Raw genomic sequence first — 106,744 nt, 5'->3', positions numbered from 1 at the left:
CCCCCCCCCCCCCCCCCCCCCCCCCCCCCCCCCCCCCCCAGGACCGTCGGCGGGTCAGGCGCCTAGCGCGTGAGTTCCTTCAGATAGAACAACGTTTCCACGCTCGGCAGCACCTGCTGGATGACACGGTTGAAGGTAGTCGAAGCAGCAGTGCCCACGTAGACCACATCCAGCGGCTGCAACTGGAACCTCGACGACAGCATGATCGAGTCGGGCTGAGTCATGTCGAGGCGGTACACCTCCGGATGCGTGGGGTTGTCCTTCATGCCGCGCATCACGTAGATCTGGCGAGGGTTCGCGTCGGTGTCGAGAATCCCGGTGGCCTGGGTGAGCGCGTCGGCGATCGTCAGACGGCCGCGCAGCATCGACACCGTGAGCGGCGCCTTCACCTCGCCCATCACGAACACGCGGCTATCCACCCGGTCAGGCACGTTGATGATGTCGCCCGCCTGCAGCATGACGTTCTGCGAGGTATCGCCGCGGTCGAGCAGCTTGTCGGCGTCGAGCACGTAGAGCTGGTTGTTGCGCGTGAGGCGCACGCGCTGGATATCGGCGGTTTCGCTGCTGCCGCCCGAACGCGTGATGGCATCGACCAGCGTCAGCGGCACGTCGCTGATCGCGAGCGGCCCCGGCGACTTCACTTCGCCCGTCACCTGCACTTTCTGGCTGCGGAACGACAGCACGCGCACGTCGACCTGCGGATTGCGGATGTACGGCACGAGGCGCGTGGACAGGTCGTTGCGGATATCGCCGACGGTGCGGCCCGCCACGTGCACGCGGCCCACGAACGGGAAGAAGATCGAGCCGTCGCTCGACACCGTCTGCCCGTACGGATCGGCCTGGCCCGGCAGCGCCGTGGTATACGGCTGCTGCACCGCGCCGGCGAGCGTCTGGGTGGTGTTGTCGCCGGTCGACAGCGTGCTGCCGTTAGGCGTCGTCAGTTCCGGGTGATCCCACACGGTGATGCCGAGAATGTCCTGCGGCTCCACGCGGTAGACGTATTGCGACCCATCGCCGTACTTGCCGGGCGGCAGTTTCTGCTGCTGCGCCGCGGCTTGCTGAGCCTGCTGCGCGACCAGTTCGGAGTCGATCAGATGCACCGGATAGGTTTCCGTGGGCTTCGTCTGCGAGTCCTCTTTCAACCGTGAGGTGTCCAGATAATTGCCGGGTCCGATGCAAGCTGACAGAAAAGGCGCCAGCAAAAGTGCAACAGTGAGATTTCGTTTCAGCATATCTTTTTCAGCCATTCCATGACCAGGTGTTCAATGAGCATGAGGCTCTCGCGATACTCGTTTTCCGCCCTGCCATGCGGGTCCACCACATCGGAGTCAGCCCACTTGCCGAGCGGAAAGACCTTGCCGCGCGAGGTCGGCTCGAGCGCCTCGACGTCCTTCACCTGGCGGTGTTCGGTGACGAGGATCAGATCCGCATCGCGCGCGAGCTGCGCGTTCAGACGCCGCGACTGGTGCATGCCGGGCGTGATGCCGCGCTCGGCGAGCAGGTGGCGCATCATCGGGTCCATCCCCCAGCCGTCGACGGCGCGGATGCCCGCCGAATGAAAGCGGATCGCGCGCCGTGCCGATCCTTCGGCGCCGAGAGCGCTGTGCTGGCGCGCCTTGAACAGCACTTCGGCTGCCGGCGAGCGGCAGACGTTGGCGTGACACACAATCAGAACGTTGGCGAACATAGGCGGACTCCCTTGCTGGAGGTCACTGCGTGGCGGCGGCGCCGGTCGGGCGGGCTGCGTGATTGGCGTGATTCGCAAGACCAGGCTGCATGGCCTGAACTGCCTGGCCCTGCACGGCGGCCCCGGCTGCGGCGCGCTGCGCGTACTGGCGGCCGATGGCGTGATACTCCACGCCTAGCTCCTGCATGGCTTCCGGTTCGTACAGGTTGCGGCCGTCGAAGATCAGCGGCGTTCGCAGATGCTGTTTGAGGCTGTCGAAATCGGGGCTCTTGAAGACTTTCCACTCGGTCAGGATCACCAGCGCATCGGCGCCGCGCGCCACGTCCATTTCTTCGCTTTCGAACGTGAGCCGCGCGTGCTGCTGCGGCGCGTCCTGCAGGTCGAGCGCGAAGACGCGTTTCGCCTCGTCGACCGCGACCGGATCGTAGGCTTTCACGCGCGCGCCGCGCTTGAGCAGTTCGGCGATCAGCGGCCGGCTCGGCGCTTCACGCATGTCGTCGGTGTTCGGCTTGAACGCCAGCCCCCAGACGCCGAACGTACGGCCCGACAGATCCTCGCCGAGACGGGCGACGATCTTGTGCGCGAGTATCTTCTTCTGCGTTTCATTGACGGCCTCCACTGCCTCCAGAATCCGCAAGCCCTGACGATGCTCGACGGCGGTGTTGATGAGCGCCTGCACGTCCTTCGGGAAGCACGAGCCGCCGTAGCCACAGCCCGCATAGAGGAAGTCGTAGCCGATGCGCGGGTCCGAGCCGATGCCGCGGCGCACCGCTTCGATGTCCGCGCCGACGCGGTCGGCCAGATTCGCCAGTTCGTTCATGAACGAGATGCGCGTGGCGAGCATCGCGTTGGCGGCGTACTTGGTGAACTCGGCCGAGCGCACGTCCATGTAGAGCGTGCGCTCGCGGTTGCGGTTGAACGGCGCATACACGCGCTTCATCAGCTCGCGGGCCTTCTCGCCGGGCACATCCTCGTCGCAGCCCAGCACGATGCGATCGGGGCGCGTGAAGTCTTCGACGGCCGCGCCCTCCTTGAGGAACTCCGGGTTCGACACCACCGAGAACATATGCTGCACGCCGCGCGCCGCCAGTTCTTCGGCGATCGCATTGCGCACCCGCACGGCGGTGCCCACCGGCACGGTCGACTTGTCGACGATCACCTTGAAGCCGGTCATGTGGCGGCCGATATTGCGCGCCGCCGCCAGCACGTACTGCAGATCGGCCGAGCCGTCTTCGTCGGACGGCGTGCCCACCGCGATGAACTGGATATCGCCGTGCGCCACGGCGGCGGCCACGTCGGTGGAAAACGTCAGGCGCCCGGCCTTGCGGTTGCGCGCAATGATCTCCTGCAGGCCCGGCTCATGGATCGGTACGCCGCCGTTGTTCAGCACGTCGATCTTGCGCTGATCGAGGTCGAGACAGAACACGTCGTTGCCGATGTCGGCCAGACACGCGCCCGTCACGAGACCCACATAGCCGCTACCAATGATCGTCACGTTCATGAATTACACCTCGGAGAGTTGAATGTTTCAGTAAGCGTTGCTGCCGACAAAGCCCTTCCACAGCGTCAGCACGACGATCTTGATGTCGAGCCAGAAGGTCCAGTTCTGCATGTAGTACAAATCGAGCTTGACGCGCCCCATCATCTTCTCGATGCGGTCGGTCTCGCCGCGAAAGCCGTTGATCTGCGCCCAGCCGGTGATGCCGGGCTTGATCCGGTAGCGGTGCATGTAGCCCTTCACCAGATCCTTGTAGATGTCGTCGTGTTCGAGCGCATGCGGACGCGGCCCCACCACCGACATCTCGCCACGCAGCACGTTGATGAACTGCGGCAGTTCGTCGAGACTGGTGCGGCGCAGGAACGCGCCCACCGCCGTGATGCGCGGGTCGCGCTTGGTGGCCTGAGTAACTTTGCCGGCCGTCTCGGCGTGCACCTTCATCGAGCGGAACTTGTAGATCTCGAACTGGTTGCCGTCGATGCCCTTGCGCTTCTGGCGGAAGAACACCGGTCCCGGCGACGACAGCTTCACCGCCACCGCAATCACCAGCATCAGCGGCGCCAGTGCGCTCAGTGCGCCGAACGCGAACAGCCGGTCGAAGATGCGCTTGGGCAGCACCCGCAGGTCGGTGATCGGCGAGGCCGCGAGATTGATCGCCGGCACGCCGAGCAGATCGACCATCGGCTGATTGAACAGCGTCAGGCTGCGCACGTCGGGAATGAAGCGGATGTTCACGAAGTCGTTGCGCAGCTCCATCACGAAGCGGTGAATCGTCTTTTCCTTCGAAATCGGCAAGGCCAGCCACAGTTCCTTGATGGCGCGGCCGCGCACCAGATTGATCATGGCGGAGAATTCGCGCTCCACCGGCACGCCTTCGACCGCTTGGTCCGCGTCCGGGTCCTGATACGGATCGATCGGCACGTCCTCGTCGTACACCACCACCGGACTGAAGCCTGCTTCGGGACGGCTGCGCATCTGCTCGATCAGGAACCTGCCGTACGGCGCGCCGCCCACGATCGCCACCGCCTTGTGATTGAAGCCCTCGCGGCGCAGCCCCTTGAGGATCGTGTAGACCAGCGTCTTGGTCACGATCAGCAGCACGATGGTGGCGGCGGCCCAATACAGCAGCCACAGCCGCGACAGCAGGTCCGAGCGGTGCAGGCTGAAGCTGATCAGCACGCCGGTGGTTTCCACCATCACCCAGCCGCCGCAGACGCGAAACAGCAGGTCCATCAGCGGCTTGCCGCGCCACGACTGATAGATCCCCAGCGCGGGAAAAAACACCACGACCAGCAGGCAATCGAACGCCAGCGAAATGCTCTGCATGTCGTCGAGCCACAGCCACTTGCCGTTATGCAGGGCGGCTGCGAGCACGGCGCCGAAAGCGACCATGGCGATGTCGATGATTCTCGATAGAACGCTCAGCATGCGCAGCACCCCAGTTCGTCAGTCAAGTTCTATCCGTGAAGTAGGCGGCCAGTTGCACCGCGGATAACGCACCGGCAACCGGCACTCAGGTTGCACATATCGCGCAATGGGCCATTAACGGTTGTTTCGCCAATCGCCCCCGCTTTCCGCTCAATTCGAAAAGCGTGAACCTTATGAGTGAATACCCGTACAGGCTAGATAAGGCGGTATTAAAAATCGCACTGCAAGATCGCAAAATATCTCAAAATGTATCGGTCAAAAGTGCTCTATTTTCCTTCGATTTTTTCGGCACTTTTTTCCTTTTCCAGCAGGTTTTGGCGTCCGCCCGACAACATCGGCCCCATGCTGCGCATGCTTATCGAGCAAAGCTTGCACGTAGCGAAATGTTTGCGTGTTGCCCCTTTTTTAAGCATCTCATCCGGATCAAGCATTTCGAATCATTCTTTGCCAATTATTTTTCTATTTTTCTGTTGCGTTGCAATAAAACAGAAATTATTCGATAGTTTTTTGCGCCTTTTCTTGAATACTTTTTTTGAACTTCTATTTAACGCGCTTTTATTGGCTATTTACGCCGTGATACAACTCGACGCACTCACCCAGCCCCGAGGAGTAGATCACCATGACAGCAACGGTCACGGCTTCCGTCGCCGACACCCGGCCCGGCGCCGCCGCATCACTGAAGGTCAAGCTGAAGGTTCATCCCGTCATCCTGGCGGGCGGCTCCGGCACCCGCCTGTGGCCGATGTCGCGTGAGCAATATCCGAAGCAACTGATCGGCTTGCTGGGCGCCGACTCGCTTCTGCAGTCCACCACCCGGCGTCTCGACGCGCTCGAGACCGGGCACCCGCTCGCCGATCAACTGATCGTGGTCGCCAACGAAGAGCACCGTTTCACCACCGCCGAACAACTGCGCACGAGCGGCAAGGCGAGCCGGCTGATTCTCGAACCGGCGGGCCGCGACACCGCACCGGCATTGACGGTGGCGGCGCTCTCGATTGCCGCGCAGGACGAGGACGGCATCATGGTGGTGATGCCCGCCGACCATGCGGTGACCGACATCGAAGCATTCCACGCCGCGGTCGCAGCCGGCGTCCGGCACGCCTACGAAGGTCACATCGTCACGATGGGTATCGTGCCGACGCACGCGGAGACCGGTTACGGCTACATTCGCCTCGGCGCCCCGCTCGACCGCGACGGCGCGCTCGATGCGCACCGGCTCGACCGCTTCGTCGAAAAACCGCACCTCGAGCTGGCGCAACGTTATGTGGAATCTCAGGAGTACTGGTGGAACAGCGGCATCTTCATCATGCGCGCCTCCACATGGCTCGCGGCAATCAGGCATTTTCAGCCGGGCATCTCCGAGGCCTGCGAAGCCGCGTATGCGGGCGGCAAGGCGGACGGCGATTTCTTCCGGCTGCAGCGCGAGGCCTTCAGCGCGTCGCCTTCGAACTCGATCGACTATGCGGTGATGGAGAAGCTCGGCAGCGCCCCGTCGGTCGCGACCGGCGTGGTCGTGCCGTTGCGCGCCGGCTGGTCGGACGTGGGTTCATGGGATGCGATCTGGCAGATCCTGCCGAAGGACGCGGACGACAACGTGGCGCGCGGCAATGTGATGTTCGAGGGCTCCGCCTCCACCTTCGCGCACTCCGAAGGACGCCTGATTGCCTGCGTCGGCACCCAGGATCTGGTGATCGTGGAAACCGCCGATGCCGTGCTGGTGGCCGATAAATCGCGGGTCCAGGACGTCAAGAAGATCGTCGGCCGGATTCGCGCCGAAGGCGGCGCACTGGCGGCGAACCATCGCAAGGTGCACCGCCCGTGGGGCCACTACGATTCCGTGGACAGCGGCGAGCGCTTCCAGGTGAAACGCATTGTCGTCAATCCGGGGGCGCGGCTCTCATTGCAGATGCATCATCACCGCGCGGAACACTGGATCGTCGTGCGCGGCACGGCGCTCGTCACACGCGGTGAAGAGCGTTTTATCGTCTCCGAAAACGAGTCGGCTTATATTCCGCTTGGGACAACTCACCGTCTCGAGAATCCCGGCAAGATGCCGCTGGAGATGATCGAGGTGCAGTCCGGCTCCTATCTCGGCGAAGACGATATCGTGCGCTTCGACGACACCTACGGACGGCAATGACCCCAACGGCGGTGACCTACCCACTGTTACTGCGAACCCTGCGGCGGGTGCTCCTGCCGGCCGCGGGTGGCTCGCCGGCTCATCCTGCGTGGGAAATGAGCTCTGGCGAGAACGGGAAGCGCTCGGAACGTTCCTCGGCCGCCGTGTCGCCCGGATAGCGGCGCAGCGGCGCGCGCAGGGCGCTGATCGGGCCATGCAGTGAACCATGCGGCTGCGGATTCGCCGGCCCTGTCAACGTGCCACTCAAATGATGACCCGCCAGATGGCTGCCGCCGGAGTGAGGTGCAACATGACCGGCCAGCGGGGCGTTCGCGGCTGCATTCAGCGGTGCATCTGCATGAACCCCGGCCGAACTGACCTTGGGCGCACCCGGCATGCTCCGCGCAGGCGGCGGCAAAGGCCGCGCGTAGCCGCTCGGCGCCGCGTGGGGTGCCGTGCTTACGGCGCCGCACTCACGGTCGATCCATTGACGCGCCCATTCCAGCGCATAGTCCTGCGCGGCACCGGCGTCGACGAAGCGCGGACCGACGAGACCCGAGCGCTCGACGCGCCGCCCATCTTTCTCGATCTCCGCCCACGCGCGATACATGGCGTTGGGCACGCGTTCCGCCGCGACATAGATAACGTAGCCGAGCCAATCGGCAACCTGCATGCCGCGTGCAGAATAGCTCACGGGCAGCGGGCGTTGCGGATGATCGTAATGCAGGCGCTGCACGTGGCCGAGCTCGGCCGCGCGGCGCACGGCCGGCTCGGTGCGCACGGCGTCGTGCGGCACCGTGCCGGACAACTGGCGCGTCATGTCGGCGAGCGGGTCGAGCGAGCGCCAGCCATGCGTGACGCCCGCCGGGGTTTGCCACGACTCGGGGCTCTTCCAGGACACGCCACGCACGCTGTCGTCGCGCGCGCTCACCGTCTCCGGCTGCGCAGCGGGCTTTGCCGGGGCCGGCGGCGTCGCCTGCGGCACGTAGACGAACGTGCGGCCCGTTTGCGACAGCAGCCGGATCATCTCGGCGAGCGTGCCGTTCAGTTGCCATTCCTCAAAACGGCGACGGCAGGTTGGACCCGACGGATAGCGCCCAGGCAACTTCGACCAGGGCTCACCGGTTGTCAGGATCCACAGGACAGCATTCGCCACGACGCGTGGCTCGGCGCGCGGCCGGCCGCGTCGATTTAGACGGACCGCCGGCTCATCGGAAACGAGCGCCGCGAGTAGCGCCCATTCGTCATTGCTTAGCTCATCGAAAAACATGCGGTTCTCCACGCAGCCTGGCCGGGCTGCGGCTTGGGACGTCTCACGAATTCAGCGTGCACGATTCGTGTAGCGCCCCCCGGTTGCACAAATATGTATTGACGTCCCGGCTAAATCGCGTTTGCCGCACTGCGTTAGTGCGAATCTTCCCCACCGCGAAGCACAAAACGTGGTCTCACTCGTGCATAGGAGAATTTGTGCAGGAAGCATACCACCACCAGGGTTTGCATGAATATGACAAAGACAAGTGTTACGGATGGAAACAAACTGGTACTTTTTGTAGCGTCGAATTTTCAATAGCCGCGGCAGAAATTCCCGCAGTGGCGGCAGCGTATCCGGCTATCGCGCAGATCAGGCCGGGGGAATGGCGGCTTTATTTCAGCCAAATGAAGACGGAAAAAAAGTATTCCCTTTCTACAACGGAGTGCGGGGCCCAGACGCTGTCTCAGCGGAGCGGATTCGAGGCCTGTTCGCCCGCCACCGTGAGCCACGGGCGCACCTGCCAGCGGGTCACCAGACCTTCCCGCACATAGGGATCGGCGTTTGCAAACGCCTGTGCGGCGGCAGGCGTTTCGCCCGTGAACAGCAACACCGCTTTGTCCGTCGGCTCGCCGAGCGCACCGCCCAGCAGCAACTCGCCACGCCCGGCCGCGGCCCACGCCAGCTTCAGATGCTCGTCGCGCAAGGCGGTACGACGTTCCAGATAGTCGCTACACAGATCGTAGATCAGTAAATAGTGCATGGTTAGGCCTCTTGAGTTCGAGAACAACAGATTCGGATTGAGTCAATAGCGTCAATATTGCGGCATTACATTATTTACGGAATTTTGTGCCGATTTATTATTCTGCTTATAGCAAATGGCCATTATAAAAAGGAATGCATTTTCGGGCGCCTGCGGGAGCGCATGTGCGCACTCAAAAGCCCAGGCAGTGGCCGGAATTTCAATCTGCACTCCAGACTATTTGCGTGCTCTGCTGTGTCCTGCCCTACCCCACCCGGCGCACTCGGCGCTAGCACCACGAGCCGGCCGCCTCACGAAACCCCGCCCGCCCGGCTGTCAACCAGCCAACACGGTCATCCGTTTTACCTGACAGTTTTGCCATAATAACGGCGGCGATGGGCAAACGGATGCCTACGACGCCCGGTTGTACGACTACCAATAACACTTTTCACTACCGATGGAGTGTCCCATGAAGATCCAGTCCACTCTCGCTGCCCTCGTCCTCGGCGCCGTGCTGGCCGCACCGGCGTTCGCCCAGAACAGCCAGCAGTCGAAGATGACCGTCTGCAACCAGCAGGCCGGCGACAAGAAAGGTGACGACCGCAAGGCCTTTATGAAATCGTGCCTGTCGGGCTCCGCGCCCGCCGCGGCGCCGATGACCCAGCAGGAAAAGATGAAAGCCTGCAACGTGCAAGCCGCCGGCAAGAAAGGCGACGATCGCAAGGCCTTCATGTCGACCTGCCTGAGCAACAAGAGCTAAGCCACCCGGCGCCGATGCCGGGCGCCCAAGCCCGGCATCGGCCGCCCCGTCCTTTCCCCACCGTTCAAAGTCCGTTCGCCCGAGCGCGGCATTTTTCTTCTATGATGGCTGCGGAGACGGCCCATCTATAAAACACCACGCGCCATCGGGCCGCCATCTTGTCGTTGATGCCAATGCGCATCGAATGGAGGCAAGAATGGTATGGAGACACAAGAACCGCTGGTTCAGGCGGTGGCTGGTCGTCATCGTCTTTTGGGCGGTGCCGGTCGCGATCGTCGCGGTGCGCGAGATTCAGGAGGAGATGGCCTACAACGCCGTCGACCTCGAACGCGCGCTGACCACGTGGGAGTTCACCGACGCCCAACGCACAGCCGGCGCCCCGGCCCGCTGTCACGGCGAACCCGATGAGGCGCGCGCAGCGGGCTGCCCGGCCGCTGTGCTGGCCGCCAATGCGCCCCGCCAGCAGGAGGCGCGCGACGAATACGCGTTGCGCCGCACGACCCTGTTTGCCTATTTGTGGCACGCGTTCGTCGGGTACTGGATCGTGCCGGCCGTCACACTGTTTCTGCTCGGTGCGCTGATCGGCGGCATTCGCCGCGCATTGCGCCGGCCGCCGACCGTCAAAAGCACGCCCAATCAGTGAGATCTCGAATGCCTGGGCGCGGGCACACCTCGCATGCTCGCGCCGCAGGGTCCCCGCCGCGACGCTGCGGCGTCCGCGCAACAGATTCGCAAAATTCTTTCAAATTAATTTCATTTATCCCGCGTCGGGGGAAATCGGTAAAAAACGACCTTGGATCGCCTCGCGGGCGGCACTGCGCGCTTGTGCAGAAACACCGGATTGGCTGCAAAAACCACCGTATGCACGGCTCGCGAGCGGCTTGAACAGGTCGTTTGAGATCGGTCAAAGTTACCCGGCAGATTCTGCCGACCGGCCGCAAACGCCCGTCCCACAAGGCTTTTCGCAATGCTCGTGAACGCACCCCTTGCGCGGGCCTGTGATATAACTTCTCAGGCAACCTGGCAATACGCAATGAGGTTGCGCCCAGCAACCATGATGGAGAAAAACGATGCAAAGACGAAACTTCATGCTGAAGACTACCGCTGCGCTTGCTTTCGGAGGCCTTGCACTCGCTGGATGCACCACCTCGCCGAACACCCCCAGCAACGCCTCGACCGACGCGTCGAAACGCCAGTCGATCAATGCCAGCGTCGACGGTACGATGTCGCGCCTCTTCCAGACGGTGCCCGGTTCGCGTGAGCTCGTGTCGAAGGCGCGTGGCGTGCTCGTGTTCCCGTCGGTGCTGCAGGCTGGGTTTATCGTCGGCGGCCAGTATGGCGAGGGTGCGCTGCGGGTTGGCGGCGCCACCGTCGGCTACTACAGCACGGTCTCGGGTTCGTTCGGCCTGCAGGCCGGCGCGCAGTCGAAGGCCATCATCTTCCTGTTCATGACGCAGGACTCACTCGACAATTTCCGCAATGCCGACGGCTGGTCGGCCGGCGGCGACGCCTCGGTGGCCCTCGTCAAGATGGGCGCCAACGGCGCAATCGACACCACCACGGCCACCGCGCCGGTCGAAGTGTTCGTGCTGACCAACGCCGGCCTGATGGGCGACATCTCGATCAACGGCACCAAGGTGTCGCGCCTGAAGATCTAGGCAAAACGGATCTGCATGCGAGTCGGCATGTGGATCGAATGATCCAAAGAAAAACGGCGATGCCATCGGCATCGCCGTTTTTTTGCTGCGCTCGTCATCGCCTTCATTGCCGCCTTCGTTGTTGCCTTCATTGCCGGCACGATAGCGCTCAGCGATATTCGAGCACCCGATTTAACGCGGCGTGCCCGTATCGATCACCTTGAAACGCGCACGCTTCTGCGCCCGGATCACCGACTGATAAGCGTCGACATACTGCTGCGCCATCCGGTGCGAGGTGAAGCGCGTCTCGAAACGCTCCCGCACACCGGCACGCGGCACCTTGTGCAAGCGGTTCACCGCCGCGACCGCACCGATCTCGTCTTCAACGATATAGCCCGTCACGCCGTCCTCCAGCACTTCGGGCACCGCACCGCGATTGAAGCCGATCACCGGCGTGCCGCACGCCATCGCCTCGATCATCACCAGGCCGAACGGTTCCGGCCAGTCGATCGGGAACAGCAGCGCATGCGCGCCCGAAAGAAATTCGGCCTTCTGATGATCGGCAATCTCGCCGATGTATTCGACATACGGCAGCTCCAGCAGCGGCTTGATCTCGCGTTCGAAGTATTCGCGGTCCGCCGCGTCGACCTTCGCCGCGATGCGGATCGGCAGGCCGCAGCGCCCGGCGATGCGAATTGCCGTATCGACACGCTTCTCCGGCGAGATGCGGCCAAGAAACGCCAGATACTTCTGCTCGACCGGCTGCGGCGTATACAGCTTCTCAGGCAACCCGTGATAAACCGTGGTCAGCCATTTGGCTTGCGGCAAGGGGTGGCGCTGCGAATTCGAAATCGAGATCACCGGCGCGGTGTTGAAAGTGTCGAACACCGGCTGTTGCTCGGGCAAATCGAGCCGGCCATGCAGCGTCGTGACGAACGGCGTGTCCTGGCGCTTGAACACCGAAAACGAGTAGTAGTCCATGTGAAAATGGAGGACGTCGAACGAGTCGGCCTGGCGGCGCACCAGTTCCATCAGCAGCATATGCGGCGCGATCCGGTCGCGAATGCCGGGATCGAGGCGCAGCGCGCGCGGCCAGACGGCCTCCAGTTTCGCGCTGGTGACCGAGTCGCCGCTGGCGAACAGCGTCACGTCGTGGCCAAGGTCGACCAGCGCCTCGGTGATATACGACACCACCCGCTCGGTTCCGCCATACAGCTTGGGCGGCACCGATTCGGTCAAGGGGGCGATCTGAGCAATTCTCATTGTGTGTCTCCGTTTAACTGACGGCGTGACATCGCGCGGCGGGGCGAGCGCCGCACGGCCCGCCGACGCTTTGGCCCGGCCAGCTTACGTAGCTTACTAAACATCGATTATTGCTCAAGACGCGCGAAAAAGCCCCAAGCCTTTCAATTGCTGCGCGCTGTTACAGTCGGGAAACATCCCCGCCGGCCACTGCGTCTCAGCGTCCGGGCCATTTCCAGGGTGGCAGATCGAGCGAGTCCGCGCCGGCAATGCGGGTCGCACCCAGTTCTTTTTCGAGCACGATCGAATGGCTGCCGTCCTCCCGTTCGAGCGCCGCGATCAGGCGCGCCGCATGCGACACCACCAGCACCTGCGAGTGGCGCGAGGCGTGGGAGATCAGCCGCGCCAGCGCCGGCAGCAGGTCGGGATGCAGGCTGGTTTCCGGTTCGTTCAGCACCAGCAAAGCGGGCGGGCGCGGCGTCAGCAACGCCGCCACCAGCAACAGATAGCGCAAGGTGCCGTCGGACAGCTCGGCGCCTTTCAGCGGACGCAGCAGCCCGTGCTGATGCATCGTGACTTCGAAGCGGCCATCGAGGTTGACGATGTCGACGCTCGCGCCAGGAAACGCGTCGTCGACGGCGGCGTCGAGCGCGCTCCGGTCGCCGATTTCGCGAATCGTCTGCAACGCCGCGGCCAGATCGGCGCCGTCGTCGCTCAGCACGGGAGTGTGCGTGCCGATCTGCGGCAACCGCACAGGTGACTCGCTATCGGTGCGGAAGTGATCGTAGAAGCGCCACGAGCGGATCTGTTCGCGCACCGCGATCATTTCCGGCGCGCTGCGCGGGTCGGAGAACTCGGTCATCATGCTGTCGAAACTGGCGACCGGCTGCGGGATGGTCTGCCACTCGCCGCTGTCGTCGCGCGCGAGAATCGAAGCGCCCTGCCGGTCGACCAGCAACGCCGAGGGGCGCACCAGCGGGCCGCTCCAGATGCATTCGCGCTTGATGACCGGGTCCAGCGAGAAGGCGGAAGCCGCGCTGGCCGGCAGACCAAGGTCGATCGCATAGCCGAACTGATCGCCGGCAAAGCCGAGCCGCAGACTGACCGGCTCGCTGCGGCGCACGCCTTGCACCGGCTGCGCGCCCGTCAGCATGCCGCGCGAGAAACGCTCGGGGCCGGCCCACAGCGTCGACGGCAGGCCGCCTTCGCGCGCCAGCGAGCCGATCACGCCGCCGCGCGCCGTCACCGCCAGCAATCGCAAGGCGCGGTACACGCTGGACTTGCCGCTGCCGTTCGGCCCGGTGACGATATTCAGTTGCCCGAGCGGCACGATCAGATCGCGCAGCGAACGGTAGTTGGCAATCGCGAGCGTCGTCAGCATCAGGACGAGCGCCCCGCATTGCCCGCTTCATGCACCGGCGCGCAGCGCAAGTCGCCGAGGAACGAGTCGCGCCACACGCCCAGATCGTTCTTGCGCAACGCTTCCATATTGATCTCGTGACGGCGCTGGCGCGCCTCGAGCGGCATCGACAACGCGCGTTGCAGCGCTTCGCACATGCCCACCGCATCGTGCGGATTCACCAGCAGCGCGCCCGTCAGTTCCGCCGCTGCACCGGCGAAGACCGACAGCACCAGCACGCCCGGATCGTCCGGATTCTGTGCGGCCACGTACTCCTTGGCGACCAGGTTCATGCCGTCGTGCAACGGTGTGACAAAGCCGATCTGCGACTCGCGGAACAGCGACATCAGCTTCCAGCGGTCATAACGTTGATTCAGATAACGGATCGGTGTGTAGTCGAGGCCCGAATAGCGGCCGTTGATGCGCCCGGCTTCATATTCGAGGTCCTGACGGATCTGCTGATAGGTGGCGACGTCTGAGCGGGTGGGCGGCGCGATCTGCACGAGCGTGACATTGCCGCGCCATTCGGGCGAGCGCTCCAGCAACTGTTCGAAGGCGCGGAACCGTTCGACGAGACCCTTCGAATAGTCGAGCCGGTCGACGCTCATGATCAGCTTGCGGCCCTCGAGGCTCTGCTTCAGGTCCAGCACATGCTGGCGGCTTTCGTAGCGCTGGGCCTGCTCAGCAATTTCATCGGGAAACACGCCGATCCGGTAGACGCCCGTGCGCAAGCGGCGTCCAAAGGCCTCCGCGTGGCCTTCGGCGCTGACGCTGCCGCGCGCATGACGCACCAGGTAGTCGTGAAACGCGAGCCGGTCGGTGGCGGTCTGGAAGCCCAGCAGGTCGTAGCAGCACAGCGACTTCACCAGCTCTTCGTGCGGCGGGATGTTGAGCAGGATCTGCGGCGCCGGAAACGGGATATGCAGAAAGAAGCCGATGCGGTTCGTCACGCCTTCGGAGCGCAGCGCTTCGGCAAATGGGATCAGGTGATAGTCGTGTACCCAGATGATGTCGTCGGGTTCGAGCAGCTTGATGAGCCGGTGCGCGAGCCATGCGTTGACGCGCCGGTAGCCGGCGTACTCGTCGCGCTCGTAGCGCGCCAGGTCGTTGCGATAGTGGAAGACCGGCCACAGCGTGGCGTTCGAAAAGCCGCGGTAGTACTGATCGTAGTCCTTGCGCGTGAGTCCGACGGTGGCGAAGGTCACCGCGCCTTCCTGTTCCAGCGCCGGGCCGGCATTGGCGACGGTCTCGCTGACCACGTCGCCGCTCCAGCCGAACCACACGCCGCCCGCGTCCTTCAGGGCGCCGAATACGCCGACGGCCAAGCCCCCGGCCGAGCCTTTGGTTTCCGTCGGGGTTGCCACCCGGTTCGACACGACGATCAGTCGGCCCATGTCTGCTGTCCTCCTCGGTTCGGCGTGGCGCCCGCGCGGACGCGCCGCCCTCGTTCGCTGCGCTCAATGCCAGTTCGACCGGCCGCGGGGAGGATCAGTTGCAGGCTTGACTTAAGCCGGCTTATTTGCCAGCTTATTTGCCGGCTTATTCACCGGTTTATTCGCGGGCTTACTCGCCGCTCTTGCAGGGAAACGCCTTGCCGAGCCCGAGGGAAATCGCAGTACTGGCGTTATAACCGACCGCATTCGGGTTCTCGGCAATGTACTTGCGCACCGCGTCCGTCAGTTGTTGCGAACGGGCGTCCTGCGGCAGGCAGAAATACTGGCCGACCCGCGGACCGGTGGTGCCGCCGATCGCGTCGATCGTGTTGAAGACGCCGTCAGCCGCGCCCTCGATATACGCGGCGCACGCGCTGCGCGACGCCACATCCGTTTTCTCGCACAGCTTGTTGAGGTCGCCTGCCGTAAATGCGGCTGCCGTTAGCGGTACGGCAAGCACGCTCGCGCAAATCAAAGCCCGCAGCATGGTGATCCTTCCAGGAAATTATCAAGCGGTCTGATGCCGCATAGAAACGGCGCGCCCCAAAGCGCGCCGTAGTCGTTATTCTGCACTGTTTTACCGCATGCGCGGTATGCCGGCTGATTACTTCTGTTGCATTTGCTGCATGCGCGCCGTCAGCCCTTCGACGACGTCGGGCTCCTTGTACTGCTTGGCAAAGTCGAGCGCGTTCATGCCGATCTGGTTCTTCACCGTCAGGTCCGCGCCATTGTCGAGCAGCAGCTTCACCGTCGATATATGGCCGCCGCGTGCGGCCATCATCAGCGGCGTGGTGCCGTTCGGCGAGCCGGCATCGACGTAAGCCGAATGGTCGAGCAGCAGCTTGACGATGTCGTCGTGGCCGTTGGCGGCCGCGTAATGCAGCGGCGCCCAGCCCTTCTTGTTGACCTCGGCATCCTTCGAGATCAGCAGTTGCACCATCTCGATGTCGCCGTTCAGCGCGGCCAGCATCATGGCGTTCTCGCCGGCCTTGTCGGTGATCTCGATGTTGGCCTTCGGATTGGCGACCAGCGCGGCCGCCACCTTGTCCGACTTCTCGCGGGCCGCCAGCACCAGCAGCGGCATGCCCTGGTCGTCGGTCGTATTCGGGTCCATGCCGTTCGCGAGCTGCTTGTCGACCTCTTTCACGTCATCGAACTTGACTGCCTTGATCATGGTGTCGGCCGGTGCGGCGTGGGCCGGCAGCGCGGCCAACGCCGCGCAGGCGAAGCCGCCTGCCAGCGCCAGGCGCGTGGCGCCGGCCGCGCCGCGCCGCAGCGATGCCAGCATGCGGGCGCTGTTGGCGACGGAGGAAGAAGCGATCTGGGCGTGAGTTTGGGTCAGATATTTATTCATATTCAACTTGAGAAATCGTCCCTATCCTATTGATAATATTCTATTTTATGACTCAAGCGCCAGCCGGCGCCGGAATCCTGAAGAGCCGGAAGAAGTTTTCCGTGGTGGCGGCAGCCAGCGCCGCATCCGGCATCTCGCGTTGCTGCGCGATGAAGCGTCCGACATAACTTACGTACGCAGGTTCATTCGGCTTGCCGCGATAAGGCACCGGCGCGAGGTACGGCGAGTCGGTTTCGATCAGCAAGCGCTCGAGCGGCACGCGCCGCGCCACGTCCTGCACGTCGGTGGCGCTCTTGAAGGTGACGATGCCCGACAGCGAGATATAAAAATTCTGCGCCAGGGCCTGTTCGGCGATCGCCCACGGCTCCGTGAAGCAATGCATCACGCCGCCGGGTTCGCCGGCGCGCTCCTCGGCCATGATCCGCAGCGTGTCCGCGGCCGACGAGCGCGTATGGATGATCAGCGGCTTGCCCGTGGCATGCGCGGCGCGGATGTGGGTGCGAAAGCGCTCGCGCTGCCATTCCATGTCGGCGATCGAGCGGCCTTCGAGACGGTAGTAGTCGAGGCCCGTTTCGCCGATCGCCACGACCTTCGGATGCCCGGCCAGTTCGACCAGTTCGGCGACGCTCGGCTCCCGCGCGTCTTCGTGATCCGGGTGCACGCCGACCGAGGCGTAGACGTTCTCATACGTCTCGGCCACCGCCAGCACGGACAGCAGGCTTTCGAGGTCGACGGACACGCACAGCGCATGCGTCACCGAGTGGCTGCGCATGTTCTCAATGAGCTGCGGCAGGCGCTCGGCGAGTCCTTCGAAGTTGATATGGCAGTGCGAGTCGACAAACATGGTGGTGTCCTGCGGTGAATCCGGTGGGTATTCAGGTGTTGGCGTGACTGGATTGAGCGTCTGGGGCTGCACGCCCGGTATCAAGCCGACGGCTCGAGCCGCCGGCCGAGTATCAACAGGTCGCGCTCGACGCCGTCCAGCACGGCGACGCGCGGCAACGCCCCCCAGTCGGCAAAGCCGAAACTGCGAAACAGGCGCAAGCTCGCTTCATTGTGGCCGAAAATGAAGCCGAGCACGGTATCGATGCCGAGCCCCGGCGCGGCGACAAGAGACGCGGCCAGCAACTGCTTGCCGAGCCCTTTGCCACGCGCCGCTTCGTCCAGATAGATGCTGACTTCGGCGGTGCGCTGATAGGCCGGCCGGCCGTAGAAATCCGAAAAGCTCAGCCAGGCGATCACCCGGCCGCCATCTTCGATCACCCACAAGGGGCGCTTTTGCGGCCCATGCGCGTGAAACCAGCCAAGCCGGCTTTCGACGCTCACCGGCTCCAGATCTGCCGTGACCTGGCGCGACGGCACAGTCGAGTTGTAGATGGCGACGATGGCGGGCAGGTCGTCGAGCGTGGCATCGCGGTATGAAAGACTCATGATGGCGAACTTGGTGAGTGTCAGGTCAGAAAGATCAGGCTTAAGATCGGCTGCGTAACAAGGCAGCGGGACAACGGCCCGCGCCAGCCCGCCAGCCGCTGTTCCAGACGAACGAACGACAAGGCGAGAGCGCGACCGCGGCATCAGGCCTGGGCGAACAGGTCGCGATAGCCGATAAACAGCTCCTCGAAGACCAGCCGGGCGTTCAGCGGATGGTTCTCCACCGCCCGCTGGCGTGTCACGCTCCTGATGAAACGGGCGAAGGCGGTGGCATCCGCCTGGGCCGCGCAGCGCTCGAGCGCGCCGGCGGCCTGCGGAAAGTAACGCGGCGCGCCGGCGGTACGCTGCGCCAGCAGGTCGTACAGCCAGCGCTGCAGCCAGCCCAGTACCAGCGGCACCGGCAGCTTCTGCAGCGCCTCGGCGCACGCAAACGCGTCGCACCCGGAGCCGGCCGCAAGCTGCTTGAGCGTCCAGTCGCGCAGCGTCCGGTTCTCGTCGCTCGCCAGCGCCAGCGCGGTGAGCGGCGCACCGCCCGCCTCGGCGAGCAACGCCGGGGCATCGGCCACGCCCTGCGCGGCCAGCCACGGCGTGGCGACCTCAGGCGGCGGAGCCGTCATGGGCCACTGACGGCAGCGGCTGATAATGGTGGGCAGCAAACGGTCGATACGCGCCGACACCATCAGAAACACCACCCCGGCCGGCGGTTCTTCAAGCGTTTTCAGAAGCGCGTTGGACGCAGCGACGTTGAGCGCCTCGGCCGGCGCCAGCACCACGACGCGTGCGCCGCCGCGATGCGAGCCCACGCCGCAGAAATCGAGCAGCGCCCGGACCTGCTCGATCTTGATTTCCTTGCTCGGCGCGCGGGTTTTTTTGGCGTCGTCGGCGTCGGCCTTGTCGGCCTTTTCGTCGGCAGCCGCCGCGTTGGCAAGGCCCGCTTCGGCAGCCAGCGCCTCCGGCACCACGATCCGGTAGTCCGGATGGTTGCCCTGCACGAACCAGTTACAGGCCGCGCAGGCGCCGCACGGCTCGCCGTTCGGCAGTTGCGCCTCGCACAACAGGCCTTGCGCCAGATGCTGCGCAAAGCGCAGCTTGCCGATGCCCGCCTGCCCATGGAGCAGCAACGCGTGCGGCCAGTGCCCACGCAGTTGTTGCAGGCGATTCCAGTCGTCGGCTTGCCACGGATACATCATCGTTTCTCTTTAAATTCAATCGGTTGAGCGCATTTGTTCATGTATGAGACGAGCTTGTGCGTCGTTATAATGATTGTTTATATTTATTTAAAATCAAAGCGTTGCAATCAATTCTTCAAGTTTTCTCTGAATCTGCGGAATGCTCTGCGAAGAGTCGATGATAGCGAACCGGTACGGCGCCTCTTCGGCACGGCGCAGATATTCGGCGCGCGTGCGAGCGAAAAACGCGTCCGACTCGCTCTCGAAGCGGTCCGGTTCGCGCGCCGAACTGCGGCGCTCGCTGGCGGTGTCCGGCGGGATGTCGAACAGCAGCGTGAGATCCGGTTGAAAACCGCCCTGCACCCAGCGCTCCAGCGCCTCCAGCTTGTCGCGCGGCAGGCCGCGGCCGCCGCCCTGATAGGCGAAGGTCGCGTCGCTGAAGCGGTCCGACAGCACCCAGTCGCCGCGCGCCAGCGCCGGCTCGATCACCTCGGCCAGATGTTCGCGGCGCGCCGCGAACATCAGCAGCGCTTCGGTTTCGAGGTCCATCTTCTGGTGCAGCAGAATTTCGCGCAGCGACTCGCCGAGCTTCGTGCCGCCCGGCTCGCGCGTCATGACGACCGTCCGGCCGCTCGCCGCGATATGGGCTTCCAGGCGCTCGCGAAACCACGCGAGATGAGTGGTCTTGCCCGCTCCGTCAATGCCTTCGAACGTGATGAATTTGCCCCGCGCCATCATTGCCCTCGAATATATTTGTCGACGGCCTTGTTGTGATCGCCGAGTGTGTCAGAAAAGATACTGCTGCCGTCGCCGCGCGACACGAAGTACAACGCGGTGGTCTGCGCCGGGTTGAGCGCCGCCTGCAGCGACGCGACGCCCGGCAGCGAAATTGGAGTTGGCGGCAGGCCCATCCGGGTATAGGTGTTGTAGGGAGTGTCCGTCTGCAGGTCGCGCTTGTGCAAGCGGCCCGTGTAACCGTCGCCCATCCCGTAGATCACCGTCGGATCGGTCTGCAGCGGCATGCCCACGCGCAACCGGTTGGCGAACACCGCCGCCACCATGGGCCGGTCCGAAGCCTTACCGGTTTCCTTTTCGATGATCGACGCCATTGTCAGCGCGTCGTAAGGGGTCTTGTACGGCAGGCCCGGGGCACGCGCCACCCAGGCCTCGTCAAGACGCTCGCGCATCAGATGATAAGCCCGGCGGTAAATATCGAGGTCGCTGGTGCTTTTGTCGAACAGGTATGTGTCCGGGAAAAACAGGCCTTCGCCATTGCCGATCGAGGCCTCCGGCACGCCGAGCGCGGCCAGCAGGTCGGCGTCGCTCATGCCGGCCGTATCGTGCTTGATGGCGGGATTGGCGTCCAGCTCGGCGCGCATGCGCTTGAACGTCCAGCCTTCGATGATCGTGGCGACGTACTCGTTGACGTCGCCGCGGGCGATCTTCTGCAGCACCTCGTAAGGCGTCACGCCGCTCTTGAACTCGTAGTTGCCCGATTTGAGCCGGCTTTGCAGCCCGAGCAGGCGCGTCATGATGACGAACAGCTCCGCTTCGACCGGCACGCCGCCGCGGTTCAACTGCAAGGTGACGCTGCGCAGGCTGCTATGCGGTTTGACGGTGACGTCGAGCTGCGGGGGTGTCAGGGTGAGCGGGCTGTTGGCCCAGTGATATCCGCCGGCAACAGCGGCTGCAGCCAGCGCAACGACGATCGTGCCGGCAACGAGACATTTCTTCAGGAGGGACATGCGAAACATGGCTGGGGTGAAGTCCATATAATACTTGCTTGCCCTAGCTAAAGTCAGAATTGACTGCTCTCCGAATCCATGAATGCACCGCTCGCTTCCGCTCCCGGCACCGCTGCTGCTGCCGCGCCGGTCACGCTCCCCCTGCTGCCGCGCCCTGCGCGCGAGGAATTCGATGCTGTCGTTGCGCACGGCGCCTATATGCCGCTTGCGCAATTCGGCGTGATCGATGCGACCGGCGACGACGCGGCCAGCTTCCTGCACGGGCAGTTGACCAACGATACCCAGCATCTGGATGCGGCCAATGCGCGGCTGGCCGGCTACTGCTCGGCCAAGGGCCGCCTGCTGGCGTCGTTTCTGAGCTGGCGCAGCGGCGAGACGATCCGTCTGCTGGTATCGAAGGACGTGCAGGCGGCCGTGCAGAAGCGCCTCTCGATGTTCGTGCTGCGCGCCAAGGCAAAGCTCGCGGATGCGAGCGCCGAGGTGGCTATCGTCGGTCTGGCGGGCGATGTGCGCAAGGCCTTGTCGGGCGTGTTCGACGCGCTGCCGGACGGCGTGCACGTGAAAGTGGACGGCCCGGCGGGCTCGCTGATCCGCGTGCCTGACGCGCTCGGACGGCTGCGTTACCTGTGGGTCGGCCCCAAAGCCGAAGTCGAAGCGCGCCTGCCGCACTTCGACGGCAAGCTCACACGCGCCTCGGCGGCCGTGTGGGACTGGCTGGACATCCGGGCGGGCGAGCCGCGCATCACTCAACCGGTGGTGGAGCAGTTCGTGCCGCAGATGGTCAATTTCGACGTGCTCGGCGGCGTGAATTTCCGCAAGGGTTGCTATCCGGGGCAGGAAGTCGTCGCGCGCAGCCAGTATCGCGGCACGATCAAGCGGCGCACCTCGCTCGCCAACGTGGCCGGCGAGCTCGCTACGGTCGCGGCCGGCATGGAACTGTTCCACTCGGACGATCCGGGCCAGCCGTGCGGCATGGTGGTGAATGCCGCCTCGGCGCCGCAAGGCGGTGTGGATGTGCTGGTCGAGGTCAAGCTCGCGGCGCTGGAAACCGGATCGATTCATCTGGGCGCGGCCGACGGGCCCGCGCTGACCTTCCTCGCGCTGCCCTACACGCTGCCAACCGAGGTTTGATGCGAGGTTTGATGCGGCCTGGCACTTGCGTTTCGCGGCATCCGCCAGGCATCTTGTCTGCGCCGACCGCCTCGGCCTGCGCAACCTCGGTTAGCGCAGGCTGGAATCTGCAACCGCCAGGCCCTGCCACTCGCCCTCACTCCACCGCGGGAGATTCCCCCCGATGTGCCTGATCGTGTTCGACTGGCGGCCCGACGCGGCCGACGGCCCGCTTTTCACGCTTGCCGCCAACCGCGACGAGTTCTTTCGCCGTACCGCGGAGCCGATGCACTGGTGGTCCGAGGCGCCGGGTCTACTGGCCGGACGCGATCTGCTGGGCGGCGGCACGTGGCTCGGCATGACGCGCGACGGCCGTTTTGCGGCGCTCACGAACTACCGGGCACCGCATGAGATGCGCGCCGATGCGCCCACACGCGGCACCTTGGTGAGCAACTGGCTGCTGGGCGAGCCGTCCGCTGTCGGCACGCCGCTCGATTACCTGCAACGGGTCGCGAAGGACGGCGAGATCTACAACGGCTTCAACCTGCTGGTCGGCGACTGGTCGCGGCGTGAACTCGGCTGGTACTGCAACCGCTCCGCCGCACCGCCGGCCTTGCTCATGGCGGGTACGCACGGCATCTCGAATGCCGTGCTCGATACGCCGTGGCCCAAGCTCGCGCGCAAGCGAACCGAACTGGGCGTCCTACTGGCGGACGATCCGCTCGTGCCGCTCGAACGGCTGATCGAGCTGATGCGCGACCCGCGTCTCGCCCGTGACGACGAGTTGCCGTCCACGGGAATTCCGCTGGAACGCGAACGGGTGCTCTCGGCGGCCTTTATCGAATCGCCGGACTACGGGACGCGCGGCACCACGGCCTTGCGCGTGGTGGCCAACGGCATGCATGGCGAGCACCTGAGCGCCGCCGTCGCGGAGCGTAGCGACGACAACGGTTCGCATCGCGTGGTTCGTCCCGGGGACTTCGAGCGTAGTTTCGCGTTCAATATCGAGCGTTGAGGCGTGACGCCGGGGGCGTCGGCTTCGCCCTTCAGTCTGACTCGGAGCCGAACGCCGAACGGAGCGCCCGCGCCGCATCGGCATGGGCCTGCGCAACCTCCGGGACAAAACCGCCCATCTTGAAGAACTCGTGGATCATCCCGGCGTAGTGCATCAGCGTGACCTGATTGCCCGCCTCGCGCAGCTTCTCCGCGTACGCGATGCCTTCGTCGCTGAGCGGATCGTATTGCGCCGTCGCAATCCAGACCGGCGCCAGGCCGTTGAACGCCGGTGCGCCGCGCCGGCCGTCGAGCGGCGCGAAACGCCAGTCGTCGCGATCGCCCGGCTCGCGCACGTACTGCTCGAAAAACCACTGGATCGTATCGCCCGACAGCAAATAGCCGTCGGCGAGCCGTGCATGCGAGTCCGTCTGTTGATGCCCCGTCGTGCCCGGATAGATCAGCAGTTGCAAGGCCAGCTTCGGCAGGTCCGCGTCCCGCGCCAGCACCGCGCAGACCGCGGCAAGCGTGCCGCCGGCGCTATCGCCGCCGACGGCGATCCGCGCGCTGTCGACGCCGTGCACGGCCGCATTGGCGTAAAGCCAGCTCAACGCATCGAAAGCGTCGTGCACGGCAGTGGGAAATTTATGTTCGGGCGCGAGCCGGTAATCGACCGACAGCACGGCGCATTGCGCGTCGCGCGCGAACATCCGGCACAGCGCGTCGTGGGTGTCGACGCTGCCCACGGTAAAGCCGCCGCCATGGTAATAGACCAGCGCCGCAGCAGGCTGCGCCCAGCTCGGTTCGAGCGGCTGGTAAAGCCGCGCGCGGATCGACGCGCCATCGCGCATCGGCAGCGCGAGATCCTCGACGGAGAATAGCGGCGCGCTCGCGATCTCGAGAATCGGCGCACTCTTCTCATAGGAGGCGCGCGCCTCCTGCGCGGTCAGTTCGTGGTACGGCGAGCGCTTCGCCCGCGCGATCATGTCGAGCACCAGCCCGACCTTCGGATTCAGCGTCATGGGCTCTCCGCCTTCACCTCCGGTTTGAGCGATAGCGGATCGGTCGGATTGCGCTGCTGCTCGATGTCCTCATGACGCAGATGCACAGTCGGCAGGATCGCCGGATGCGTGAGGATGTAGAAGCGCCCTACAGCGATCGCCTCGAACGTCAGCGCGGCGACATCCTGCGCGCTCAGCTTGCCCGACTGCACGGCCCGCTGCAGTTGCTTGCCGGCGGCCAGTTGCGAGCGGGTCGGCGCCGCGTCGTTGCGCAAGGTTTCGGGCCGGGCGCGCTCGGCATCCGCGATGCCGGTCGGCACGAACGCCGGGCACAGCAGCGAGCAGCCCACCTGGCCGCCCGCGTTCTGCAGGTCGTGGTACAGCGTCTCCGTCAGCGAGACCACCGCGTGCTTCGACGCGTTGTAGATCCCCATCGCCGGCGGCGACAGCAGCCCCGCCACCGACGCCGTATTGACGATATGCGCCGGCTCGTTCTGCCGCAGCATGATCGGCGTGAAGACGCGCACGCCGTGCGCAACGCCCATCACGTTGACGCCGAACACCCAGGCCCAGTCGTTGGCGGTGCTCTCCCATAGAAAGCCGCCGGCGCCCACGCCCGCGTTGTTGAACAGCAGATGAATCTTGCCGAACGCATCGAGGGCCGCGAGGGCCAGCGCCTCGACCTGGCTCGCGTCCGACACGTCGGTCGGCACGCCGATCGCGTCGACGCCGGCCGCACGCAAAGCCTCGAGCGTTTTTGCGAGCGCCGCGCCGTCGACATCGGCCAGCACGAGCTTCATGCCAAGGGCTGCGCCCTTGTCCGCAAACGCGCGCCCAAAACCGCTCGCCGCGCCGGTGATCACAGCCACTTTGCCTTCGAACTGAAACATCAGGTCGCTCCGCTGGTTGCCTGGTATGAGAGGGAATATCCCAAGGCGGCGGGTCACGATGCCCCGCCACTGCCTGTTTTGCCCGCTGCTTTTGCCCGCCGCTCGTGCTCGCTGCTTTTTGCCCGCCCCGTTGCTACGGCTGCAGGCCGCGCGGCGTCAGATCAGCTTGACGAGCTGCTTGCCGAAGTTCTTCCCTTTGAGCAGCCCGATAAACGCTTCCGGTGCATGCTCGAGTCCCTGCGCGATACTTTCGCGATAGTGCAGTTTCTTTTGTGCGACCAGCGTGCCGAGTTGCGTCAGCGCTTCGGGCCATACGTCGAGATGTTCGGTAACGATAAAGCCCTGCACCAGCAGGCGCTGCGTGAGCATCAAGGCCGGATGTTTGAGCGGCAGCGGCTGGCCGTCATAGTTGGCGATCATCCCGCACAGCGCAATGCGGCCGAACGCGTTCATCCGCGCGAGCGCCGCATCGAGCACCTCGCCGCCGACGTTCTCGAAGTAGCCGTCGACCCCGTTCGGCGTCGCCGCTTTCAGGTCCTGATAGAGGTTGCCGGCCTTGTAGTCGACGCATGCGTCGAAGCCGAGCGTCTCGACCACATAGCGGCACTTTTGCTCGCCGCCGGCGATGCCGACCGCACGCGCGCCCGCCAGCTTCGCCAGTTGCCCGACGACGCTGCCGACCGCCCCGCTCGCTGCGCTGACCACCACGGTCTGGCCGGCCTGCGGCGCGATGATCCGGTTCAGCCCATACCAGGCGGTCACACCCGGCATGCCCACCGCGCCGAGATAGGCGGAGAGCGGTACATGCGTGTCGTCGACCTTGCGCACGCCGGTGCCGTCGGAGGTGCCGAATTCCTGCCAGCCGAACGTCGCGACCACCTTGTCGCCCACCGCGAATTTCGGATGCTTCGACTCCACGACTTCGCCCACGGTGCCACCGATCATCACCTCATTGAGCGGCTGCGGCGCTGCATAGGACTTGCTGTCGTTCATGCGGCCGCGCATATAGGGGTCGAGCGACAGATAGTGGTTACGCACGCGGAACTGGCCTTCGGCGAGCGGTTCCAGCGGAGTTTCGACGAGCCTGAAATTGTCCGTCGTGGCGGGGCCCTGCGGGCGCGAGGCAAGCAGGAACTGACGGTTGATCTGGGTCATGACGGGCGTCTCCATGATTGTTGGTTGGGCATGAAACCACGGGACGCGCACGGCGGCACGTCCCGCGCCGCGGTCAACCGTCGCTGGGACCGGGCTTGGCGGATGGATCGCTGCGCAGACGCTGATGCGTCACCTCGCGACCCACGGCAAGGCGCCGCATGTACTTGAAAGTGCCGAGCGCCTTGGCGACGAAATGGCCTTCGCTATCGCGGATTTCACCCTCGCAATAGGCCATCGTGGTCGAACGATGCAGCACGCGCGCCGTGGCGCGCAACTCGCCGCGCCCCGGCTGCATGAAATTGACTTTCATCTCGACGGTGACTACGCCGACGCCGTCGCCCGCCAGACTGCGGGCGGCCATCGCCAGCGCCACGTCGGCGAGCGTCATCGTCACGCCGCCATGGGCTACGGCCCACGTGTTCATGTGGTCGGGCGCGAGCGGCAGCTTCACTTCGCTGGCGCCATCCGCGGCCAGGATCAGTTGTACGCCGAGGTGATCGACGAAGGGACTTTCGAGCACGGCTAGCGCGTTGGCGGGCGCGGCGGAAGTAGGCGCGGTTGCGGCGGGCTGGTTGGCCTCCGGTTGGCCGGCCCCACCTTTCTGCGAATCAGTCATTGCCGGGCGTCAGACTTCGTAGTCCACGCACTCACGAGATTCACGCACCGCGCTGACGAACGTCTTCAGAGCCAGGTGCGTCGGGTGAACCTGATAGGCGTCCAGCGCAGCCTTGTCGGTGAAGTCGGAGACCAGCACGATGTCGTAGGTCGATTCGAGACCGGGTGCGGCGAGGCCTACCTCGAGGTGCAGGATGCCGGGGACGATGTCGCGGCAGCCTTCCAGCTTTTCCTTGAGCTTGACAGCGTTTTCTGCGCGCGAAGCGCCCTCTGCCGATTCCTTCAACTTCCACATCACAATATGTCGAATCATGGTGTTCGTAGCGCCTGGCGCTAGTCCGTTAGATTGCTTAAAAAGGCTTGCTCGCCTGCATTTTCGGCCCCTGCAGAGGCCTTTCGATTGCGCTGCAAACCTGCTCTCGCAGTTAAAAAGCAGGAATAAAAACGGTATTATCTGGCGTTGGCCAAAACCGATGCCCGCTTTTCCCCCGCCGCGTTCACAGGCATCGAAAGCAGGCAAATCGAAGCAGCCCTTAAGCCTATCAAATTTAGTGGCGTCGAGCGCAGACAAAGATTGATTCCGACAGTCCGCGGACACGGTCGGGCCCGGTTGGCATTTGACTTCCCTGCCGCGGGTAAGGCATCAATTTGTCGACACCCCTGAAGAAGTTCAGGGGATTTTTGTTTAACCACGGCCTTAATCACGGCCTCGAAGGACCTTCCCCTCAATGAACATCTCCATCGAAGATCCTGCGCAACCCGACATCGTGACCTTGCTCGAGCACGGCGACGCAGAAGCCGCGAGGCTCTATCCGGCGGAGAGCAACCATCTGTTGCCGATCGACGCGCTACGCGAACCGAATGTGTTGTTCCATGTGGCTCGCGACGCATCCGGCACGGCGCTGGCGACCGGCGCCGTGGTCCTGAAAGGCGACTGGGCGGAAATCAAGCGCATGTGGGTGGAGCCGCAAGCCCGCGGCCAGGGACTCTCCAAAACCATGCTCGCGACGCTCGAACAGCAAGCCCGTGCGCATGGGGTACGCTGGCTGCGCCTCGAAACCGGTGTCGACAGCCATTCGGCGCTAGGTCTCTACGCCCGGGCCGGTTTTGTCGCGCGCGAGCCGTTTGCCGATTACCGTCCCGATCCGTTGAGCGTCTTCATGGAGAAGGATTTAGCCATGGAGACGACTGCGTAAGACTGCTTAAGCGCGAGGCCGCCGGCTCGAGGACAGCGCCCCGCGCCCCGCTCACCGGCCAAGAAACACATCCCGGTAAGCGCCATAGATCGACAGCAGCGGCACCGCGGTCATCACCGGCGTCAGCACCAGGGCGCGCAGGGTCAGCGGGACCATCGGGGCGAACAGCACCGCCACCGTCATCGCCGCAAAGTACATCAAGGTCACCGGCCAGTTGCGCGCGGCGCCGCTCAGGCTCGCAATCATCGCATCGTGCGGCGTCATGTCGTGCAGCATCACAAGCGCCGGAGCGAAGCAGGCCGAGGCGATCGCAACTGCGAAGATCGACGCGCCGAGCAGCGATTCGAGCGCACCGCGCACGCCGTGGTCGCCGCCGTAGCTGATCGACACGTTATGCACGCCGCTTGCGGTGACCGAGGCGTTCAGCGAGACATGGAACGTCGCCAGCAGGACCACATAGCCGACGGCGACAATCGCCGCGCCGTACAACCCGATCACGCACAGCGCGTTGCTACGCCGCGCCAGCGCCGCGAACGTCTCGCGCAGCGACACCGGCTGGCCGTTGCCGGCGCCGTCCTGCACCAACATCAGCCCACCCACCACGAGCGGCGCCAGCAGCACCGCCAGCGGACGCAACAGCGGCAGGAACCCCAGCAGGGTCGCAAAATCGGCGCAGAGCAGCAACACGCTCAGCCACAGCACAGGCTGCTGGCTCGCCGCACGCGCGCCGCTCGCGAGCCAGTCGCCAATACGCAAGGGATTGACTTCTCTTCCACCGGGAAAAGGCAGTGCCGGCACACGATGGAGACGGGTTTCCTTAGAAACGTCGCTCGGGTAATCGATGTTCATGACGATTTCCTCAGTTAAAGCGAAAAGTGGTTGTACGCACTGCTAAGGGTTTGGCTTTTCGGTATTTCGGTGTTCGGGTATTTCAGCTGCTTTTCTTCAGGGCGTCTGCTGGCGGTCGAGACTCGCCGAGACGACGTCGATCTGCCGTTTCACATAGCGCGACATGCCGCGCCAGGTAATCCGTGTCAACCAGATGCACAACGCAAGGCCGATGAGACCGATCGGCAGCATCACGATCGCATAGGTGTATTCGCCGTCCGACGCCGCCACGCGGATCAGGTGGTGACCGTCGTCGATGGCAACCTTGCCGTCGCTGATATCCACCGAGTCCGAGCCGCTACGCGCGCTCAGGTGACTGGGCTTGCCGTGCTGGTCTTCTTCCAGTTGCACGTGGTCGCCGTCGTCGCTGGAGATATCCCAGACCATCGACTTCGGATCCTTCGAGGAGCGGGCAAGCGACACTTTCTCGTCGTCGTCTTTCAGTTCCAGCGCGACCACATCGTCGCGAGCGATGCTCCATGTACCGTCGTCGGCTCTGGTCACCATGCGCCGTGCGGCGTCGGACGAACTTTCGAACTTGAACTCGTCGCCGTCGTTGCGAATCTCGACCGTGCCGGCACGAGTGACAAGCTCGAGCTTGCTGTCGTCCTGCAGGTTGAAGACAAAACGGTCGCCGACGATCTTCAGGCTCTTCAGGTTGCCGGGCGTGTCGCCTTCGCTATCGTCGTCCTCCGCTTCCTGCGTGGCCGAGGCTGCCGATGCTGGCGCCGCAACCGTTGCATTCGACGCCCCCGCTGCGCCGCTCGCGGCAGCGCCCGCCGTCGCCTGGGCGTGCTCGCTGCTGGTAAAGCTGAACGGCAGCGCATCACGTGCGGTCTTGCCGAAGAAATGATGGCCGGTCAAGGCGAACACGCCGACCAGCCCGGCGATCGTCAGTCCCGCAGAGACCGCGTAGCCCACCGTGAGCAAGACCAGGTACAGCATGAAAGGCACCAGCAGCAGCACGTTCAGCAGGCCCAACGCGGAGATCGACATGATCACGCGGAACAGGTTGCCGAACGACCGGCGGTCCTGCCATTGCCGGTAGTTCGCTTGCGCTTTCAGTTCGCGAGCGAGCTTGACCGGGTCGCCCAGCGCGGCGATCACGTCTTCCTCGCGGCGCCCAGCGGCAAGCGCGTCGCCAATGTATTCGCGGTAATCGGCAATGATTTCATCGACCGCCTGCTTGGGCAGACTGCTCAATTCCTGCCGCAGAGAATCAATGAATACGTCCTGCTTCATGGGTTTTCCCCTGTGTTCATTTTTATGCCGGGTTGTCCTAGCACGCCGTTCACCTCATCCACGAAACTGCGCCACTCCTCTTCCATCTCCAGCAGACTGCGGCGACCCGTGCCCGTCAGCGAGTAGTATTTGCGCGGCGGCCCCGAACTCGACTCGACCAGGTAGGTCGACACCCAGGCCTCGGCCTGCAGACGGCGCATCAACGGGTAAATCGTGCCCTCGCTGATTTCCATTGTTTCGGCGAGCGTCGACACCAGTTCGTACGCGTAGCTGTCCCCACGAGCCAGGACGGCCAGCACGCACATGTCGAGCGTTCCTTTTTTCAACTGCGTTTTCATCAAATTCCACGCTTCGTAGTGTGCGTTGCAAGGTACCGTGCTATGCACTACCACCGGACGGACTAATGGCCGCGGTGACCATGGCTGAAATGTAGCAGGCTCTACTGTCTTATGCAAGGTACCGTTTTATACATCGTTCCCGAGCGTCTCGATCGTCACATCCAGCAGAGCCCGTAGGCGGGCCACGCGGCGCAGGTCACGGTGATAACCCAGCCAGACATCGCGCCCCGGCGGCGCTTCGCCCAGATCGATGCGCCGCAGTTCGGCGATCGCGTCGCCCAGCGGGCAAGGCAGCACCGCAAAGCCGCCGCCTTCCGCGCACATGCGCGCCTGCGCGCCGCGGTTGTTGCTGCCGAACGCGATCCGCGCATTCGGCAACAGGCGCTTGACCCACTCCACATCCGGCAGCGTGCCGAACGCGCTATCCATGCTGACGAGCGTGTGTCCCGCGCCGTCGCCGGCTTGCGGCGCCACCAGGTCCAATCTCCCGTACAAGGCGTACTCGACGTGCATGAACTTGCGCTGGATCACGTCGGCTTCTTCGAACGGTGTAATGCGAAACGCCAGATCGGCCTCGCGGCGCGCGAGGTTATAGCGGCGCGAGTCAGTCACCAGTTCGAGGGACACGCCGCGGTGCTGCGCCAGAAACCGCGCGAACACCGGCGTGAGCACGTGAATGCCGAACCAGTCGGATGACGAGACACGCAACAGGCCGCTCAGGTGAGCATCCTTGCCGGCCAGCGCCCGTGTGAAACCGAGCGCCTCCTCTTCCATCCGTTCGGCATAGGCGAGAACGGCCGCACCTTCGTCGGTCAGGACGAAACCGTCGCGGGTGCGCTGGAACAACGCGTGGCCCGTCGCCTCTTCGAGCGCACGCAAACGCCTGCCCATGGTCGGCTGGGTCTGGCCGACCTGTCGCGCGGCCGCCCCTAGCGTGCCGTGACGGGCAATGGCGAGGAAGATACGGACGTCGCTCCAATCCAGATTGCTTCCAATCATTTTCGTTTGACTTGTATTCAATAACGTTGATTTACATGCGACCTTGCATGATCGAGTATGGACGTAACGAAGCAACGACTCAACCGGAAAGGAAATCACCATGTCCATGCACGCCCTTGTTCTCAGCCGCTATCACGGTCCCCTCGAACTGACCGAACTGGTCCGGCCTGAGCCGGCGCCCGGCCAGGTGCTGGTGCGCATCGCGGCCAGCGGTCTGAATCCGCTCGATACCAAAATCCGCGCAGGCAGCGCGGCGCATGCACAGCATCCCTTGCCGCTCGTGTTGGGGATCGACATGGCCGGAGTAGTCGAAGCAGTCGGCGCGGACGTCAGCGCGTTCAAAGCCGGCGATGCGGTCTATGGCATGACCGGTGGGGTCGGCGGCATTCAGGGTTCGCTCGCCCAGTACGCAGCAGTCGATGCCGACCTGCTCGCGTTCAAACCGGCCAATCTGTCGATACGTGAAGCGGCCGCCCTGCCTCTTGCTTTCATCACCGCCTGGTCGGGCATCGTTGATCGGGCCCGGCTGCAGGCCGGACAAACCGTCCTGGTTCAAGGTGGCGCCGGCGGCGTCGGGCATGTCGCCGTACAACTGGCGCTGGCACTCGGTGCGCAGGTTTTCGCCACGGCCAGCGCCCGCGATCACGATTTCGTCACCAGCCTCGGCGCGACGCCGATCGATCACCGGGCGCAAACAGTCGAGCAGTATGTGGCGTCGGCGACAGAGGGGAACGGCTTCGATCTGGTGGTCGACACCGTGGGCGGCGCGACCCTCGATGCGTCGTTCGCAGCGGTTCGGCATTTCGGACACGTGGTAAGCGCATTGGGCTGGGGAACCCATGCGCTGGCGCCGCTTTCATTTCGCGAAGCCAGCTACTCGGGCGTGTTCACCCTGTATCCGCTGCTCAGCGGTAAATATCGCGCCCATCACGGCGCGATGCTCGCCGAAGCCAGCCGGCTCGTGCAAGCCGGCAAGCTCAAGCCGAGGCTCGATCCGCGCCGCTTCGATCTGGGTTCGGCCGAACTGGCCTATGACGCGATCACGGGCGGCACGGCACGCGGAAAAATCGTGGTGGACGTGGAGTGACCAGACGGCGGAGGGCGCGCAACCTCAGATAACGAGCCGCGACACCTTGGTCCCTTCGAGCGAGATGCCGGCCATCAAGCCGGCATTGGTGAGCACGAAGGCCACCACGGGACTCATTGCCGTCGAGGTATCGAGATTGCCGTTCGCACCGATCTTCGCCAGCGCGACCGTGGCGTCGGCGCCGGCTGCCCAGCCCTGGCTTTGCGTGAAGCGGTCGAGCGCCTGTTGCGTCAGGAAGGCGAAAATGATCGCCTTCGATTGCGCGCCGATCTGCAAGCCGAACGAACCGGCCACGGTGCTGTAATACCCCGTCGTCTGGCCGTCGACGCGCAAGCCGCCCTGCCCGTATTGGCCGCCAAACCAGAAGCCCGCCGCGAACACGGATGGAAACACCAGCACGCCGCGCGCTTTGGCGAGAATCTCCTGCGAACCGTGCACCGTGCTCTGCAGGCGAGCGAGCGTCGAATCAATTCCGGCGTTGATGGTGTTGCGTTTCTGCGTATAGTCCTCGGCGGTCTCACCCGAGCCAAGCGGTGTGGTGGTGCAGCCCGCGAGAGTCAGGCCGCTCGACGCGACAAGCACACTGGTGCCGGTAATGAATTGACGTCGGTGCATATGGCTTTCCTAAGAAGAGAGGGTTGATCGACCGTCCGCGCGCGCAATGATTAGTACGGCATTGAAGTCGGTTTTCGATCGCTCTGCAACCGTTTCATTGCGAGTGTGCGCAGGAAGCAACGCGCGACAGGTGCAGGTGGGACCATGATCGGCGCGCCGAGTTCGAAAGCGGGAAAGGATGCCGCGACGCTCGGGGCACCGAACGAGCCAGGGGAATCAGGGTTTGCCCGGTACAATACCGCCCAACCCAGTTCGACTCGAGGTCCTGGCTATGTCCTTTCTTCGTCTGTTGCTGTCTGGTCGTCCGGCACGCCTGCTGGTGCTCGGCGCGCTCATGGTGTTGTCGCTCGGCGGTTGTGCGGGATGGTTCGGCCATGAGCCGCTGCGTGTGAGTGTCGCCGGCATCGAGCCGCTCGACAGCCAGGGGCTCGAAATGCGCTTCAACCTGAAGCTGCGGATCCAGAACCCCAACGAAGGGGCGCTTGACTTCGACGGCGTCTCCGTCGATCTCCAACTGAACGGCAAGGCTTTTGCCAGCGGCGTCAGCCCTCAGCACGGCACGGTGCCGCGCTACGGCGAGGCGCTCGTCAGCGTGCCGTTGACGGTGCCGGCCTTTACCGCGCTGCGGCAAGCCTTCTCGCTCGCGGGCAGCGATACGCCGCCGGGCCAGTACCCGTATATCTTGCGTGGCCGTCTGGCGGGTGGCCTCACGGGGGGAGCGCGCTTTCTCGATCAGGGCGTGCTGTCGTTGCCGGGGCTTGGGCTCGCGGGGCAATGACGATTCGCCGGCCAATAGAAAACGCACGCTGCCAGGTCAGCCGCTCAAGCCCCCTTGGGACCTGAGGCGGTGCCTGCCCACACCGCCTCACACCACTTCAAACAGCCCTGCTGCGCCCTGCCCGCCGCCGATGCACATCGTCACGACGACCAGCTTCGCGCCGCGCCGCTTGCCTTCGATCAGCGCATGCCCGGTCAGGCGCGCGCCCGACACGCCATACGGATGACCGACCGCAATCGCGCCGCCATTCACGTTGAGCCTGTCGTGCGGGATGCCGAGCTTGTCGGCGCAATACAGCACCTGTACGGCGAACGCTTCGTTCAGTTCCCACAGGTCGATATCCTCGACCTTCAATCCCGCCTGTTTGAGCAGCTTCGGCACCGCGAACACCGGGCCGATACCCATCTCATCCGGTTCGCAACCGGCCACCGCAAAGCCGCGGAAAATGCCCAGCGGTTGCAGCCCTTCGCGCTCTGCGACCTTGGCGTTCATCACCACGCAAGCCGACGCGCCGTCCGAAAACTGGCTCGCATTGCCGGCGGTGATCACACCGCCCGGCAACGCCGTGCGAATCTTCGACACGCCTTCGAGCGTCGTGTCCGCACGGATGCCTTCATCGGCAACAATCGTTACTTCCTTCGTGAAGAGCTGGCCGCTCGCCTTGTCGGCGACGCCGGCGAGCACCGTCATCGGCACGATCTCGTCGTTGAACCTGCCGGCTTCCTGAGCCGCCGCCGCGCGCTGTTGCGAGCGCACGCCGTATTCGTCCTGGCGCTCTTTCGAAATCGAGTAGCGCCTGGCGACGTTTTCGGCGGTCTGCAGCATCGACCAGTAGATCTCCGGCTTGTTCTGGTTCAGCCAGCCGTCGGTCATCATGTGGCGGTTCATCTCGTTCTGCACGCACGAAATCGACTCGACCCCGCCCGCCACGAACACGTCGCCCTCACCGGCAATCACGCGTTGCGCGGCAAGCGCAATCGTCTGCAAGCCGGATGAGCAGAAACGGTTGACCGTCATCCCCGGCACGCTAACCGGCAGGCCGGCACGCAAGGCAATTTGCCGCGCGATGTTCATGCCTGTCGCGCCTTCCGGATTCGCACAGCCCATGATCACGTCTTCGACACGCGCCGGATCGAGTTTCGCGCGTTCGACCGCGGCTTGCGTCACATGGCCGCCGAGCGTCGCGCCGTGCGTCATGTTGAAAGCGCCGCGCCACGATTTGGCAAGACCCGTGCGGGCGGTCGATACGATTACGGCGTCAGTCATGCATGTCTCCTGCTTCCAATGTTGAATGTGGTTCGTTCGCACCGGCGGGCCCAAGCGGACCTGTGTGCCGGCTTGCCCGGTTTCAGCTGGCGCATGCGCGCGCCTTCATGAGCCCGCCAGTTCCGCGGACTGCACGCGCTTGACACCCGCTGCGTGCAGATCGCGCCAGGCGGCGTCGAGCGAACCGTTGAGATCGATGGCGCGCGACGCGTCTTCGATCAGTGCAACTTCAAATCCTGCTGCCCGTGCATCGAGCGCGGACCAGGCGACGCAGTAGTCGGTCGCGAGGCCACAGCACCAGACACGCTTCACGCCCACCTCGCGCAAGTAGCCGGCGAGTCCAGTCGGCGTCGTCCGATCGGCTTCGAGAAAAGCCGAGTAGCTATCGACGTCGGCATGGAGCCCCTTGCGGATCACCACACGCGCATGCGCAATGTCGAGATCGCGATGCAGCGCCGCGCCGGGCGTGTCCTGCACGCAATGGGTCGGCCACAGCACCTGCTCGCCATACGGCAGCGTGAGCATCTCGAACGGCGCGCGGCCCGCGTGGTTGGCGGCAAACGAGACGTGCGAAGCCGGATGCCAGTCCTGCGTCAGCACGACATGACTGAAACCACCTGCGAGCCGGTTGATGACCGGCACCACTTCATCGCCATGCGCGACCGCCAGGGCGCCGCCCGGCATGAAATCGTTTTGCACGTCGATGACGAGCAACACGTCCTCGGCATCTTTCATCGCGGCACCTCGCGTCATCTCACGTCCACTCGTCTAGCTGTTGAATCCGCGGCCTTGCGCCGCCAGTTCCGCAATGCTCGGCGCCAGTTGCCACGCGTCGCCGTTCGGACGCGCAGCATAAGTGCGAATCGCCCGCTCGACGTTGTAGAGGCCGACGGTATCCGCGTACAGCATCGGGCCGCCGCGCCAGAGCGGGAAACCGTAGCCGGTCAGATAAACCATGTCGATATCCGACGCCTTCGACGCGATGCCCTCTTCGAGAATCTTCGCGCCTTCGTTGGCCAGCGCGAATACCAGACGCTCGACGATCTCTTCGTCGCCGATCTTGCGGCGCTGCGCCCCGGTTTCCTGCGAGTACGCGACGATCATCTCGTCGACCAGCGTGGACGGATACGCCGTACGATCGCCCGGCTTGTAGTCGTACCAGCCGCCGCCGGTTTTCTGCCCGAAGCGTCCCGTCTCGCACAGGCGGTCGGCGATCTTCGAGTAGTGCATGTCCGGATGTTCCTGATAGCGGCGCTTGCGAATCGCCCAGCCGATATCGTTGCCTGCGAGGTCGCTCATACGGAACGGACCCATCGCGAAGCCGAACTTCTCGATCGCGCGGTCGACCTGCGCCGGCAGCGCGCCCTCTTCGAGCATGAAGAGCGCCTGGCGGATGTATTGCTCGATCATGCGGTTGCCGATAAAGCCATCGCACACGCCCGACACCACCGCGGTCTTCCTGATCTTCTTCGCCAGTTGCATGACGGTGGCGAGCACGTCTTTCGCCGTTTGCTTGCCGCGCACGACTTCAAGCAGCTTCATCACATTGGCCGGGCTGAAGAAGTGCATGCCGACCACGTCCTGCGCACGCTTCGTGAACGCAGCAATCTTGTCGACGTCGAGCGTGGAGGTGTTCGAGGCAAGGATCGTCCCCGGCTTCGCGACTTCATCCAGGCGCCTGAACACCTGCTCCTTCACACCGAGCTCTTCGAACACCGCTTCGACAATCAGATCGGCGTGCTTCAGATCGTCGTACGAAAGCGTCGGGGTGATCAGCGCCATGCGCTGTTCCAGCGCCTCAGGCTTCAACTTGCCCTTCTTCACCGTCGCTTCATAGTTCTTGCGAATCGTCGCGAGGCCGCGATCCAACGCTTCCTGCTTCGTTTCGAGCAGCGTGACCGGCAGGCCCGCGTTGATGAAGTTCATCGCGATGCCGCCGCCCATCGTGCCGGCGCCGATCACGGCCACCTGCCTGATGTCGCGAACCGGCGTATCGGCAGGCACGTCGGGAATCTTGCTCGCCGCCCGCTCGCCGAAGAACGCATGACGCAGCGCGCGGCTTTCCGGCGTCTGCACCAGCGCGAGAAAGCATTCGCGTTCGAACGCGAGGCCCTTGTCGAAGCCGTTCTTCACACCCGCTTCGACCGCGTCGATACATTTGTGCGGCGCCGGGAAGTTCTTCGCAACCGCTGCCACGCTATTGCGCGCGAACTGGATAAAGCCTTCGGCATTCGCATGCTCGATCTTGCGATCGCGCAGCTTCGGATGCGGACCGTTCTGTGCACCGACCTTGCGGGCAAAAGCGAGCGCGGCCTCGGAGAGATTACCTTCCACCACCTCATCGAAGAGCCCTGAGCCGGCCAGCTTCTCCGACATCACCGGCGCACCCGAGACGATCATGTTGAGCGCGGCTTCGAGGCCGATCGCGCGCGGCAGGCGCTGCGTGCCGCCTGCGCCCGGCAGGAGACCGAGCTTCACTTCCGGCAGCGCGATCTGCGCGCCGGGCGCCGCGATGCGGTAATGCGCGCCGAGCGCGAGCTCCAGACCGCCGCCCATGGCGACACTGTGGATCGCCGCGACGACCGGCTTGGCGCTGCCTTCGACGGCCTTGATGACCGTCGCGAGCGTCGGTTCCTGGATGGCTTTGGGCGTATTGAATTCGGTGATGTCCGCGCCGCCCGAGAAGGCTTTGCCGGCGCCGGTCAGCACGATGGCCTTGACGGCCGGATCGTTCTGCGCGCGCTCGAGCCCTTCGACGATGCCGGCTCGCGTCGACAGACCGAGCCCGTTGACCGGGGGATTGTTTAGCGTAATGACGGCGACGCCGTCATGAGTCGTGTAGTCCACTGCCATCTGCCTGCCTCCATACGGTGAGGCAGCGCGTCGCGCGCTGCCTGTGCCGGTTCATTGTCCGACATTCCGGGTCAGCAAGCAGAATACACAAAAAAGCACGCTCGTTCAATTATCTGCGCGATTTATTGCGGGAAAGGGTTTGCCCCAGGACGCCGAGGGCATCGGGTCAAGCCGCGCCCTCCAGCGCCGACGGCAGCACGTGGCTGCGGAACATCTCGCGCAGCCTGAGTTTCTGCAGCTTGCCGGTGGCCGTATGCGGCAGTTCGTCGACGAACACCACATCGTCGGGGATCCACCACTTCGCCACCTTGCCCTCATAGAAGGCAAGCAGTTCCTCGCGCGTCACCTCGGTACCCTTGCGCTTGACGACCACCAGCAACGGACGCTCGGTCCACTTCGGATGCGAACACGCAATGCACGCTGCTTCGGCCACTGCCGGATGCGCGATGGCGACATTCTCGATGTCGATCGAACTGATCCATTCGCCGCCCGACTTGATCACGTCCTTGCTGCGGTCGGTGATGTGCAGAAAGCTGTCGCGGTCGATGGTCGCCACGTCGCCGGTCGGAAACCAGCCGTCCACGAGCGGCGAGTCGTCCTTGCGGAAATACCGGTCGATCACCCACGGGCCGCGCACATGCAGATCGCCGAACGCGACGCCGTCCCACGGCAATTCGTCGCCGTCCGGGCCGACGATCTTCATGTCCACGCCATAGATCACATGCCCCTGCTTCTCGCGTAGCTTGCGCTGCTCGTCGGGCGAACGCTGCGTCTGTTCCCATGTGAGCTTCGACAAGGTGCCGAGCGGCGACATCTCGGTCATGCCCCAGGCATGAATCACTTCGACGCCGTAGTCGTCCTGGAAGCTGCGCAGCATCGCGGGCGGACAGGCCGAGCCGCCGATCACCGTGCGATTGAGCGAAGAAAAGCGCACGCCCGCCTGCTTCATGTATGTAAGCAAGCCGAGCCAGACGGTCGGCACACCGGCGGAATAGGTGACGCGCTCTGCTTCCATCAGTTCGTAGAGCGACTTGCCGTCGAGGTCCTTGCCGGGGAACACCAGCTTCGCGCCCGTCAGCGGCGCGGCGTGCGGAATGCCCCATGCATTGACATGAAACATCGGCACCACCGGCAGCACCGAATCGCGCGCCGAGAGGCCCATCGCATCCGGCAGTGCTGCACCCATCGCATGCAGCACGGTCGAGCGATGCGAATACAGCGCGCCTTTCGGATTGCCGGTGGTGCCCGAGGTGTAGCAAAGATACGAAGCCGCGCGCTCGTCGAGCAGCGGCCATTCGTACGCGCCGTCCTGCGACGCCAGCAAGGTCTCGTAGCTGGTCACCGGGGTCTGCATCTCCGGCAGATGCGCGTCGTCGGTGAGCGCGATCCAGCCGCGCACCTTCGGGCATTGCGGAGCCAGCGTGTCGACCAGCGCGGCGAAGCTGATATCGAACAGCACGTAGCTGTCTTCGGCATGATTGACGATGTAGGCGATCTGCTCGGGAAACAGGCGCGGGTTGATCGTGTGGCACACGGAGCCGAAGCCGGTCGTGCCGTAGTAAGCCTCCAGATGCCGGTAGCCGCACCATGCGAGCGTGGCGACCCGCTCGCCGGGCTGCACGCCGAGCGCGATCAAGGCCTGGGCCAGTTGCCTGGCGCGCTTCTCGCAGTCGCGATACGTATAGCGATGCATATCGCCTTCGATGCGGCGCGAGACGATCTCCGTGTCGCCGAAGTGCCGCGCGGCATGCGCCAGCAGTGAAGACACGGTGAGCGGCACGTCCATCATCTGGCCCAGCAGCGGCGTCGTCATAAGCAGAGGTCTCCTCACGGTATTTTCGTCTTCGACGGCGGCTCGGATGCCGCGCGGCGCCTCGCCGCGGCGCTTCGCTGTCGGCCGGCCAGCAGCGCCGCTGGCGCCGATTTACAATATCGGTTAATCCAAAGGCGCTCAATATGTCGTTTTCCCCAAGCATTTCCGGCCTGTCCGGGCCGATGGCGGCGCTTGCCGACGCTCTCGGCACCCCGCGCGAGGGCGCATTCGCCCAACTCGGCGGCATCTTCATGACCCGCTTGCCGGCCGCCCCGCTTAGCGCCCCCTACGTCGTCGGCTTTTCTGCCGACACCGCCGCCCTGCTCGGTTTGGACCCGCAAGTCGCGCACGATCCGGCCTTCGCCGAGTTCTTCTGCGGCAACACCACGCGCGACTGGCCCGCCGAAGTTATGCCTTATGCGTCGGTGTACTCGGGGCATCAGTTCGGTGTCTGGGCTGGGCAACTGGGCGACGGCCGCGCGCTCGGCCTCGGTGAAGTGGACCACGCGGGCGCACGCCTTGAGCTGCAACTCAAGGGCGCCGGACGCACGCCCTACTCGCGCATGGGCGACGGCCGCGCGGTGCTGCGCTCGTCGATCCGCGAATATCTGTGCTCGGAAGCGATGCACCACCTCGGCATTCCGACCACCCGCGCGCTATGCGTGATCGGCTCCGACCAGCCGGTGCGGCGCGAGGAAATAGAAACGGCCGCGGTTGTCACGCGCGTCGCGCCAAGCTTCGTGCGCTTTGGCCACTTCGAGCATTTCTATTCGAACGACCGGGTCGACGCCTTGCAGTCGCTTGCCGATCACGTGATCGAGCGTTTCTATCCGCATTGCAAGGCCGCCGACGATCCGTATCTGGCGCTGCTCAACGAAGCGGTTTTGTCGACGGCGGATCTGCTCGCGCAATGGCAGGCGGTCGGCTTCTGCCACGGCGTGATGAACACGGACAACATGTCGATCCTCGGCCTCACCATCGACTACGGTCCGTTCGGCTTCATGGATGGTTTCGACGCCGGCTACATCTGCAATCACTCCGATTCGCAAGGCCGCTACGCGTACCGCATGCAGCCGCAGATCGCCTACTGGAACCTGTTCTGCCTGGCTCAGGGGCTGCTGCCGCTGCTCGGCCAGCAGCACGACGAAAGCGTCCGCGGCGAGGCGGCGGTAAAGGACGCGCAACGCGTACTGGAAGGTTTCAAGGACCGTTTTGCGCCTGCTCTCGAACGCCGCATGCGCGCCAAGCTCGGTCTGCAAACCGAACGGCCCGGCGACGCTGCGCTGAGCGACACTTCGCTGGTCAACCGTCTGTTCGAGCTGATGCAGGCAAACCGCGCGGATTTCACGCTGACGTTCCGCAATCTTGCCCGCGTCTCGAAGCACGATGCCAGCGGCGACGCGCCGGTTCGCGACCTGTTTCTGGACCGCGCGGCGTTCGATGTCTGGGTGAACGACTACCGCGCGCGGCTGTCCGAAGAAACATTCGGCGACGCCGAACGCGCCATTGCAATGAACCGCGTGAACCCCAAATTCGTTCTCCGCAATCATCTGGCCGAAACGGCGATTCGCCGCGCGAGAGAGAAGGACTTTACGGAAGTCGAGCGGCTGGCGGCGGTGCTGCGCCGTCCCTTCGACGAACAACCGGAATACGAGGCGTATGCCGCGCTGCCGCCCGACTGGGCCAGTTCGCTGGAAGTCAGTTGCTCTTCATGAGGCCCGCGTTTGCGCCGCTGCCGGGCTGCGCCTCAAGCGTTTCGTAGCCGGGATGAGCCCCCGCCCCTAACTAAACCGACATAGAGACAGGAACGACCATGAACCCAGACGACACCAATCCGGTGCAGAAAGACGATGCCGAATGGCGCAAGCAGCTCTCCGAGACCGAGTATCAGGTGACCCGCCATGCAGCCACCGAGCGCCCGTTCACCGGCCGCTACCACGACCACTGGGACCGCGGCATCTATGACTGCGTCTGCTGCGGCACGCCGCTGTTCGAATCGGACACCAAGTTCGACGCCGGCTGCGGCTGGCCGAGCTACTTCAAGCCGATCAACGGCGAAGTGATCGCCGAGAAAACCGACCGCTCGCACGGCATGCTGCGCATCGAGGTGCAGTGCAAGAATTGCGGCGCGCATCTGGGCCATGTGTTCGAGGACGGCCCGGCGCCGACCGGGCTTCGATACTGCATCAATTCGGCTGCGTTACAATTCGAGCCCAAGTAACGCAGCGCGGGCAACGTGGAGCCGGCGGCGGCGCTGGACGGCGGAATGCCGTCCAGCGATGCGAACCCGATGACAACCGTTCACAGCCAGTTTGCGAACCGGCTACCCTGCGACGAGCACCGGCCGGTTATTAGCCGGCCGCCAGCCGGTTGCCGCGACGGTTACATACAGCACGCATAATATGGGCACGAAGCGCCCTTCACTCCTCACCCATTTTTCCCTCATTCCTCCACGTCCCCGCCCAGATAATGAAATTCCTGTTCGATCTGTTCCCGATCATCCTGTTTTTCGTCGCATTCAAGCTGTGGGGCATTTTCACGGCCACGGCGGTGGCGATTGTCGCGACGCTGGTGCAGATCGCCTGGGTGGCGTTCCGCCACCGTAAGGTGGATCCGATGCTGTGGGTGAGCCTCGGTGTCGTGACGGTGTTCGGCGGCGCCACGCTCGTGCTGCACAACGACACCTTCATCAAGTGGAAGCCCACGGTGCTGTACTGGGCGTTCTCGGTGGCGCTGATCGTCTCGCAACTGGCGTTCGGCAAGAACCTGATCGAGGCGATGATGGGCAAGCAGATCACGCTGCCTCATCGCATCTGGAGCCAGCTCAGTGTGATCTGGGCGGTGTTCTTCGTGCTGCTCGGCATCCTCAACCTGTTTGTTGCGTATCACTTCTCGACCGACGCCTGGGTCAACTTCAAGCTGTTCGGCGCGACCGGCTGCCTGGTGGTGTTCATTGTCGGCCAAAGCCTGTGGCTGTCGAAGTACATGAAAGAAGAAGAGTGACATGAGCGACGACACGTTCCTGCGCGCCACGCCGGCCGAGCGCCTTGCGCTGATCGAAACCCGCCTCACTGCGGCGCTTGCCCCCATTGCCTCGATCAGCGTGCGCGACGACAGTGCACAACATGCGGGGCACGCCGGTGCCGCCGCCGGTGGCCATTACAGTGTCACTATTGTGGCAGCCGCTTTCGCCGGTCAAGCCCGCGTGGCGCGGCACCGCTTGGTGTATGATGCGCTGGCCGATGCCATGCAGCGCGGCATTCACGCCCTCGCAATCACGGCGTACACGCCCGAAGAATTCGCTTTGCTGTCCCGTTAGGAAACTTCCGATGACCTTGAACAAAACCCGCCTCTGGGTATTGCTGGCCGCTTTTGCGGCTGCGCCTGCGTTTGCACAGAATATCGCCGTCGTGAACGGCACGCCGATTCCGAAGGCACGCGTCGATGCGCTCGTCGACCAACTCGTCCATCAGGGCCAGCAGGACTCGCCGCAATTGCAGGCGGCCGTGCGTGAAGAACTGATCAACCGTGAAATCCTGTCGCAGGAAGCGGCCCGTCGCGGCATCCCGACGCGTCCGGACGTCAAGGCGCAAGTCGCCGTGGCCCAGCAGACCGTCGTGCTGCGCGCGCTGATCGAAGACTATCTGAAGAACAACCAGCCGAGCGACGCCGACATCAAGGCGCGCTATGACTCGCTCGTGAAGGACGCCGGCGGCAAGGAATATCACCTGCACCACATCCTCGTCGACAATGAGCAGCAGGCTCAGGACCTGATCGCCAAGATCAAGGGCGGTGCGAGCTTCGAAGACCTCGCCAAGCAGTACTCGAAGGACCCGGGATCGGGCAAGAACGGCGGCGACCTCGACTGGTCGGATCCAAAGGCCTATGTGCCGGAATTCGCCGCGGCCGCCGAGAAGCTGCAGAAAGGCCAGATGACCGACACGCCGGTGCACACGCAGTTCGGCTGGCATATCATCCGTCTTGACGACACGCGCGACATCACGCCGCCGCCGCTCGAGCAGGTTCGTCCGCAGATCGTCCAGCAGATCCAGCAGGAAAAGCTGCAGGCGTTCGAAGAAGGTCTGCGCAAGAACGCGAAGATTCAGTAAGGGTGGCTTAGGCGCTGGGGATACCTCCAGCGTCTGCTTCGCTAAAAGAGTTTCGCGTAGGTTTCCAGATCGATACAGCGATATCCGGCTTTCTCAAGACGGGTTGTCTCGCTCTTCGAGAACGCCGGCGAAAACAGTACCTTTTCGATCTCCCAGCCGGTGAGCTTGCGCCCCTCCACGGTGGACATGAATCCCGCTATGTGATTTTCAAACGCGGCCAGGGCGCCGTTGTCGTGGCTGTTCGCGCTTCGTTTGCAGGAACCGAAACGCACGCGTTTGTCGTCGCCGTTCAAGGCGACGATGTCAATTTCGATCAGCCGGTCTACTGAACGAGCGCGGTTCCAGAAACCCACCTCTATAGACGTGACCGGAAAGTCGCCCTTGCCCTTTCTTGAGCATTCGACATGCAACTGCCGGATGAGCTTCTCGAACGCAAATCCTTCGAGCGTCTCGCTGCGCGGCGTTGCCCTCTCCAGCACGCGCTCGCGAAGCTGCATTCGCGCCGCGTCACGCGCAGGCCGGACAACTGCAATCCACGCCTGCAGGAAATTATCCGCCACGTAGTATCGGGCAGTTCGGCTGCGACTGTCTGAGAACACAGGATAGCGCCGGTCAATCATCCCGTAGTCGTCAACCAGCTTCTTGAGTTGCGCGCCCAATGAACGGCTCGTGTCTGCCGGCGATTGCATGTTTGCCACCAGTTCGTTGTGACCGGTGCCCGGGTGGTCCGCCACGAAGTGCAGGATCGAGAGCAGTTGCCCTTTCATCTCGCGCAAAAACGAAGTGTCCGCTTCTTCCGAAAGTGGGCTGCCTTCGTTCAGGAACAGACGTCCAATGAGTTCGTTACGCAGATGGTCAGTGGATGCATCGAAAAGCCCTTGCCCGTAGGCGTCTCTGTAGAACTTTGGAACGCCCTCAAAGTAAGTCCATAAGAGAAGCCATTGATACGGGTCCGCCACTCCATGGTCGTTGTATACGGCGAGCAGGTCTTCGAAATCCCAGTGGTCAAGACGAAACGAATGGGTCAGTCTGCCATACAGCGGAGCCGCCTTATCGTCGAGCAGAGCGCTCATTTCGGATTGAAGCGAGCCCAGCACAAACAGGCCGCCACGCTTTGATTCCCGCAGGACATCGACTTCGGCCTGCAAAAAAGAGTTGAAGGCAGCAAGCTGTGGAGAAGTGAAATATTGAAATTCGTCCAGGACCACGATGATGCCGGCGCGGTTCATCGTGGCAATTGCGCGAGCCATTGACGCGAAGTCCCGCACATCATTTGCCAGTGCCTGAGCGACATTCGAGAGACTGTCCTGCAACGCGCGCCGGAACTGGCTGGCGACGTCGGTCTGGTCGGAGTCAGGAATCTGGACGTAGAAAAGACGCTCTGCAAGCGCTTCGTCGTTGCGCGCCAGTTCGCGCAGTAACGTTGTTTTGCCGATGCGCCGGCGGCCCTGAATCCGGCAGAAGAACCACTGAGGCTGCTCAAGCAGTCCGCACAATTCGTCCAGCGTGCTGCGTCGCCCGTAAAAGCGCCAATCTGCCATACCGCCCTCGCTAAGTTAGCGTACTAAATTTTACGCTAACTCGATACATCTCGTAAATATTTGAATTTAAAAGATAAAATTGATCCGGCCCGTGTCCGCCGGGAAGATGGCAATGCCTGCTCGGTACCATTTCGCCATATCCCGCTCAGTTGCTGGTGACTGCACAATAATTAGCGTACCCGAATGTACGCTAATTATTTAAGGTGCGTATGCATATGATTTTACAAAGAAAATCCCATCACGCCGAAGGGTAGAGATGCCCCCGCAGGTACGATATAGCCCACGAGGAGTCGAGCAGTTGCCCCCGTGCATCATCTGCTGGAAGGCTTTATGCTCGCACACCAAATGACAAAGCCGCCCTTGGGCGGCTTTGTCATCTCTTCAAACGCGCTGTTATCCCAGCCAGCGGCGCGCGTTCTGGAACACACGCAGCCACGGGCTGCCGTCGTTCGCGTCCCAGCCTTGCGGATGCCAGCTCATCTGCACCGTGCGATGCACACGCTCGGTATGAGGCATCAACACGGTAAAGCGGCCGTCAGGCGTCGTCACCGAGGTAATGCCGTCCGGCGAACCGTTCGGGTTGAACGGATACTGCTCGGTCGCCTGGCCGCGGTGATCGACAAAACGCATGGAAATCGCCACCTTCGATGCATCGCCTTGCTGCGAGAAGTCCGCAAAACCTTCGCCGTGCGCCACGGCCACCGGAATGCGCGAGCCCTCCATGCCAGTGAAGAACAACGACGGCGACTGCTGCACTTCGACCAGCGAGAAGCGCGCCTCGAACTTCTCCGACTTGTTGCGCGTGAACTTCGGCCATGCCTCGGCGCCCGGGATCATCGACGCAAGGCTGCTCATCATCTGGCAACCGTTGCAGATGCCAAGTGCGAAGGTGTCCTTGCGGGCAAAGAAGGCGGCGAACATGTCGGCCAGTTGCGCATTGAAGCGAATCGTCTTCGCCCAGCCCTCCCCGGCACCCAGCACGTCGCCGTATGAGAAGCCGCCGCACGCCACGGCGCCAGCAAAATCGGCGAGCGTGGCGCGGCCGGCCAGCAGATCGCTCATATGCACGTCGTAGGCGTCGAAACCGGCACGGTCGAAGGCATAGGCGGTTTCGAGGTGCGAGTTGACGCCCTGCTCACGCAGGATCGCCACACGCGGACGAGCGCCCTTGCCAATGAACGGCGCGGCCACGTCTTCCGCCGGATTAAAGCTCAGTTGCGGCGTGATGCCAGGATCGGCCGCATCGAGCAGCGTGTCGTACTCGGCATCGGCGCAAGCCGGGTTGTCGCGCAGACGCGAAATACGCCAGCTCACTTCGCTCCACGCACGATGCAGTTCGGTACGCGGCGCTTCGTAGATCTTCTTCGCGTCGCGATAGATTTCGATGGCATCGCGCTCGTTGAGCTTGCCGATCACATGCGAGCACGCCGACAGGCCATGCTCGCGCAATGCGGTCAGCACCGCATCGCGATCCTGCGCACGCACCTGGATCACCGCACCCAGCTCTTCGTTGAACAGCGCACGGATCGTGCGGTCTTCGCGGCGGCCGCTGGTCTGCTTCGCCCAGTCTTTGGCGTCGCCGTAATCGAATTCGTGATTCGGATCGAGCGTCAGCATATCGACGTTCAGCGACACGCCCACATGCCCCGCGAACGCCATTTCGCAAACTGTCGCCCACAGGCCGCCGTCCGAGCGGTCGTGGTAAGCGAGCAGCTTGCCGTCGCTGTTCAGCGCCTGGATGGCAGCGAAGAAGCGCTTCAGGTCTTCGGCGTCGTCGACGTCCGGCGTCGTGTCGCCCACCTGTTGCGTGACTTGCGCGAGGATACTGCCGCCCAGGCGCTGCTTGCCGCGGCCCAGGTCGATCGCGATCAGCACCGAGTCGCCGGCTTCGTCGGCGCGGCGCAGTTGCGGCGTCAGATGGCGGCGTACGTCTTCGACCGGCGCGAACGCCGAAATGATCAGCGAAACCGGCGCCACCACCTCCTTCGCCACGCCTTGGTCTTGCCACTTGGTACGCATCGACAGCGAGTCTTTGCCGACCGGGATGCTGATGCCGAGCGCCGGGCACAGTTCCATGCCGATCGCCTTGACCGTATCGAACAACGCGGCGTCTTCGCCCGGGCTGCCGCAAGCGGCCATCCAGTTCGCGGACAGCTTCAGCTTGTCGAGCGACGCGACCGGCGCCGCGGCGATGTTGGTGACCGCCTCGCCGACCGCCATGCGGCCCGATGCCGGCGGGTTGATGACGGCGAGCGGCGTGCGCTCGGCCATCGTCATCGCTTCGCCGCGGTAGCCCGCGTAGTCCATCGTGGTGATCGCCACGTCGGCGACCGGCACTTGCCAGGGGCCGACCATCTGGTCGCGCACGGTCGTGCCGCCCACCGAACGGTCGCCAATCGTAATCAGGAACGACTTGCTCGCCACCGTGGGATGACGCAGCACGCTCAGCGCCACTTCCGACAGGTTGATGCCGGTGACGTCGACCGGCAGCAGCGCGGTCTCGACATGCGTGACGTCGCGATGCATGCGCGGCGCCTTGCCGAGCAGCACTTCCATCGGCATGTCGACCGGCTGGTGCGCGTTGGCATCCTTTTGTTCGGTGTCGATCAGCTTCAACTGACGTTCGGTGGTCGCCGTGCCGATCACCGCGAACGGGCAGCGCTCGCGCTCGCAGATGGCCTGGAACTCCGCCAGATCGGCCGGGGCAATCGCCAGCACATAACGCTCTTGCGCTTCGTTCGACCAGATCTCGCGCGGCGACAGACCGCTTTCTTCAAGCTGGACCTTGCGCAGTTCGAAAATCGCCCCCTTGCTGGCGCCGTCCACCACCTCCGGGAACGCGTTCGACAGGCCGCCCGCGCCGACGTCGTGAATGCTCAGGATCGGATTCTTCTCGCCAAGCTGCCAGCAGGCGTTAATGACTTCTTGCGCACGCCGTTCGATTTCCGGGTTGCCGCGCTGGACCGAGTCGAAGTCGAGTTCAGCGGTGTTGGTGCCGGTCGCCATCGAGCTGGCGGCGCCGCCGCCCATGCCGATGCGCATGCCCGGACCGCCGATCTGGATCAGCAGCGAGCCTTCCGGCAAGTCGTGCTTGTGCGTGTGCTGATCGGAGATGTTGCCGATGCCGCCGGCGATCATGATCGGCTTGTGGTAGCCGCGCACGCGCCCCGCCACGTTCTGCTCGTAGGTGCGGAAGTAGCCGCCCAGGTTCGGCCGGCCGAATTCGTTGTTGAACGCCGCGCCGCCGAGCGGCCCGTCGATCATGATTTGCAGCGGCGAGGCGATGCGGTCCGGGCGACCGTAGATTTCCTGGGTATCGGCCGGATTGCGGTGGCCGAGCGGCTGCACGGCGTCACGGGCGTTTTCCCATGCTTCGCGTGCGTCCGGCAAGTCGAGGTTCGATACCGTGAAGCCCGTCAGGCCCGCCTTGGGGCGCGCACCGCGGCCGGTTGCGCCTTCGTCGCGGATTTCGCCGCCCGCGCCGGTCGCCGCGCCCGGGAACGGCGAGATCGCGGTCGGGTGGTTGTGCGTCTCCACCTTCATCAGCGTGTGCGTCAGCTCGACGTGGCGGCCGTAGTGCTCGGCGAGCGCGCCATCGGTCTCACCTAGCTTGCGCGGGAACCAGCGCTCGGCCGTGCCGCCCGCCATGATCGCCGAGTTGTCTGAATACGCGACGATGGTGCCTTGCGGATTGAGCTTCTCGGTGTTGCGGATCATGTTGAACAGTGAGATGTCCTGCTGCTCGCCGTCGATGGTCCATTGCGCGTTGAAAATCTTGTGGCGACAGTGCTCGCTGTTGGCCTGGGCGAACATCATCAGTTCGACGTCGGTCGGGTTGCGGCCGAGCTTCGTGAAGGCGTCCACCAGGTAGCCGATTTCGTCTTCGGCGAGCGCGAGGCCCAGCCCGGTGTTGGCGGTTTCCAGCGCGCCGCGGCCGTGGCCCAGCACGTCGACGGTTTGCAGCGGCTTGGCCGGCAGCTCGTCGAACAGGTGCATGGCGTGGTCGCGCGACGGCGCCACGCTCTCGGTCATACGGTCGTGCAAGGCGGCGATCACCGCTTCGCGGGCTTCATCGGACAAGGTTTTCTTGCCGCCCAGCAGGCCGCTCTTGAGCGTTACCGTGTATTCGACGCCGCGCTCGATGCGGCGCACCTGCGTGAGACCGCAATGGTGCGCGATGTCCGTCGCCTTGCTGGCCCACGGCGACACCGTGCCGAACCGGGGCACCACAAGAAAGGTTTCGCTCGCGCCGCGCTCCTGGGCGCCGGCGAACGGATCGCCGTAGTGCATCAGCGCCTCGATCTTCGCGCTGTCTTCAGCCGTAAGCGGCGTCTGTGCGTTGACGAAGTGCAGATACTGGCCGCGCACGCCGGTGATGTTGGCGTCGATGCGCGTGAGCGTCTCGAGCAGGCGGGTTTGACGGAAATCGGAAAGGGCCGAAGCGCCGGGGAAACACGAGAAGTGGGCCATGGACTTGACGTTGCGTCGATGAGTCGCGCGTGAAGGCGACGTGAGGCGAAAGAGAAGTCCGAGATTATACCCCGTCGAGGGCCGCCGGCGCCTGTGCCGGTGGTGTTTTACCGAGGCGCGCGGCGCCTTGCCGACAGACACCGGGATTGCTAGCAAGCTTGGCGGGCTGACCTGTTTGACTGCTATCATTCGGCCTTTCACCAGATCGGCGCAGCAACCCTTCGCATGCGCCGCATGCCACGCACACGGGGAACGCCAGCCAGGCCGCGTTCCACCGGCAAATCGAAGCAATCATGGATGTCATCGTCATTGGCGGCGGAATTGCGGGCGTCGCCACCGCTTATCAACTGCGCGCAGCAGGCCATCGTGTATGCGTGGTCGAACGCTATGCGACGGTCGCGCAAGGCGCGACCTACGGCCACGGCGGCACCGTGCTGCCGACGCCGCTCGACGTCTGGTTCGGGCCGACCTTCATGCAGAGCCGCCAGGCCGCCAAAAACGGCGTGATCCGCAAGACCGGCTTCAACGGCGCTGCGCGCCTGTTCGAGCGGCAACTGGCGGCGTGGCAGGAGCCGCAAGCCTTCAGCCGCCAGTATGGGCTGCTGCGGCCGCTGATCGAAGCCTCGCGCGACGCCATGGCCGATCTCGAAGCGCGTTTCGGGCTCGAATTCGAACAGTCGAACGGCGTGCTGTACCTCACGCGCTCGGCGCAGGAATGGCAACTGACCCAGCCGGCGCTCGAGTTGCTGCGCCACTACGAGGTCCCCCATCACGTACTGACGCCGGCCGAGTGTGCCGCGTTCGAACATTCGGTGCCGACCGACCCCGCATTCGCAGGCGGCGTGCTGTTCGATCAGGAACGCACCGCGAATTGCCCGCTTTTCACCAAGCTCGTCAAGCAGACACTCGATACCCAGGGCGGCGTGCAGTTCATGCTGAACCGCGAAGTCGAGGCGATCCGTCTCGACGGGGCGCGCGCCGCGGTCGAGCTGGCGCCGCGGCTGGGCGAAGTCACCTCGTCGCGGGAAGTCGACGTGATCAACGCCGACGCCATCGTGGTCGCGGCCGGCACCGGCAGCGTGCCGCTGCTGGAGCGGCTCGGTCTGCGGGTGCCGTTGCATCCGCTGCGCTTGCATACGCTTTCGGCACCGATCGCGCATGAAGAATGCGTCCCGCATGTGGCGATCGTCGATGCCGTGAAGCGCATCACCATCACGCGCATGAATCACCGCTTGCGGATTGCCGGCGGCGCCGTGCTGCAAGGCGCCGGCCAGGCCGACAAGCCGCTCCCCGAAGCGCTCACCAAGGACGCGCTCGCCCTGCTCGGCCAGGCCACCCACGACTGGATTCCGGGTGCGGCGAAGATTTCGGCGGCGCTGTCGTGGGATGGTTTGAAGCTGCTCTCGCCCGATGGCTTGCCGCTGGTCGGCAATGCGCTGCATCCGCGCCTGTTCGTCAACGCCGGGCATGGGCCGGCAGGCTGGGGGCTGGCTTGCGGCGCTGCCAAACTGGTGGCTGATCTGATCGGCGGTGTCTCGCCGGAGTTGCCGGCGGACACGCTGGCCGCGTTGCGGCCGGAGCGGTTTCGGCACTGAGGCGCCGGGCGCGGGCGGCGGCGTGCTGCCTGATGCGCGCCCAAGCCCTGTGTCCGCTTCATGGCGCCGCATGCCGCCCCATGCTGCTTCATGGCGCCTCGGCAGGCTCCTTCGAGCCTCTTCGTGCCTGTTCGAGCCGCCTCATGCCGAGGCTTCGGACGCTGAGCGCAGGTTACCTAGGGCGCGCCTGAGCCAGACAGCTTCACCCGCCGCGCCCATTCGCACTACCATGACAGTTCCGCGCCCGCCCGGGCCACCGCTTGATGCTGCCATGACTGAAGCCACACCCGCCAACCACACCACTGCTTCCCGACTTCCGGTTCTACTGAACCCGCACGACCGCCCGCTTCCCCTCCTGAACGTCGCGGATCTGCGCGCGCTCGAAACCGACGCCGCGGCCACCTTGCCGCCGCACACGCTAATGGCGCGTGCCGGTCATGCCGCGGCCCACTTCCTGCGCGAACAGATCGCGCTGGAGAACTCGGCCGGCCCGGCCATGCCCGTCTGGATCGCCGCCGGCCCAGGCAACAACGGTGGCGACGCGCTGGTGGTGGCGACCGAATTACAACGCGCGGGCCTCGCGGTCGAAGTCTGCCTGCCAATCGAAGTCAAGGCGGACGATGCCCGCTGGGCGCTCGGCGAGGCGCGCGCGGCCGGCGTGCCGATTTCCGCATCGGCGCCCGCTTCGTTCGAGGGTTACGGTTGGCTGGTCGACGGCATGTTCGGGATCGGACTCGCCCGGCCGCTCGAAGGCATCTTCGCCACGCTCGCGCAACAATTGTCGCAACGCGCGAGGCGCCAAGGCCGGGTGCTGGCGCTCGACGTCCCGAGCGGCCTCGACAGCGACACCGGCAACGTGGTCGGCAACGGCAGCAGCGTGCGCGCCACGCACACCGTGAGCTTCATCGGCGCGAAAGCGGGCCTCTTCATGGCGTCGGGGCGCGATCTCGCCGGTGTGGTGAGCGTCGCGCCGATCGGCGTGGACACGGCCGCCCGCACGGCGGTGCAGCTCAATGCACCGGCGCTGTTCGCCGCGTTTCTGCCGGCGCGCGATTTCTCGACCAATAAAGGCTCGTTCGGCAGCCTTGCGGTGGTTGGCGGCGACACCGGCATGTGCGGCGCACCGATTCTCGCGGCCCGCGCTGCGCTGCACACGGGCGCAGGGAAAGTTCACGTCGCGCTGCTCGGCTCCGGCGCCCCGCCCTACGATCCGCCCTATCCCGAGTTGATGCTGCATGCGCTCGACGATCTTCCGCTCGACAAGATGGATGCGCTCGCGATCGGCTGCGGCATGGGACATCGCGAGCGCGCGACCCAGGCGCTCCGAGACGCACTGCCACTCGACGTGCCCAAACTGCTCGACGCCGACGCGCTCAACCTGCTCGCAGGCGATGCGGGGCTGGCCACCCAGGTGCATGCACGCGGCGCGCAAGGCGACCCGTGCATCCTCACGCCACATCCGCTCGAAGCGGCGCGCCTGCTCGGCTGCGATGTACCGGCTGTGCAGCGCGACCGGCTAGCCGCGGCGCGCGCGCTGACGGCGCGCTTTGCGAGCGTGACCGTGCTCAAGGGGACCGGCACCGTCGTGGCGGCGCCGGACGGCCGAATGGCGGTCAACCCGACCGGCAATGCGGCGCTCGCCACGGGCGGCACGGGCGACGTGCTGGGCGGCATCATCGGCGCGCTGCTGGCACAGCGCTTGCCGCCTTACGAGGCTGCGCTGGCAGGCGTCTATCTGCACGGTCTCGCCGCCGACACGCTAACGGCGCAAGGCGACGGCCCCGCAGGCCTGACGGCGGGAGAACTGGCGCCGATGGTCCGCAAGCTGCTGAACCGGATGTTTTATCCGGCGCGCAGCTAATCGCGCGTGGGCCACACCGGCCCTTGCCGCCTGCGGCTTTTCCGGCGCGAAGGATGGGCGCCGCCCCATCCCGTTATCTGGACCCACTATCCAACTCGCTGCCCGCTTCGCGCCAACGCCGCTATACTGAATGACTGCGCTGGCCGGCCGGGAACCGTTGCGAACCCGTGAAGCCCGGCAGCGCGCCAGAGCATCCCACCGGCTGCGCTTTGCGCACTGCCTTTCTTTCGTGCCCCTTCGTTAGACGGACGATCATGACGTTGAACTCGCTCCCTGCCTGGTCCTCGCTGCAAGCCCATTACGAACAGATTCGCGATGCGCATATGCGCGACTGGTTCGCCCCCGCGAACGATCCCGCGCCGACCCGTGCCGAACGCTTCGCGTTTGCCGGCGGCGGTCTCGCGGCCGATTTCTCGAAGAACCGCATCACCGACGAAACCCTCAAGCTGCTCGTGCAACTGGCCCGTGAAGCGGGCGTCGAAAAGCGCCGCGACGCGATGTTCGCGGGCGAGGTCGTCAACCCGACCGAAGGCCGCGCCGCCCTGCACACTGCGCTGCGCGCCACCGACCCGAACGCGCCGTTCCATGCCCAGGTCGTGGCCGAGCGCGCCAGGATGGCCGCGTTTGCCGATCAGGTACGCAGCGGCGCCTGGACCGGCTACACCGGCAAGCGGATCCGCCACGTGGTGAACATCGGCATCGGCGGCTCGGATCTCGGTCCCAAGATGGTCGTGCATGCCCTGCACCACCTCGCCGCGCCCGAGATCGCCAGCCACTTCGTCTCGAACGTCGACGGCGCCGATCTGTACCGCGTCATGCAGGAGATCGACCCGGAAGAGACGCTCGCGATCATCGTTTCGAAGACCTTCACCACGCTCGAAACCATGACCAACGCGCGCTCGCTGCGCGACTGGTTCGTCGAGAAGGGCTGCCCGGAAAGCGCGCTGGCGAAGCACTTCGTTGGTGTATCGGCGAACCCGGCCGAGGTCGTCAAGTTCGGCATCGCCAAAGAAAATGTCTTCGAGATGTGGGACTGGGTGGGCGGCCGCTATTCGCTGTGGTCGGCTGTCGGCCTGTCGATCATGATTGCGATCGGACCGCAGCAGTTCGACGAGCTGCTCGCCGGCGCCAACGAAATGGATCAGCACTTCCGCACTGCGCCGCTCGAGAGCAATCTGCCGGTGCTGCTCGGCATGATCGGCATCTGGTATCGCAACTTCTTCGGCTCGCAAAGCTATCTGGTGGCGCCGTATTCCGAAGCGCTGCACTACCTGCCGTCGTATCTCCAGCAACTGGAGATGGAGAGCAACGGCAAGTCCGCACGCCTCGACGGCGCGATGGTCGACTATCCGACTTCCGCCGTGACGTGGGGCGAACCGGGCACGAACGGCCAGCACGCCTTTTTTCAAATGCTGCACCAGGGCCCGACGATCGTGCCGATCGACTTCATCGCCGTGCTCACGCCCGAGCATCCGCTCGTGAGCCATCATCCGAAGCTGCTGGCGAACTGCTTCGCGCAAAGCGAAGCGCTGATGCTAGGTCGTACGCTCGAAGAAGCGCAGAAGGTGGCCGGCCCGGACAAGCCGGAACTGGCGCCGCACCTGGTGTTCCCGGGCAACCGCCCGACCAGCACGCTGCTCGTCGAGGCGCTCACCGCGCGTTCGCTCGGCGCGCTGATCGCGCTGTATGAGCACAAGGTGCTGGTGCAAGCGTCGGTGTGGAACATCAACCCGTTCGATCAATGGGGTGTCGAGCTTGGCAAGATTCTCGGCAAGGTGGTCGAGGCCGACCTGACCTCGGCGAGCGTCGATGCCGCGAAGCACGACTCGTCGACCTCGGCCTTGATCGCGCGCGCGCGGGCGGCTTTGAAGCGTTGAACGACTATGTTCGCGGCAGGCGCCGGATCGAGCGCCGGCTGTTAGCGGCGTCAATAGCCGCGTGAAGAAACGATGCAGCGGGCCACACACGGCCCGCTTTTCTTTTGTGCGCCTTAAAGCTCAGGCAAGGCGCCCTGCTTCGATCGTCACGGTGGTATCGCAGCGGCGTGCAAGCTCGACATCGTGCGTGACGAGAATCAAGGTCGCGCCGTTGGCCCGGTTCATCTCGAACATCAGATCGATGACGGCGTGCCCGGTCGCGGCATCGAGACTGCCGGTCGGCTCATCGGCAAAGAGAATGACCGGATGCGTGACGAACGCACGCGCCAACGCGACACGCTGCTGTTCGCCTCCCGACAGCAGCTTGGGATAGTGACGTGTGCGCTGCCCGAGTCCGACCTGCTCGAGCAGACCACGCGCCCGCGCCGCCGCATCGCGCGCAGCGATGCCGCCTTGCAGCTCGAGCGGCAAGGTCACGTTCTCGAGCGCCGTCAGATGCGGCATCAACTGAAAAGACTGAAACACGAAGCCAACCGAGCCGTTGCGCAACGCCGCGCGCTCGTCCTCGCTCAACGTGGTGAGTTCCTGACCGAGCAGACGAACCGACCCCGAGGTCGCACTGTCCAAGCCTGCGAGCAGACCGAGCAGCGTCGACTTGCCGGACCCGGATGCGCCGACAATCGCTACACTGCTGCCGCGTTCGATGGAAAGATCGATATGATCCAGAATCGTCAGCTCGCCCGTTGCATCCTTAACCCTCTTGCACAACCCCCGCACTTCGATGACTGGATCAGTTTTCTTTTGCATGGTGAGGCGTAGGTTGAAAGTGCGCCTGGCTGCGCCGCGCGCCGCCGCGTTGAACACAGTGTTGGGCCTCGCCGTCATGGCCGCGGCCATCCCGCTTGCGGCCCATGCCGCCAATCCGCCCGAGGCGGTCAAACCCGTCATCGTGGTGCTCGGCGACAGCATCTCCGCCGAGTACGGACTGCCCCGCGATACCGGCTGGGTGGCGCTCATGCGCCGGCGTCTCGCTAACGAGCAAATCGATTATAGCGTTGCGAACGCAAGCATTAGCGGCGATACGACAAGCGGTGGACGCGCACGGATGCCCGAACTGATGCTGCGGCTCAAGCCCAGCATCGTGATTGTCGAACTGGGCGCCAACGACGCGCTGCGCGGCGTCCCTCTCGCGACCACCGAAGACAACTTGCGCACGATCATCGAACAGGCACAACAAGGTCGTGCGAAGGTCGTGCTGGTCGGCATGTACGTGCCGCCCAATTACGGCCCCGACTACACGCAAAAGTTCCATGGCGTGTACGAGCAGTTGTCGAAGGAATTCCACGTGCCGCTCGTGCCCTTCCTGCTCGCCGGTATCGCGGACAAACCGGAGATGTTCCAGGCCGACCAGATCCATCCGACCCAGCAGGCACAAGGCGTGCTGCTCGACAACGTGTGGCCGACACTCAAGCCCCTTCTCCACGCCAGTTCCTCACACTAACAGGCTTCTTACAACTTGTTGCGAACAACCGGGGAACCGGTATTGGGCGTGTCGACCTGACACTTTCGCCAATCGCGAAAGCCCGGTTCGTTTCGAGTGCTTTTGTAAGGAGATAACATGAAATACTTACCGCTTATCGCTTTGGCCGCGGCGATGTCTGTCTGCGCCGCCCAACCGCCGGCGGGTGTCCAGTCGGTTGGACAAAGCCAGCAACCGCCCAAGGCCGTCGCGCAATGTATCGCCCAGAAGTGGGCCAACGGCTCTCAGCAGCAAGTCGTCTCGCAAGACACCATGGCTAACGACCAGGCTCTCGACGTGTATGTACCGGGTCAGCAACCGCCCACCGGCGCTGCCGCGGTGGTACGCCCGGCGTACACCGGCACGGGCTCATGGGTCGGCTTCCGCGCCAACGGCGCAGCCGGCAGCGATGCAACCGGCGCGATCAGCGCCTGTCTTTAAGCCGCCAATCACCCGATCCGGCGGCAGGTATGCCGGATAAGAAAAACCCCGCAATTGCGGGGTTTTTCATGTTCATGACTGACGACGCCCGCCGCTCACACGGAGGCGGCGCGGGCCGCGATCAGTCGCCGCCCGATTGCGCGCCATCCAGCGAGCCATAGAACTTGACCTTCGAGCGAGCGCGCAACGCCTCGACATAGGCGCCGACTTCGGACTGCGCTTCAGTCTGGGCAACCTCCTGCTGCGCGGCGGCGAGACGCCGCGGATCGATCGGTGCACCCGGCAGCACAGCGTTCACGCGATACACGGCGTAACCTGCATCGCCCAGATCGACACCGACATAGGCCGGCAACTTTTGCGGGTCAGCCTTGTAGATTGCGCTCAGTGCGGCCACCGGCAAGCTCTGCGCATCGTTGCGCGAGACCTTCAGCGGCGCCGCAAAGCCCGTGGTCGCATTTGACTTCTGCAGCTCGGCCAGCTTGGCAATGCCGTCCTTATGCGCCATCTCGTCGGCCTGCACGGCGATGACCTTCTGACGCACAGCATCCTTGATGGCGTCGAGCGCAGGCACGGCCGTCGGCTTGTAGTCGGTGACGTGCGCGGCGATCAACGTGTTGTTGCCGACGTCGATGGCTTGCGTGTTGTTGTGTGCCTGCACTGAGTCATTCGCAAACACAGCGGCGAGGAACTTCGCGTTATTCAGCGGGCTATCCGGCGGCAGCGCTGCGTTCGGTTGCGGCGTGACGGTAGCCGTCTGGATCTGCAGCTTGTATTTGTCCGCAGCCGGCTGCAGGCTCTTGGCCTTTTCATAGACGAGCGAGGTGAAGCCATCCGAATCGTCGGTGAATGATTTGGCGGCCAATTGCGCTTTCAGGTCCTTGGCGATCGCATCCTTCACCGTGTCGAACGGCTGCGTGACCGACGGCTTCACATCCGTTGCCTTCAGGATCAGCAAACCCACATCCGTCGAAACGACATCGCTGATTTCATCCTTCTTCAGCTTGAAGGCCGCGTCGTCGAATGCCTGACCACCAGCCATCATGCCGCGGCCGAAGTAACCCAGATCGCCACCCTTTGAGGCCGAAGCCGGATCCTGCGAACTCTGCCCGGCAATCTTCGCGAAGTCGTCCGGATGCGCCTTGACCTGCGCCAGCAACGCGTCCGCCTTCTGCTTCGCCTTGGCCTTGTCGTCCGCGCTCGCATTCGGCGCCACGGAGATCAGGATCAGGCTCGCACGCATTTGCGCAGCAGTCTGGTAATGCGCGATGTTGTCGTCGTAGAACTTCTTGAGATCGTCGTCCGTGGGTTGCATGCCCGCAGCGAGCGCCGCCGGCGAGATCACCAGATACTGAATGGTGGCCGTGGCGGGCGTCGCGAAGTCATTGCGATGCGCATCGTAGTACGCCTGCAATTGAGCGTCCGTAGGTTGCACCTTCGCCACGTAGTCGTGCGGATTGAATGCGAGCCCCTGCACCTCACGTTGCTGTTCAGCGAGCCCAGTCAGCGTTTGCGCGAGCGTCTTCGACGTGAAGGCGCTGCCCTCGATGCTGCTCGGCAACTGCTGGGTGGCCAGCGTGTAACGCACGCGCTCGTCGTATTGATCGGGCGTCATGCCTTGCATGGCGAGCAGTTCCTTGTAGCGGTTCACATCTATCGAACCGTCAGGATTCTTGAGCGATGAGATAACCGGATCGCTCAGCAAGGTACGGCGCACCGCGTCGTCGGAGGCAGTCAAATGCAGACGCTGCGTTTCGTCAGCCAGCACGCGCTGCTCGATCAAACCGTCGAGCATCTGCTTGCGCCGCTCCGGCGTATCGAACATCTTCGAGTCGAACTGTCCGCCGAGCATCTGCCGCGCACGGTCCAGTTGTTGACGCATCGCGTCGTCGTACTCGGCACGGGTGATCTTGTGCCCGTTCACGCTGGCGACGTTTGCACTTTCGTCAAAGAAGCCGCGGAAGCCTTGAATACCCACAAAACCCAGCCCCGGCACGATGACGAGGATGAGCATGAACATCATCAGGCGTTTGTGATTGCGGAAGAAATCGAGCATGCGTTAAGGATGCCAAAAACGGGACGCCCGATATTACAACAGCGGGCAATAAAAAAGGCGAACCGGAGTTCGCCTTTCAAGGATACTGGCGGAGTGGACGGGACTCGAACCCGCGACCCCCGGCGTGACAGGCCGGTATTCTAACCGACTGAACTACCACTCCTTATACTACTGTGTACTGCGTGCCGAACCGGGAACTGGTGGGTGCTGAGAGGCTCGAACTCCCGACCTACGCCTTGTAAGGGCGCCGCTCTACCAACTGAGCTAAGCACCCGCTCCGCGATTCTGCCAACTACCTTTCTGCTACTTTGAGTCGCACCGCGTTCTTAGATTGCCTCTGGGTTTTCAACCGGCTTTTCAACCCGCCTCAACCCTTCTTGCCAACCTTTCCAATCGCGCCACCCTCATGCAGCAAGTCGACTAGTTTAGCGCATCTTTTAGCGCTTTGCCAGGCCTAAATTTAGGCACCTTGGCTGCCTTGATCTTGATCGCCGCTCCCGTGCGCGGATTGCGTCCCGTGCGTGCCGTGCGCTTGCCGACTGCGAACGTCCCGAAACCGACCAGCGTCACCGAACCACCCTTCTTCAACGTGCCTTTGACTCCACCGATCACAGCATCCAGCGCACGCCCTGCTGCCGCCTTCGAAATGTCGGCTTGTTGTGCGATGTGATCGATCAATTCCGTTTTATTCATTCCAACCCCCGAGAATGTTATTGGGCAATCGTGACGGCGCGCCAATGCGCCGGGTATCAACGCAGCACGGCGAGGATGCCGAGCCAGCCCATTAGAATTGGCCGAAACCCTTGTGTCAAGCGGGGTTGCGCCGGATTTGCAGGGAGCGGCAACGCGCTTTGATAACGAAATCTTGCACTCAAGAAGTGCACAAGCGTTTCGCCTGGCTTGGTGCAAAGGCCGCAGTCCAACTAATGGGATAACGCCTACTAGTACGGGTTGGCACGCCGCGCGCAGATAACAAAAAACCCGCGGAGCATGCCGCGGGTTTTTTGTTGATACGCAGACAACACTGCGAACTGGCTTAGTGCTTCACCACTTCCGTTGCGGCTTCTTTGCCCGGCTCTGCCGCAACTGGCGTGGCAGGCTTCGGCTCTTCTTCCGGCAACGCTTGCGGCACGCGTTCGAGCGCGAGTTCCAGAACCTTGTCGATCCAGCGGACCGGCACGATTTCAATCGCGTTCTTCACGTTATCCGGAATCTCCGTCAGATCCTTGACGTTTTCTTCCGGGATCAGCACCAGCTTGATGCCGCCGCGATGCGCTGCGAGCAGCTTTTCCTTCAGGCCGCCGATCGGCAACACTTCACCACGCAGCGTGATTTCGCCCGTCATCGCCACGTCGGCACGAACCGGAATACCGGTCAGCACCGACACCAGCGCGGTCGTCATCGCAATGCCAGCCGAGGGACCGTCCTTCGGCGTCGCACCTTCCGGCACGTGGATGTGAATGTCCTGCTTCTCAAACGCTTCGTCCTTGACACCGAGACGGCGCGAACGCGAACGTACCACCGAGCGCGCGGCTTCGACGGATTCCTTCATCACGTCGCCGAGCGAACCCGTACGGATCACATTGCCCTTGCCCGGCATCACCGCGGCCTCGATGGTCAGCAGATCGCCGCCCACTTCGGTCCACGCGAGACCCGTGACCTGGCCAACCTGATTTTCCTTGGCGGCCAGACCGAAGTCGTACTTGCGCACGCCGAGGAAAGTGTCGAGGTTGCCGCCGTCGACCTTCACCGCGCCTTCCGCCTTCTTCAGCAGAAGCATCTTCACGACCTTGCGGCAGATCTTCGAAATTTCACGCTCGAGCGAACGAACGCCCGCTTCACGCGTGTAGTAACGAATGATGTCGCGGATTGCCGTTTCCGTGACATCGACCTCGCCTTCCTTCAGGCCGTTGTTCTTCTTCTGCTTCGGCAACAGATAACGCTGCGCAATGCTGACCTTCTCGTCTTCCGTGTAACCCGACAGACGGATCACTTCCATCCGGTCGAGCAACGGCGGCGGGATGTTCAGCGAGTTCGACGTCGCCACGAACATCACGTCCGAGAGATCGAAGTCGACTTCGACGTAGTGGTCGGCGAACGTATGGTTCTGTTCGGGATCGAGGACTTCCAGCAGCGCCGACGACGGATCGCCGCGGAAATCCTGGCCCATCTTGTCGACTTCGTCGAGCAGGAAGAGCGGATTGCGCACACCGACCTTGGTCAGGCTTTGCAGGATCTTGCCGGGCATCGAACCGATGTACGTGCGGCGGTGGCCGCGAATTTCAGCCTCGTCGCGCACGCCACCGAGCGCCATGCGCACGAACTTGCGATTCGTTGCGCGCGCAATCGATTGACCCAGCGACGTCTTACCGACACCCGGAGGCCCAACGAGGCACAGGATCGGCGCTTTCACCTTGTCCACGCGTTGCTGGACCGCAAGATATTCGAGAATGCGTTCTTTGACTTTCTCGAGACCGAAGTGGTCTTCGTCGAGCACGCGTTCCGCATTCGAGAGGTCGTTGTTGACCTTGCTCTTCTTGCGCCACGGCAAGCCGATCAGCGTGTCGATGTAGTTGCGCACCACCGTGGCTTCAGCCGACATCGGCGACATCAGCTTGAGCTTCTTCAGCTCAGCGTCAGCCTTCTTCTTGGCTTCCTTCGGCATGCGCGCGGCGGTGATGCGTTTCTCGAGTTCTTCGAGATCCGCCCCTTCTTCGCCTTCGCCCAGTTCCTTCTGGATCGCCTTGACCTGCTCGTTCAGGTAGTACTCGCGCTGGCTCTTCTCCATCTGGCGCTTCACACGCCCGCGGATACGCTTCTCTACCTGCAGGATGTCGATCTCGGCTTCGAGCTGCGCGAGCAGATGCTCGAGGCGCTCGATGACCGGGAACATCTCGAGGATGTGTTGCTTCTGGTCGAGCTTGAGCGGCAGATGCGCCGCAATTGTGTCAGCCAGACGACCGGCTTCGTCAATGCCCGACAGCGAAGTCAGAATCTCCGGCGGGATCTTCTTGTTCAACTTCACATATTGGTCGAACTGCGACACGATCGCGCGGCGCAACGCTTCAGTTTCGGCGCTGTCGGCGTGGTCGGGTTCGAGCGGCATGACTTCGCACGAAAACTGGGTTTCCTGCTCTTCGATCGAGAGCGTCTTCGCGCGCTGCAAGCCTTCGACGAGCACCTTCACGGTACCGTCCGGCAGCTTCAGCATTTGCAGGATGTTGGCGATACACCCTACTTCGTACATGTCCTTTTCGGTCGGCTCATCTTTCGCAGCCGTCTTTTGGGCGACGAGCATGATGTGCTTGCCGCCTTCCATTGCTGCTTCGAGAGCCTTGATCGACTTCGGGCGGCCTACGAAGAGCGGAATCACCATGTGCGGGAAAACGACTACATCACGCAGCGGGAGCAGCGGGAGCGTAGTGCGTTCCGGCGGGAGGAGTTGGGTTCCTGACATTTCATTTCCCCATGAGTGGTATCAGTTCGTTCGATAGGTGAGGCCTGCTAAAACGATTACAAGGCCTCCGCGTGTGGGAAAAGTTCAGTGACTCCAAAGGAAACACAACCATCCTAACCCAAGATAAACAAAAAAGCCGTTCACGTTGCCATGAACGGCTTTTTTTGCAGAACTCGTAAAGCCGATCAATTCGAACCCGCGACCTTCGGCGCGTCTTCGTAGATCAGTAGCGGTTTGCCGTCGCCGTCGATGACGTTGTCGTCGATGATGACCTTGCTAACGCCTTTCATTGCCGGCAATTCATACATCACGTCCAGCAATGCCTGCTCCAGGATCGAGCGCAGGCCACGCGCGCCAGTCTTGCGGCGGATCGCCTTGCGCGCGACGGCCTGCAAGGCGCCCGGACGGATTTCGAGTTCGACGCGTTCCATGTTGAACAGCTTGTGGTACTGCTTCACAAGCGCGTTCTTCGGCTCGACCAGAATCTTCATCAGCGCCGCTTCGTCGAGCTTGCCGAGCGTGGCGACAACCGGCAGACGGCCGATCAGCTCAGGAATCAGCCCGAACTTGATCAGATCTTCCGGCTCCACTTCGCGCAGCACTTCGCCCGCATCGCGGTCCTGCTTGCTCTTGACGCTGGCCCCAAAACCGATGCCGGTCTTTTCCGTACGATCGACGATGACCTTTTCGAGACCGTCGAACGCGCCGCCGCAAATAAACAGGATGTTGGTGGTGTCGACCTGGATAAAGTCCTGGTTCGGATGCTTACGACCACCTTGCGGCGGCACCGACGCCATCGTGCCTTCGACCAGCTTGAGCAGCGCTTGCTGGACGCCCTCGCCCGACACATCGCGGGTGATGGAGGGGTTGTCCGACTTGCGGCTGATCTTGTCGATTTCGTCGATATAGACAATGCCGCGCTGAGCCTTGTCGACTTCGTAGTTGCAGTTTTGCAGGAGCTTCTGAATGATGTTCTCGACGTCTTCACCGACATAGCCGGCTTCCGTCAGCGTCGTTGCATCCGCAATCACAAACGGGACGTTCAGAAGACGCGCGAGCGTCTGAGCGAGCAAGGTCTTGCCGGAACCGGTCGGACCGATCAGCAGGATGTTGCTCTTCGACAGCTCGATTTCATCCTTCTTGTCGAGGTGCTTGAGGCGCTTGTAGTGGTTGTAAACGGCCACTGCAAGAATCTTCTTCGCGCGTTCCTGCCCGATGACATACTGATCGAGAATTTCGCGGATTTCCTGCGGACTCGGCAGATCGGACTTGGACAAGCCCGCCTCGATACCCGCGCCTGCAGCCTCATCACGGATGATTTCGTTGCACAGGTCGATACATTCATCGCAGATGAATACCGACGGGCCTGCAATCAGCTTTTTGACTTCATGCTGGCTCTTGCCGCAGAACGAGCAATACAACAGCTTTTCGCTGTTAGAACCTTTTTTGTCCGCCATAGATGTGTGAGCCTCCGGACACTCGATTACATGATACGCCGTTTGCCCCTGCCTCGCAGTTGGGGCGAATGAGCAAAAGCAGTGACGGCGCTTGCCGCAGGCGTTTGGACGAATCTGATTATTTCACACCATAAACGCGGTCGTTCTCGCCCTCAAAAAAGGGCGAGAACGCGCCGGATCATGGACGCTTGTGCAGCACCTGATCGACCAGACCGTACGCCTGAGCGTCATCGCCGGACATGAAATTGTCGCGGTCGGTGTCGCGGGCGATACGCTCTACCGGCTGGCCGGTGTGATGCGACAGCAGTTGATTCAGCCGTTCCTTCAAATACAGGATTTCACGCGCCTGGATCTCGATGTCGGATGCCTGACCGCGCGCGCCGCCCAACGGCTGGTGAATCATCACCCGCGCATTCGGCAGCGTAAAGCGCTTGCCCTTCGCGCCGGCCGCCAGCAGGAACGCGCCCATGCTGGCCGCGAGGCCCATACACAGCGTCGACACGTCCGGCTTGATGAATTGCATCGTATCGTAGATCGCCATCCCGGCCGAAACCGAACCGCCCGGGCTGTTGATGTAGAAGCTGATGTCCTTGTCCGGATTCTCGCTTTCGAGGAACAACAACTGCGCGACGACGAGGTTGGCCGTCTGGTCGTTTACTTCGCCGACCAGAAACACCACACGCTCCTTGAGCAGACGCGAGTAGATGTCATACGAACGCTCGCCACGGCCACTCGTTTCCACGACGATCGGCACGAGTCCGAGCGCCTGAGCTTCGAGATCCCGCGACGACTGGGAGGTCAACGTGTCCAGCATTTGGGCGCGAAAGGTCATGCAATGGATCCTTGTCTGGGAATATTTATTCGATACCGGACAGGTGAGTACGACTGCGCCGTATTCAAGCGCTCAAGCCCCAGCGCAACGCAATCAACACGACGCTTTAGAAAAAAACGGCGTGCGGGCCGTCGCTCCGACAGCCGGCACGCCGTTGCAGCGACACTTACGCTTGCGCCGTTGCGCTTGCCAGCTCTTCGAAGCTTACTTCCTTGTCCGTCACCTTGGCCTTGCTGAGAACGAAATCGACGACGTTGGCTTCAACGACGAACGCTTCCATTTCTGCAAGGCGCTGCTGATTGGAATAATACCAGCGGACGACCTCCTTCGGGTCTTCGTAGCTTTTCGCGAATTCGTCCACTTCGGCACGAATCTGCTCCGGCTTCGCCTGCAGGTCGTTGGCCTTGACCAGCTCGGCCAGCACGAGGCCCAGCTTGACACGGCGCTCAGCCTGCTCCTTGAACATTTCTGCCGGAATCGGTGCGTCGGCAGCGTTCGGCACGCCACGTTGCGTAAGATCTTGGCGCGCCATTTCGACGAGGCGTTGCTGATCCTGTTCGATCAGCGCGTTCGGCACGTCCAGTTCCGAAATCTTCAGCAGCGCGTCCATCACCTGGTTCTTGACGATGGATTGCGTGCGGCGCTTCGCTTCGCGCTCGAGGTTGTCCTTGATTTCAGCGCGCATCTTGACCAGATCGCCGTCTTCGATGCCGAGCGACTTGGCGAACTCAGCGTCGATTTCCGGCAGGTGCGGCCACTCGATCTTCTTCATCGTGATCGTGAACTGAGCGGTCTTGCCGGCGACTTCCTTGCCGTGATAGTCAGCCGGGAATGCCAGATCGAATTCCTTCGCTTCGCCGACCTTCAGGCCGAGCGCCGCCTTTTCGAATTCCGGCAGCATGCGGCCTTCGCCGAGCACAAACGCGAAGTCTTCAGCGCTACCGCCCTGGAACACTTCACCGTCGATCTTGCCGACGAAGTCGACCGTCACGCGGTCGCCGTCTTTAGCTGCGGTATCCGCGCCGCCGTCGCCGTGCTCACCGGCTTCGCCACGTGCGTGGAAATGCACGCGCTGCTTGCGCAGGATGTCCAGCGTGCGGTCGATTTCAGCTTCGCTAATGGTGGTCTTGGTGCGCTCGATTTCAGCCGTGGCGACGTCGCCCAGCTTGACTTCGGGGTACACCTCGAAGGTTGCATCGAAAGCGTAGTCGCCTTCAACTGCATCGGCCTTCGGCGCAAAGCTCGGCTGACCGGCGACGCGCAGGTTCTCAGCGCGGCTGATGTCGAAGAATTCCTTGCCAACCTTGTCGCTCAGCACTTCGGCTTCCACCTGGCCAGAATACTGTTGCGTCACCATCTTGAGCGGCACCTTGCCCGGGCGGAAACCCGGCATGCGCACATTCTTCGCGAGTTGACGGATACGCGAGTCCACTTCCTTCTGCACGGCGTCCTTCGGCAGGGAAATCGTGACGCGGCGTTCGAGCTTGCCGAGGTTCTCAACAACGTTAGCCATGGCTTCAATCGTCCTAAAATTATTCGAGCGAATCAGTTATCTTCTGCGTGCCGCTATTCGATGTCGCTTCGCATCGATTCAGCGCCTGCGCCGCGGGCTTGCAGGCCACCGGCAGCACGGTTTGGGTCTAAAGAGCCGAATAGTTTAGCAAACTATTTGTCCGCTTAGCCGGGATTCGATGTTTCGCGCCCACTTTTGTCCGCTTTCGGACGGGTTTGGGGTGCGTTTGAGGCGGTTTTGACAGGCTGCAGCACAGTTTCTCCGGCTTTACCCGCCCCATGTCCGCTATGCCGTTCGAGATATTCAGCCACGCGCCGCATGCTGCTAAGCTAGCGGTCGCGCCTCGCGCTCACGCTCGTCTGCGCTGCCTTCGCCACGATATCAACCATCAAGAGACACCATGCCGAATCCGTCGTCCGCGCCCGTCGTCGTCATTGCTCCCGATTCTTTTAAAGGCTCGCTGAGTGCCGAGCAGGTGGCGCAAGCCATCGCCACCGGCGTGGTGCGCGCGCGGCCCGATGCCATCGTGCGCATCTGCCCGATGGCCGACGGCGGCGAAGGCACGCTCGACGCCATGCTCACCGGCGGCGGCGAGCGCCGCATGCTGACCGTGCGCGGCGCTGCGGGCCCGGTGCGCGAAGCCGCCACGGGCCTGCTTGCGAACGGCGGCGCGATCGTCGAAACGGCTGAAATCGTCGGCATTACCGATCCGGTCGGCATGGGTGTGCCGGTCGAGGCGCGCAGCTCGCGCGGCATGGGCGAAGCGATTCGCACGCTGCTCGACGCCGGCGTGCGGCGCTTCTTCGTGGCGCTGGGCGGCAGCAGCACGAATGACGGCGGCGCGGGCCTGCTCGCCGGCCTCGGCATGAAGCTGTTCGACGCTCAGGAGCAGGAACTCGAGCCGACGCCCGAGCAACTGGCCCGGCTCCATCGTATCGACGTATCGCAACTGGATGCGCGGCTCGTCGATGCATCGTTCGTCGGCATGTCCGATGTGGACAATCCGCTCACCGGCGAACATGGCGCCACGGCGGTCTTCGGTCCGCAGAAAGGCGTCAAGCCCGAGCAGATTGCCGGCGTGGACGCGGCCCTCGCCCGCTTCGCCGACCTCCTTGAAGCGGCGTTGCAACGCACCGCGCGCAACCTGCCCGGCGCCGGCGCCGCCGGCGGCCTTGGTTTCGCGCTGCATATGCTCGGCGCGCAGTTCGAACCGGGTGCGGAAACCGTCGCCCGGCAGATCGGCCTCGATGCGGCGCTCGGGGGCGCGCACTGGCTCATCACCGGCGAGGGCCGCTCGGACGTCCAGACGCTGCACGGCAAGGCGCCGTTTATCGCCTGCGCTCACGCGCGTGCAGCGGGAGTGCCGGCCACGCTGTTGTCAGGCGCGGTCGACCCGAGTGCGCTGCCGCGCCTCGCGGAACACTTCAGCGGCTGCTTCTCGCCGGCGCCTGGTCCGATCACGCTCGAGGTCGCCATTCGTGACGCGGCCCGCTTGCTCGCCAACGAAGCGGAGCAGTTGACGCGCCTAAGGTACGGCACGCGTTGACCGGTGAGGCGGTTGCAGCAACAATCACAGCGCCACGACCGCAATACTCACCACCGGGACGACCATGAAGGCCTCCGCCAAAGCCGGACTCGAACAGTTTCTGACGTACCGCCTGCATGTATTGAACAAGCTGGCCGAACGCGGCATCGGCGAGCGCTACCAGGAAAAGCTCGGCGTGACGTTGCCCGAGGCGCGCGTGATTGCCTCGGTGGGATCGTTCGGGCCGTTCTCGATCATGGATCTGGCGCGGCATGCGAACCTCGACAAGAGCCAGGCGAGCCGCGCGGCCGAAGCACTGATCAAGCAAGGACTCATACAGCGCGAGGCGAGCGTTGAGGACGGGCGCGTCGTGCTGATTTCTCTTACCGCCGACGGACGCGATCTGTACCGCAAGATCATGCCGATTGCACGCAAGTGGAACGTCGATCTGTTCGATTGCCTCAACGAGGACGAGAAAGCGGCCTTCGGCGCCGCGCTCGATCGCATCATCGAGAGCGTTCAGGCGCGCACCGAGTGAGGTACGCTGCCCGTCATGCTACAAGCCGCTATTGATCGCGCGCTGGCGCAATAGCCCGAGTACCGCATCACAGAACGGCGTCGGCACATCCAGCTTGCGGCCCAGTTCCGGAAAGACGCCGAGAATCGGTCCGATTTCCAACGGCCGGCCCGCCTCGAAATCCTGCAGCATCGAGGTGCGAAAGGCGCCGAGCTTGCGCGTCAATGCGACGCGCTCCGGTGCACTCATGCCGGTCGGCAAGCCCAGCTTCGTGCCGATCGCAGCGGCCTCCTCCATCATCCTCAGCACCAGCGCATGCGTCAGCGGATCGTCGAGCAGCCGGTCAGCCGCCGAGCCGGTCAACGCGCTCAACGGATTCATATTCATGTTGCCCCACAGCTTCACCCAGATCTCGGTGCGAATCTGCTCCGAGACGGTCACCTCGAATCCGCCTTCCTGCAGCGCCGCGGCAAAGGCTTTGGCCTGCGGCGCCAGTGAAGCCAGCGGCGCACCGACGATCAGATGGTTGCCGCGCCCGCGGCGGATCACGCCGGGCGCATCGGTCGACGACGAAAGGTGCACGACGCACCCGATCGACTGCGCCGGCGGCAATGTTGCCGAGACCACGCCGGCGGGATCGACAGCCTCGATGCCCTGGCCAGCAAGCGGTCCGGCCAGGCCGTTGAGGAACCACCATGGCAGGCCGTTCATCGCCGCCACCACAACGGTTTCCGGGCCGATCAGCGGTTTGAGGCTCGCGGCGATCGCGGGCAGCGCCTGGGCTTTGAGCGCGATCACCACGAAATCCTGCACGCCTAGCATCGCCGGGTCGTCCTGCGCGGCGACGCGCGCGACGGCTTCACGCTCCTGATCGACGATTCGAATCCCTTCCGCGCGAATCGCATCGAGCGTCTTGCCGCGCGCGAGCACGCTGACTGCGTGCCCGGCATGAGCGAGCGCTGCAGCGATCAGGCCGCCGATCGCGCCAGCGCCGACCACCGTGGTTCGAGTCTGTTGCGCATTCATACGAGCATCACTCCTATCACTCCTTATAGGACGGATCGATGCGCTCGACCTGGCGCAACAAGGCGTCGAGCACATCCTGGCCGGCGCCGTGGCGCGGATCGAACTGCAGCGAATCGCGCGTGCAACGGGCGGCAATTTCGTCCGGGATGAAGCGGGCAGCGCCGAGCGCCGCCGTCGCCAACTGGATTTCACATGCGCGATTGAGCGTCCACAATCGTGCAAAGGCTTGCGCGATGGTCGTGCCGATCGCGAGCAAACCATGGTTACGCAGGATCAGCAAGCGCTTGTCGCCGAGGTTGGCGACGAGGCGCGGCCCCTCGTCGGCGCGCACCGTGATGCCCTCGAAGTCGTGATACGCCACCATGTCGTGGAGCTGGGCCGAATAGAAGTTCGAGTTTTCGAGCCCGGCTTGCGAGCACGCGACGGCGAGACCCGCGGTGGTATGGGTATGCATCACGCAGTGCGCATCGGGTAGCGCACGATGCAGCGCTGCATGCACGACGAAGCCGGCGGGATTCACCGGATGTTCCGAAGCACTCACGACATTGCCGTCAAGGTCGATCTTGACCAGGTTCGACGCGCACACCTCGGTGTAGTGCAGGCCGAACGGGTTGATCAGGAAGTGCCGCTGCGGTCCGGGCACCCGCAAGGTGATGTGGTTGTAGATCAGCTCGGTCCAGCCAAGTATCGCAAAGATGCGATAGGTGCCGGCGAGCTGGATGCGCAACGCCTGTTCGCCGGCAGCGTCGGCGGCTTGCGCGCTGGGGACTGCGGGCGGGTGGGTGTCGAGGGCGGGCATCGCTGTCTCCTGAACTGAGGGACGGAGTGCGGCTCTCAGGCACCTTGCTCCGCTGCTTCAGAATAAGGCGATTTGGTTGCGTCTGCAACCAGTCTGCGGAGTGTAGCGGATCAGGAAAGCAAAAAACCCCGCCAGTCATCGACTGGCGGGGTTTTCACAAATACGTGGTGCGAGGAAGGGGACTCGAACCCCTACACCATTGCTGGCGTCAGGACCTAAACCTGGTGCGTCTACCAATTTCGCCATCCTCGCAGCCGGGTCAAGCGCATGTGCGCCGCGCCCGATGTCTGGCTCGCCAGTCGCGGCCCCTCCCCGGCAAAGCCGGTTCGGCAACACGTCCGAAAGCGTAAGCGCGAGATTCTAACCGATTGATTTGCGCTTGTCTGCATTTGCCCGACGTATCTCGATGCTACAATTTTTGGCTAATGTCCGTACGACACGCGCGTCGTGTCCCTCCGTGCTTCAGCCCCACACTCCATTCAAGTGAATTTCGACGAATATTGCCAGCAGAAGGCGGCCCCTCCCGGCTCGAGCAGCTATTACGCGCTGCGCCAGGCGCCCGCAGGACGCCAGCCGCTCCTGACCGCCCTGTTCGCGCTGCGCCGCGAATTCGAGGAAACGGTGAAGGAAACCAGCGATCCGACCATCGGTCGCACCAAGCTCGCCTGGTGGCAAAAGGAAATCGCCGCGCTCGCTGCCGGGACGCCCTCGCATCCCGTTTCGAAGGCGCTCGCTGCGCACCTGGGTGACGGCGTAAATACCGCAAAGCAGGCTGGGACCGCGCCAACGGTAGAGGCCATCGAGGCCGAATACCCGGCATTGCAAACGCTGCTGGCCGGCTTCGAAATGGACCTCGACCAGGCACGCTACCTCGATTACCCAAATCTGCGCCGATACCTGCAAGGCGTCGGCGGCACGTTTGCGGCGCTTGTCGCACGCGCCACCGCGCAGGATCCGGCACAGGCCGCCGAGTGGGCTGCCCCGCTCGGCCAGGCGCTCCTGCAGGCGCAACTGGTTGCGGAACTCGGCAATGACGCGCGGCACGGGCGCATCTACATTCCGATCGATGAAATGCAGCGCTTCAACGTCACCGCGGCCGATCTGATCAACCGCAAATACGGCGATGCGTTCACCGAGATGATGCGCTTTCAGACCAAACGCGCCCGGGACGCACTGAACACCGCGCTAGCTGCGCTGCCGTCCGGTGAACGCCGCACGCAGCGTACCTTGCGGGCGCAGGCCGCGCTCGCACTCGCCTTACTCGACGAGATCGAACGCGACGGCTTCCAGGTGCTGCATCAAAGCATCGCGCTCACGCCGATCCGCAAGTTGTGGATCGCGTGGCGCGCCGCGCGCCGGCGTTAGGCGAACGCATGCAGCACAGACTGCACAGCCTGACCTGTCCGTAGCGGCCAACACCGCACTCTCACGCACGCAGCAACGGCAAGGGCTCGAAGCGCTGCTGCAGCACCGCGGTGGAATCGAGCCCCCACCAAGGTCCAAGCACCGTTGCATAGATCTGGCGGAAATCCACGCCCACCGGCAGGTTGCCGCCGCCGTCGAGTTGCGTGAGCACCGGCGGCATGCCGTACAGACCACCGCGCACCCGGCCACCCATCACGAAGTGCGGCGCGACCGTACCGTGATCGGTGCCGTTGCTTTGATTCTCGTGCGGCCGGCGACCGAACTCCGCGTAAGTCATCACGAGCGTGTTGTCCCACCGCCCCAGCTCGACCAGCGCCGACTTCATCGACACAAATCCCTCCGCGAGCTGCTTGAGCAGCGCGGCCTGCTGTCCGGGCTGGTTCTGGTGCGTGTCGAAGCCATTCAAGGTAAGGCGGATTACCGCCACGCCCTGCCCGTTCAACGGCTTGCCCTGCGGCGTGTCGCCGGCGGCCAGCACCTGCATCGCGGTCTTGATGGAAGTGCCGAACGCGCCCGACGGAAAAGCGGTCTTCAGCGGGAACTGTCCTTCGCGCGGACGCAACCGGTCGGCGGCCTTCACGATGTCGTTCTCGACGTCGAGAATATGCGCCAGCTCGGGATTGCGTTCATGCAGCGAGACGGGCGTCGCGAGCCGCGCAGCCTTGATGAATTGCGCCGGGTTCACCAGGGCAATCGCCCGTGCCCCGTTGGCAAGCGGTCCCATCTCGGCGCTGCCTATCACCACGCCGTCCGCCACAAAAGTCGGCGGCACCGCATGCTGCGCGAACGCCCGCGTCAACCAGCCTTCGCGCAGATACTGATCCGAGCGCGACGCGGTGTCCCAGATATCGATCGAACGGAAATGCGACAGGTTCGGCTTCTCATAGCTGACGCCCTGCACGATTGCCAGTTGCTGGCTCTTCCACAGCGGCATCAATGGCTGCAGCGAGGGATGCAAGCCGGTGCGCTCGTCGAGCTGGATCACCTGCTCGCGCTTGATGCCTATGTTCTTGCGAAACTGGTAGTAAGTCGGATCGGCGTAGGGGATCACCGTGTTCAGGCCGTCGTTGCCGCCCTTCAACTCTACGAGGATCAGCAGGTTGCCGTAGCCGCCGCGCGAAAGCGCGAGCGCGGTCGCGTCGCCAGCCTGGCCTGGCCCCTGCGCGCCGAACGAGCGCGGCAGCCAGAGAGCGGCGCCTGCCGCTGTGGTCATCGAAAGAAAGTCGCGCCGTTTCATGCTGCACCTCGTTCGGTTATGACTGCGCAGAGCGCGCCGCCCGGCTTGCGCCGGCTGATTGCAACGCAGCTCATTTCAGCTGGTAAGCCGGGTCCATCAACAGCGCCTCCAGATAGGCGCTGGCGGTCGAATCGGTTTCGATCGCGTCGACCGGGGCGAACGGCAAGACTGCGTGCTGCAACTGCAGGTCCGCCGAAAGGCCCGCTTTCGCCGTCGGTGTCGTGTTGAACTGGGCGAGCCAGGTATCGATATCAAAGCGTACGCCCCCCTGACCCACTCGCGCCATGGTCCGCTGCATCATCGCGCCCTTCGGATCCTGGCTCATGGCGTTCGGCGGACGATGCGGCGCGGCGGTCTCGGTGGCGCGGAAGATCTGCTCGACGAACTGCTTGCGCGCGAGCAGCGTCGTACTGTTGATCCATGTCGTGCCGCCGGGCCAGCCCTTGACGTTGGGCGGATAGAACAGGTTCTCGCCGAGGTTGCGAATTTCGCCGGCGAACGGCGCCGTATTGTCATAGCCGATATCGAATTCGCGCAGCGCCCCCACGACGAACTCGGCAGGCGACTTCACGAGGATGCCGCGATTGCGCTCGTCCCAGAAGGCATCGCTCAGGAAGAGACCGCGCAACGCGACCTTGATGTCGTAGTGACTGGCGCGAAAGCGCTCGGCAATCGGCGCGATCTGCGCCGGGTCCGGCGTATCCGAGACGAACTCGCGCCACAGCTTGCCGGTGACGAAAGTGGCGGTCTCCGGCCGGGCCAGCAGAATGTCGAGCACCTGGTCGCCGTCGAACGGGCCGCTCCGGCCGAGCACCGTCTTCACGCCGTCGTCATGCTGGTTGGCGCGCCAGACGTAGGCCTGGCTATCCGGGTCGAGGGTCCATCCGGTATAGGCGCGAGCCGCCTCGGACACATCCTGCTGCGAATAATGTCCTTCGCCGAGCGTGAACAGCTCCATCACTTCGCGAGCGAAGTTCTCATTGGGTTTGCCCTTGCGATTGCTGGCGCCGTCGAGATACTGCAGCATGGCCGGGTCTTTCGCGACAGCGTGCAGCATCTCGCCGAAATTGCCCAGCGCGTCGCGCCGCAGCAGCATGTCCTGCTGCGCCATCTGCTGCGGATAGCCGACCTTGTCCTGCCCCGAGGTGAAGTGGTTGTGCCAGAAGAGCGTCATGCGCTCGGTCAAGGGCGACGGCGTGCTCAGCATCTCGCGCACCCACCATGCGCGCAGTTCGTCGTAGCGCTGGCCGCGCGTGCGTTGCTCGGCCTGACGCTGATCCTGGGTCCAGACCTTGCGCTCGTCGCGCGTGGGGATTGGCTCCAGCAGCCAGGCAGGCATCGGCGTGAAGGCTTCGGTGCGCGCCGTCGCCAGCACCTTGTCGACCGCCTGTTCTCGCGTGAGGCCGACGTACTGGGCAACCTCGGCGTTGTCCGGCGCGAACCCCACCCGGGTCAGGAAAAAGCGCGCGTCGTCACCGTCGAGCAAGACCGCGGCCGAATCGTCCGCGGCCTCGGCCGCCAAAGGGGCATGGTGCTTGCTGCGCTGGGTATGGCTCGGTGCCGCGGCCGCACCATCCTGAGCCACCGCCGGTAACGCGCACCCGAGCGCCGCGCACGCCGCAGCGGCCAGCAACGGAGCCGACATGCCGCGGGTCAACGAGAACAGCGTTTTCATTGTTAGTCGTCCGTGGTGGGTGACGGTGGTCGACGGCAAACGGACTCGCGCATGACACGCAAACGCTGCCTCTGGCGACTCAACGGCAGATCAGACGGGAAAGTTGACGGGGGAAGTGCAACGAAATTTTTCACGTGCATCGCGGCACACGATGACGGCTTGGGGACCTGAACGCCCTAGCGCTTGTACAACTCGCGGACCGCGTCTTCGATATGCTGGCGCAGCAGGCGCCGCTCTTCGGGCGTCATGTGGCCGTCGCGGCGGCGTTGATCGAGATCGGGGGGAACTGCAGCACGCATCATGGCGTCTGAAGCAGGATGATCGAGATTGGGATTGCGCGGCTGACGAGACAGTCTGGGACCCCGGGGACGCGGTGCGTGAGCATTCGATGCCCGTTCTTCAGAGGACTGGGCATGGGCGAGCGTAGGGCCTAATGTGCCCGCGAGGGAGCCGGCCACTGCCAGCGCAACCACGCTTAGGCGCACATTCGGCCAAACCCCTCCCTTCATCTTGTTCCCTTCGTGGTGCGGCAACCGGCTACCCTAAATGCGTGTACAGAACCCGGGAAAGATGCCGGGTGCGAATTTTTAGTCGAGTGAAGTATCCACCGAACAGCCGCATTCAGTAAAGCAGTCTACGCGTCACCGCTTTACGTCGTGCCACAGTGCGGGTAAATTTTGTAACTGACTGTAACCCGCGAATTGATGCAAACTCGCACCACTTTGTAATCGCGCTAAGATGCCGACCATGGAAACCAAAAACCCCTCGAAAATCCTCGTCGTCGATGACGATCCGCGTCTGCGCGATCTTCTGCGCCGCTACCTTGGCGAACAGGGCTTCAACGTCTACGTCGCCGAAAACGCGCCGTCAATGAACAAGCTATGGGTGCGCGAGCGTTTCGACCTGCTGGTGCTCGACCTGATGCTGCCCGGCGAGGACGGCTTGTCGATTTGCCGCCGTCTGCGCGGCAGCAACGACCGCACGCCGATCATCATGCTCACGGCGAAGGGCGAAGACGTCGACCGTATCGTCGGCCTCGAGATGGGTGCCGACGACTACCTGCCCAAGCCGTTCAACCCGCGCGAACTGGTGGCGCGGATCCATGCCGTGCTGCGCCGGCAGTCGCCGTCCGAATTGCCGGGTGCGCCGTCCGAGACCACCGAGGTCTTCGAGTTCGGCGAATTCGCCCTCAATCTCGCTACCCGCACGCTGACCAAGGCCGGACAGGAAATTCCGCTGACTACCGGCGAGTTCTCCGTGCTGAAAGTGTTTGCCCGCCATCCCCGGCAACCGCTGTCGCGCGAGAAGCTGATGGAACTGGCGCGCGGCCGGGAATACGAAGTGTTCGACCGCAGTCTCGACGTGCAGATCTCGCGTTTGCGCAAACTGATCGAACCAGATCCAGGCAGCCCGCGCTTTATCCAGACCGTCTGGGGTCTTGGCTACGTATTCATTCCCGACGGCGCAGCCTGAGCTTGACCGCGCTTTCCGTTTTTGTTTTTAGATAAGAAGGGCCCATGCGGATCGACCGGCGCCTCCTGACGCTCGCGTTCGGTGGCCTTTTCTGGCGGACCTTTCTGTTGATTGCACTGCTGATCGCAGTCAGTCTCGCCGCCTGGTTCCAGAGCTTCCGGGTGATCGAACGCGAGCCGCGCGCGCAGCGCGTCGCGTTGCAGCTTGTCGCCATCGTGAAGCTCACGCGCACCGCACTCCTCTATTCCGATCCCGACCTGCGGCGCGCGCTGCTGCAGGATCTGGAGAGCAATGAAGGGGTGCGCGTGTATCCGCGCGAAACCACCGACAAGTACAAACTGCAACCGGACGAGTCGCTGAACCGCCTGATCGAACACGACATCCGCGGGCGTCTCGGCGACGACACGGTGATTGCGCAATCGGTCAACGACATCCCGGGCGTATGGATCAGCTTCAAGATCGACGACGACGACTACTGGGTGGCGCTCGACCGCGACCAGCTTGACAACGCCACTGGCCTGCAATGGGCCGGCTGGGGCGTGTTCGCGCTCGCGCTCTCGCTGTTCGGCGCGGCCTTCATCACGAGTCTCGTGAACCGGCCGTTCGCGCGCCTCGCGATGGCTGCGCGCAAGGTCGGCTCGGGACAGTTGCCCGAGCCGCTGCCCGAGCGCGGCATGGGCGTGGCCGCCGAGACCAACCGCAGCTTCAACCAGATGGTGCAGGATCTCGAACAGCTCGAAGCCGACCGGGCCTTGATGCTGGCCGGCATCTCGCACGACCTGCGCACCCCGCTCGCGCGCCTGCGCCTCGAAACCGAAATGAGCCCGTCGGATCAGACCACCAAGGACGCGATGGTGGACGACATCGAGCAGATGGACATGATCATCGGCCGCTTCCTCGATTACGCGCGGCCGGTGCAAAGAGTCCCGGAACCTGTCGACCTTTCCGTGATCGCCGGAGAACTGGCGGCGCGGATAGCGTCCGAAGACGGCATGCGGCTGATCACGCGGCTCGCGCCCTCGGCGGTGATCGAGGCCGACGAAACCGACATTCGGCGTGTGATCGGCAACCTGCTGGAAAACGCCCGCAAGTACGGCCTGAGCGAAACCGACGGCATTCCGCACGTGATCCTCGAGACGCGCGTGTCGCACTCGCGGGTCGAACTCTCGGTGGTCGACGAGGGGCCGGGCATTCCGGAGGACCAGCTCGCGCTGGTCACCCGGCCGTTCTACCGCGTCGATACGGCGCGCACCCAGGCCAACGGGACCGGCCTCGGCATGGCGATCGTGCAACGCCTAGTCGGCCGCTACCGCGGCGGCCTGCGCCTGCGCAACCGGAACCCCGGGCCGGGGCTCGAAGTCACGATCGAGTTTCCGCTCGCCAAGGGCGCTTGAGGCGCGCAGTGCGCCGCTACTAGCATGCTGCTGCCGCGTCGCCGCAACAGCATGCTGCACTGCGTTACCCCGCATGCCCTCTGCGCAATGCACCCGCCGCAAATCCCACGCAAAGCGGTGACATTTGCGCAAGCTATCAGTCCAGTGAAGAAAAACTATCCGCTTTGTTAGCTAAAAACTATTGCTGCGATGCATCAATAGAGTTATAGTTGAGGCTGTGTAACGTATTCGTTACAGCGAGCAGGTAGCTTGAACAGGCTGTTTTTCCAACTCATTGGCAACCTTCACAGGAGTATTCCGCATGAAAACCGTTGGCGACAAACTCGAAGCGTTTACCATCACCGCAGCCAAGCCGGGCTTCAACAATCATGAAGAAAACGGCGTGTCGGCGTTCGAAGAGATCACCGAACAGTCGTTCCCGGGCAAGTGGAAGATCATTTACTTCTACCCGAAGGACTTCACGTTTGTGTGCCCGACGGAAATCGTCGAATTCGGCAAGCTGGCCAACGACTTTGCAGAGCGCGACGCTATCCTGCTGGGCGGCAGCGTGGACAACGAATTCGTGAAGCTGGCATGGCGCCGTGAGCACAAGGACCTGAACAAGCTGAACCATTACGCGTTCGGCGACGTCAAGGGCGAGCTGATCGACCAACTGGGCGTGCGCGACAAGGAAGCCGGCGTGGCGCTGCGCGCAACGTTCATCGTCGACCCGGACAACACGATCCAGCACGTTTCGGTGAACAACCTGAACGTCGGCCGTAACACGGAAGAAGTGCTGCGTATTCTGGACGGCCTGCAGACGGACGAGCTGTGCCCGTGCAACCGTGCGGTTGGCGGCGCAACGCTGTAAGCCTTGCAAGTCGGAAGCCCGCTAAGCTTGAAAGAGCCGGCGGGCTTTTTTATCGGCAATCTGATAGGAGATATCAATGGAATTCTTGTCTGCGATTAAAGCGCTTGTACCTGACTACGCTAAGGACATTCGTTTGAACCTTGACGGCACGATTGCGCGGTCGTCGCTGGAGGGCAGCGACGCGGTGGGGGTGGCGCTGGCGGCGGCGTTTGCGGCGAAGAGCGCGGTGATTGTCGAGGCGATTCGCAATGCGGGTGTGTTGTCCCCCGAGGAAGTCAATGGCGCGCTGACGGCTGCTGCGTTGATGGGGATGAATAATGTCTGGTATCCGTATGTCGAGATGACTGATAGCGCGGATCTTAAATCGCAACCGGCGGGATTACGGATGAATGCTTATGCTTCGCATGGTGGCGTCGATAAGCGGCGGTTTGAGATGTATGCACTCGCGGCTTCTATTATTGGCAAGTGCCATTTTTGTGTTAAATCGCACTTTGATACGCTTGTTGCTGAGGGGATGAGTTCCACTCAGTTGCGGGATGTTGGGAGGATTGCGGCGGTTGTTAATGCCGCAGCGCAGGTTATTGTGGCTGAAGGGAAGTAATCAGGGTTTTCACTTTCAGTGGGACGCTACGCGATTTTGTTTTGCGTGGCGTTTTTTTATTTAGTTTTTTTGCCTGTGCGGCGCTTTTGGTGGTCGTTTTTAGGGTGTTGGCCTTTCCTTGCTTTCTTATCGGTTTATTAGCGTTGCCCCTGTGCGGGGCGGCACCTACTTTTCTTTGCCGCCGCAAAGAAAAGTAGGCAAAAGAAAGCGGGCTGACAACCGCTAGCCCATAGGTGTCCGCCACTCAAACCACGCCGAATTGGTCCGCACGAAGACCTACCCTCGCATCTCCCTACGTTAGTGACAAAGGGCTCATCCACACCACTCCGCACTGCGTGCGTCGCGGATGGGTCTGCGTGGGAAAACGGGTCTGCCTGGGTTCGCGGCAAGTGGTCCGGCCGCGCAGCGGCACTAGGAACAATGGGATGGACGCCTCCACCCGGTTGACGCACCGCGCACGGCGCATGATCAGCGACATGGTTGACCGGTCGGCATGCCGCCGGAGCTACCGTACCGATAGTGAGCAAACCAAAGATAGTTAGAATACCTATGGAGCACGCAGAAGGAGTTATGCCCTTCGGCGGGGCGCGCAGCGCAACGCTGGAACGGATGACAGCCTTGTCACTAACGGCTGCTGCGCGAGGGCAGCTCCTCGTGCGGACCACTCTGTGTTGGCCTGAGTGGTGGACACCTACGGGCTGGCGGTTGTCAGCCCGCTTTCTTTTGCCTACTTTTCTTTGCGGCGGCAAAGAAAAGTAGGTGCCGCCCCGCACAGGGGCAACGCTAATAAACCATTAAGAAAGCAAGGAAAGGCCAACACCCTAAAACAAACCACCAAAGCGCCGCGCAGGCAAAAAAAACCTCAACCTTTAATTAACAAAACCGCAGCCTGAGCCTCAATCCCCTCCCCTCTCCCAAGATACCCAAGCTTCTCATTAGTCTTAGCCTTGACATTAACCCTATCAAGCGGCAGCTTCAAATCCTCAGCAATATTAACCCGCATAGCCTCGATATGAGGCGCAAGCTTGGGCGCCTGAGCAATCACCGTGCTGTCCACATTCCCGATAGAAAACCCAGCCTGAGCCACCCGCGCTGCGCACTCGCGCAAAAGCACCCGCGAATCCGCCCCGGCAAATCTGGCATCGGTATCAGAAAAATGCCGCCCAATATCCCCCAGCGCGGCAGCGCCGAAAAGCGCATCGGTAATCGCATGCAACAGCACGTCCGCATCCGAATGCCCGAGCAGACCTCGCTCGTATGGCACCGTCACACCGCCAATAATGAGCGGCCGCCCCGGCACCAATGCGTGCACGTCATACCCCTGCCCAATTCTGAAATCCATAGCTTGAAGTCCGGTTATCAACGATGAAACTCTTCAGGAAGCCGCCGGCCGGCTCAGAATCGCCTCAGCCAGGTCGAAATCTTCCGGATACGTAACCTTGAAATTGCGCAAACTGCCCTGCACCAGCAGCGGCGCGTGACCCAGCCACTCAATCGCGCTCGCCTCGTCCGTCAGGTCGTGTCCGTCCTGCTGCGCCTGCAAGATCGCCTCGCGCAACATCCCAATGCGGAACATCTGCGGCGTCTGTGCCTGCCACAAGCCGTCACGCGGCTCGGTCCGAGCAATCCTGCCGCCGCTATCCGGCGCAATCCGCTTCAAGGTGTCCGCCACCGGCAGCGCCATGATGCCGCCCACCGCATCGTCTTTCAGCGCGCCAATCAGCGCGCGGATCAAGCCGGGCGTAATGCCGGGGCGCGCGGCGTCGTGCACCAGCACCCAGTCGTCGTCGTGGGCGCCGAATTCGGCCAGCGCGTGCAGGCCGTTCAGTACCGAGGCCTGGCGTGACGCGCCGCCGCAGCGGCGCACCGCGAAACGCAGCCCGGCAAAGCGGCGGGCGTCGAAATGCTGGTCGTCGGGGGCGATCACCACCAGCGTCTGCGCGAACTCGCTGCAGGCGTCGAACGCGGCCAGCGAGTAATGCAGCATGTCGCGACCGGCTACAGTGCGATATTGTTTGGGCATCGCGGCGCCGGACCGGCTGCCGGTGCCTGCGCACGGAATCAGAGCAAAAAGACGTGAAGTCACTGGTGCGGACGCCGCGAAGTCAAAGTAAAGGACGGATTTTATAATAGGTCCTTCGCATCCACGCCATGACACGCGTAAACTTGCCGCTCACGTGTGACCCACCGGCCGCCTTTTCCCTTCTATGCCAGACATCGCCGCATCATCGCAGTCCTCTCCGCCCGTCGCGCTCGTCAAGGCCGGCCAGCGTTTCGCCTTCGACGGCACGCACGGCTCGTCCGATGCCCTGCTGATCGCCCGCTATCACCTCGCCTATCGCGAACAGGTGCCGCTCCTTGCCGTCGTATGCGCAAGCGCCGTCGACGCCCAGCGCCTCGCGCAAGAAATCGGTTTTTTCGCACCCGAGGCCCGCGTCCGCCTGCTGCCCGACTGGGAAACGCTGCCTTACGATACCTTCTCGCCACACCAGGACCTCGTCTCCGAGCGTCTCGCCACCCTCCACGACCTCGGCGAAGGCCGCTGCGACATCCTGCTGGTGCCCGCCACCACGGCCCTCTATCGCATGCCGCCCGCCTCCTTCATGGCGGCGTACACGTTCTCGTTCTCCCAGGGCGAGCGTCTCAACGAGGCCAAGCTGAAAGCCCAGTTGACGCTGGCGGGCTACGAGCATGTGAGCCAGGTGGTGCGTCCGGGCGAGTATTGCGTGCGCGGTTCGCTGCTCGACCTGTTTCCGATGGGCTCGCCGCTGCCGTACCGGATCGATCTGTTCGACGATCAGGTCGACTCGATCCGTGCGTTCGACCCCGACACCCAGCGCAGCCTCTATCCGGTGCATGACGTGCGCCTGCTGCCGGGCCGCGAGTTTCCGTTCGACGAAGCGGCCCGCACCGCGTTTCGCAGCCGCTGGCGCGAAGTGTTCGAAGGCGACCCGAGCCGCGCGTCGATCTATAAGGACATCGGCAACGGCGTGCCGTCCGCGGGCATCGAATACTATCTGCCGCTCTTCTTCGAAGAGACCGCCACGCTGTTCCACTATCTCCCCGAGGGCGCGCAACTCGCGTTCGTAGGCGATCTGGATGCGGCGATCAAGCGTTTCACCAACGATACGAAGCAGCGGCACAACTTCCTCTCGCACGACCGCGACCGGCCGATCCTCGAGCCGCACCGTCTGTTCCTGTCCGACGAGGACTTCTTCACGTTCGCCAAGCCGTTCGCACGCCTCGTGCTGCCGGCCAATGCCGGCGGCGGCTGGTCGACGCCGTTGCCCAATCTCGCCATCGACCGGCATGCTGACGATCCCGTCGAAGCGTTGCGCGCCTATCTGGGAAGCACGCCCAATCGCGTGCTGTTCGCCGCGGAGTCGGCTGGGCGGCGTGAGACGCTGCTGCAATTGCTGGCCGACAATCGTCTGCGGCCCACGTCAAGCGACGGCTTCAACGACTGGCTGACGAGCGACGAACGCTTCGTTCTTGGCGTCGCGCCGCTTGCCAGCGGCTTTGCGGTGCCGGCCGAAGGCATCGCCATCATCACCGAGACCGAACTGTACGGCCCGCTCGCGCGGCGCGCCGGTCGCCGCCGCCAGGAACAGGCGAGCAACGTCGATTCGATGGTGCGCGACCTGTCCGAGCTGAAGGTAGGCGACCCGGTCGTCCATTCGCAGCACGGCATCGGCCGCTACATGGGTCTGGTGACCATGGATCTCGGCGAAGGCGAAACCGAGTTCCTGCACCTCGAATACTCGGGCGAAAGCAAGCTTTACGTGCCGGTCGCCCAGTTGCACGTGATCTCGCGCTATAGCGGCGCCGATCCGGAAAGCGCACCGCTGCACTCGCTCGGCTCCGGCCAGTGGGAAAAGGCCAAGCGCAAAGCCGCCCAGCAGATTCGCGACACCGCTGCCGAGCTGCTCAACCTGTACGCGCGCCGCGCGGCGCGCGAGGGTCATGCGTTCGCGCTCGAGCCGCGCGATTACGTGAAATTTGCGGAAAGTTTCGGCTTCGAAGAAACGCCCGACCAGGCCGCCGCGATCGCCGCGGTGATCGGCGACATGACGAGCGGCAAGCCGATGGACCGGCTCGTTTGCGGCGACGTCGGTTTCGGCAAGACCGAAGTCGCCTTGCGCGCGGCGTTCATCGCCGTGATGGGCGGCAAGCAGGTGGCGCTGCTCTCGCCCACCACGCTGCTCGCCGAGCAGCACACGCAAACCTTCTCGGACCGCTTCTCCGACTGGCCGGTGCGCATCGCCGAACTGTCGCGCTTCAAGTCGACCAAAGAAGTGAGCGCCGCGATCCAGCAGATCAACGAAGGCAGCGTCGATATCGTGATCGGGACGCACAAGCTGCTGTCCTCGGATGTGCAGTTCAAGCGCCTTGGCCTCGTCATCATCGACGAGGAGCATCGCTTCGGCGTGCGCCAGAAAGAGGCCCTGAAGGCGTTGCGGGCCGAAGTGGACGTGCTGACCCTCACGGCCACGCCGATTCCGCGCACGCTCGGCATGGCGCTCGAAGGCCTGCGCGACTTTTCCGTGATCGCCACCGCGCCGCAAAAGCGGCTCGCGATCAAGACCTTCGTACGCCGTGAAGAAGACGGTGTGATTCGCGAAGCCATGCTGCGCGAGCTGAAACGCGGCGGCCAGGTCTACTTCCTGCACAACGAAGTGGAGACCATCGAGAACCGCCGGCAGATGCTCGAAGCGCTGGTGCCCGAAGCACGCATTGCGGTCGCGCACGGCCAGATGCACGAACGCGAACTCGAGCGCGTGATGCGCGATTTCGTCGCGCAGCGCGCCAACGTGCTGCTGTGTACGACCATCATCGAAACCGGCATCGACGTGCCGAGCGCCAACACGATCCTGATTCACCGCTCCGACAAGTTCGGCCTCGCGCAGTTGCACCAGTTGCGCGGGCGCGTCGGACGCTCGCATCACCAGGCCTACTCGTACCTGCTCGTGCACGACCCGCAAGGGCTGACCAAGCAGGCGCAGCGCCGTCTCGAAGCGATCCAGCAAATGGAAGAGCTCGGCTCGGGCTTCTATCTGGCGATGCACGACCTCGAGATTCGCGGCACCGGCGAAGTGCTCGGCGACAAGCAGTCGGGCGAAATTCAGGAGATCGGCTTCCAGCTTTACACCGACATGCTGAACGACGCCGTCAAGGCGCTCAAGGAAGGCAAGGAACCCGATCTCACGGCGCCGCTCGCGGCCACCACCGAGATCAACCTGCACGCCCCGGCGATTTTGCCCGCCGATTACTGCGGCGACGTGCAGGAGCGTCTGTCGCTGTACAAGCGGCTGGCCAATTGCGAACACAACGATTCGATCGACGGCATTCAGGAAGAGCTGATCGACCGTTTCGGCAAGCTGCCGCCGCAAGCACATGCGCTGGTGGAAACGCATCGCTTGCGGCTCACGGCGAAGCCGCTGGGAATTTCGAAGATCGATGCGGGAGAATCGGTCATCGGCCTGCAATTCATCCCAAATCCGCCGATCGACGCGATGCGGATCATCGAGATGGTGCAGAAACACAAGCACATCAAGCTCGCTGGCCAGGACAAGCTGCGCATCGAAACGCGCAGTCCCGATCTGGCAGTGCGCGTCGCCACGGTGAAGGAGACGCTGCGCGCGCTCGGCGCCCCCACGCGCGGGACGGCTGCCGCGGCGGCCCGCTGAGACCCGCTGAAGCGCGCCGGCCGAGACCGGGTCGACCGGCCTGTCGGCCTTATGCTGCGGCGCGCAAGGCGCGCGCCGCAGCATCTCGATCGGCAAGCCGGAGCAGCGTTTTTTGGGTATGATCGAAAGACTTAAAAGTCGGAGTTTCGTCATGTCTCACGTTGCTGAATCAGCGCGTTCCGCATCCACGCCCGCCGCTCCCGCCGCCTCTTCCGCGCAAGCCTCCTCCCCCGTTTCGCTGCCTTGGGTCACGCGTCTCGTCTCGATGGATACGGTGAGCCGCAATCCGAATCTCGGCCTGATCGAAACGGTACGCGACGAACTGCGCGCAGCCGGCATCGAAAGCACGCTGACTCACGACGCAAGCGGCAAATGGGCCAACCTGTTCGCCACGCTTCCCGCGCATGACGGCGAGACCAACGGCGGCATCGTGCTGTCCGGTCACACGGATGTCGTGCCGGTCGACGGACAGCAGTGGGACAGCGATCCGTTCAAGCCGGAAGTGCGCGACGGCAAGCTCTACGGCCGCGGCACCTGCGACATGAAGGGCTTTATCGGCGCCGCGCTCACGCTCGTACCGGAAATGCAGCGCACCAGGCTCGCCAAACCGGTTCACCTCGCGCTGTCATTCGACGAGGAAGTGGGCTGCGTCGGCGCGCCGTTGATGATTGCGGAGCTGATGAAACGCGGCATCAAGCCGGACGGCTGCATCGTCGGCGAGCCGACCAGCATGCGCCCCATCATCGCCCACAAGGGCATCAATGCTTACCAGTGCTGCGTGCGCGGCCAGGCCGCGCATTCGTCCCTGACGCCGAAGGGCCTGAACGCGATCGAGTACGCCGCGCGCCTGATCTGCTACATCCGCGATATGGCCGACCAGTTCCGCGAGCAAGGTCCGTTCGACGAACTCTACGACGTGCCGTTCACCACCGCGCAGACCAGCACGATCCAGGGCGGCAACGCGATCAATACGGTCCCCGCCGAATGCCGCTTCCAGTTCGAATTCCGCAATCTGCCCACGCTCGACCCGGAGCCGATTTTCGCGCGCATCGATCAGTACGCCCGCGAAACGCTGCTGCCGAAAATGCTGCGCGAACACGCGTCGGCCGCCATCGAGTTCTCGAAGATCGCCGCAGCGCCTGGGCTCGATGCGTCGGAACAGGCGGCCATCACGCAACTGGTGCGCGCGTTGACGGCAGATCAGGACAAGCGCAAGGTCGCCTACGGCACCGAGGCAGGGCTGTTTTCGCTGGCGGGGATTCCAAGCATCGTGTGCGGGCCCGGCGATATCCAGCAGGCCCACAAGGCCAACGAATTCGTCGCGCTCGAACAACTCGCGGCTTGTGAGCGCTTCCTCGGCAAGTTCATCCACAGCATGTCGGTGGAGGCTCATGCACATTGAGACGCGCCGCCCGCCGGCAAACGCGTTTGCACGGGCGAACCTGAACTGACGCTCGCTGCCCGACTCCAAACAGAACGAACGATTTCACCCCACACCATGTCCACCGCCACGCCGCAGCACACAGACCACACGATCGACGGCGAGCCGATCCCGACGCTCGACGCCATCGCCACGCAGCATTTTGCGTTGACGCCGTGGGTCGCCCGCACCCCGGTGTTCGACAAGCTCGACTTCCCGTCGCTGGAAGGCACGGTGGTGAACTTCAAGTTCGAGCTGTTGCAGGCGGGCGGCAGCTTCAAGACACGCGGTGCGTTCACCAACCTGCTGGCACTCGACGAAGCCCAGCGCAGCGCCGGCGTCACTTGCGTGTCGGGTGGCAATCATGCGGTGGCGGTGGCGTATGCGGCAATGCGTCTGGGTATCGGTGCGAAGGTCGTGCTGTTCCGCTCGGCCAATCCGGCGCGCGTGGCGCTGTGCCGTCAGTACGGCGCGGAAATGGTGCTGGCCGAAAACCCCGCCGAGGCCTTCGAAATCGTCCGACGCATCGAAGCCGAGGAAGGCCGTTACTTCGTGCATCCATTCAACGGCTATCGCACGGTGCTCGGCACCGCCACGCTCGGCTACGAATGGGCCACGCAAACGCCGGATCTGGATGCCGTGATCGTGCCGATCGGCGGTGGCGGCCTCGCCGCCGGCGTCTCGACCGCATTGCGGCTGGCCAATCCGCGCATCCATGTGTACGGCGTCGAACCGGACGGCTCCGATGCCATGGGCAAGAGCTTCGCAGCCAATCACACGATCAAGATGGGGCACATGCACAGCATTGCCGATTCGCTGATGTCGCCACACACTGAGCAGTACAGCTATGAATTGTGCCGGCGCCATATCGACCAACTGGTCACGGTCACCGACAACGCATTGCGCGCGGCCATGCTGACGCTGTTCACGCAACTGAAGCTGGCGGTGGAACCCGCCTGCGCCGCCGCCACGGCTGCCCTGCTCGGGCCGTTGCGCGAGACGCTGCAGGGCAAGCGCGTCGGCGTGCTGCTGTGCGGCACCAATATCGACGCGGTCAGCTTTGCCAGTCACATCGAGCGAGCACGCGCACTTGAGTCATAAGTACGCCTTTAAAGCGCGCCCTTAAAAGCACTACCCTATCCTTCAGACGTTGGCTATCATGGCGCCATCGACATCAAGGAGGAATCCCCTATGAGCATGATCAAGGAATTTAAAGAATTTGCCCTTAAGGGCAATGTGATGGATCTCGCAGTCGGTGTGATTATCGGCGGCGCCTTTTCCACCATTGTTAATTCAATTGTCAAAGACCTGATCATGCCGGTCGTCGGCGTTGCGACCGGCGGCCTCGATTTCTCCAACAAGTTCATCCGCCTGGGCGACATCCCGGCGAGCTTCAAGGGTAGCCCCGAGTCGTACAAGGACCTGCAGACCGCGGGTGTGGCCGTGTTCGGCTACGGCTCGTTCATCACGGTGCTGATCAACTTCATCATCCTCGCGTTCATCATTTTCCTGATGGTGAAGTTCATCAACAACCTGCGCAAGCCCGCTGCGGCCGAAGCGCCGGCGCCGGCTCCGACGCCGGAAGACGTGCTGCTGCTGCGTGAAATCCGCGATTCGCTGAAGAACGCGCCGCGCGCGCCTTAAGACTCACCGGGATCTTCAGCCTCTTCAATTGTTAAACCGGCGCGCACCCGCACGGCGGCGCATCGAACGAAAGAACAAAAGGCCTGCTGCGAATCGCTTCGCAGCAGGCCTTTTTCAATGAAGAGCCAATCGCGCAGCGAGCCTCGATACGCTCGCGCCGCGCCAAAAGTTCGCACTACGTGGAATCGCTTCCGGCGGTTTTCTCGGCCTTGACGTTGGCTGCGCTCTCGATCAACTGCTCGAGCTGCGTGAAATTCACCGGCTTGGTCAGATGCGAGGTGAACCCGGCGCCGAGACAGCGGCGCACATCCTCATCGGTGCCGAAGCCCGTCAACGCGACCGCCGGCACATCCGAATGCTCGCGGAACGCCTTGATGAAATCGAGGCCTGTGCCGTCCGGCAGCCCGACGTCGCTGACGATCAGATCGAAGTTCGCCGACTGCGTAGCCGCCAGCGCGTCGGCCACCCGTCCCACCACCGTCACGTCGTGACCGAGGCTGCGAATCAGTTGCGCCATCACCTCGGCGGTGTCGAGATGATCCTCGATCAGCAGAATCGTCAGCATGCCGGCCGGATGCGGCGTGACCGGCGCCGGCACGACCGCCTGCTCGACCGGTTTGGCGGCCGTCGGCAAGGTGATGGTAAAGGTGGCGCCGCAGTGCGCCCCGGGGCTCTGCGCGGTCACTGTCCCGCCATGCACGTCGGTGAGGGCCTTGGTAATCGCGAGTCCCAAGCCGAGGCCGCCGAACTGGCGGGTCATGTTCTGGTTGCCCTGTTCGAACGCATTGAAGAGCTTGCCGATCTGCTCGGGCTCGATGCCGATCCCGGTGTCCTCGATCGAAATCTGCACCTGCATGCGCTCGTCGCGCGTGCGCACGTAGATATGGCCGCCGTCCGGCGTGAACTTGGCGGCGTTGCGGATCAGGTTCCAGAGCATCTGCTGCAAGCGCGCGCGGTCGGCCAGCACGTAGTGGTGCTGGGCAGCCTTGTCGATATGAACGTCCTGCTGCTTGACCTGGATCTCGCTGCGAAACAGCTCCAGCACACTGTCGATCACTTCGTGCACATCCACGGTCTCGAGCGACAGCCGCAGCTTGCCGTTCGCCACCCGGGTGAGATCGAGCAGATCGTCGATCAGGCGCGCCTCGAGCTCCACATTGCGGCGGATCATCAGCACGCACGAGCGCGCCGGCTCCGGCAACTCGGGAATCAGTTCGAGCACCCGCGCTCCGGCCAGCACCGGTGTAAGCGGCGTGCGCAGCTCATGCGAGAGCATCGCCAGAAAGCGGTCTTTGGCTCGATTGGCCTCTTCCGCGGCGTGTCGCGCGGCCTGCTCCGAAGCCAGCAGCCGCTCGTGCTCCTCGATCGCTTCACGCTGCGGATGGATGTCGGTGCAACTGCCGAACCACTTCGTCACTATGCCGTCGGCGTCGCGCATCGCCACGATGCGCGCGTCGAACCAGCGGTAAGCGCCGTCGTGGCGGCGAATCCGCAACTCATGCCGATAGTCGCCGGCCCCGCTCCTGACCGCCTTGAGCCAGGTCTGGCGGATTTCCTCGCGGTCGTCCGGGTGCACGGCGTCGAGCCATGCGAGACCATGCGAGTGGCTCTCGTCGAGGCCCGTGTATTCGAACCACTGCTTCGACAGAAAATCGCAGTCGCCGTTGGCGCCGCAGGTCAGCACCAGATGCGGCAGCGCCTCGGACAAGGTGCGGTAATGCTGCTCGCGGTCGCGCAGCAGCACGGCCTCGGCCGAGGCCCGCTGCAGGCGCACCTGCGAGAGCACGCGCTCGACCGCTTCGGGCAGATAGTCGAGATAATCGCCGGACTTCGGCACCACGTCCGAGACGCCCGCGCGCAACGCCTCGATGACGCGCGATTCGTCCGTAAAACCGGTGACGAGGATCGCCGGAATCCGCACGCCCTCGGCACGCAGGCGGCGGAAAAAATCCAGCCCGGTCTCGGGACCGTTGAGCTGGTAGTCGAGCACGAGCAGGTCCGGCGCGCCAGCCGCGATCCGCGCACGGGCGCTATCGACATCGGAACAAAGCGTCACCCGGCAACCCGCCCGCTGCAGCGACTTGCGGGCAAGACGCAAGATGCCCTCGTCGTCGTCGACGACAAGCACGTAAGCCGCGAGCGGCGTGGATACGTCTTCGGTCATGCTGGTTCTTTCTTTGGCTAGATCTATTCTCACGGACTTCAGGCCGATTGTCCTTAAGCAGCAACGTCAGACAAGCGCACGCAAGCCCTCACGACGCCGCCAGACGCTGGCCCTGCGGCAGCTTCACCACCTGCAGGAAGAAGCCGAGACGGCGCACCGCCTCGATGAACGCGTCATATTCGACGGGCTTCGTAATGTAGACGTTGCAACCGAGCTCATAGCAGCGTTCGATTTCGCGCGGATCGTCGGTGGTCGTGAGGACGATCACCGGCACGGCCGCGGTCTGCGGCGCTTCTTTCAGGCGGCGCAGCACCTCGAAGCCGTCCACTCGCGGCATCTTCAGATCGAGCAGCACCACCAGGTTCGTCAGGTCCTGACGCGGCGGATATTTGGCGGCTGCATCCCCGCTCGGCGGGTCGCCGAAAAAGTAATCCAGCGCCTCTTGCCCGTCGGAAAACCGCAGGAAGCCGTTCGAGATGCCGGCCCGGCGCAAATTGCGTTCGACGAGCGTGGCATGGCCATCGTCGTCTTCGATCAGAATAATGCTGACCGTTTCCCCATTCTTCATACTGCCTCCGTGCCGGCCGTTCGCCGGTGCGTGACCATTTTGTTAGTGTTTCATACTTTGCAGGCTAGCCCCGCAGGCCGCGAGGCACCGTGGCCTGGATCAAAGGCCTCGCTCATCAACCCGGCTTGCGCCGCGGCGGGCGGGGCCCGTCACAGGCGTGCCGGCTGCTCGGGCAGCACGACAAAAAACGTCGAACCGGCGCCCTCCGCCGACTCCACCCAGACGCGCCCGCCGTGCCGCTCGACCATGCGCCGCACCAGCGCGAGCCCGATGCCGTCGCCTTTGGCCACTTCGCCGTGCAGCCGCTGGAAGGCCCGGAACACCTTCGACATATAAGCCGCCGGGATGCCGAGTCCATTGTCGCGCACGTAGTACGTCCGCGTACGCACGGGCGGCGGATTGCGCTCGTCCACCGGCTCCGCTTCGCATGTGCCAATCTCGATTCGGCCCAGACGGTCCGGATCGAGAAAGTTGAGCGCATTGCCGATCAGGTTACCGAAAATCTGCTCGATCGCGCCCGGGTCGCCCCAGGCCGGCGGCAACTCGCGCACCGTCACCTGCGCGCCGCGCGCCTCGATCGTACCGGCGAAGCCGTCGACGACCCGCGCCACGACCCGCCCGATACTCACGCGCTGCCACTGATATTCGAGGCGCCCGGCCCGCGAGATGCGCAGCAACGCCTCGATGATCGCCGCGGCACGCGTCACGGCGGTCCGCAAGAACTGCAGCGATTCGCGCACGTCGCCGTCGAGCACGTTGGTGAGGCGCCGTTGCTCGGCCTGCGGCAACTGGGCGGCGTCGATCGTGGTGCGCAGCTCGTCGCAGGAAACCTGCAGCTCCTTCGAGAAGCCCTGCAGATTGACGAGCGGCGAGCGCAAATCGTGCGAGACGCTGTAGATAAACATCTCGTTGTCCTGGGTCTCCTGGCGCAATTCCTCGTTGACCCCGGCCAGCTCCTTGGCGCGCGCCTCCAGCCTCGCCTTGAGCACCGCCTGATCCTGCTCGGCCGCCCGCAGCCGTGCGCCGGTCTGGTGCAGCACGGCGTCGAGCGCGGCGATTTCGTCGTTGCCCGAAAGCGGTGCGCTCAAGGGCCGGCCGTGACCGAGACGCTCGGCATTGCCGGTCAGCACCTCGAGGCGGCGGCCGATGCTGCGCGCAAACACCAGCGCGGTGACGCCCCAGATCAGCATGGAGCCGAGCACCGCGGCGATCAGCGCGTATTGCTGACGGGCGCGGGTTTGCGCGAGCGACGCATTGCGCTCGGCATCGAGCCGCGACTCTTCGGTGACGAAGGCATCGAGCTGCTCCTGAAACAGCGCCACCTGGCGCGGCACGGCGCCGGCCTCGAGGGCGATAAACGGCGCCATGCTGCGCCCTTCATGCAAGCCCTTGGCAATCGCGTCGGCCTGCTCCCGGTAGGCGTCGACGCTCGCGCGCATCTGCTGCACGCGCCCGGCCTGCTGCGGCGTGTCGCCCACCAGTTGCTCGAGTTGCGCCAGACGGTCCGCGAGATCGACCCACGCCGCACGACGGTCGAGAAAAATGGGGTCGCCGACCACCATCCCCGTGCGAACCCGCGCGGCCTGTCGCAGCAGCGGATCGATCAGCGAAGACGACTGATACAGGATGTGCTTGCTGTTGGCGACCCACTGCGCGGCTTGCGCCGCCTGTTGCTGGGTATCGAACACGAGGCCGAGCAATGCCAGCTCGACGACGCTCGGCATCGCAATCAGCAGCAGACCCTTGGTGAATAGTTTCATGTACGCTGGTAGTCTGTCCGGACGCCGCACGGTCCAGGCGGCGGGTTGCGCGTTGCCCCCACGCGGCGCAGTCCGCCGAACCGCCGCAGCGGAACCGGGCCATTATCGACGTGAACCCGAGATATTTCAATGTGCCGCCCTGGAAGCGCTGGCCAACATAAAAATGTCTTTTTTTAATGGCGGAGGACTCCCCTACAGGGCGCCTGCGTCTATCATGGAGACAGAAGTAGGGATGCGAATGCGCGCGGCAAGGCGATTCGGCACGATTCGTGCGGATGGGTGTGAGGCAGATTGATCGTCGAATCACCGTGAATCTGGCATTTTCGTATGCTATAAAAGATCGACGTGCGGCGGCGCGAAGCCGGGAGTGGTCGCATGAGGACGCTGCGTTTCTTGCAATTCTTTTTCAGGCGAATTTTTATGTCCTTCCCGAAAAAGCGTAGGCGCGCGAAGGTGGACGGCGATGAGTCGTTCCTGGCCGTGCTGCGGCATTTCAAACCGTTCGGCCAGCTAGACACCAAGATTGCGCGGGCCCGCGCACAGGACGAGCCGGTTCTGTATGCCCATGTCCTGCCCGGTCTCGATGTGCTGCTATGCAGCGTGCGCGGTGCGCAACTGCCGTATCCGGCGCCCGCCGAACTGCGCCGGCGCTGCATCGAATCGATCGCCAATGCGCTCGAACAACCGCTCGACGGGCTGGAAAACGGCGGCTACTGGTACGAGGCAGACGGCTTCGGCTTCCTGGTGTTCGCCAGCCGCGCGCGCAACCGGATCCTGCCGGAGTTCGGCGCCACCCGTGCGGCAATCGGCGCCCCGAGGCGCGGCGTGCGACGCCAGGATGCGGCCGGCGATGCCACCCCGCGTTCGCTGCGCTAACGCTCTTTCCGCGGTTTTAACGACAGGCGCGCTCATGCTTTCATGAGCGCGCCTGTCGTTTACCGGTTCAAACCGGTTCAATTGTGTGGCTTCGGATTGCGCGGTTTCCATCGGACCTGATGCCGCGCTGCCCTAGCGGACTGCGCCATCGGCTACCGGTCCTGCACGTTCCCTAACTGCCCCTGTAGGTGACCGCACCCGCCGGCGGCGATACGCCCGGCGCGACCCTGGCCTTACCGCTCGCCGCCGACGCCGGCGCCGCGCCATCCAGCGACAACGGCGGCCGCGCCTTTTGCTTCTGCCCCGGCGGCGGCGCCGTAGGTTGCGTCCGTTCATTGGCCAGCAGTTGAGCGCACGGCAGCGGCTTGTTATTGCTCGGCGCAATCAACGGAAGCAGCGCTGCCAGCGGATTGATCAGCCCCAGGCCAACCATTGCGCCGCCGCGCAGCGCGAGAGCGGTCGCGTTCACGCCCACATGCGGATCTTTGAAGGTGCCTTTCACGTATAGCGGCGAGCGCAGCGTAAACACCCGGAAGCCTTTCGTATGCGGGTGGACGCCGAGGTCCATCGTCTCGTCACGCAGATTGACGTTGCCGTCGATGTCGATCACGGCATCGTCGGTATCGAGCGCGAACACCCGTGGATCGAGCACCCCGTTGGTCGCCACGAAGTCCGCGGCGGCGCAGTTGATCTTCACGTCAGCCGAGCCGAACAGCTTTTCGTAGACCACGTTGGCCACATTCAGGCCGGCCGCTTCCATCAGCAAACGGCTCACCGTGCCGTCGGTGACGAGCGCTTTCACTTCGCCGTTCGCCGTAGCCGCCAGCGCGGCCGGCGAATTGCCGGTGGCGGAGAGCGCCGCGTCGCCGTTGACTTCGCCGAGTGCGTTTTGCATCGTCTTGACGTTCGGGAACAACTGCTTGAGCTTCAGATGGCGCGCCGAGGTCGAGAAACGGCCCTTCAACGGCGTGGCACTGCCGTCCAGATGGATCTCCGATGCAAGCGTGCCGCCCGCCACTCCGAACGACAGCGGCATGAGCGACAGCACGCCGTCTGTCATTACCACATGGGTGAACAGATTCGTAATCGGCAGATCCGGGTTCTTGATGAGACGCCGTCCGGTGAATTTCACGTCGGCGTCGATCGCTTTCCAGCGCTCGGTACGAAACGCCTCGACCGGCAGCACCTTGCCTGCCGGCTGTTGCGTCGCGTCGCCGCGGCTCGCCTTGCTGGCGCGGGAATCCGCGCCGATGACCGGCGCCAGATCGGAGAACTGCAGCAGGTTCGACACCAGTTCGCCCTCCAGCAGCGGCCGCGGCTCGCGAGCGGTATAGGTCAGCGAGCCGTTCAGGTCGCTGCCGCCCACCCGGCCCGTAAAGTTCTCATACCTGAAGACATTGGCGTCGCGCTTGAACTGGCCGACGAGGCGGCCGTCCGTGGCATACGGCGGCGTTTCCGGCAAGGTCACGCCCGTCAGCGAGTACAGATGCGCCATGCTCGTGCCTTGCAGCCACAGGCGCAGATCGAGCGCCGCGAGGTGGGCCGGATCCGTGATCGTGCCGACCAGCGCGACATGCAGGTCGCCAGCCTTGACGTCGGCCTGCAGCGGGAACGGCCGCTTGACATCCTGCAGCGCCAGCACGCCGCCCAGCTTGCCGCTGCCCGATATCGGCGTGTGGTTGTAGGAACCGTTCACGGTCCAGCCGATCGCGTACAGCGGAAGCGCCGCAGGCGCGTCGGGGCCCGCGCTGCTCGCGGCGCTAGCCGGTGCGGAGGCTGACGCGGAGGCGGAGGCGGTCGCCGCCTCCGAGGCCGCGATCGCATTCGCCTGGGCCGTGAGACGGTTTGCGCCCGCTTTGCCGACCACCTGGGCAGACGCGCTGCGCGACGACGCTTCCTGCTCCTTCATAACCTCGCCGATCGGCACCGGCTGGCCAAGGGTATCGACCACGACCTGCACCTCGGTCTTCTGCTGTTGATCCGACAAGGCGACCTTGCCCTTGGCGAACGCAATATCGTGCAGATCCAGCTTCCACTGCGACGGTCCCGCCGAGGACTGCAGCTTGAAGGTCCAGTTATCGCGTCCGTCGGCGAGCCGCTCCAGATCGACCGAGGGATTCACCAGATCGATCGCCGGAATCACAATGTCATGCGCCAGCAAAGGCAGCACCGCCACCTCGAAGTCGATCTCGTCGAGCGTGGCGAAGTGCGGCTGTTTGGCCCAGTCGGGGTTGGCCACCGTGATGTTGGCGGCCGAGAAACGCGGCCAGGGCACCCATGCACGCCAGCCGGTCTCGCCCACCGGGCGGCGCCAGCCGACTTTCAGATCGCCCTCGATGGCAAACTGCCGGCCGATCGCCTCGCTCACCTTCTGGTCCACCCACGGGCGCGCGCGATTCCAGTCGAACGTCAGAATAAAAGCCGCCAACCCGACGATCAGGACGAGGATGAGCGCCACGAACCATGCGATGATCTTGCCAATTCGCCCGCCGAGCGTCCGCGACACTGCCATGAGGAACTCCATTTTTCTCTGTTTGCGTATCGGACAGCAGTTTGCATGCCCGGTTCACTGCGCCGCTCATCGGGCACCGCCGGCCGTAGCGCGCTAAAGCGCGACGCACGGGGCCGTGCATTGTACCTATCACCCAGATCCCCACATGACGGACATTCCGATCGTCGCCGCCGTAGACATCGCCCGGCGCGACCCATTGAGCGGCCAGATGCTGCTGCACCCCACCCGCTTTGCCCTCCATGCAGGCGACCGGGTCGCCATTACCGGGTCGTCGGGATCCGGCAAGAGCGTATTTCTGCGCGCCTTCGCGCTGCTCGATCCGCTCGATGGCGGGCACATGACCTGGCACGGCAAGCCGGTCGGGCGCGCGGCGATTCCACGCTACCGGCGCAACGTCGCCTATATCCGCCAGCGTCCGGCGATTCTCGACGGCAGCGTCGAAGACAACCTGCGCTATCCGTTTTCGCTGAAGGCGTATCGCGACGTGCACTTCGATCGCGCGCGGGCCGCTTCACTCGCCTCCAAGGCCGGCCGCGGCGCGGACTTTCTCGACAAGCGGGCAAACGACCTGTCGGGCGGCGAAGCGCAGATCGCCGCGCTGATCCGCGTCCTGCAGCTTTCGCCGGAGGTGCTGCTGCTCGACGAACCGACCGCCTCGCTCGACCCCGAGTCGTCACATGCGATCGAGGGGCTCGTAGAAGCGTGGTTTAGCGCGGGAGATGCGCCGCGCGCCTCGGTCTGGGTGTCGCACGATCCGGCCCAGGCACAGCGCATGAGCGAGCGGCATCTCACCATGCGCGCCGGCGTGCTCGCCGAAGCGGCGCTCACGCCCAATGCCGACGAGGAGCGCGCCCGATGACCCTGCAAAATCTCAGCCTTTGGGACTTGGCGATCGCCGCCCTGCTGATCGTCGTCAACGGCGCGGTGTCGGTGGCGCTCAAGCTCGATCTCGAACGCAAGCTGGCCTGGGCTGCCGTGCGCACCGTCGTCCAGTTGCTGGCGATCGGCTACGTGCTCGGCTGGGTATTCCGCTTCGACCGCTGGTTCGTGGTACTGCCGTTGATGGTGCTGATGACCCTGATCGCCGGCTTCGCGGGCGCACAGCGCGGCGCGCGCACCTATGCCGGGCAGCGCGCCGACAGCGTGCTGTCGATCTGGCTCAGCTCGTGGCTGGTGGCCGCAGTGGGCCTGTTCGTGGTGATCCGCATCCGCCCATGGTACGAGCCTCAGTATGCGATTCCGATTCTCGGCATGATCCTCGGTAACACGCTCACCGGCGTGTCGCTCGGCATCGAGCGGATGACCGAAGAGCTGACCGCGCGCCGCGACCGCGTGGATATGGCGCTCGCGCTTGGCGCTACCCGCTGGGAAGCGGCCCAGGGTCCGGCGCGGCAGGCGGTGCGGGCCGGCATGATTCCCACCCTCAATCAGATGGCGGTGGTCGGCGTCGTCAGCCTGCCCGGCATGATGACAGGCCAGGTGCTGGCCGGCCAGTCGCCGCTGCAGGCGGTGCGCTATCAGATCGTGATCATGTTCCTGATCGCCGCGGCGTCGGCGCTCGGCACCGTGGGCGCGGTGCTGCTGACCTATCGGCGGCTGTTTTCGCCGGAGCACCGTTTTCTGGCAGCGCGGCTCGTCGAACGGGCTGCGCTCGCGCGCAAGTGAAAGTGAAAGTGAATCAGCGTTTCGCCGATACCGCGACCTGAGTCCCGTCAGTCAGCGTCAGCGTCTTCGTGCTGCCGTTGGTCGGCATCGTGAAACGCACGATCTGGCTCACCCTCACGTCGTTCGGACACTTGAGCGTCTTGCCCGCATGGGTGACGCTTTTGGTGCCGTGCGGCGCGAGAGCCTGGAAGCTCAATTGCACCGTGGCCGTACCGTCGTCGCCGACCACCGGCGCAAAGCGGATCTGCGTTTGTCGCAGCACCGTGCCGTTGGTATCGAGCGGTAGCGAATCGTAGTTCGGACATTGCTCGACCGCCGCAACCGGGCTGCCGGGCGGCGTCGTCTTCCACGTGAAGTCATCGGATTCGCCGGAGCGGATGGTGCGTGTCTCCTGCGCATTGCCGAACTCCTTCGAGGTCACCTTGACCGTATAGCGAATCGGGCCATCGGGCGCGGCTTGCGAGGTGACCGTGATCGGCGTCACGGCGTGAGCCGGCGGCGCCAGTGTGCAAGCGAGACAAGCCAGAACAGGAACGGCGGAGAGTCTGAAGCAGGGGCTCATACGGTCACCTCGTCGTGGTCACCTCGTCGTTGTGCCGCTGCACGCTCGCGTCGCACGACGCGCAGCGACTTTGCCCCGCCAGTCTACCGCCAAGCGGACCCGAACGCGCTTCGCGCGGATCGGGTGTTAACCCGCTTGCGGCAAGACGTTTTCTGCGTATCTGGGTATGCGCAACGGACCGGTCAGAAGCCGCTCAGCACCAGCTTGCCGATCGCGCGGCCCTGCTCCAGCAACTGATGCGCACGCCGCACGTTCTGCGCATTGATCTTGCCGAGGTCCTCGCCGACGGTCGTGCGCAGGGTGCCCGCGTCCACGAGGCGGCCCACTTCGGTCAGCAGCTTGTGCTGTTCGATCATGTCAGGGGTGCCGAACATCGAGCGCGTGAACATGAATTCCCAATGAAACGCTGCGCTTTTCGCCTTCAGCAGTTCGACGGCGATCGGCCGGTCGTTTTCCACGATCGTACAAATGCCGCCTTGCGGTTTAATAACGGCTGCGGCAGCCGGGAAGTGCTTGTCCGTATCGTTGAAAATCAGCACAAAATCGACCTGCTCGAAGCCGATCTGTTGCAGTTGCGCGGGCATGTCGCCGAAGTGGTCGACGATATGGTCGGCGCCCAGTTCGGTCGCCCACTTCGCCGAGGCCGGACGCGAGGCCGTTGCGATCACGGTCAGTCCAGCCAGCTGTTTCGCCAGTTGAATCCCGATCGATCCGACCCCGCCCGCACCGCCGATGATCAGCACCGAGCGCCCTTTGTCGGCGCCCTGCGGCGACACGCCCAGCCGGTCGAACAATGCCTCCCACGCGGTAATCGCCGTCAGCGGCAAGGCCGCTGCGTGCGTGAAATCGAGCGAGGCCGGCTTGCGGCCGACGATGCGCTCGTCCACCAGATGGTATTCGCTATTGGCGCCCGGCCGCGTGATGCTGCCGGCGTAGAACACGGGATCGCCCACCTTGAACAGCGTCACTTCGGGGCCAACTGCGGCCACCGTTCCGGCTGCGTCCCAGCCGAGCACGCGCGGCGTGGTCTCCACCGCGTCTTTCGGCGCGCGGACCTTGAAATCGACCGGGTTCACCGAGATCGCCTCGACCTTGACCAGCAGGTCGCGGCCCTTCGCTTCGGGTTCAGGAAGCTCGACATCGAGCAGCGCTTCGGGATGGTCGATGGGCAAGTAGCGATAAAGACCGACAGCTTTCATGGCAACTCCTGATTCGTTCGTGAGGTAGACGGGATAAGCGTTGCGCGCCGGCGCGCACGGTTTGCGCCGCGCTGTTTCGCTTGGGCTGTACCTATCTTAGGACGATCCTTGGCCGTTCAGAACAGGCATAATTGCTTAAACATTTTCTTGAAATTCAGAAGAATGACAAAACCGGCCACCTCCCCCGTGTCTGTGCAGCATGAACGCGAACGGCTCGATCTGCTCGATGTCGCGCTGTTCGTGCGGGCCGCGCTGCTTGCCAACGTGTCGGCGGCCGGCCGCGAGTTCGGCTTGTCGGCGGCCGTGGCGAGCGCCCGGCTCGCTCAGCTCGAGCGGCTGCTAGGCGCCCGCCTGCTGCATCGGACCACGCGCCGCATCAGCCTCACGCAGGACGGCGAGATCTTCATGACGCGTGCGCAAACGCTGCTCGATGCCGCCGCCGCGGCACGCGCTTCGGTCGGCCGGGCTCAGACCGAACCGCAGGGACGGTTGCGGGTGTCGATGCCGTCATCGTTCGGACGTCAGCATGTATCGCCGGTTATCCCGGAATTGCTGCGCCGCTATCCGGGCGTGAGCGTCGATCTGCGATTGACCGATCACCTCGTCGACCTTGTCGACGCCGGCGTGGACATGGCGATCCGGATTGGTGCGCTGAAGGATTCGACGCTGGTGGCCAAACGCCTGGCGGTCAACCGCCGGGTGATCTGCTGCGCGCCCGCCTATCTGGCAACGCGCGGCACGCCGCATCATCCGGCCGATCTGGCGCAGCACGAATGCGTGATTCTGGCGGACCAGAACACGTGGGCCTTCGAGACGCCCGCCGGTCGCCTCGACGTGCGCGTAAGCGGGCGCCTCGCGACCGACAACGGCGAAGTGATCCGCGACGCCCTGCTGGCCGGCTTTGGAATTGCGCTCAAATCGACCTGGGACGTAGCGCCCTACCTGCGCAGCGGCGAACTCGTGACGATCCTCGACAGCTATCCGCTGGCCGAGACGGTGGCCATCTGGGCCGTCTATCCGAGCCGCGCCTTCGTGCCGCCGAAAACGCTGGCGTTGATCGACTTTCTTGCGGCCCACTTCGGCGATCCGCCGTATTGGGACGTCGAACCGCGTTGAGGTGCCTTCAGGTTTTCGCTTGTATGCGGGGCGTCGCCTGGCACGGACGCAGGTTGCCGACCCGTTACAATAGCGGGATTTTCCGCGCCCACTGCGCGCTCTTTCCTGCGTCGACATGAACCTCGTCATCCAAAGCCCCGCGCCTCTGTCCGCCGACCACCATAAGACGCTCGCCGCACTTGCACGCGGCTCGCGCGCCGCCGTCATCGACGCCCACGCGATCCGCATTGCCGACGCAAACCCTGCCCAGCGCGCCGATCTGGAGGTCTACTGCAGCACGCACGCACTGGATTTCGCGTTTGTCGAGCCTAACCGGCAGTTGCGCGACTTCGGCCTGGTCGCGATGGATATGGATTCGACGCTGATCACGATCGAATGCATCGACGAAATCGCCGACTTTTGCGGCCTGAAGGCCGAGGTCGCGGCCATCACCGAAGCGTCGATGCGTGGAGAGATCAAGGATTTCAACGAAAGCCTGACCCGCCGGGTGGCGCTGCTCAAGGGGCTCGACGCGAGTGCGCTGGAGCGCGTCTACGAGGAGCGGCTGCGCCTGTCGCCGGGCGCCGAACAGATGCTGGCCGGCGCGAAGGCAGCGGGCCTGAAGACCTTGCTCGTCTCCGGCGGCTTTACGTTCTTTACCGAGAAGCTGAAAGCGCGTCTCGATCTCGATTTCACGCGCGCCAATACGCTCGAGATCATCGATGGCAAGTTGACCGGTCAGGTAACGGGCGAAATCGTGAATGCGGACGTCAAGGCGCGCACGCTGCGCGAGACATGCAATGAACTCGGGATCGAACCGAGCCGCGCGATCGCGATGGGCGACGGTTCGAACGATCTGAAAATGATGGCCGAGGCGGGGCTATCGGTGGCGTTTCGCGCCAAGCCGGTAGTGCGCGAAGCGGCGAGTGTCGCGTTCAATCATGTTGGACTGGACGGATTGCTGCGGTTGTTCTAGTTTTGAAAAGCCCATCGGAACCGTACCCCGATGGGCTTCTCCCAACCGCGCAGCCCGCAACCGCCGAAGGCGCGAAAGACTCCTAGGCCAGCTTACTCAGACTATTCTCCATATCCGCACGCAGATCAGCCTCTTCCTCGAGCCCGATATAGAAACGCACCAGCGTGCCGCGATGCGGCCACTGCGCCGCCGAGCGCATCGAGGCGATGTCATACGGCATCACGAGACTGTGAGCGCCGCCCCAGCTCCAGCCGATCGAAAACAGTTCGAGCGACTCGCAAAACGTATCGATTTGCGCGGGCGTGTAGCGGCCGTCGAACACCACCGAAAACAACCCGCCCGCTCCGGTGAAGTCCCGTTCGTAGAACTCGTGTCCAGGGCAATCGGGCAACGCCGGGTGCAGCACCGCCGCGATCTCCGGGCGCGTCTTCAGCCACTTCGCAAGCGCGAGCGCGCTGCGGTCGTGCTGCTCGAAGCGCACCTGCATGCTCGGCAGGCTACGCAAAATCAACGAGCAGTCGTCCGATGAAACGCCGATGCCCATGCGCATGCGCGCCGCCTTCAGCTTCAGATGCAATTCCCGGTCCACGGTGATGGTCGCGCCCATCAGCACGTCGCCGCCGCCGGACTGGTATTTGGTCAGCGCCTGCACCGAGATATCGACGCCGTGCTCGAACGGACGGAAGGCAAGCCCGGCCGACCAGGTGTTGTCAATGGCGGTGATTGCGTTGCGGGCCCGCGCCGCCGCGGTGATCGCCGCCACATCGGGCACTTCCATCGTCACCGAGCCCGGCGCTTCGAGCCATATCAAGCGGGTATTCGGCTGGATCAGCTCCGCAATCCCGGCGCCGATCATCGGGTCGTAATACCGCACGGTAATGCCGAAGTCCCGCGCCAGCCAATCGCCATGATCGCGGTTCGGCGAATAGACGTTGTCCGGAATCAGGGCATCGTCGCCCGCTTTGACAAGGCCAAAGTAAACGTTGGAAATCGCCGACAACCCCGACGGCTGCAGCAACGCATGATTGCCGCCTTCGAGCGCCGCGAGACGCTGCGCCAGCACGAGCGAGGTGGGCGTGGCATGCAGGCCGTAGCGCCACTGAGCGTCGTTGCGCCAGTCGAGCGCGCGCATCGTCGCAAGGTCGGGGAACACCACGGTCGAGGCGCGCGCCACCGGCACGGCGAACGATTCGAAGCCCGGCGTGAGTTGGTCTTCGGCGCGCACGATGCGGGTCTGCAAGCCGCGCGGGGGTTTGGATTGAGTCATAGTGATTTCGCGTAAAGCCAAAACTGAACGGATAGCGTGCGCCGCGGCACCGCGCTTACTCGCCGATCGAGAGGTTGCTCACTCCGTTCACCGTATGCGCGCTACTCGCGGCCGGAGCGGTCGGAGCCGCCGCCGCACCGCTTGCCGGCGCGTGGGCTGCCCCCGCCGCCGGAACCGGCTGGCCGGCCGCCAGCGGACGCAAGTCGAACGGCTGCGGATCGGAGTCGTCGACGTTCATCCGGTCGCCCGCCAGCGAACCGTCCGCCGCAAACTTGCCGACCCAGTTGCCGGTGATATGGGTGCCGTCGTTCGACTCCTCGACTTCGAGCGTGTCGCCGTCGCGGTCGCCTGCGATCAGGATCACTTCACCGGTATCGGTGTACTGATATTCGCCGTGCACGCCCGACGGATCGTCGGTTTTCGGTCCAAGCCGCAGCACGATCTGGCGCGCGCCGAGCGTACCGGCATAGCGCGGAAACTTCGCGAACTCCGGGCTCGGCTTGAGCGGCAACTGGATCGGCGGCGGCGCGGCCAGTTCCTTGACGGCGTCGCTTTGCGCCCACACCTGCGTAGGCATCATGCCGCCCACACCGGCCAGCAGCAGCACCGCCGCTGCACCGGTCATCCAGCCGCGCCGGCGCGCGGCGCTCCTCATCGCTTTCGATTCCAACATCCATTCCTTCCTGTTGCATGAAGCGAGGCGCTTGGCGCCCCGTGTCAGATCCGCTCGAAGATCGCCGCGATGCCCTGACCACCGCCGATGCACATCGTCACGAGCGCATACCGCCCGCCGATGCGCTCCAGCTCGTACAGCGCCTTCACGGTAAGCAACGCGCCGGTCGCGCCGATCGGATGGCCGAGCGAAATGCCGGAACCGTTCGGATTGACCTTCGCGGGATCGAGCCCGAGTTCCTTGCTGACCGCGCACGCTTGCGCGGCAAATGCTTCGTTGGCTTCGACGACATCGAGGTCGGCGACCGTCAGGCCGGCCCGCTCGAGCACCTTACGGGTGGCCGGCACCGGGCCGATACCCATATAGGCCGGATCGACGCCGGCGTGTGCATACGCCACGAGGCGCGCCAACGGCTTCACGCCGCGTTGTTCGGCGACGCTGCGCTCCATCAGCAGGACCGCAGCGGCCGCGTCGTTGATGCCGGACGCATTGCCGGCCGTCACCGAGCCGTTTTCCTTCGCGAACACCGGTTTCAACTTCGAAAAATCTTCCGCCGACGCGTTCAGGCGGACATGCTCATCCTGCTCGAACACGACATCGCCCTTCTTCGATGCGATCGTGACCGGCAGAATCTGTTCCTTGAAATAGCCGTTCGTGATCGCGTGGGCCGCACGGTGGTGCGACTCGAGCGCGAGCGCGTCCTGCGCCTCACGGGTAATGCCGTATTTCTGCGCGACGTTCTCGGCCGTCACGCCCATGTGAATCCCCTGGAACGGGTCGTTCAGGGCGCCGAGCATCATGTCGACGAGACGCGCATCGCCCATGCGCTGACCGAAGCGCGCGGCAGGCATCATGTACGGTGCGCGGCTCATGTTCTCCGCGCCGCCGCCAATCGCGATATCCGCATCGCCCAGGAGCACGCTCTGCGCAGCGGAGACGATTGCCTGCAGACCAGAGCCGCACAGGCGGTTGACCGTCAGCGCGGGCGCGTGTTGCGCAACACCGCCATTGAGGGCCGCCACGCGGGCCAGGTACATGTCCTTTGGTTCGGTGTGGACCACATTGCCGAATACCACATGGCCGACTTCGTCGCCCGACACCTTGGCCCGCGACAGCACCTCGCGCACCACGCGCGCGCCGAGGTCGGTCGGGGAGAAGTCCTTGAGGCTGCCGCCAAAGTCGCCAATGGCCGTGCGTACGCCGCTTACCACCACTACGTCCCGTTGCATCGCTCGCTCCTCTTACTCTCTGATCGTGATTCCCGACGGCCAGTGTGCTTGCCATCGCTCGCTGGTCACCTGGTTCGTTATCACCGTGCCGTCTTGCTCAGACCATGGACACTCATCAAGCGAGGCGTCTCATCCTCACGCTGCCAGCGCCTGCTCGACCGCCGCATGATGAGGAATCGGCGCCACGGCTCCAAAGCCTTGGGTGGATAATGCCGCCGCCACGTTGGCATAACGTGCCGCGGCAAACGGATCGTCGCCCGCGGCGATCCGCGCGATAAATGCGCCGCCGAAGCAATCGCCGGCGCCGGTCGCATCCACGGCATTCACGACGTGTCCCGGCACGAGACGCCGCTCATCAGGCGTGGCCACATAGGCACCCAGCTTGCCGAGTTTCAGCGCCACGACCCGCGGCCCCAGCGCCAGCAGGAAATCGACGATTTCGTCGCGGCCCGTGAGCCCCGTCAAGACAGTGACGTCATCCCAGCTTGGAAGACAGATATCCGTGTAGCGGATCGCCTCGGTCATGACCGCACGCGCCCTGGCAAGCGGCCACAGCTTCAGGCGCAGATTGGTGTCGAAGCTGATGCGCACCCCGTTCGCGCGTGCATGGCCGATCGCGGCGAGCGCCGCGTCGCAGGCGCTCACGCTGATCGCCAGACTGATGCCGGACAGATGCAGGACCTGCGCCGCCGCCAGCGCGTCGAGCGGCAAATCGTGCGGTGCATAGCGGCTGGCCGCCGAGCCCGCACGCAGATAATCGAACTGGTGGCCGTCCGGGCCGTGCGAGACGAAGTACACGCCGGTGGGCGCGTGACGGTCGACTTTGATCAGCGACGTATCCACCGACTCGCATTGCCACAGATCGAGCAGCAGGCGGCCGAAATGATCGTCGCCCACCGCCGACACAAAACCTGCGGTCGCCCCCTGACGGGCCGCCGCGATACAGAAGTTCGAGGTGTCACCGCCGAACCCCTGCAGGTAGTTCGGTTGATCCTTCGACGACTGATTGAATTCGACCATCGCCTCGCCGAGCGCGAGGATTGCCGGGCTCTTCGCGGTGGACATGGCTTACACCTCGCCCCACAGATCGTGGCCGTCCGCACCGGTGATCTTCACCGAGACGAACTCGCCCACCTTGTAGCGCTTCGAGGCCTTGGTGGACGGTGCGATGTACACGACGCCGTCGATCTCCGGCGCGTCCGCCGCGGTGCGGCCGATGCCGCCATCGGCATTGATTTCGTCGACCAGCACCTTCAGCGTCTTGCCGACCTTGCGCGCGATGCGCTTCGCCGACACTTCCTCGGCCACTTCCATGAAGCGCGCGCGGCGTTCTTCACGCACTTCGTCGGGCAAGGCGCCGTCGAGTTCGTTGGCAGTGGCGCCTTCAACCGGCGAATAAGCGAAACAGCCGACGCGATCGAGCTCCGCCTCGCGGATGAAGTCGAGCAGCGTCTGGAACTGCTCTTCGGTCTCGCCGGGGAAGCCGGCAATAAACGTGCTGCGGATCGTCAGGTCCGGGCAGATTTCGCGCCATGCGCGCACGCGCTCCAGCACCTTCTCGGCATTGGCCGGGCGCTTCATGCGCTTCAGCACTTCCGGATGCGCGTGCTGGAACGGCACGTCGAGGTACGGCAGCACGTGGCCCTTGAACGGACCTTCGGCCATCATCGGAATCACTTCGTCGACGCTCGGGTACGGATACACATAATGCAAACGCACCCACGCGCCGTACTGCGCGGCCAGTTCGCCGAGCGCACCGACGAGGTCGGTCATGCGCGTCTTGATCGGCTTGCCGTTCCAGAAACCGGTGCGGTACTTGACGTCCACGCCGTAGGCGCTGGTGTCCTGCGAAATCACCAGCAGTTCCTTCACACCTGACTTGAACAGGTTTTCCGCTTCGAGCATCACTTCCGCGACCGGACGCGACACGAGGTCGCCGCGCATCGACGGGATGATGCAGAACGTGCAGCGGTGGTTGCAGCCTTCGGAAATCTTCAGGTACGCGTAGTGACGCGGCGTGAGCTTGACGCCCGCGGCCGGCACCAGGTCGACGAACGGATCGTGCGGCTTGGGCAGATGGCTGTGGACCGCCTGCATCACCTCGCCCACGGCGTGCGGACCGGTCACGGCCAGCACCTTCGGATGGACTTCTTCGATCAGGCCGGAGCCGCTCGCGCTCTTCTTCGCGCCGAGGCAGCCGGTGACGATCACCTTGCCGTTTTCGGTGAGCGCCTCGCCGATGGCGTCGAGACTTTCCTGCACGGCTTCGTCGATAAAGCCACAGGTGTTGACGACGACCAGGTCGGCGCCGTCATAGGTGCCGGAGATCTCGTAGCCTTCGGCGCGCAGTTGCGTGATGATCTGCTCGGAGTCGACGAGTGCTTTCGGGCATCCGAGGCTGACGAAACCTACACGAGGCGCTTCGGACTTGGTGACGCTTTGCAGCTTGGACATGAGGGACTTTTTGG

The 106,744-nt window shown here is 63.8% G+C and carries 94 protein-coding genes and 3 tRNA genes; 35 read left to right on the top strand and 62 right to left on the bottom strand.

The annotated features are described in order from the left end of the window. Window positions 1-62: 62 nt before the first annotated feature. The 5 genes from AC1ECK_RS22080 to AC1ECK_RS22060 all read right to left on the bottom strand — a co-directional run bounded on the left by AC1ECK_RS22080 (window position 63) and on the right by AC1ECK_RS22060 (window position 5,044). Window positions 63-1,232, bottom strand: coding sequence for a polysaccharide biosynthesis/export family protein (locus AC1ECK_RS22080; RefSeq protein WP_480322691.1), 1,170 nt, complete (start codon window positions 1,230-1,232; stop codon window positions 63-65). Beyond that, entirely contained in the window at window positions 1,226-1,687 is a 462-nt protein-coding gene (locus AC1ECK_RS22075) for an arsenate reductase/protein-tyrosine-phosphatase family protein (RefSeq protein WP_480322689.1), read from the bottom strand. Before AC1ECK_RS22075 ends, AC1ECK_RS22080 begins: the two co-directional genes overlap by 7 nt. Window positions 1,688-1,709: 22 nt before the next feature. Then, window positions 1,710-3,188, bottom strand: coding sequence for a UDP-glucose dehydrogenase family protein (locus AC1ECK_RS22070; RefSeq protein WP_480322687.1), 1,479 nt, complete (start codon window positions 3,186-3,188; stop codon window positions 1,710-1,712). A gap of 27 nt (window positions 3,189-3,215) precedes the next feature. After that, a complete protein-coding gene (locus AC1ECK_RS22065) occupies window positions 3,216-4,613 on the bottom strand; it encodes an undecaprenyl-phosphate glucose phosphotransferase (RefSeq protein ID WP_480322685.1) in 1,398 nt (465 codons plus the stop codon). Between the two features lie 266 nt (window positions 4,614-4,879). Then, complete coding sequence (locus AC1ECK_RS22060) at window positions 4,880-5,044, bottom strand: hypothetical protein (protein WP_480322683.1); 165 nt, start codon at window positions 5,042-5,044, stop codon at window positions 4,880-4,882. A gap of 188 nt (window positions 5,045-5,232) precedes the next feature. Between AC1ECK_RS22060 and AC1ECK_RS22055 the strand changes: the two genes are divergently transcribed. After that, a complete protein-coding gene (locus tag AC1ECK_RS22055) occupies window positions 5,233-6,753 on the top strand; it encodes a mannose-1-phosphate guanylyltransferase/mannose-6-phosphate isomerase (RefSeq protein ID WP_480322681.1) in 1,521 nt (506 codons plus the stop codon). A gap of 79 nt (window positions 6,754-6,832) precedes the next feature. Here AC1ECK_RS22055 and AC1ECK_RS22050 read toward each other — a convergent pair whose 3' ends face one another. Both AC1ECK_RS22050 and AC1ECK_RS22045 read right to left on the bottom strand, forming a co-directional pair. Beyond that, window positions 6,833-8,002 (bottom strand): transposase, encoded by a 1,170-nt coding sequence (locus AC1ECK_RS22050; protein ID WP_480322679.1) that lies wholly within the window; start codon window positions 8,000-8,002, stop codon window positions 6,833-6,835. A 445-nt stretch (window positions 8,003-8,447) separates the two neighbouring features. Further along, window positions 8,448-8,744: a YciI-like protein gene (locus AC1ECK_RS22045; RefSeq protein ID WP_480322677.1), complete on the bottom strand. Its 297-nt coding sequence runs from the start codon at window positions 8,742-8,744 to the stop codon at window positions 8,448-8,450. A 448-nt stretch (window positions 8,745-9,192) separates the two neighbouring features. Between AC1ECK_RS22045 and AC1ECK_RS22040 the strand changes: the two genes are divergently transcribed. From AC1ECK_RS22040 to AC1ECK_RS22030, 3 genes are all read left to right on the top strand, one after another. Then, window positions 9,193-9,483 carry a PsiF family protein gene (locus tag AC1ECK_RS22040; RefSeq protein ID WP_480322675.1) on the top strand — a complete coding sequence of 97 codons (291 nt, stop codon included), beginning with the start codon at window positions 9,193-9,195 and terminating at the stop codon, window positions 9,481-9,483. Window positions 9,484-9,679: 196 nt separating this feature from the next. Next, window positions 9,680-10,126: a hypothetical protein gene (locus AC1ECK_RS22035; RefSeq protein ID WP_480322673.1), complete on the top strand. Its 447-nt coding sequence runs from the start codon at window positions 9,680-9,682 to the stop codon at window positions 10,124-10,126. Window positions 10,127-10,553: 427 nt separating this feature from the next. Next, on the top strand, window positions 10,554-11,141 hold the full coding sequence (locus tag AC1ECK_RS22030; protein ID WP_480322671.1) for a BPSL1445 family SYLF domain-containing lipoprotein: 588 nt from the start codon (window positions 10,554-10,556) through the stop codon (window positions 11,139-11,141). Between the two features lie 171 nt (window positions 11,142-11,312). Here the strand turns inward: AC1ECK_RS22030 and AC1ECK_RS22025 are convergent, their stop codons facing one another. The 10 genes from AC1ECK_RS22025 to mltG all read right to left on the bottom strand — a co-directional run bounded on the left by AC1ECK_RS22025 (window position 11,313) and on the right by mltG (window position 20,893). Next, complete coding sequence (locus tag AC1ECK_RS22025; protein WP_480322669.1) at window positions 11,313-12,383, bottom strand: glycosyltransferase family 4 protein; 1,071 nt, start codon at window positions 12,381-12,383, stop codon at window positions 11,313-11,315. A gap of 196 nt (window positions 12,384-12,579) precedes the next feature. Next, on the bottom strand, window positions 12,580-13,743 hold the full coding sequence (locus tag AC1ECK_RS22020) for an AAA family ATPase (RefSeq protein ID WP_480322667.1): 1,164 nt from the start codon (window positions 13,741-13,743) through the stop codon (window positions 12,580-12,582). Then, window positions 13,743-15,155 (bottom strand): alpha,alpha-trehalose-phosphate synthase (UDP-forming), encoded by a 1,413-nt coding sequence (otsA, locus tag AC1ECK_RS22015; protein ID WP_480322665.1) that lies wholly within the window; start codon window positions 15,153-15,155, stop codon window positions 13,743-13,745. The genes AC1ECK_RS22020 and otsA overlap by 1 nt, the downstream gene beginning before the upstream one ends. Before the next feature lie 169 nt (window positions 15,156-15,324). Then, the gene (locus AC1ECK_RS22010) at window positions 15,325-15,681 is read right to left on the bottom strand and encodes a Rap1a/Tai family immunity protein (protein WP_480322663.1); all 357 of its coding nucleotides are present in this window, start codon (window positions 15,679-15,681) and stop codon (window positions 15,325-15,327) included. 117 nt (window positions 15,682-15,798) lie between these two features. Then, window positions 15,799-16,482 carry an ankyrin repeat domain-containing protein gene (locus tag AC1ECK_RS22005; RefSeq protein ID WP_480322709.1) on the bottom strand — a complete coding sequence of 228 codons (684 nt, stop codon included), beginning with the start codon at window positions 16,480-16,482 and terminating at the stop codon, window positions 15,799-15,801. Between the two features lie 118 nt (window positions 16,483-16,600). After that, window positions 16,601-17,392 carry a TatD family hydrolase gene (locus tag AC1ECK_RS22000; protein ID WP_480322661.1) on the bottom strand — a complete coding sequence of 264 codons (792 nt, stop codon included), beginning with the start codon at window positions 17,390-17,392 and terminating at the stop codon, window positions 16,601-16,603. Window positions 17,393-17,472: 80 nt separating this feature from the next. Then, window positions 17,473-17,979 (bottom strand): N-acetyltransferase family protein, encoded by a 507-nt coding sequence (locus tag AC1ECK_RS21995; RefSeq protein WP_480322659.1) that lies wholly within the window; start codon window positions 17,977-17,979, stop codon window positions 17,473-17,475. Window positions 17,980-18,122: 143 nt separating this feature from the next. Beyond that, a complete protein-coding gene (locus AC1ECK_RS21990; protein ID WP_480322657.1) occupies window positions 18,123-19,169 on the bottom strand; it encodes a DNA polymerase III subunit delta' in 1,047 nt (348 codons plus the stop codon). A gap of 93 nt (window positions 19,170-19,262) precedes the next feature. Then, window positions 19,263-19,883: a dTMP kinase gene (gene tmk, locus AC1ECK_RS21985; protein WP_480322655.1), complete on the bottom strand. Its 621-nt coding sequence runs from the start codon at window positions 19,881-19,883 to the stop codon at window positions 19,263-19,265. Next, the gene (mltG, locus tag AC1ECK_RS21980) at window positions 19,883-20,893 is read right to left on the bottom strand and encodes an endolytic transglycosylase MltG (RefSeq protein ID WP_480322707.1); all 1,011 of its coding nucleotides are present in this window, start codon (window positions 20,891-20,893) and stop codon (window positions 19,883-19,885) included. The genes tmk and mltG overlap by 1 nt, the downstream gene beginning before the upstream one ends. Window positions 20,894-20,971: 78 nt before the next feature. On the opposite strand from mltG, the gene ygfZ reads away from it, so the two are divergent. Both ygfZ and AC1ECK_RS21970 read left to right on the top strand, forming a co-directional pair. Beyond that, window positions 20,972-22,024 (top strand): CAF17-like 4Fe-4S cluster assembly/insertion protein YgfZ, encoded by a 1,053-nt coding sequence (gene ygfZ, locus AC1ECK_RS21975; protein WP_480322653.1) that lies wholly within the window; start codon window positions 20,972-20,974, stop codon window positions 22,022-22,024. A 163-nt stretch (window positions 22,025-22,187) separates the two neighbouring features. Next, window positions 22,188-23,018: an NRDE family protein gene (locus tag AC1ECK_RS21970; protein ID WP_480322651.1), complete on the top strand. Its 831-nt coding sequence runs from the start codon at window positions 22,188-22,190 to the stop codon at window positions 23,016-23,018. A 31-nt stretch (window positions 23,019-23,049) separates the two neighbouring features. Here AC1ECK_RS21970 and AC1ECK_RS21965 read toward each other — a convergent pair whose 3' ends face one another. The 5 genes from AC1ECK_RS21965 to AC1ECK_RS21945 all read right to left on the bottom strand — a co-directional run bounded on the left by AC1ECK_RS21965 (window position 23,050) and on the right by AC1ECK_RS21945 (window position 26,970). Next, entirely contained in the window at window positions 23,050-24,018 is a 969-nt protein-coding gene (locus AC1ECK_RS21965; RefSeq protein ID WP_480322649.1) for an alpha/beta hydrolase, read from the bottom strand. Beyond that, on the bottom strand, window positions 24,015-24,887 hold the full coding sequence (locus tag AC1ECK_RS21960; protein ID WP_480322647.1) for an SDR family oxidoreductase: 873 nt from the start codon (window positions 24,885-24,887) through the stop codon (window positions 24,015-24,017). Before AC1ECK_RS21960 ends, AC1ECK_RS21965 begins: the two co-directional genes overlap by 4 nt. Window positions 24,888-25,043: 156 nt before the next feature. After that, on the bottom strand, window positions 25,044-26,042 hold the full coding sequence (locus AC1ECK_RS21955) for an NADP-dependent oxidoreductase (protein WP_480322645.1): 999 nt from the start codon (window positions 26,040-26,042) through the stop codon (window positions 25,044-25,046). Between the two features lie 73 nt (window positions 26,043-26,115). Further along, window positions 26,116-26,562, bottom strand: a complete 447-nt coding sequence (locus tag AC1ECK_RS21950) for a PaaI family thioesterase (RefSeq protein ID WP_480322705.1) — start codon at window positions 26,560-26,562, stop codon at window positions 26,116-26,118. A gap of 105 nt (window positions 26,563-26,667) precedes the next feature. Continuing rightward, a complete protein-coding gene (locus AC1ECK_RS21945; RefSeq protein ID WP_480322643.1) occupies window positions 26,668-26,970 on the bottom strand; it encodes a Dabb family protein in 303 nt (100 codons plus the stop codon). 415 nt (window positions 26,971-27,385) lie between these two features. Here AC1ECK_RS21945 and AC1ECK_RS21940 point away from each other — a divergent pair, with 415 nt between their 5' ends. Then, on the top strand, window positions 27,386-27,853 hold the full coding sequence (locus tag AC1ECK_RS21940) for a GNAT family N-acetyltransferase (RefSeq protein ID WP_480322641.1): 468 nt from the start codon (window positions 27,386-27,388) through the stop codon (window positions 27,851-27,853). A gap of 51 nt (window positions 27,854-27,904) precedes the next feature. Here AC1ECK_RS21940 and AC1ECK_RS21935 read toward each other — a convergent pair whose 3' ends face one another. The 4 genes from AC1ECK_RS21935 to AC1ECK_RS21920 form a co-directional block, all read right to left on the bottom strand. Then, window positions 27,905-28,702, bottom strand: a complete 798-nt coding sequence (locus AC1ECK_RS21935; RefSeq protein WP_480322639.1) for a BPSS1780 family membrane protein — start codon at window positions 28,700-28,702, stop codon at window positions 27,905-27,907. Window positions 28,703-28,798: 96 nt separating this feature from the next. After that, the gene (locus AC1ECK_RS21930) at window positions 28,799-29,983 is read right to left on the bottom strand and encodes a DUF1700 domain-containing protein (protein ID WP_480322637.1); all 1,185 of its coding nucleotides are present in this window, start codon (window positions 29,981-29,983) and stop codon (window positions 28,799-28,801) included. Next, window positions 29,980-30,321: a PadR family transcriptional regulator gene (locus AC1ECK_RS21925; RefSeq protein ID WP_480322635.1), complete on the bottom strand. Its 342-nt coding sequence runs from the start codon at window positions 30,319-30,321 to the stop codon at window positions 29,980-29,982. The genes AC1ECK_RS21930 and AC1ECK_RS21925 overlap by 4 nt, the downstream gene beginning before the upstream one ends. A 126-nt stretch (window positions 30,322-30,447) precedes the next feature. Then, window positions 30,448-31,320, bottom strand: a complete 873-nt coding sequence (locus AC1ECK_RS21920) for a LysR family transcriptional regulator (RefSeq protein WP_480322633.1) — start codon at window positions 31,318-31,320, stop codon at window positions 30,448-30,450. Between the two features lie 100 nt (window positions 31,321-31,420). Between AC1ECK_RS21920 and AC1ECK_RS21915 the strand changes: the two genes are divergently transcribed. Then, window positions 31,421-32,407: a zinc-dependent alcohol dehydrogenase family protein gene (locus AC1ECK_RS21915; RefSeq protein ID WP_480322631.1), complete on the top strand. Its 987-nt coding sequence runs from the start codon at window positions 31,421-31,423 to the stop codon at window positions 32,405-32,407. A 24-nt stretch (window positions 32,408-32,431) separates the two neighbouring features. Here AC1ECK_RS21915 and AC1ECK_RS21910 read toward each other — a convergent pair whose 3' ends face one another. After that, a complete protein-coding gene (locus tag AC1ECK_RS21910; protein WP_480322629.1) occupies window positions 32,432-33,022 on the bottom strand; it encodes a BPSL1445 family SYLF domain-containing lipoprotein in 591 nt (196 codons plus the stop codon). Window positions 33,023-33,293: 271 nt separating this feature from the next. Between AC1ECK_RS21910 and AC1ECK_RS21905 the strand changes: the two genes are divergently transcribed. Beyond that, entirely contained in the window at window positions 33,294-33,800 is a 507-nt protein-coding gene (locus tag AC1ECK_RS21905) for an LEA/WHy family protein (protein WP_480322627.1), read from the top strand. Window positions 33,801-33,887: 87 nt separating this feature from the next. Here AC1ECK_RS21905 and AC1ECK_RS21900 read toward each other — a convergent pair whose 3' ends face one another. The 4 genes from AC1ECK_RS21900 to AC1ECK_RS21885 form a co-directional block, all read right to left on the bottom strand. Beyond that, entirely contained in the window at window positions 33,888-35,066 is a 1,179-nt protein-coding gene (locus AC1ECK_RS21900; protein ID WP_480322625.1) for an acetyl-CoA C-acyltransferase, read from the bottom strand. Window positions 35,067-35,171: 105 nt separating this feature from the next. Next, window positions 35,172-35,801 (bottom strand): bifunctional nicotinamidase/pyrazinamidase, encoded by a 630-nt coding sequence (gene pncA, locus AC1ECK_RS21895; RefSeq protein ID WP_480322703.1) that lies wholly within the window; start codon window positions 35,799-35,801, stop codon window positions 35,172-35,174. A gap of 33 nt (window positions 35,802-35,834) precedes the next feature. Further along, window positions 35,835-37,919, bottom strand: coding sequence for a 3-hydroxyacyl-CoA dehydrogenase NAD-binding domain-containing protein (locus AC1ECK_RS21890; RefSeq protein WP_480322623.1), 2,085 nt, complete (start codon window positions 37,917-37,919; stop codon window positions 35,835-35,837). 166 nt (window positions 37,920-38,085) lie between these two features. Then, window positions 38,086-39,732 carry a 3-(methylthio)propionyl-CoA ligase gene (locus tag AC1ECK_RS21885; protein ID WP_480322621.1) on the bottom strand — a complete coding sequence of 549 codons (1,647 nt, stop codon included), beginning with the start codon at window positions 39,730-39,732 and terminating at the stop codon, window positions 38,086-38,088. Between the two features lie 143 nt (window positions 39,733-39,875). Here AC1ECK_RS21885 and AC1ECK_RS21880 point away from each other — a divergent pair, with 143 nt between their 5' ends. From AC1ECK_RS21880 to AC1ECK_RS21860, 5 genes are all read left to right on the top strand, one after another. Further along, window positions 39,876-41,447: a protein adenylyltransferase SelO gene (locus tag AC1ECK_RS21880; RefSeq protein ID WP_480322619.1), complete on the top strand. Its 1,572-nt coding sequence runs from the start codon at window positions 39,876-39,878 to the stop codon at window positions 41,445-41,447. 98 nt (window positions 41,448-41,545) lie between these two features. After that, window positions 41,546-41,953, top strand: coding sequence for a peptide-methionine (R)-S-oxide reductase MsrB (msrB, locus tag AC1ECK_RS21875; RefSeq protein ID WP_480322617.1), 408 nt, complete (start codon window positions 41,546-41,548; stop codon window positions 41,951-41,953). 248 nt (window positions 41,954-42,201) lie between these two features. Continuing rightward, a complete protein-coding gene (locus tag AC1ECK_RS21870) occupies window positions 42,202-42,735 on the top strand; it encodes a septation protein A (RefSeq protein ID WP_480322615.1) in 534 nt (177 codons plus the stop codon). Between the two features lies 1 nt (window position 42,736). Beyond that, the gene (locus AC1ECK_RS21865) at window positions 42,737-43,051 is read left to right on the top strand and encodes a BolA family protein (RefSeq protein ID WP_480322613.1); all 315 of its coding nucleotides are present in this window, start codon (window positions 42,737-42,739) and stop codon (window positions 43,049-43,051) included. 10 nt (window positions 43,052-43,061) lie between these two features. Beyond that, window positions 43,062-43,841 (top strand): peptidylprolyl isomerase, encoded by a 780-nt coding sequence (locus AC1ECK_RS21860; protein ID WP_480322611.1) that lies wholly within the window; start codon window positions 43,062-43,064, stop codon window positions 43,839-43,841. Window positions 43,842-43,882: 41 nt separating this feature from the next. On the opposite strand, the gene AC1ECK_RS21855 is transcribed toward AC1ECK_RS21860, so the two are convergent. Both AC1ECK_RS21855 and purL read right to left on the bottom strand, forming a co-directional pair. Further along, entirely contained in the window at window positions 43,883-45,382 is a 1,500-nt protein-coding gene (locus AC1ECK_RS21855; protein ID WP_480322609.1) for an ATP-binding protein, read from the bottom strand. 393 nt (window positions 45,383-45,775) lie between these two features. Next, complete coding sequence (purL, locus tag AC1ECK_RS21850) at window positions 45,776-49,852, bottom strand: phosphoribosylformylglycinamidine synthase (protein WP_480322607.1); 4,077 nt, start codon at window positions 49,850-49,852, stop codon at window positions 45,776-45,778. Between the two features lie 293 nt (window positions 49,853-50,145). Between purL and AC1ECK_RS21845 the strand changes: the two genes are divergently transcribed. The 3 genes from AC1ECK_RS21845 (at window position 50,146) to pgi (ending at window position 55,185) form a co-directional block, all read left to right on the top strand. Then, entirely contained in the window at window positions 50,146-51,447 is a 1,302-nt protein-coding gene (locus AC1ECK_RS21845) for an FAD-dependent oxidoreductase (protein WP_480322605.1), read from the top strand. A 271-nt stretch (window positions 51,448-51,718) separates the two neighbouring features. Next, on the top strand, window positions 51,719-53,308 hold the full coding sequence (locus tag AC1ECK_RS21840; RefSeq protein ID WP_480322603.1) for an NAD(P)H-hydrate dehydratase: 1,590 nt from the start codon (window positions 51,719-51,721) through the stop codon (window positions 53,306-53,308). A 254-nt stretch (window positions 53,309-53,562) separates the two neighbouring features. Then, a complete protein-coding gene (pgi, locus tag AC1ECK_RS21835; RefSeq protein ID WP_480322601.1) occupies window positions 53,563-55,185 on the top strand; it encodes a glucose-6-phosphate isomerase in 1,623 nt (540 codons plus the stop codon). A 120-nt stretch (window positions 55,186-55,305) separates the two neighbouring features. Here pgi and AC1ECK_RS21830 read toward each other — a convergent pair whose 3' ends face one another. Continuing rightward, on the bottom strand, window positions 55,306-55,992 hold the full coding sequence (locus AC1ECK_RS21830) for an ABC transporter ATP-binding protein (RefSeq protein WP_480322599.1): 687 nt from the start codon (window positions 55,990-55,992) through the stop codon (window positions 55,306-55,308). Between AC1ECK_RS21830 and AC1ECK_RS21825 the strand changes: the two genes are divergently transcribed. Together AC1ECK_RS21825 and AC1ECK_RS21820 are read left to right on the top strand one after the other, a co-directional pair. Further along, the gene (locus AC1ECK_RS21825; protein ID WP_480322597.1) at window positions 55,991-56,686 is read left to right on the top strand and encodes an arylesterase; all 696 of its coding nucleotides are present in this window, start codon (window positions 55,991-55,993) and stop codon (window positions 56,684-56,686) included. The genes AC1ECK_RS21830 and AC1ECK_RS21825 overlap by 2 nt on opposite strands. A 117-nt stretch (window positions 56,687-56,803) precedes the next feature. Continuing rightward, on the top strand, window positions 56,804-57,145 hold the full coding sequence (locus tag AC1ECK_RS21820) for a hypothetical protein (protein WP_480322595.1): 342 nt from the start codon (window positions 56,804-56,806) through the stop codon (window positions 57,143-57,145). A gap of 121 nt (window positions 57,146-57,266) precedes the next feature. On the opposite strand, the gene AC1ECK_RS21815 is transcribed toward AC1ECK_RS21820, so the two are convergent. From AC1ECK_RS21815 to tig, 8 genes are all read right to left on the bottom strand, one after another. Further along, window positions 57,267-59,198, bottom strand: a complete 1,932-nt coding sequence (locus tag AC1ECK_RS21815) for a SurA N-terminal domain-containing protein (RefSeq protein ID WP_480322593.1) — start codon at window positions 59,196-59,198, stop codon at window positions 57,267-57,269. Between the two features lie 86 nt (window positions 59,199-59,284). Further along, a tRNA-Asp gene (locus tag AC1ECK_RS21810) sits at window positions 59,285-59,361 on the bottom strand. A gap of 35 nt (window positions 59,362-59,396) precedes the next feature. Next, window positions 59,397-59,472, bottom strand: a tRNA-Val gene (locus AC1ECK_RS21805). 146 nt (window positions 59,473-59,618) lie between these two features. Continuing rightward, window positions 59,619-59,891 carry an HU family DNA-binding protein gene (locus tag AC1ECK_RS21800; protein WP_007585907.1) on the bottom strand — a complete coding sequence of 91 codons (273 nt, stop codon included), beginning with the start codon at window positions 59,889-59,891 and terminating at the stop codon, window positions 59,619-59,621. A 343-nt stretch (window positions 59,892-60,234) separates the two neighbouring features. Beyond that, window positions 60,235-62,655: an endopeptidase La gene (gene lon / locus AC1ECK_RS21795; RefSeq protein WP_480322591.1), complete on the bottom strand. Its 2,421-nt coding sequence runs from the start codon at window positions 62,653-62,655 to the stop codon at window positions 60,235-60,237. A 185-nt stretch (window positions 62,656-62,840) separates the two neighbouring features. Further along, window positions 62,841-64,112 (bottom strand): ATP-dependent Clp protease ATP-binding subunit ClpX, encoded by a 1,272-nt coding sequence (clpX, locus tag AC1ECK_RS21790; protein WP_074298724.1) that lies wholly within the window; start codon window positions 64,110-64,112, stop codon window positions 62,841-62,843. A gap of 178 nt (window positions 64,113-64,290) precedes the next feature. Continuing rightward, a complete protein-coding gene (clpP, locus tag AC1ECK_RS21785) occupies window positions 64,291-64,944 on the bottom strand; it encodes an ATP-dependent Clp endopeptidase proteolytic subunit ClpP (RefSeq protein WP_074264769.1) in 654 nt (217 codons plus the stop codon). Window positions 64,945-65,110: 166 nt separating this feature from the next. Continuing rightward, window positions 65,111-66,457, bottom strand: a complete 1,347-nt coding sequence (tig, locus tag AC1ECK_RS21780; protein WP_480322588.1) for a trigger factor — start codon at window positions 66,455-66,457, stop codon at window positions 65,111-65,113. 400 nt (window positions 66,458-66,857) lie between these two features. Between tig and AC1ECK_RS21775 the strand changes: the two genes are divergently transcribed. Both AC1ECK_RS21775 and AC1ECK_RS21770 read left to right on the top strand, forming a co-directional pair. Further along, the gene (locus tag AC1ECK_RS21775; protein ID WP_480322586.1) at window positions 66,858-68,003 is read left to right on the top strand and encodes a glycerate kinase; all 1,146 of its coding nucleotides are present in this window, start codon (window positions 66,858-66,860) and stop codon (window positions 68,001-68,003) included. 64 nt (window positions 68,004-68,067) lie between these two features. After that, window positions 68,068-68,520: a MarR family winged helix-turn-helix transcriptional regulator gene (locus AC1ECK_RS21770; protein WP_480322584.1), complete on the top strand. Its 453-nt coding sequence runs from the start codon at window positions 68,068-68,070 to the stop codon at window positions 68,518-68,520. A gap of 18 nt (window positions 68,521-68,538) precedes the next feature. On the opposite strand, the gene AC1ECK_RS21765 is transcribed toward AC1ECK_RS21770, so the two are convergent. The 3 genes from AC1ECK_RS21765 to AC1ECK_RS21755 form a co-directional block, all read right to left on the bottom strand. Then, window positions 68,539-69,525 (bottom strand): 2-dehydropantoate 2-reductase, encoded by a 987-nt coding sequence (locus AC1ECK_RS21765; RefSeq protein ID WP_480322582.1) that lies wholly within the window; start codon window positions 69,523-69,525, stop codon window positions 68,539-68,541. Between the two features lie 16 nt (window positions 69,526-69,541). After that, complete coding sequence (locus AC1ECK_RS21760; RefSeq protein ID WP_480322580.1) at window positions 69,542-70,324, bottom strand: class II aldolase/adducin family protein; 783 nt, start codon at window positions 70,322-70,324, stop codon at window positions 69,542-69,544. Between the two features lie 165 nt (window positions 70,325-70,489). Next, a tRNA-Leu gene (locus AC1ECK_RS21755) sits at window positions 70,490-70,576 on the bottom strand. A 231-nt stretch (window positions 70,577-70,807) separates the two neighbouring features. Between AC1ECK_RS21755 and AC1ECK_RS21750 the strand changes: the two genes are divergently transcribed. Further along, window positions 70,808-71,689, top strand: a complete 882-nt coding sequence (locus AC1ECK_RS21750) for a squalene/phytoene synthase family protein (RefSeq protein WP_480322578.1) — start codon at window positions 70,808-70,810, stop codon at window positions 71,687-71,689. A gap of 61 nt (window positions 71,690-71,750) precedes the next feature. Here the strand turns inward: AC1ECK_RS21750 and AC1ECK_RS21745 are convergent, their stop codons facing one another. The 3 genes from AC1ECK_RS21745 to AC1ECK_RS21735 form a co-directional block, all read right to left on the bottom strand. Then, window positions 71,751-72,986 carry a DUF1501 domain-containing protein gene (locus tag AC1ECK_RS21745; RefSeq protein ID WP_480322576.1) on the bottom strand — a complete coding sequence of 412 codons (1,236 nt, stop codon included), beginning with the start codon at window positions 72,984-72,986 and terminating at the stop codon, window positions 71,751-71,753. A gap of 70 nt (window positions 72,987-73,056) precedes the next feature. After that, on the bottom strand, window positions 73,057-74,661 hold the full coding sequence (locus AC1ECK_RS21740) for a DUF1800 domain-containing protein (RefSeq protein ID WP_480322574.1): 1,605 nt from the start codon (window positions 74,659-74,661) through the stop codon (window positions 73,057-73,059). Between the two features lie 176 nt (window positions 74,662-74,837). Continuing rightward, window positions 74,838-75,170: a hypothetical protein gene (locus tag AC1ECK_RS21735; RefSeq protein WP_480322572.1), complete on the bottom strand. Its 333-nt coding sequence runs from the start codon at window positions 75,168-75,170 to the stop codon at window positions 74,838-74,840. Between the two features lie 229 nt (window positions 75,171-75,399). Between AC1ECK_RS21735 and ompR the strand changes: the two genes are divergently transcribed. The 4 genes from ompR (at window position 75,400) to AC1ECK_RS21715 (ending at window position 78,979) form a co-directional block, all read left to right on the top strand. Next, the gene (ompR, locus tag AC1ECK_RS21730; protein WP_006048917.1) at window positions 75,400-76,134 is read left to right on the top strand and encodes an osmolarity response regulator transcription factor OmpR; all 735 of its coding nucleotides are present in this window, start codon (window positions 75,400-75,402) and stop codon (window positions 76,132-76,134) included. Between the two features lie 44 nt (window positions 76,135-76,178). After that, the gene (locus AC1ECK_RS21725) at window positions 76,179-77,528 is read left to right on the top strand and encodes an ATP-binding protein (protein ID WP_480322570.1); all 1,350 of its coding nucleotides are present in this window, start codon (window positions 76,179-76,181) and stop codon (window positions 77,526-77,528) included. A 301-nt stretch (window positions 77,529-77,829) separates the two neighbouring features. Continuing rightward, window positions 77,830-78,378: a peroxiredoxin gene (locus AC1ECK_RS21720; protein ID WP_480322568.1), complete on the top strand. Its 549-nt coding sequence runs from the start codon at window positions 77,830-77,832 to the stop codon at window positions 78,376-78,378. Between the two features lie 76 nt (window positions 78,379-78,454). Continuing rightward, window positions 78,455-78,979 carry a carboxymuconolactone decarboxylase family protein gene (locus AC1ECK_RS21715; protein WP_480322566.1) on the top strand — a complete coding sequence of 175 codons (525 nt, stop codon included), beginning with the start codon at window positions 78,455-78,457 and terminating at the stop codon, window positions 78,977-78,979. Here AC1ECK_RS21715 and AC1ECK_RS21710 read toward each other — a convergent pair. The 3 genes from AC1ECK_RS21710 to ispD form a co-directional block, all read right to left on the bottom strand. Further along, on the bottom strand, window positions 78,957-79,223 hold the full coding sequence (locus AC1ECK_RS21710; RefSeq protein ID WP_480322564.1) for a hypothetical protein: 267 nt from the start codon (window positions 79,221-79,223) through the stop codon (window positions 78,957-78,959). The genes AC1ECK_RS21715 and AC1ECK_RS21710 overlap by 23 nt on opposite strands. 618 nt (window positions 79,224-79,841) lie before the next feature. Beyond that, the gene (ispF, locus tag AC1ECK_RS21705) at window positions 79,842-80,321 is read right to left on the bottom strand and encodes a 2-C-methyl-D-erythritol 2,4-cyclodiphosphate synthase (protein ID WP_480322562.1); all 480 of its coding nucleotides are present in this window, start codon (window positions 80,319-80,321) and stop codon (window positions 79,842-79,844) included. A gap of 33 nt (window positions 80,322-80,354) precedes the next feature. Beyond that, the gene (ispD, locus tag AC1ECK_RS21700; RefSeq protein WP_480322560.1) at window positions 80,355-81,065 is read right to left on the bottom strand and encodes a 2-C-methyl-D-erythritol 4-phosphate cytidylyltransferase; all 711 of its coding nucleotides are present in this window, start codon (window positions 81,063-81,065) and stop codon (window positions 80,355-80,357) included. A gap of 121 nt (window positions 81,066-81,186) precedes the next feature. Between ispD and mfd the strand changes: the two genes are divergently transcribed. The 4 genes from mfd (at window position 81,187) to mscL (ending at window position 87,730) form a co-directional block, all read left to right on the top strand. Further along, window positions 81,187-84,666 carry a transcription-repair coupling factor gene (mfd, locus tag AC1ECK_RS21695; protein WP_480322558.1) on the top strand — a complete coding sequence of 1,160 codons (3,480 nt, stop codon included), beginning with the start codon at window positions 81,187-81,189 and terminating at the stop codon, window positions 84,664-84,666. A gap of 151 nt (window positions 84,667-84,817) precedes the next feature. Continuing rightward, the gene (gene argE / locus AC1ECK_RS21690) at window positions 84,818-86,068 is read left to right on the top strand and encodes an acetylornithine deacetylase (protein WP_480322556.1); all 1,251 of its coding nucleotides are present in this window, start codon (window positions 84,818-84,820) and stop codon (window positions 86,066-86,068) included. A gap of 96 nt (window positions 86,069-86,164) precedes the next feature. After that, window positions 86,165-87,187: a threonine/serine dehydratase family protein gene (locus AC1ECK_RS21685; RefSeq protein WP_480322554.1), complete on the top strand. Its 1,023-nt coding sequence runs from the start codon at window positions 86,165-86,167 to the stop codon at window positions 87,185-87,187. A gap of 90 nt (window positions 87,188-87,277) precedes the next feature. Then, the gene (mscL, locus tag AC1ECK_RS21680; protein ID WP_480322552.1) at window positions 87,278-87,730 is read left to right on the top strand and encodes a large conductance mechanosensitive channel protein MscL; all 453 of its coding nucleotides are present in this window, start codon (window positions 87,278-87,280) and stop codon (window positions 87,728-87,730) included. 175 nt (window positions 87,731-87,905) lie between these two features. Here the strand turns inward: mscL and AC1ECK_RS21675 are convergent, their stop codons facing one another. From AC1ECK_RS21675 to AC1ECK_RS21665, 3 genes are all read right to left on the bottom strand, one after another. After that, the gene (locus tag AC1ECK_RS21675; protein ID WP_480322550.1) at window positions 87,906-89,894 is read right to left on the bottom strand and encodes a hybrid sensor histidine kinase/response regulator; all 1,989 of its coding nucleotides are present in this window, start codon (window positions 89,892-89,894) and stop codon (window positions 87,906-87,908) included. An 88-nt stretch (window positions 89,895-89,982) separates the two neighbouring features. Further along, entirely contained in the window at window positions 89,983-90,462 is a 480-nt protein-coding gene (locus AC1ECK_RS21670) for a response regulator (protein ID WP_480322547.1), read from the bottom strand. Window positions 90,463-90,611: 149 nt separating this feature from the next. After that, entirely contained in the window at window positions 90,612-92,222 is a 1,611-nt protein-coding gene (locus tag AC1ECK_RS21665) for a sensor histidine kinase (RefSeq protein ID WP_480322545.1), read from the bottom strand. A 375-nt stretch (window positions 92,223-92,597) separates the two neighbouring features. On the opposite strand from AC1ECK_RS21665, the gene AC1ECK_RS21660 reads away from it, so the two are divergent. Beyond that, the gene (locus AC1ECK_RS21660; protein WP_480322543.1) at window positions 92,598-93,098 is read left to right on the top strand and encodes a hypothetical protein; all 501 of its coding nucleotides are present in this window, start codon (window positions 92,598-92,600) and stop codon (window positions 93,096-93,098) included. Window positions 93,099-93,270: 172 nt separating this feature from the next. On the opposite strand, the gene AC1ECK_RS21655 is transcribed toward AC1ECK_RS21660, so the two are convergent. Next, window positions 93,271-95,610, bottom strand: coding sequence for an AsmA family protein (locus tag AC1ECK_RS21655; RefSeq protein WP_480322542.1), 2,340 nt, complete (start codon window positions 95,608-95,610; stop codon window positions 93,271-93,273). Between the two features lie 145 nt (window positions 95,611-95,755). On the opposite strand from AC1ECK_RS21655, the gene AC1ECK_RS21650 reads away from it, so the two are divergent. Together AC1ECK_RS21650 and AC1ECK_RS21645 are read left to right on the top strand one after the other, a co-directional pair. Beyond that, the gene (locus AC1ECK_RS21650; RefSeq protein ID WP_480322540.1) at window positions 95,756-96,469 is read left to right on the top strand and encodes an ABC transporter ATP-binding protein; all 714 of its coding nucleotides are present in this window, start codon (window positions 95,756-95,758) and stop codon (window positions 96,467-96,469) included. Continuing rightward, a complete protein-coding gene (locus AC1ECK_RS21645) occupies window positions 96,466-97,275 on the top strand; it encodes an ABC transporter permease (protein WP_480322538.1) in 810 nt (269 codons plus the stop codon). Before AC1ECK_RS21650 ends, AC1ECK_RS21645 begins: the two co-directional genes overlap by 4 nt. A gap of 13 nt (window positions 97,276-97,288) precedes the next feature. On the opposite strand, the gene AC1ECK_RS21640 is transcribed toward AC1ECK_RS21645, so the two are convergent. Together AC1ECK_RS21640 and AC1ECK_RS21635 are read right to left on the bottom strand one after the other, a co-directional pair. Continuing rightward, entirely contained in the window at window positions 97,289-97,837 is a 549-nt protein-coding gene (locus AC1ECK_RS21640) for a DUF6013 family protein (RefSeq protein WP_480322536.1), read from the bottom strand. 182 nt (window positions 97,838-98,019) lie between these two features. Then, window positions 98,020-99,036 (bottom strand): zinc-binding alcohol dehydrogenase family protein, encoded by a 1,017-nt coding sequence (locus AC1ECK_RS21635; RefSeq protein WP_480322534.1) that lies wholly within the window; start codon window positions 99,034-99,036, stop codon window positions 98,020-98,022. A gap of 162 nt (window positions 99,037-99,198) precedes the next feature. Here AC1ECK_RS21635 and AC1ECK_RS21630 point away from each other — a divergent pair, with 162 nt between their 5' ends. Together AC1ECK_RS21630 and serB are read left to right on the top strand one after the other, a co-directional pair. Then, window positions 99,199-100,152: a LysR family transcriptional regulator gene (locus AC1ECK_RS21630; protein ID WP_480322532.1), complete on the top strand. Its 954-nt coding sequence runs from the start codon at window positions 99,199-99,201 to the stop codon at window positions 100,150-100,152. 115 nt (window positions 100,153-100,267) lie between these two features. Further along, window positions 100,268-101,107, top strand: a complete 840-nt coding sequence (serB, locus tag AC1ECK_RS21625) for a phosphoserine phosphatase SerB (RefSeq protein WP_480322530.1) — start codon at window positions 100,268-100,270, stop codon at window positions 101,105-101,107. A gap of 82 nt (window positions 101,108-101,189) precedes the next feature. On the opposite strand, the gene AC1ECK_RS21620 is transcribed toward serB, so the two are convergent. The 5 genes from AC1ECK_RS21620 to rimO form a co-directional block, all read right to left on the bottom strand. Next, on the bottom strand, window positions 101,190-102,374 hold the full coding sequence (locus AC1ECK_RS21620; RefSeq protein ID WP_480322528.1) for a cystathionine beta-lyase: 1,185 nt from the start codon (window positions 102,372-102,374) through the stop codon (window positions 101,190-101,192). Between the two features lie 55 nt (window positions 102,375-102,429). After that, window positions 102,430-103,047 carry a hypothetical protein gene (locus AC1ECK_RS21615; RefSeq protein WP_480322526.1) on the bottom strand — a complete coding sequence of 206 codons (618 nt, stop codon included), beginning with the start codon at window positions 103,045-103,047 and terminating at the stop codon, window positions 102,430-102,432. Window positions 103,048-103,091: 44 nt separating this feature from the next. After that, the gene (bktB, locus tag AC1ECK_RS21610; protein ID WP_480322524.1) at window positions 103,092-104,276 is read right to left on the bottom strand and encodes a beta-ketothiolase BktB; all 1,185 of its coding nucleotides are present in this window, start codon (window positions 104,274-104,276) and stop codon (window positions 103,092-103,094) included. A 135-nt stretch (window positions 104,277-104,411) separates the two neighbouring features. Then, a complete protein-coding gene (locus AC1ECK_RS21605) occupies window positions 104,412-105,341 on the bottom strand; it encodes a sugar kinase (RefSeq protein WP_480322522.1) in 930 nt (309 codons plus the stop codon). A gap of 3 nt (window positions 105,342-105,344) precedes the next feature. Further along, window positions 105,345-106,730, bottom strand: coding sequence for a 30S ribosomal protein S12 methylthiotransferase RimO (gene rimO / locus AC1ECK_RS21600; protein WP_480322520.1), 1,386 nt, complete (start codon window positions 106,728-106,730; stop codon window positions 105,345-105,347). Between the last annotated feature and the right edge of the window lie 14 nt (window positions 106,731-106,744).

The organism is Paraburkholderia sp. SSBN10T (genome assembly GCF_056619545.1).
This window is presented reverse-complemented; position numbering and strand designations above follow the sequence as displayed.

Bases quoted from the DNA above. Each gene is read 5' to 3' on its own strand.
- AC1ECK_RS22080 (WP_480322691.1), bottom strand. From the start codon at position 1,232: ATGCTGAAACGAAATCTCACTGTTGCACTTTTGCTGGCGCCTTTTCTG.
- AC1ECK_RS22075 (WP_480322689.1), bottom strand. From the start codon at position 1,687: ATGTTCGCCAACGTTCTGATTGTGTGTCACGCCAACGTCTGCCGCTCG.
- AC1ECK_RS22070 (WP_480322687.1), bottom strand. From the start codon at position 3,188: ATGAACGTGACGATCATTGGTAGCGGCTATGTGGGTCTCGTGACGGGC.
- AC1ECK_RS22065 (WP_480322685.1), bottom strand. From the start codon at position 4,613: ATGCTGAGCGTTCTATCGAGAATCATCGACATCGCCATGGTCGCTTTC.
- AC1ECK_RS22060 (WP_480322683.1), bottom strand. From the start codon at position 5,044: ATGCTTGATCCGGATGAGATGCTTAAAAAAGGGGCAACACGCAAACAT.
- AC1ECK_RS22055 (WP_480322681.1), top strand. From the start codon at position 5,233: ATGACAGCAACGGTCACGGCTTCCGTCGCCGACACCCGGCCCGGCGCC.
- AC1ECK_RS22050 (WP_480322679.1), bottom strand. From the start codon at position 8,002: ATGTTTTTCGATGAGCTAAGCAATGACGAATGGGCGCTACTCGCGGCG.
- AC1ECK_RS22045 (WP_480322677.1), bottom strand. From the start codon at position 8,744: ATGCACTATTTACTGATCTACGATCTGTGTAGCGACTATCTGGAACGT.
- AC1ECK_RS22040 (WP_480322675.1), top strand. From the start codon at position 9,193: ATGAAGATCCAGTCCACTCTCGCTGCCCTCGTCCTCGGCGCCGTGCTG.
- AC1ECK_RS22035 (WP_480322673.1), top strand. From the start codon at position 9,680: ATGGTATGGAGACACAAGAACCGCTGGTTCAGGCGGTGGCTGGTCGTC.
- AC1ECK_RS22030 (WP_480322671.1), top strand. From the start codon at position 10,554: ATGCAAAGACGAAACTTCATGCTGAAGACTACCGCTGCGCTTGCTTTC.
- AC1ECK_RS22025 (WP_480322669.1), bottom strand. From the start codon at position 12,383: ATGAGAATTGCTCAGATCGCCCCCTTGACCGAATCGGTGCCGCCCAAG.
- AC1ECK_RS22020 (WP_480322667.1), bottom strand. From the start codon at position 13,743: ATGCTGACGACGCTCGCGATTGCCAACTACCGTTCGCTGCGCGATCTG.
- otsA (WP_480322665.1), bottom strand. From the start codon at position 15,155: ATGGGCCGACTGATCGTCGTGTCGAACCGGGTGGCAACCCCGACGGAA.
- AC1ECK_RS22010 (WP_480322663.1), bottom strand. From the start codon at position 15,681: ATGCTGCGGGCTTTGATTTGCGCGAGCGTGCTTGCCGTACCGCTAACG.
- AC1ECK_RS22005 (WP_480322709.1), bottom strand. From the start codon at position 16,482: ATGCTGGCATCGCTGCGGCGCGGCGCGGCCGGCGCCACGCGCCTGGCG.
- AC1ECK_RS22000 (WP_480322661.1), bottom strand. From the start codon at position 17,392: ATGTTTGTCGACTCGCACTGCCATATCAACTTCGAAGGACTCGCCGAG.
- AC1ECK_RS21995 (WP_480322659.1), bottom strand. From the start codon at position 17,979: ATGAGTCTTTCATACCGCGATGCCACGCTCGACGACCTGCCCGCCATC.
- AC1ECK_RS21990 (WP_480322657.1), bottom strand. From the start codon at position 19,169: ATGATGTATCCGTGGCAAGCCGACGACTGGAATCGCCTGCAACAACTG.
- tmk (WP_480322655.1), bottom strand. From the start codon at position 19,883: ATGGCGCGGGGCAAATTCATCACGTTCGAAGGCATTGACGGAGCGGGC.
- mltG (WP_480322707.1), bottom strand. From the start codon at position 20,893: ATGTCCCTCCTGAAGAAATGTCTCGTTGCCGGCACGATCGTCGTTGCG.
- ygfZ (WP_480322653.1), top strand. From the start codon at position 20,972: ATGAATGCACCGCTCGCTTCCGCTCCCGGCACCGCTGCTGCTGCCGCG.
- AC1ECK_RS21970 (WP_480322651.1), top strand. From the start codon at position 22,188: ATGTGCCTGATCGTGTTCGACTGGCGGCCCGACGCGGCCGACGGCCCG.
- AC1ECK_RS21965 (WP_480322649.1), bottom strand. From the start codon at position 24,018: ATGACGCTGAATCCGAAGGTCGGGCTGGTGCTCGACATGATCGCGCGG.
- AC1ECK_RS21960 (WP_480322647.1), bottom strand. From the start codon at position 24,887: ATGTTTCAGTTCGAAGGCAAAGTGGCTGTGATCACCGGCGCGGCGAGC.
- AC1ECK_RS21955 (WP_480322645.1), bottom strand. From the start codon at position 26,042: ATGACCCAGATCAACCGTCAGTTCCTGCTTGCCTCGCGCCCGCAGGGC.
- AC1ECK_RS21945 (WP_480322643.1), bottom strand. From the start codon at position 26,970: ATGATTCGACATATTGTGATGTGGAAGTTGAAGGAATCGGCAGAGGGC.
- AC1ECK_RS21940 (WP_480322641.1), top strand. From the start codon at position 27,386: ATGAACATCTCCATCGAAGATCCTGCGCAACCCGACATCGTGACCTTG.
- AC1ECK_RS21935 (WP_480322639.1), bottom strand. From the start codon at position 28,702: ATGAACATCGATTACCCGAGCGACGTTTCTAAGGAAACCCGTCTCCAT.
- AC1ECK_RS21930 (WP_480322637.1), bottom strand. From the start codon at position 29,983: ATGAAGCAGGACGTATTCATTGATTCTCTGCGGCAGGAATTGAGCAGT.
- AC1ECK_RS21925 (WP_480322635.1), bottom strand. From the start codon at position 30,321: ATGAAAACGCAGTTGAAAAAAGGAACGCTCGACATGTGCGTGCTGGCC.
- AC1ECK_RS21920 (WP_480322633.1), bottom strand. From the start codon at position 31,320: ATGATTGGAAGCAATCTGGATTGGAGCGACGTCCGTATCTTCCTCGCC.
- AC1ECK_RS21915 (WP_480322631.1), top strand. From the start codon at position 31,421: ATGTCCATGCACGCCCTTGTTCTCAGCCGCTATCACGGTCCCCTCGAA.
- AC1ECK_RS21910 (WP_480322629.1), bottom strand. From the start codon at position 33,022: ATGCACCGACGTCAATTCATTACCGGCACCAGTGTGCTTGTCGCGTCG.
- AC1ECK_RS21905 (WP_480322627.1), top strand. From the start codon at position 33,294: ATGTCCTTTCTTCGTCTGTTGCTGTCTGGTCGTCCGGCACGCCTGCTG.
- AC1ECK_RS21900 (WP_480322625.1), bottom strand. From the start codon at position 35,066: ATGACTGACGCCGTAATCGTATCGACCGCCCGCACGGGTCTTGCCAAA.
- pncA (WP_480322703.1), bottom strand. From the start codon at position 35,801: ATGAAAGATGCCGAGGACGTGTTGCTCGTCATCGACGTGCAAAACGAT.
- AC1ECK_RS21890 (WP_480322623.1), bottom strand. From the start codon at position 37,919: ATGGCAGTGGACTACACGACTCATGACGGCGTCGCCGTCATTACGCTA.
- AC1ECK_RS21885 (WP_480322621.1), bottom strand. From the start codon at position 39,732: ATGACGACGCCGCTGCTGGGCCAGATGATGGACGTGCCGCTCACCGTG.
- AC1ECK_RS21880 (WP_480322619.1), top strand. From the start codon at position 39,876: ATGTCGTTTTCCCCAAGCATTTCCGGCCTGTCCGGGCCGATGGCGGCG.
- msrB (WP_480322617.1), top strand. From the start codon at position 41,546: ATGAACCCAGACGACACCAATCCGGTGCAGAAAGACGATGCCGAATGG.
- AC1ECK_RS21870 (WP_480322615.1), top strand. From the start codon at position 42,202: ATGAAATTCCTGTTCGATCTGTTCCCGATCATCCTGTTTTTCGTCGCA.
- AC1ECK_RS21865 (WP_480322613.1), top strand. From the start codon at position 42,737: ATGAGCGACGACACGTTCCTGCGCGCCACGCCGGCCGAGCGCCTTGCG.
- AC1ECK_RS21860 (WP_480322611.1), top strand. From the start codon at position 43,062: ATGACCTTGAACAAAACCCGCCTCTGGGTATTGCTGGCCGCTTTTGCG.
- AC1ECK_RS21855 (WP_480322609.1), bottom strand. From the start codon at position 45,382: ATGGCAGATTGGCGCTTTTACGGGCGACGCAGCACGCTGGACGAATTG.
- purL (WP_480322607.1), bottom strand. From the start codon at position 49,852: ATGGCCCACTTCTCGTGTTTCCCCGGCGCTTCGGCCCTTTCCGATTTC.
- AC1ECK_RS21845 (WP_480322605.1), top strand. From the start codon at position 50,146: ATGGATGTCATCGTCATTGGCGGCGGAATTGCGGGCGTCGCCACCGCT.
- AC1ECK_RS21840 (WP_480322603.1), top strand. From the start codon at position 51,719: ATGACTGAAGCCACACCCGCCAACCACACCACTGCTTCCCGACTTCCG.
- pgi (WP_480322601.1), top strand. From the start codon at position 53,563: ATGACGTTGAACTCGCTCCCTGCCTGGTCCTCGCTGCAAGCCCATTAC.
- AC1ECK_RS21825 (WP_480322597.1), top strand. From the start codon at position 55,991: ATGGTGAGGCGTAGGTTGAAAGTGCGCCTGGCTGCGCCGCGCGCCGCC.
- AC1ECK_RS21830 (WP_480322599.1), bottom strand. From the start codon at position 55,992: ATGCAAAAGAAAACTGATCCAGTCATCGAAGTGCGGGGGTTGTGCAAG.
- AC1ECK_RS21820 (WP_480322595.1), top strand. From the start codon at position 56,804: ATGAAATACTTACCGCTTATCGCTTTGGCCGCGGCGATGTCTGTCTGC.
- AC1ECK_RS21815 (WP_480322593.1), bottom strand. From the start codon at position 59,198: ATGCTCGATTTCTTCCGCAATCACAAACGCCTGATGATGTTCATGCTC.
- AC1ECK_RS21800 (WP_007585907.1), bottom strand. From the start codon at position 59,891: ATGAATAAAACGGAATTGATCGATCACATCGCACAACAAGCCGACATT.
- lon (WP_480322591.1), bottom strand. From the start codon at position 62,655: ATGTCAGGAACCCAACTCCTCCCGCCGGAACGCACTACGCTCCCGCTG.
- clpX (WP_074298724.1), bottom strand. From the start codon at position 64,112: ATGGCGGACAAAAAAGGTTCTAACAGCGAAAAGCTGTTGTATTGCTCG.
- clpP (WP_074264769.1), bottom strand. From the start codon at position 64,944: ATGACCTTTCGCGCCCAAATGCTGGACACGTTGACCTCCCAGTCGTCG.
- tig (WP_480322588.1), bottom strand. From the start codon at position 66,457: ATGGCTAACGTTGTTGAGAACCTCGGCAAGCTCGAACGCCGCGTCACG.
- AC1ECK_RS21775 (WP_480322586.1), top strand. From the start codon at position 66,858: ATGCCGAATCCGTCGTCCGCGCCCGTCGTCGTCATTGCTCCCGATTCT.
- AC1ECK_RS21770 (WP_480322584.1), top strand. From the start codon at position 68,068: ATGAAGGCCTCCGCCAAAGCCGGACTCGAACAGTTTCTGACGTACCGC.
- AC1ECK_RS21765 (WP_480322582.1), bottom strand. From the start codon at position 69,525: ATGAATGCGCAACAGACTCGAACCACGGTGGTCGGCGCTGGCGCGATC.
- AC1ECK_RS21760 (WP_480322580.1), bottom strand. From the start codon at position 70,324: ATGCCCGCCCTCGACACCCACCCGCCCGCAGTCCCCAGCGCGCAAGCC.
- AC1ECK_RS21745 (WP_480322576.1), bottom strand. From the start codon at position 72,986: ATGAAACGGCGCGACTTTCTTTCGATGACCACAGCGGCAGGCGCCGCT.
- AC1ECK_RS21740 (WP_480322574.1), bottom strand. From the start codon at position 74,661: ATGAAAACGCTGTTCTCGTTGACCCGCGGCATGTCGGCTCCGTTGCTG.
- AC1ECK_RS21735 (WP_480322572.1), bottom strand. From the start codon at position 75,170: ATGAAGGGAGGGGTTTGGCCGAATGTGCGCCTAAGCGTGGTTGCGCTG.
- ompR (WP_006048917.1), top strand. From the start codon at position 75,400: ATGCCGACCATGGAAACCAAAAACCCCTCGAAAATCCTCGTCGTCGAT.
- AC1ECK_RS21725 (WP_480322570.1), top strand. From the start codon at position 76,179: ATGCGGATCGACCGGCGCCTCCTGACGCTCGCGTTCGGTGGCCTTTTC.
- AC1ECK_RS21720 (WP_480322568.1), top strand. From the start codon at position 77,830: ATGAAAACCGTTGGCGACAAACTCGAAGCGTTTACCATCACCGCAGCC.
- AC1ECK_RS21715 (WP_480322566.1), top strand. From the start codon at position 78,455: ATGGAATTCTTGTCTGCGATTAAAGCGCTTGTACCTGACTACGCTAAG.
- ispF (WP_480322562.1), bottom strand. From the start codon at position 80,321: ATGGATTTCAGAATTGGGCAGGGGTATGACGTGCACGCATTGGTGCCG.
- mfd (WP_480322558.1), top strand. From the start codon at position 81,187: ATGCCAGACATCGCCGCATCATCGCAGTCCTCTCCGCCCGTCGCGCTC.
- argE (WP_480322556.1), top strand. From the start codon at position 84,818: ATGTCTCACGTTGCTGAATCAGCGCGTTCCGCATCCACGCCCGCCGCT.
- AC1ECK_RS21685 (WP_480322554.1), top strand. From the start codon at position 86,165: ATGTCCACCGCCACGCCGCAGCACACAGACCACACGATCGACGGCGAG.
- mscL (WP_480322552.1), top strand. From the start codon at position 87,278: ATGAGCATGATCAAGGAATTTAAAGAATTTGCCCTTAAGGGCAATGTG.
- AC1ECK_RS21675 (WP_480322550.1), bottom strand. From the start codon at position 89,894: ATGACCGAAGACGTATCCACGCCGCTCGCGGCTTACGTGCTTGTCGTC.
- AC1ECK_RS21670 (WP_480322547.1), bottom strand. From the start codon at position 90,462: ATGAAGAATGGGGAAACGGTCAGCATTATTCTGATCGAAGACGACGAT.
- AC1ECK_RS21665 (WP_480322545.1), bottom strand. From the start codon at position 92,222: ATGAAACTATTCACCAAGGGTCTGCTGCTGATTGCGATGCCGAGCGTC.
- AC1ECK_RS21660 (WP_480322543.1), top strand. From the start codon at position 92,598: ATGAGGACGCTGCGTTTCTTGCAATTCTTTTTCAGGCGAATTTTTATG.
- AC1ECK_RS21655 (WP_480322542.1), bottom strand. From the start codon at position 95,610: ATGGCAGTGTCGCGGACGCTCGGCGGGCGAATTGGCAAGATCATCGCA.
- AC1ECK_RS21650 (WP_480322540.1), top strand. From the start codon at position 95,756: ATGACGGACATTCCGATCGTCGCCGCCGTAGACATCGCCCGGCGCGAC.
- AC1ECK_RS21645 (WP_480322538.1), top strand. From the start codon at position 96,466: ATGACCCTGCAAAATCTCAGCCTTTGGGACTTGGCGATCGCCGCCCTG.
- AC1ECK_RS21640 (WP_480322536.1), bottom strand. From the start codon at position 97,837: ATGAGCCCCTGCTTCAGACTCTCCGCCGTTCCTGTTCTGGCTTGTCTC.
- AC1ECK_RS21635 (WP_480322534.1), bottom strand. From the start codon at position 99,036: ATGAAAGCTGTCGGTCTTTATCGCTACTTGCCCATCGACCATCCCGAA.
- AC1ECK_RS21630 (WP_480322532.1), top strand. From the start codon at position 99,199: ATGACAAAACCGGCCACCTCCCCCGTGTCTGTGCAGCATGAACGCGAA.
- serB (WP_480322530.1), top strand. From the start codon at position 100,268: ATGAACCTCGTCATCCAAAGCCCCGCGCCTCTGTCCGCCGACCACCAT.
- AC1ECK_RS21620 (WP_480322528.1), bottom strand. From the start codon at position 102,374: ATGACTCAATCCAAACCCCCGCGCGGCTTGCAGACCCGCATCGTGCGC.
- AC1ECK_RS21615 (WP_480322526.1), bottom strand. From the start codon at position 103,047: ATGTTGGAATCGAAAGCGATGAGGAGCGCCGCGCGCCGGCGCGGCTGG.
- bktB (WP_480322524.1), bottom strand. From the start codon at position 104,276: ATGCAACGGGACGTAGTGGTGGTAAGCGGCGTACGCACGGCCATTGGC.
- AC1ECK_RS21605 (WP_480322522.1), bottom strand. From the start codon at position 105,341: ATGTCCACCGCGAAGAGCCCGGCAATCCTCGCGCTCGGCGAGGCGATG.
- rimO (WP_480322520.1), bottom strand. From the start codon at position 106,730: ATGTCCAAGCTGCAAAGCGTCACCAAGTCCGAAGCGCCTCGTGTAGGT.